Genomic DNA, 115,343 nt, shown 5'->3' on the forward strand with positions numbered 1-115,343 from the left:
AAACGGGGCAGTTGCTCCGCTACCCGGGCCATGACCCGTGGCGGGTTGTGGCCGATGTTGAGGACTGCCAGCCCTGACGAGCAGTCGAGATAGCTGTTCCCTTCCCGGTCGATGACCCGGCACCCCTCACCGCGCTCGATGGCAAGAGGATGATAGACGTGGAGGGCGGGGGTGAAGACCGCGGCCCCCCGGTCGAGAATGTCCCTGTTCGTAGACATGGATGCTCCTGTCGCGTGGAATGGTGGCCGGGCCGATCAGGAAAAGGCGCTGATTCCGGTCAGGTCCCGGCCGATGGCCAGGGTGTGCACCTCGTAGGTCCCTTCGTAGGTATCCACCGATTCCAGGTTGCAGAGGTGCCGCATGCTCTGATAGCCGTCGCTGATTCCGTTGGCGCCGAGCATCTCGCGGGCGGTCCGGGCCACTTCCAGGGCCATCCGGACGTTATTCCGCTTGGCAAGACAGACCTGCTCGGGGCGGAGCCGGCCCGCCTCCCGGAGCCGGGCCAGCTGCAGGGCGAGGAGCTGCCCCTTGGTGATTTCGGTCAGCATGTCGGCCAGTTTGGCCTGGACCAACTGCCGGGCGGCCAGCGGCCGGCCGAAGGTTTGCCGCTGGCCGGTGAAGGCCAGCACTTCGTCGAAACAGGCCTGGGCGGCGCCGAGGGCGCCCCAGGCGATGCCGTAGCGGGCCTGGTCGAGACAGGCGAGGGCGTTTTTCAGCCCGCCGGCTTTCGGGAGGATGCTCCCCGCCGGCACCGTCACATTGTCGAGGACCAGCGAGCCGGTATCCGACGCCCTGTGGGAGAGCTTGCCGGTGATCTCGCTGGCGGTGAAGCCCGGGGTGCCGCGCTCGACGAGGAACCCGCGGACCGCGCCGTCCAGCTTGGCCCAGATCAATGCCACGTCGGCGATGGTGCCGTTGGTAATCCACATCTTGTAGCCCTGGAGCCGGTAGCCGTCTCCCTGCTTCTCCGCCCAGGTGCTCATGGCGGCCGGGTCGGAGCCGCCGCCCGGCTCGGTGAGCCCGAAGCAGCCGATTGCCCGGCCGCTGGCGAGCAGGGGCAACCAGCGCTCCTGCTGGGCCTTGCTGCCAAACGCCCGAATCGGGTACATCACCAGCGCTCCCTGGACCGAGGCGAAGCTGCGGAGCGCCGAATCGCCGCGCTCCAGTTCCTGCATCAACAGCCCGTAAGTCACGCTGTCGAGGGGCGGCCGGTCGCCGCCGGTGAGCCCGGCAGTGAACGCTCCCAGCTCTGCCAGCCGCGGTACCAACTGGCGGGGGAAGGTGCCGACCCGGTAATGTTCGCGGATCACCGGCAGCACCTCCCGGTCGACGAACGAGCGGATGGTGTCGCGGAGCTGCCGGGTCGCCCGTGGCAGGTCGTTTTCGATGTCGTAGTAATCGATCCCCTTGAACATGAAGCTCCTTTGGGTGCCCCTCAGCCGGTTGTGTCGATCTGGGCCCGCTGCAGCTTGCCGCTGTAGTCGCGGTAGACAACCTTGATCCGGCTGAAAAAATCGATGGCGCCCCCCCGGCCGCCCGCCTCGGGGTGGCCGGAGCCCGAATGGCGCCAGCCGCCGAAGGGGAGGTGGACCTCGGCGCCGATGGTCGAGGCATTGATGTAGACGATCCCGGTTGCCAGCTCCCGCTCGGCGCGGGCGGTGGTATTGACGTCGCGGCTGTAGATCGCCGAGGAGAGCCCGAAGGGGACGTTGTTGACGATCCGGACCGCTTCTTCGAAGGAGGCGCAGGAGAGGATGCTTACCACCGGGCCGAAAATTTCCTCCCGAGCGATCCGCATGGCGGGCGTCACGCCGCTGAAGACCGTCGGCTCGATGAAGAAGCCGTGGGCCAGCTCGCCGTCCTCGACCCGCCGGCCGCCGACCACCAGCCGTGCTCCTTCTTCCCGACCGATGCTGATGTAGTCGAGGACCTTGCGCCCCTGGCTCTCGTTGATCAGTGGCCCGACGTCGGTCGGGGCGTGGAGCCCGTCGCCGAGCCGGAGCTGCTTCGCCCGCTCGGCGAGGAGCGTCACGAACCGTTCGCAGACCCGTTCGTGGACGACAATGCGGCTGGCGGCGGTGCAACGTTGGCCGCTGGTACCGAACCCGCCCCAGAGCGTCCCCTCCAGCGCCAGCTCCAGGTCGGCGTCGTCCATGACGATGAGGGCATTTTTGCCCCCCATTTCCAGTGCCAGGGGGCGGTGCAGCTCGGCGAGGCGCCGTTCCAGCCGTTCGCCGGCGGCGCAGGAGCCGGTGAAGGAGGCTCCGTCCACGTCGGGATGGGTGACGAGGTATTCGCCGACCTCCTCGCCGGGGCCGCAGACGAGGTTGACCACTCCCGGCGGGATGCCGGCCTCGGCCAGGATGCCGACCAGGGCGGCGGCGCAGGCCGGGGTTTCCGACGACGGCTTGAGGATGACGGTGTTGCCGCAGATCAGCGAACCGAACAGCTTCCAGGCGGGGATGGCGATCGGAAAATTCCAGGGGGTGATCAGGGCGACGACGCCGAGCGGCTCGCGGATGCTCTTGCAATCCTTATCGGGGAGTTCGGAGGGGACGGTTTCTCCCTGGAAGCGGCGTCCCTCGCCGGCCATGTAGAAGGCGATGTCGATCGCCTCCTGGACGTCGCCGAGCCCTTCGGCAATTACCTTGCCCATCTCGCGGGTAACCAGTTCACCGAGCCGCTGTTTGTGGGCGATGAGGAGTGCGCCGGCCCGATAGAGGATTTCGCCGCGCCGCGGCGGGGGCAGCGAGCGCCAGGCCGGTAGTGCCGCCCGGGCTGCCGCCACTGCCCGATCCACATCCTCCCGACTGGAGAGTGGCGCTTCGACCACCGGTTGGCGGACGTCGGCCGGGTTGTGGCTGGTGAAGCGCCGGCCGGCGCCGGCATCGGCCCATGTTCCGTCAATGAAGTTCCTGATCGTCTCGGTCATTGGACATCTCCCGCTGCCGGGCCGGTCGAATCAACCCCATCCGGAGACCCCAGCTGCTCACCCGGCATTTCCGGATGGGGGCTACCTGGCTGCTCGCCGCAGTACCGCCAATAGCCCGGCCGACTCGGGATTACTGACTTTCCGCTCGATGACAATCGCCACCGGCCGGACCTTTTTGCCGTAATAGGCATTGTTCAGGCTGTCGCGCACTTCGAGTACCGAACCGACCAGGTCGAGTCCGGCATAGAGTCCCTTCGATCTGGCAAAGGAGATGATGTCGGCGGTGACCGTTCCCTTGGCGCCGGCGCCGACTGGGCCAAGGGCGATGGAAACGCTTCCCCCCAGTTTGATCGACGAGCTGAGCAGCGAATCGATCCCTTTCTGGTCCATTACCATCATCACCACTTCAGCGGCCTCGCCGCCGATCTGCAGGCCGAAGCTGACCGAGCCGATGGTGTAGAAGGCCGGCTGGCTCCAGTCGCCGGTCTTTTCATCTCTGACCGCCAGCAGTCCCGACCCGCCCGAACCGCCGATGAAGAACCCTCCCTTGATAACCTGGGGAAAGATCAGGACGCCCTTGGCCTCCTTCAGGTGGTCATGAAGCCAGGAATAATTGCTGTCGGCCATGAAGTCGTTGAAGGTCGCCTTGGCTCGGTCGACGAGCCCCTGGGCTTCGGTGAGGTCCGAGGCGTGAGCCGGAGCGATAACGCCAAAAATCTGCACCGCGGCCAGCGCGATGGCGAGAAGCCACGGTTTTATCAGGGTCATGCCCGTTCGTTTGTTTCCCATGAGTCCGCCCTCCTTGAACCGGTGCACCCCCCGGCGCGGAAGTGGCCGGGGTGCGGTGTGATTCGTTCCTGAATGTTCTCGTTGAAACCAGTGTAACAGGCTGTTCTGCTTCGTCAATTGCCCGGTGGGAGCCCGTTGATGGCGGGGCGGGAAGGGGCGGCGGTGGAAGGAATTGACGATCCGGCGTCGAGATGACGGCGCTTTGCGGTAAGCTTTACCCAGAGCCGGAGGCGATGCCGGAAAGGAGTATCCCCATGCTCGACAAACCCGACTTTCCGTTGCGCGTTTTTTACGATGGAGCCTGCCCGGTCTGCGCTGCGGAAATTGAGCATTACGGCCGCCGGGACCGGGAAAAGAAGCTTGTTCCGGTCGATATCAGCTCTCCCGACTTCGCTGCCGCGCTGTATGGTATCCCACTGGCGGATTTTCTGTATCAGCTGCATGCCATTGACCGCCGTGGCAGAGTCTACCGGGGAGTGGACGCCTTCTGGGCCATCTGGCAGGCCTTTCCCGCTTCGACACTATATGGCTTTCTCGGCAGTCTGGTTGTCCTGCCGGGCGTTAATGGCCTGGCACGGCTCTGCTATCGCGGCTTTGCCCGTATCCGCACCGTTCTGCCGAAACGGAACTCCTCATGCGCGACCGGTAGCTGCCGGATCGGCAAGGGCCGGCCGCCCTGAGCCGGCGGGCCGGCCGAGCGCCGCGGTACGCCGAAAAGCGGCTCGTTGCGGTGCGGCGTCCGTCGGTCCCGCCAATGCTGTGCCTTCTCCTCGGGTGGTACGGCCGTGTTGCTCCTCCCTTGACATCCTGTTGCGGTCATGTTAGGTTGTCAAGTGTCAACCTGTAAGGAGTATTCCCATGGAAGAGCTTACCTCCCGGCAGCAGGAAGTGCTGCACTTCATCGAAACCTCCCTGGAACGGCACGGTTATCCGCCGACCCTGCGGGAAATCGCCGCCCACCTCCGGATCAACGGTACGCTGGGGGTGATGAAGCATCTGGCCGCTTTGGAGAAAAAGGGCTACATCCAGCGTGATGCCGGCAGTTCCCGGGGGATTTCCCTGGTGGGGCGGGCGGCTACCCCTTCGGCGACGCTGCCGATCGTCGGCGTGGTGCGGGCCGGGGCGCTGCAGCCGGCCATCGAGGATGTCGAGGGGTATCTCGCCATCGACCAGGCCCAGCTGAAGGGGGGGCAGTTCTTCCTCAGGGTCAAGGGGGATTCGATGATCAATGCCGCCATCCTCGACCGTGATCTCGCCCTGATCCGGCCCCAGCCAACGGCGGAGAACAACGATATCGTCGTCGCCATGATCGACGGCGAAGCGACCCTGAAAGTTTTTTACCGGGAGCGGGGGCAGATCCGTCTCCAGCCGCGCAATCCGAACATGGCGCCGATCATCGTCCGCGAGGGGGAAGGGGAGGTGACGATCGTCGGGAAGGTGGTCGGCATCTTCCGGACCCTGGAGTGAGCTATGCTGCAGCGGGTCCGGGAACAGATCAGGGTCGGCGCCGTCTTCGGCCCGGGGCCGGCCATCCGGCCGGTCTGGTTCGACTGGCGCCGGCGGAAACATGCCGTCGAGCAGGTGACCTATCACTGGCGGCACCTGGCGGGCAACGCCCTGTTGCTCCATTTTACCGTGACCGACGGCTCGGCCCTCTACGAGTTGATCTACAACGCTACCGACCAGCTCTGGACCCTGGAAACGGTCGACGGTGAGGCATCATGACCGGCCGGGTGATCATGCATGTCGACATGAACGCCTTTTTCGCCTCCGTCGAGCAGCAGTACAACCCGGCGTTGCGGGGGAAGCCGATTGCGGTTATCGGCTCGGCGGCCCGGACGGTGGTTACCACCGCTTCCTACGAGGCCCGCGCCTTCGGCGTCAGGACCGGCATGGCGGTCTGGCAGGCGCAGCGGTGCTGTCCCCAGCTTATCCTGGTGACCGGCGATAACCGGCGCTACACCTATACTTCCCGTCGGATCGTCGAAATGATGCAGCAGTTCACCCCCCAGGTGGAGGTCTTCTCCATCGACGAGGCCTTTCTCGACGTCACCGGCTCCCTGAGCCTCTACGGCAGTTCCGAACGGATCGCCCACCTGCTGAAGGCCGAGATCCGGCACCACTTCGGCCTTACCTGCTCCATCGGCATCGCCCCGAACAAGATACTGGCCAAGCTCGCTTCGGAGATGAAAAAGCCCGACGGCCTGACGGTGCTCTCCCCGGAGACGGTGCCGTGCGTCCTCGAATCCCTGCCGGTCGGGGAGTTGTGCGGTGTCGGGGCAAAGACGGCGCGGCAGCTGAATCTTCTGGGGATCAGGACCTGCGGGGAGCTCGGCCGCTATCCGCTGGAGCGGTTGCGACGGAAATTCGGGGTCGTCGGCGAGAAGCTCCAGCGGATGGGGCGGGGGATTGACGACGCCCCGGTGGTGCCGCTCGATGAGGCGGAAGAGGTCAAATCGGTGGGGCATTCGACGACCCTGCCGCACGATATCGAAGCGCGGGACGAAATCCTCTGCCATCTCCTCCAGCTCTCCGAGATGGTCGGCCGCCGGGCGCGCCGTTACAACGTCTGGGGAAAGACCGTCACCCTCTCCATCCGCTACGCTGACTTCGACACCTGGCTGGACCGGCAGGAGACGCTGCCGCGCTACCTCAACCAGAGCGGCGACATCTACCGGGCGGCGGTCGCCATCCTCGATACCGTCGTCCTGGAACAGCCGGTCCGGCTTCTCGGCGTGCGGTTGAGCAATCTTCGCTACCAGTCGAACCAGCTGCCGCTTTTCGCGGAGGAACGGAAACAGTTGCTCCTGGCCGGGGCCATGGACGCTGTCAACGACCGGTTCGGCGACTTCACCGTCAGCTTCGGCAGCCTGCTGGCCGGGGAACGACGCCAGGACAAAGGGGCGCACGTCATCGCCCCGGCCTGGCGGCCAGCGGGGATTCGTTTCGTCGATGTGAAGTAGGATCCCCGCCGGGGCCACTCAGAAGCAGGCCCGCACCACACCACCATCGACCCGCAGTGCCGCGCCGTTGGTCGCCGACGAGAGCGGGCTGCAGACGTAGGCGATCAGGCTGGCCACTTCGTCCGGGGTGGCAAAGCGTTTCAGCAGCGAGGTCGGGCGGACCGTCCGGAAAAATTCCGCCTCAAACGCGGCGAAAGAGCTGCCGCCGCTCAATTGCTCGACGAAGCCGTCCACCCCGGCGGTATGGGTTGGCCCGGGGAGGATGGCGTTTGCCGTTACCCCGGTGCCGGCGCAGAGCTCGGCGATGCCGCGCGACACGCCGAGAATGGCGGTTTTGGTCATCCCGTAGTGGATCATCTCGGCCGGGATCTGGATGCCGCTTTCGCTGCTGAGGAAGACGATCCTCCCCCAGTTACGCTCTTTCATCCTCGGGAGATAGCCCCGGGTGAGCCGGACGCCGCTCAGGACGTTGACTTCGAAGAACCGCCGCCACTCGTCGTCGCCGATCTCGGCGAACGGTTGCGCGCCATAGATGCCGAGATTGTTCACCAGGATGTCCACGGCCGGGAAGCGGCGGAACAACTGCTCGGCCGCTTCGGCCCGGGAGAGGTCGCCGGCGAACCCCTCCGCCACGGCGGCCGGGGCGGCGTTCCCGAGCTGCGCCAGGGCCGTGGCGACGGAGTCGTCGCTCCGGCCGTTGATAATCACTGCGGCTCCTTCACGGGCCAGGGCGATGGCCGTCGCTAGGCCGATCCCCTTGGTGGAACCGGAAATAAGGGCTTTTTTGCCGGTAAGCTGCAGGTCCATAAATACCTCCATTATGTAACGGAAATCCCCCCCGTGCCGGGGCGGTCGGCCGGGCCGCGACTGCCCGCGTTTCCCGTCTTGAGCCAATTGTAGCACGGTGGCCCGAAAAGCAACCGGCCGGCGGTGGCGCAGCCCCATTGGGGTGCCGGCAATGCGGGCGGGGGAAAGATGGTGTACACTGTAACCAGCCGCCGATCCGGGAAGCCCGGGCGACCCCGCTCCGGTTCAGCCGGACGGGATGCCGTAATATTCCGGAGGAATGCCCATGCGTTACCTGTTCCCCACTCTGTCGATGCTGCTGATCCTTGCCGCGCCGCTCCAGGCCGCCGAGCTTGGCAGTCTGGCCGAATGCACCACCTTGGTCTTCAAGGAGATCAGCCGTACCAAGAAATGGTCCGGCAAACCGCCGATCGGCTGCCCGGGAAAGGTGAACGTCGAAAAACGCGCCGCCGGCGTCTTCGTTACCGCCTGGGTCACCGAATCGGGCGGCGAAGGGTGGGTGATGACCGCCTTTTCGACGGCGGCTGGCTATGGCGAGCTTGTCGACAAAAAAAGCCTGGCTCGGGCAACGAGCGATGTCCTGGCGCGGGCCGGCCGGCTGGAGCGCTGTCTGCAGTCGCTGAAAAGCGAAAACGATCCGGGCGAATGCCGCAACCGGGCGACCAAGTCCTATCTGGTCGGTGAGGTGACCGGTACCGAGCATGAACAGCTGATCTGGCTGGAGGATAACGGTCGGCATGCGGTCGTCGAGTATTCCTACGGCGATACGTCGGATACACCGTTTCCCCCTGCCGACCTGTTTGAGGAAAACGGCGAGGGTGGCTGGAGTCTGACACAATAAGGGACAGGAGGGATCATGAAAAAAGTGGTGCTGCTCCGCCATGGCGAGAGTTTGTGGAACAAGGAAAACCGCTTCACCGGCTGGACCGACGTGGAACTGAGCGAGAAGGGGCGCGACGAGGCGGTTGCCGCGGGTAAACTGCTGGCCCGCGAAGGGTATCTCTTCGATGTGGCATTTACCTCGGTTCTGAAACGGGCGATAAAGACTCTCTGGCTGGTACTGGAGGAGATGGACCAGATGTGGCTGCCGATCCATAACAGCTGGCGGCTGAACGAGCGGCACTACGGGGCGCTCCAGGGACTGAACAAGGCGGAAACGGCGGAACGGCACGGTATGGCACAGGTGATGCTCTGGCGGCGCAGCTACGACGTGCCGCCCCCCCCGCTGGCGGCCGACGATCCGCGTCATCCCGGCTACGATCCGCGCTATGCGGCCCTCTCCCGCGAAGAACTCCCGGCGACCGAGTCGCTGAAGGATACGGTGGCCCGTTTTCTTCCCTACTGGCGGGAGCGGATCGCCCCGGCAATCATGGCCGGCGAACGGGTGCTCATCGCCGCCCACGGCAACAGTCTCAGGGCACTGGTCAAGTACCTCGACGGGATATCCGACGAAAAGATCGCCGAATTGAACATTCCAACCGGCATCCCGCTGGTTTACGAACTGGACGACGAGCTCCGGCCGTTGCGCCACTATTATCTCGGCGATGCTGGGGCCGCGGAGGAAGCCGCCCGGGCTGTGGCGGCGCAGCTGAAGGGTTGAGCCAAAAAGACGAAGGAGGAGCGAATGGTTCAGGAGGTCGGGCATGGCGAAGGTGTATGATGTGGTGATCGTTGGCGGCGGCCCGGGCGGGATAGCCTGTGCGTACCTCTGTCACAAGCGGGGTCTTTCCTACCTGCTGATCGAACAGGGGAAATCCGTCTTCCAGGGGATCACCAATACCTATCCCGAAGGAAAGAATGTCTACCCTTCCAAGCCGAAGGAAGCCGGTGAACCGTTTCTCGTCGAGGAACTGCGGCCGCCGGACAAACCGGTGACCGTCGAAAAATATATCCAGTACGTCCAGCATTTCGTCCAGCACGAAAACCTTGCCGTGCGGACCGAAGTCCAGTTCGAAGACCTGCAGGAACGGCGCGATCATCTGGTGGTGCAGACGGCGCAGGGGGATTTTGCCGCCCGCAAGGTGGTCCTCGCCTTTGGCAGCAGTATTCCGCGGGAGCTGTCGGTGTATGGTGACGCCAAGATGGTGGCCAAGACCCTTGACGATCCGAAGAAGTACCTTGGGGCCCGGACGCTGGTGATCGGCGGCGGCAACACCGCCGCCGATGTGATCATCTCCATCCTCCGGGCAAAGCGGGAAGCCAATGACGATCAGTCGGTCTACTGGGCCCACGTGGCGGAAAAGTTCGATGTCAACAAAGAGACGGCCCAGCGGCTCGGCGAGGAGATCCTGCTCGGCGGCAATATCCGGCTCCTGCCGGGGGCGATCCCCCGGATCGGTGAAGTGGACGAGGAGGGGGTTGACCGGCTGGTGATCCGGATCAACGACTTCCGCCAGCCGGACGGGATCGAGATTTATCATGCGATGAGTTTTCCGATGAAGAATGTCATCGCCTGCATCGGTTCCCAGGGGCCGCTGCCGATCTTCGACAAGATCGGCGTGCAGACGATCACCTGTGCCGAAGGGGTCTGCACCGTCGCCAAGGAGGGTGATCGGCTGATTCTGCTCACCAGTGAATACGAGTCGACCCGCAAAGGGGTCTACGTCATCGGCGGGGCGATCTCTCCTTCCTACATGAAAATCAGTGGCGGCAGCATCCAGGAGGAGAAGCATCCGAACCTGATCTATACGGCCGTGAATGATGCCTTCCATGTTGTCGAAGCGATTCGGCGGAAGCTCGGCTGACCGCTCTGTCGCTACCGTTCCTGCCGTTTGAAGCGTGATGCCGCCGCCCGGTCAGGGTGGCGGCATTTTCGTGGCCCGCTTTACAAACGGGGGGCGGTTGCGCTATGGTAGCCGTGATTACAGGCCAGCAGCACGATAGAGGTGAGCAGTGGCGCCACGGATCAGGATCCTCCCCGAAAATCTGACCAACAAGATTGCCGCCGGCGAGGTGGTCGAGCGTCCCGCTTCGGTGGCCAAGGAGCTGGTGGAAAATGCCCTTGACGCCGGCTGTCGGGAGGTGGTCGTCGAGATCGAAGCCGGGGGGCGGCGGTTGATCCGGGTCACCGACGACGGCTGCGGGATGACCCGCGAAGATGGGTTGATGGCATTGGAGCGGCACGCAACGAGCAAGATTGTCACCGATGAAGATCTCTTTGCGCTCTCGACCCTCGGTTTTCGCGGTGAGGCATTGCCGTCGATCGCCTCGGTGAGCCGGTTCACCCTGGCGACCCGCGAGCGGGGCGCCATCGAGGGGACCGAGATTTATGCCGAAGGGGGGAAGATTCGCGAGGTAAAAGCCTGCGGCATGGCGGAAGGAACGGTAATCACCGTTCGCAACCTCTTTTTCAATACCCCCGCGCGGCTCAAGTTCATGAAGAGCAGTGAAACCGAAGCGGGGCACATGGGCGATCTGTTGACCCGTCTGGCCATTTCCCGGCCGGAAATCCGCTTCACCTACCTCAACGACGGCAAGACGGTCTTTCGTGCCCTGGACGGTTCGTTGGTGAACCGGGTAGGGGCGCTGCTCGGCCGGACGGTTGCCGGTGCCCTCTACCCGGTGGAGATGACGGCGGAGGGGATCACCGTCCGGGGGCTGGTGGCCCGCCCTGACTGCAGCCGTTCGACGGCGGGGCACCTCTTTACCTATATCAATGGCCGGTTCATCAAAGATCGGGTGGTACAGCACGCCATCCTCCAGGCCTATCGGAATTTCCTCGCGCGGGGACGCTACCCGGTAGTGGTGCTGTTCATCGAGTTACCTGCCGGCGAAGTGGACGTCAACGTCCATCCGACCAAGCATGAAGTCCGCTTTCGCCAGCAGGGGATCGTGCACGATCTGCTCTGCGGGGCGATCGAGGAGACACTGCGTCTTACTCCCTGGCTGCGCCAGCCGGCCGCTCCGACTGCCCCGTCGCCCGCCGCCCGCCTGGCCGCCGTCCAACCAGCCGCCGGCATCAGCGAGCAGCGGGTTGCTGAAGTGCGAGAGCTGCTAGCCAACTATCGCCCGACGCTTCTGCCGGAACGCTCGCCGTTTCTGCCGCCGGTTTCCGCGACACGGCCGGCCGCAACGGGGGCGCCTGCCGGTGCTTCTGTCGCCGAAGGTGTAGCGTTGCCGGGCTACTTCTCCTCGCTGACCGTCATTGGCCAGTTTCACGCCGCCTATATCATCTGCCAGGACGGGGCCGACCTCGTGCTCATCGATCAGCATGCCGCCCACGAACGGGTTGCCTTCGAACGGCTCAAGGGGCAGTTTGCCGCCGGCACGGTCGAGAGCCAGGGGGTGCTTTTCCCGGAAACTCTGGAGCTGTCGCATCGGGAATCGGCCATGGCACGGGAACATGGCGGCGAGCTGGCCCGGCTCGGTTTCGACCTGGAGGATTTCGGGGGGACGACCTGGATCGTCAAGGGGATTCCCCGGCCGCTGGCGGGCAGGGATTATCTGCGGCTGCTCCGGGATACGCTGGAAGAGTTGCAGGGGATCGGCAAGAGCCGCACCGTCGCCGAGGTGATCGAGGATATCCTGACCCGGATTGCCTGCCACAGCGTGGTGCGCGGCGAACACTCCTTGAGCGTCAGCGAGATCGAGGCACTGTTCCGTCAGATGGACGCGACCGACTTCTCGACCAATTGTCCCCACGGTCGGCCGGTGTTGCAACGGATCACCCTTGGCGAAATCGAAAAAATGTTCAAGAGAAGCTGAATGAAGCGTCTGCCGTCGCCGTGTTGCCGAAGAGGAGAGACCCGATGAATCCCGCAGCCGCCGAGCGGGTCAAGTTGGTCGTCATCCAGGGACCGACGGCATCGGGGAAGTCGGAGTTAGCCGTCCGTCTCGCCGAACAGTGGAATGGCGAAATCATCAACGCCGATTCGATGCAGGTCTACCGGGGGATGGATATCGGCACTGCCAAGCCGTCGGCAGAATTGCGCCGGCGGGTGCCGCACCATCTCCTCGACATCGTCGATCCTGACTACAACTTTTCCGCCGCCGATTTCCAGGCGCGGGCCACGGCGGCCATTGCCGACATTCATCGCCGGGGACGGCGGGCGTTCGTGGTTGGTGGTACCGGCCTCTATCTCAAAGCCCTGACCCGGGGGCTGGTCGATTCCCCCCGCGGTGAAGGGGCGCTGCGCCAGGAACTTGAAGAGCGTTTCGATCGGGAGGGGGGGGAGCTGCTGCTCCGGGAGCTGGCGCTGGCCGACCCGGCAACTGCTGAGCGGCTCCATCCCAATGATCGGGTGCGGATCGTCCGGGCACTGGAGGTTTTCCTGCTGACCGGTCGGCCCTTTTCGACTTTCCATGAGGAACACCGCTTCGCTGAAGAACCTTACGAGTGTCTCAACCTCGGCCTGATGGTCGATCGGGAGGTCCTCTACCGGCGGGTGGAGGAGCGGGTGGAGGCGATGCTTGCCGCCGGGCTGGTCAACGAGGTGCGGCGCCTGCTGGCGGCCGGTTATTCACCCGAACTGAAGGCGTTGCGCTCCATCGGCTACAAGGAAGTGTGCGCCGCCCTGGCGGGTGAATACCCTTGGGAGGAAGCGGTACGTCTCATCAAACGGGATACCCGTCGCTATGCTAAACGCCAGCTCACCTGGTTCAAAAGGGAAACTGCAATAATCTGGGTTGAATATCCGAAGAACTTTGCTAGTATAAGTAACATTGTTATGGGATTTTATCATTAAAGGAGCGGACAATGGCGAAAGCACCATTCAACATCCAGGACCAATATCTGAACCAGTCGCGCAAGGAGCGGGTGAAGGTGGTCGTTCGGCTCATGTCGGGTGAAAAGCTGGAGGGGTATATCAAGTCATTCGACAATTTTTCCGTTTTGATGGAGATCCAGGGCGACATCCTGATCTATAAACACGCGATTTCTTCCATTACCTCGGTTGACGGAAATTTCCGTCTGCATCAATAATCTCGTCCACGAGGGGAGGGTCGGAAAGTCCCGCCTGTTCCGGCTCTCCCCTGATTGATACGTTCCCTTGACCCAACTTACCCGACAGAAATCCATCCTGCTCATGGCCGGCGCCGCGTTGGTGCTGATGCTCCTGGCGGCCTATTCGCTGAGCTCGATCCTGCTGCCGATCCTGCTGGCGCTGATCCTGGCCTACGTGCTGAATCCACTGGTTGGTTGGCTGGTGCGCCGGAAGGTCCCGCGAGTCCTGGCAATCGTCATCGTGATGGCCGGCATTCTGGCGGTCTGCAGTGCCGTCGTTGCCTTCCTGGCCGCCTCGATCCAGAAAGAGCTGGCGAGCGTCCAGCTCAATCTGCCCGAATATGCGGGCCGCCTCTACGATTTGATCCCTGCTCAGGTCAAGGTCTATCTCGATATTGAAACCCAGGATAAACTTTATGCCCAGATCAACCGCCTGGTCGAGCAGTTGCGCGGCGTCTCCTTCGATATTGCCCGTGAAGTGCTGGCGGTGGCCAGAAAGGCGTTCGCCTCGACCCTGTCGTTGATCCTGAGTATTGTCGGCTACCTGATCACCCCGGTCTACCTGTTTTATTTCCTGGCGGATTTACCATTGTTCAAACAGTGGCTTCTCGAGCTGGTTCCGTTGCGCTATCGGGACCGGAGCCTTGGCCTGGGGCGGGAGATCGACGAGGTACTCTCTTCCTTCATTCGCGGCCAGCTGTCGGTCTGCGCCATTCTGGCGGTGCTTTACAGTATCGGACTGACCCTGATCGGCATCGACCTGGCGATCGTCATTGGCAGCCTTTCGGGGATGCTCTTCATTATCCCTTACGTCGGGACGATCTTCGGGATCGTCGTCTCGCTGATGATGGCTTTTCTCAAGTTCCACGACCTGCTCCATCCGCTCCTCTGTCTCGGCTGGTTCGCCATCGTCCAGGGAGTCGAGGGGGCGGTCATCACCCCGGCGGTGGTCGGCAACAAGGTTGGACTGCACCCGGTGGTCGCTATTGTCGCCCTTTTTATCGGCGGTCAGTGGTTCGGTATTTTCGGGATGCTGCTTGCCGTCCCGCTGACTGCCGTTCTCAAGGTGCTTCTCGGTTCGCTGCGTAGCTGGTATCTCGGTACTTCCTTCTATCGGGGGGAAGCATGAGCGGGCTGTTGGTTGAGAGCGTCGTACCGGGGAGCATCGCCGAGGAGATGGAAATCGAGCCTGGTGATCGGTTGCTGGCAATCAATGGCCAGCCGTTGCGCGATATCATCGACTACAATTATTACACCGCCGATGAAGAGATGGTTCTCGACCTGCGCAAGCCCTCAGGCGAAGAGTGGGAGATCGAAATCGAGCGTGACAGCGGTGAGCCGCTTGGCCTGATCTTCGCTGCCCCGACACCTACCCAGTGCGGCAACAAATGCGTCTTCTGCTTTGTCCACCAGCTCCCCAAGGGGTTGCGCCGCCCGCTGTACGTAAAGGACGAGGACTACCGCCTCTCTTTTCTCTACGGCAACTACGTGACCCTGTCGAATATCGGTCGCGACGAACTGGCCCGGATCATCGAGCAGCGACTTTCGCCGCTCTATATTTCGGTCCACGCCACAAATCCGGCACTGCGGGAACAATTGCTCGGTCGCACGGGAATTCTGCCGATCCTCTCGGTTATGGAGGAGTTGGCAGCTGCCCGTATTACCATGCATACCCAGGTGGTACTCTGTCCCGGGCTGAATGACGGTGCCGAGCTGGAGCGGACCGTCAACGACCTGGCGGCGCTACGGCCGTGGGTTGCCTCCCTGGCTATCGTCCCGGTCGGGCTGACCAGTCACCGTCAGGGACTGCCCGACTTGCAGCCGGTTACCGCGGCCTATGCCGAACGGTTCATCGACCGCTGGCAGCCGGAAGCGGTCCGGCTGGCCAAGCGGTTCGGCGAGCCGTTTCTCTTTCTAGCCGATGAGTTTTTCATCAAGGCGGGGGTACCGTTTCCCCCCTTGGCTGGCTATGGCGACCTGCCCCAGATCGAAAACGGCGTCGGGATGATCCCGCTCTTTCTCGATCAGGCCAACCGGGTGCTCAGGCGGGCCCGCCCGCTGAAACCGATAACCGTCACTGCGGCGACTGGCGAGTCCCCGTACCGTTATCTCGCAGATTTCCTTGCTGGCCTGTCACAAAAGACCGGTTGCACAGTTGTGCCGGTGGCGATCCCTAATCGATTGTTCGGTGAGACGGTAACCGTCACCGGTCTGGTGGCCGGGCGGGATATCATCGCTGAACTTGCGGAGCGGGAACTGGGTGCGGCTGTTGTGATTCCCGATGTGATGCTGAAGGAAGGTGAGGGAGTGTTTCTCGATGATCTGACCGTCGCCGATCTGGAAGTCGCTCTGCACACCAGGGTGGTCGTTGCCGAAGCGACGCCGGCCGGAATTTACGATATGCTGCGGCAGTTGGCTAAGGATTCGTCACGCCGGTAACAACGCACGTTGTCGTTTGAAAATAATAAGGGCGGGGAAATCGCAGCGATTTCCCCGCCCTTGTCGTTGTCCGGCAATCTTCCCGGTTAACCGGGAATTACCTCACATCTTGTGACATTTGCCACAATCGTCTTTAACGCTGAAGGCATCGTTACCGTTGTGGCAGGTGCCGCACGATTTCCCTTTTTCCATATCGGCCATCGTTGCCGGAGCCCCGCCGCGCTTGTATTTGAAGACCTTGGTGTGGCAGTCGGCGCATTTGTACATGCCGAGATGGAATTCATGGCTGAAACTGGCTTCGCCCATGCTAGTCTTGAAGATTTCAACGCCCGGTTTGAGCGTCGGGTGGCATTTCGTGCAGTCCCCCGTAGAGGCGAAGGCATCCTTGCCGTTGTGGCAGGCGCCGCATGATTTACCCTTGGCCATGTCGGCCATGGTGTAATGTTTAGCGCCAGTCTTGTATTGGAAAATCTTGGTGTGGCAATCGCTGCACTTGTACATGCCGGTATGAATCTCGTGGCTGAATGCCGCGTCGGCAACGCCTTTTATCTTGAACGAAACCACCTTCGGCGGCGTCATCCCCTTATGACAGTTGCCACAGTTGCCGGCGACGGTGAAAGCGGTTTTCCCGTCATGACAGGCGCCGCAGGTCTTCCCTTTTTCCATCTGGGCCATGGTGACGTTGCGTTCCTTGCCGGTGATCACTTTGCCGTTATGGCAGCTCTTGCAAGCTGTGGCGCCCAGCATCGACAGGTGGTTTTCGTGTGAAAAGACCACCTCTGTCGCTCCTTTTACCCGGTAGGTTACCGAAAATGGCTTGCCGGTGTGGCAGCGGGTGCAGTCGCTTTCCTTGGCAACGCTGAAAGCTGTGTAGCCGGTGTGGCAGGCGCCGCATGACTTTCCTTTTTCCATCTCGGCCATAGTGAAATGACGCTGGCCTTTCAGGTTAAAGATCGTCATATGGCAAATACGACAGTTATTGTTATACTTGGCCAAGTGTATGTCGTGGCTGAATACGACCGGCTGGCCGTATTTGAGTTTGTAGATGATGTCTTTTGTCTCTTTCGCCTGGGAAGTGAGCGGGCAGAGCGCGATTAGGATCGCGGCCAGAAAGATATAAGGGTGCTTCATGATAAACTCCTTATATTGTGAATAGTAATAGCTCTTTCAAACGCAGTACTATACACAGGGGCACCTGTATCGTCAATGTTAATTGTTGACACAACACTACTACACAGATTATTTCGATTGGCGTACATTCTGTTCATATTCAAATTCGGGAGTTGCTATGAAAAAGTGCTTGATTGCCGTTGCATTGCTTGCGGTGCTGCCCGGGGTGCGTGCATTCGGTGAGACCTACCGCTGGGTTGACGAACGGGGAATTATTCACTTTACGGACAATCCGGAGAATATCCCGGCAAAATATCTCAAGAGAGTCCAGCAACTCCCGTCGGTGACCGGGACGCCGCAGGCCCCGCCGCCGAGCGCTCCCGAGACAGCAGCGGAGCCCGCCGCGCCGGCCCGGCCGGCAGAGCTGCGCTATGGTGGGATGACCGAAAGCGAATGGCGTGAAAAGTTCACTTCGCTGCGTCAGGAGATGAAAGCGCTGGAAGATGGGCTGCCGGCCAAGCGGGACGAATTGAATGCTCTGCATCGCATTTGGGTTATCAGCATGGGGCGCTTGCCGACGGGTAAAGAACTGCAGGATTTTGCCAAGAAGCAGGAAGAAGGGGCGACCACTGTCGAAGATAATCCTTACGTGAACAAGAATCCGCTTAGTTCGCCGGGACGTAACCGTGAGGCTTATTACAAAAAGCTTGCTGAAGTGCAGAAGGACGAGGCGCGGATCAAGGAACTGCAGGCGCAGCTTGCTGCTCTTGATCTTGAGGCGAGCCGGGCAGGTGTTCCTTTTCCCTGGCGCCGTTGAAGCGCTGCATCGATTGGCTGGAATGCAAAAGGGGGACATGACGTCCCCCTTTTCTGTAAGCTGGCAGGGTGTTCCGTTAGGCTTTTTTGCTGCGGCGGTACAGCCCGACGCCAATCAGGCCGACACCGAGGAGAACGATTGTCCCCGGTTCGGGTACAGCGGACGTGGCGGAGAATGTTCCAACGGCTGAATTCCCCTGGGTGGTGAAAATCCAGTTCCCCGGGGTATCATCGAAACCGGTGATACCGAGCGTTCCGGAACCGACCAGCGTCAGCGACGAGCCATCGGGCGAAACCGAAGACGTGACCGAAGTCATTACGAAGTCATAGGTAATGCCGTTGTAAGTGAATGTCCAGAGTGGCGATACCGGGTTCGGGCTTAACGTCGGGCTGAAATAGAAGTCCTGGAAGGTTACCATGGTCCCGGAAGGGATGGCGGCGTAATCTCCCTCGTTACCGAGCAGCGTGAATCCCAGCAGGAAATCGATGCCGGTGGCAGTTGACGGGGTGGTGCCGCCCAGGTAGGAGCTGGCGCCGGCAAAATTGAGACTGCCCGAAATGGGTACCGCCAGAGCGGTTGACGCTGCAAAGCAGCAAATTGCGGCAAATATCGCTAAAATCCTTTTCATCAGTTTTCCCCCCTTTATTTGTTTAATTACGCAAAGTGTCTTGAAGAACCATCCTTCGCTTGCGCTAACCCATGCATCTACCAATAGCAAGCCCGGTGCCATTCTGCAACTATCAGAAATGACAGGACTGTTTCCAGCTGTGGTCGATAAAATCTCTAAAAGTGTAAAATAAACCGACGGAGTATTCTGGAAAAAATTACATGTCCTCCTCGACGTGGTGCGTAACGGGCCGGCGTGCGGGGCCGGGGGAGGTTACCGTGATGCAATGCCTTGGCAAACGGGCCGCTGCCCGGTTATCAGGTTAGTACCCTTTAAATTTGGTTGGTTTTTATTGCATTGGTATATTAAGATGCTTTATCGAACCGGCGGGGGATGCCGGAGCGCCTCAGTGCTCCGTTGCTGTTGCCTGCGGGGAATGTTCGGGTACAATGTATAAATTAAATCCTCTTACGGCTTTTGCACATCGTGAAGTGGATTCGTTCTTTGGGCACGTTGTGGATGTATTGATACGAACGGCCGGTTCGTCCTGATTTCTTCAGCAGTAAAGGAGTATGGAATGGTGCGGACCGGCGGCGGTTCGGAAGGAGGGCTTGTCATGGCATCTGCTCAGGAAGGAAGCCCGCAGGCCGATATGGAACGGATGCTTCGTCGTCTTCCGTTTTTTGCGTCGCTGACTGACGATGAACTCTCCTCGCTCAGGGCAACGGTCAAGAAGAAAGGTTTTGCGAAGAACTCCATGATCCTCTGCGAAGAGGATTCCAATCGTTACATGTACATCGTCATTTCCGGCAAGGTGAAGGTCATCAGGACGGGAAGCGATGGCAAAGAGCGCATTTTCGCCATGCACAAACGAGGGGACTTTTTCGGCGAGATGGCCATGCTGGACGGGAAGACCTCACCGGCGGCGGTGGTTGCCCTTGAGGATACCTCGGTTGGCTTGATTGCCAAGGATGATTTCGACCGTTACCTGATGACCAACCCGAAGGTCGTTGAAAAGATAATCGGCGTTCTCTGCTCCCGGCTGCGTGAGGCGTGGATGATGCTCAAGGTGCTGAGCAGTGCCGATGCCGAGCAACGGGTCAGAACGGTGTTGGAGCTGCTGGCCGATACTCATGGCGTGAACGATGCTCGCGGAACCATCATCAGCGTTAAACTGACCCACAAGGATATCGCCGGCTATGCCAATCTTGCCAGGGAAACGGTGAGTCGACTGCTGACATCGTTACGTAGGGAAGACGAGATAGAAATCCTCGATTCTCACCAGATCGTGCTGAAACGGGCGTTTCGCCGGAACGAAGCCGTCACCAACTAGTGATGCCGTTGCCTGTCTTCGGGGGGACGCTACCAAAAATGCCACGCCTGGCGGAGCAGGACATAAACTCCGAGCGCCAGATTAGTAACGGCGTGGGCTAGTACGCACTGGGCAATGCTTCCGGTAAACCTGAACAGGAGCGTATAGACGGCTCCTGCCATCATCCCGGCAAAAATCAGGTGGTGTTCCAGGCCAAACAGCACCGTTGCCACGATAAATGCCGGAGCGGTGAGTTTACCTGGTGGTATAGCCGTGAAGTCGGCATCAATGAGGTATCTGAGGAGGAACGAGCGCCAGAAAAGCTCTTCAATAAGCGGAATGACTGCCGTCGCGCCGAATATCCTGCCAAGAATCACCACGTTTCTGAGTGCGGGATCGTCGATCAGCAAGGGATTGAAGCCTGTTGGGGGCGACTGGAATGGCAGCCGCCAATCCATGACGATCCAGAGTGCGAATGTAACCACGCCGATGAAGATACTGGCGATTGACTGCCGGGGACGTGTCAGGTCGCGAATCCTGAACTCATCGCAGCGGCCCAGGCAAATAGCAAGAACGGCGCCGGCCGCCGCGATGCGCAGCAGATAGAAGTAAAGAAACCATTGCCCGGGAATGGCGATTATGCCCCGTGTCACCAGGGAACGGCAGAGTTCCTCCACCCCGATCAGCAGCATCAGTGTTGCGAAGGGGAGAATCCGGGGCAGGGCTGGTGAGCCCAGCAGCCGGCGGCTGGCAGCGGGGGAGGAAGAGGCGGTCATGGTAGCCCTTTCGTGGACACTGGGTAGCGTTAGCCAGGCATCCCCTGGCAGACGGCCGTCGAACAACTCTACCCGATCCGGCTTGTGACCGCAATCACGCTTTGTTCGACGGCGAATTTAGCGGGACATGGAGGTTTGAAGGAGTGAAATCAAGGATGATATTCGGGGTGGTTGCCCTCCGGCTCCATTCCGGCTGCTGGAATGTTTGGCTATGACACTCTACTCTTTTCGTGTTGATGACAAATTGAATCTCATCGCCCATGAAGGTGACGGAGCGGCGTTTTCCGAATTGCCTCTCGGCGTACCTTACTACGAGTACTACCCCCGCCTCGGTTATAAATCTGTCGATGCCGTGGCCTATGCCATCGAGCACGGCGAGCCGCTTTCCCTTGCCGGATACCGGTTGTTTTGTTTCCATCGGGAGAAGTGTACCGCGGACATCGAGATCATCCCTCAATTTGCCGGGGAATGCCGTTGCTGCGGTGCGATGATTGCAGTCGATATCCGTAGCGGGTGCTCCGTTCTCGGCGAAATGGAAAATGCCCAGGCGCTGGTGGATATTGGCAAGATTTCGGTTACGCTTGCCCATGGTGTCCGCAATCCGCTGAACGCCATCAAGGGGGCGGTGGTTTACCTCAAGGACAAGTACGGCACTGACGCGACGTTCGGTGAGTTTGCCGGGATCATCGATGATGAAATTCACAAGCTGGATAATTTCATCACCATGTTTCTCAGTACCTCGTATCTTGATGCCCGTTGCGAGGAGATTCAACTTAACGATCTTCTCGAGCGGGTGGCTAATCTTGTTACTCTGCAGGCGCAGGCGTGCCAGGTGCTGTTCAAGGTTGAGTACGGTGACTTGCCGGTCATCAGGCTCGATTCCTTCAACATCGGTCACGCGATTCTTAATGTCGTCAACAATGCACTTGGCGCCATGGAATCGGGGGGGATGCTGACCCTCCGTTCGAGACGGGAACAGGATGGCGAGGCCGAGGTCGCCGTTGTCGAGATTGCGGATACCGGCCCCGGAATCGACTATCGCGGCACGAAGAATATCGGCGGCTTTCCTGCTGCAGGCTGTCGGAAGCTGGGGCGGGGGTACGGGTTGTTCATAACGGGTGAGATTATTCGTCACCATCGGGGAAAGCTTGAAATTATCGGCAATCCACACGGTGGCACAACAGTCCGGATCGTACTGCCGGTAATCCCTCCGGGGGAGATGACGCAAGGAGAATGATTGTGCAGGGACATGTCCTGATCGTTGACGATGAGCCAAATGCCGCCCGGGTGCTCTCGGCAATTTTGACCGGTGACGGGCATATGGTATCGTCCGTTGCCGATGTCCCGGCCGCCGAACGGCTTCTCAAGTCGCGCGATATTGATGTGATCATTACCGATCTCCGGATGCCGGGCAAAGATGGGATGCAGTTGTTTGAATATGCGGTGGAGCATTTCCCCGATATCCCGGTAATTTTTCTTACCGCGTATGGCTCGGTTGATTCTGCGGTCAACGCAGTGACCCGCGGTGCCTTCTACTATTTCATCAAGCCGCCCGACTATGTCAAACTGAAGAGCATGGTCGCTCGAGCCGTGGAACAGCGGACACTGAAACGCCAAGTCGCGGAACTTCGCAAGCAGGTCGCCGAGCGGGACGGTGCCGGCCGGCTTATCGGTACGAGCGCCGGCATGCAGAAGATTTACGATACGGTCGAGGCGGTCAAGAACTCCATGAGCAGTGTGCTCATCTGCGGTGAAACGGGGACGGGCAAGGAGTTGATTGCCCGGTCGCTTCATTACGGGAGTGTGCGTCGAGACCGTCCCTTTGTCGCGGTCAACTGTGCAGCTTTCCCCCGCGAACTGATGGAATCGGAGCTGTTCGGTTACGAAAAAGGGGCCTTCAGTGGGGCGTCGGCCCGCCGCGTAGGGCGATTCGAGGCGGCTGCCGATGGGACGCTGTTCCTCGACGAGATCGGCGAACTGGAGCTTTCTCTCCAGGCCAAACTGCTCAGGGCGCTCCAGGAGAAAGAGATTGAGCGCCTGGGAAGCAACCGGAAGATCAAGGTGAATATTCGAGTTGTTTCCTCGACCAACCGCGATTTGAAGCGTGAGATTGCCAATGGCTCGTTTCGTGAGGACCTGTACTATCGACTCAATGTCGTGCAGATCAATGTCCCGGCGTTACGGGAACGACGGGAGGACATCCCGTTGCTTATCACCGAATTCGTTAGGGAATTCGGCCTCAACGAAGGCCGGTCTCTCAGGATTTCCGACGAGGTGATGAAGGCGCTGGTCGGCTTTCCCTGGCCGGGTAATGTCCGGCAATTGCGCAATACCATCGAGCGGGCAGTGGTGATGGCTCGGGGGGGCGAGATTACCTTCAAGCATCTTCCTGAAGAGATTATGGCCGGCTTGGACGAGCAACCGCTCTCCTCCGAACCGAAAACACTCCGCGAACTGGAAGAAGAGGCGATCCTTCAGGCGCTACGGGAATGCGACGGGAACAAATCCCGGGTGGCAAAGAAGCTTGGCATTTCACGCAAGACATTGTACAAGCGGCTTGACGATCTGGGAATGTAAGTGACAAACATCGACTGTTACCGATGGTAACAGTCGATGCCTATGTAAATTGGTTGTTTTTACGTGGTTTTACTGCAAGGTGTATCCAATGGATACACCTTTTTTTGTTTTAGGACGCAGATTGATGGTTGTTGTTTCCAGCGGAAACACTTTTTGTCGTGTTGCCGATTTCGGCAGGAATTATTACCGGCAGAAAATTAACGCGGTAGATAAATATATTTTAGGGGTGAGGTGGTACAGGTTAACGATTTCAACCAATTATCGATTGACAAAATCCATTTTTCAATCGCCTGAGGAGATAAAAATGTAAAGAAATGTAAAGCGGTATCATTATTGCTCTCTTAGTAAACATTATGGAACAGGGCAAGATTCTTATCTATGACGAAGGTGGGTTTTCCAAGGTCTGCGCCGCAATTCTGGCCAAGCAGGGCTATGCTGCGGAGCAGGTTTCCGCCGGTGCCGCCCCCGAGCAGCAGGGGGCCTTTGACCTCGTCATCGCCAGCTATCCCTTTGGCGCCCAGTTCAGTGCCGATATCAAGAAGTTGAGTATCCCCGTTATTGTGCTTACCGACCATATCAGTTCCGACTTGCTGTCGTTTCTTAAGGTGCTGGAAGTTTCCTACTGTTTGATGAAGCCGCTTAATTTCGACAAGTTCGTCCTGCTCGTCAAGAACCTGATGAGCGGGGTTGAAATTGGTCCTGGAGGGTACAGCATTGTTTAGGTTGCGGATCATTGCCTGCCTCGCACTGTCGGCGTTGCTGTTCGCTGGGTGCGGAAGCAAGAGTAAGGATGAGCTTTACGCCGAGGGTGTATCGCTGCTGAAAGGCGGTAATCCCGGCGGCGCGATTGTCCTCTTCAGGAATGCCCTGGAGAAGGACCAGAACTTTCAGGATGCCCGTTTCCAACTGGCCGAAGCCTATCAGGCGCTCGGCAAATATGAACAGGCGGAGAAAGAACTACTCAAAATACAGCGGCAGAATCCATCCCGTGCCGACATCCACCTTGAACTTGCCAAACTGTACAATTCACTCGGCAAGCCGGACCAGTCGATCGAACAGTCTTCGGCCTATCTCCAGGCCCATCCGAATGCGGCGGAAGCGTTCGAGGTGCTCGGTGTCAGTTATGCGTTGAAGGGGATGAACGATGAGGCCGAGCGGCAGTTCCGCCTCGCCCTGCAGCGTGAACCGAACCGGCTGCCGGCGAAGCTGCAGCTTGCGGCGCTGTTGATGGGGCAGAAACAAGGGCGCGAGCAAGATGCGCGAGCGCTGATCGCTGAAATCCTCAGCGCCGACCCAAAAAACGTCAAAGCATATAACCTGTTGGCGCGATACGAAATGTCCCTGGGGAATCGCGACCGCGCCCTGCAAATTTACCAGACCGTTGCCGGCCTTCAACCAGCCGATCCGCTGCCGCTCTATCAGCAGGGGGCAATTCTCCTGGAGAAGGCCGATGTCGGCAAGGCAGATCAACTCGCCGAAATGCTGGTGCGGAAATTTCCCAAGTCGTCCGAAGGATATCGACTGAAGGGCCTGATCGCCTTTAAAAAGCAAAATTATCCCGAAGCGATCACCGACCTGCAGAATGCCAACAAGATATATCCATCCGTCGAAGGGCTCTATTATCTCGGCCTGAGCCTGTATGAAAAGGGCGAGCTCGAAAGCGCCCTCAGCCAGTTCCGGCAGATTCTCGATCACAAGCCGTCGTTTGCCCAGGCACGTATCCTGACGGCCGTCATCCTTCTTAAGCAAAAACGTCTTGAAGACGCCATCGCCGAAGCGCAGCGCGTATTGGACAAGGACAACCGCAATGCCCTGGCGCACAATATTCTCGGGAGCGCTTACATGGCGCGAGGGAATTACGACGAAGGGATCAAGGAGTTGAACCGGGCCACCGAGCTCGATCCCAAGATCGTCGACGCCCATCTGAAGAAGGGGTTGTTTTACCTCAGTAAAGGATTGACGCAGGAAGCGGAAAGTGATTTCACCACGGCGGTTAAGGTTGCTCCGGACCTGCTCAACTCGCGGCTTGTGCTCGCCTTTTACTATCTGCGCCAGGAAAAGCGTGATAAGGCGCTTACAACGCTGAAAGCGGGGCTCACCGGCCAGAAGAGCGACGCCGTACTCTACAACACCATGTCGGCGGTGCTGTTCGATCAGAGGAATCCGGCCGAAGGGGTGCGCGCCCTGCAAAAAGCCCAGCAGATCGATCCATCTTTCCTCCCGGCGCGGTTCAATCTTGCCACATATTACGCAACCACCGGCGATCTCGCGCATGCTACCGACGAGTACCGGACGATCATTCGCGACAATCCCCGCAATGTCCGGGCGCTGCTCGGCATGGCTGCCCTTGCCGAACTGACCGGTCATGAACGGGAGGTGTACGGCTGGTACGTAAAGGCCAAGGAAACGGGCGCCTATCCCGGCTATCTCGCCCTGGCAGCCTACCTTGAGAAACAGGGGCGTCATGGCGAGGCGATCGGCATTCTCGATGAAGCGATCAGAAGCCGGCCACGCAGCCCCGAGGCCTACGTGGCGAAAGGGCAGCTGTTGCTGGCGCAGAGAAAGCTTAAGGATACGCTCGACACCTATACCGATCTCGAATCGTTCGCGCCGCAGCAGGGCCTTTCCCTCAAGGTTACGGCCCTGTTGCAGGCAAACGAACTGGCCCGCGCCCTTGAGGAGGCGCGCCGGGCCGTTGCGCTGCAGCCGAATTCGGCCTTCGGTTACACCCTCACTGCGGCGGTTTATGCCCGTCAGCGAGACTACTCCCGGGCTATCCAGGAGCTGAAAAGCGGTCTCGGCAGCGATCCCGATAATATCGAAGCTGCCATGCAGCTCGGCGATTATCTGGGGCGGAGCGGCAACACGCGGGCGGCCCTGGACGAATACGACAAGATCCTCCGCGGCAAGCCGGAGTATGCGCCGGCAATCTTTGCCCAAGGGATGCTCCTTGAAACGACCGGCAACCGGAAAGGGGCTATCCACAAGTACCGGCAGGCCCTAGAAAAGTCGGAAAACTACGTGCCGGCGTTGAATAATCTGGCATTCCTCTATGCCGACGGATTCGGCCCTCGCCACGAAGCGCTGCGTCTTGCCCTGACCGCGCTTCGGCTTCAACCGGGGAATGCGGCCATCATCGACACCTACGGCTACGCGCTCCTTATGAACGGCCGCAAGGCCGAAGCTCGCAAGGTATTGGAAAAAGCAGCCGTGCTGCTGCCGGGCAACCCATCCGTCCGTTACCATCTTGCCCTGGCCTATCAATTGACTGGCGATCGGACCAAGGCTGCAGCGACACTGCAGCAGGCCATGCGTCAGGGGGATTTCCCGGAATCCGGCCAGGCCCGCAAGCTGCTTGCCGAACTGTCCGCACATGCTGACCGGGATGAGAGAAGGGGGAACTGATATGAGCAAACGATATCTGGCATTGATGCTGGGAGATGCTTTTTGTGCCGGAACGGCGGTGCTCGCAGGGCTGTCCCTTCGTTTCGGCGAGATGCCTTCTCTGGGAAGCTACTTCGGGATGAGTGGCGTGCATTTCGTCCTGTTCATCGCCGTGATGCTGTTTTCGGCCTTTTTCGTCGAACTGTACAGCCAGGATCGGGAACTGAGCCCCCGGGATCTCGCCGGGAGGGTCGTGATCGAGTTGATTCTCGCCTTCTTCACCCTTGCCGCGCTCTATTTCTTCCTGCCGGCTGCGCTCGATGGCCGGGGGGTTCTGCTAATTTCGGTGGTTATTTTCGGCTTGTTTCAGTTTCTCTGGCATGCGGGAAGCCGGGGCGGGTTCATTTTTCCCGCTTTCGCCAAGCGGGTGCTGATCCTTGGCACTGGCCCCCTGGCGAATCAAATGGGCAGCCTCGTGCTGGCGTCGGGGCAGAACTACGTCCTTTCCGGTTATGTTTCCTGCGCCCGTGAGCCGGTCTATGTCCCGACCCAGGCCATCGTCGGCAACGAGGAAGGGCTCTTTGAAACGGTCTGTCGCCACCGGGCCGACAAGATCGTGGTCTCCCTCGGCGAGCGTCGTGGGGTTTTTCCGCTCAAGGATGTGCTCAACTGCAAACTGAGCGGCATCGAGGTGATGGACGCGCCGTCGTTTTACGAGAGGGTTACCGGCAAACTGCTGATCGAAAGTATCAATCCGAGTTGGTTTATCTTTTCGTCCGGGTTCCGGGTCACCGCCCTCATCCGGTTGTTCAAGCGGCTCATCGACATCTTTTGCGCCTTGCTCGGCGGGGTCCTGTTCCTGCCGTTCTTTCCCGTGGTTGCTCTGGCGATCAAGCTCGATTCCCCCGGCCCGATCTTTTTCCGTCAACTCCGGGTCGGCGAGCGGGAAAAGCCCTTCTATCTCTTCAAGTTTCGGACAATGCGTACCGACGCCGAAAAAGCGACCGGTGCTGTCTGGGCGCAAAAAGACGATCCCCGGGTGACCCGGCTGGGCCGTTTTCTCCGCAAGAGCCGCATTGATGAAATCCCGCAACTGTTCAACGTGCTGATCGGTGATATGAGTCTTGTCGGTCCGCGTCCAGAGCGTCCCGAGTTCGTCGAACAGCTTCAGAAGGTCATTCCCTATTATTCCGAGCGGCACTTCGTTAAACCGGGCGTTACCGGCTGGGCACAGGTTCGCTATCCCTACGGCGCCTCGGTGGAGGATGCCGTCGAAAAACTCCGCTATGACCTGTATTACATTAAGAACCTGTCCGTTACCTTCGATCTGATGATCATCCTGGAAACCATCAAGGTCGTTCTCTTCCAGCGGGGCGGGAGATAAGCCCGCACGGAGTTTGTGGGGAAATGGGAGATCCTATGAAGAGAGTCATTCTGGTATTTGTGGTGTTGATAACCCTCGGCTTCGGTGTCGGGGGGGCGCTTGCCGGCGATTACGTGATCGGCGAGGGCGACGGACTCGATATCGCCGTCTGGGGGGCCAAGGAACTCAATGTTTCGGTACGGGTCCGCCCCGACGGGAAGATTACCATTCCCGGCCTTGGCGACGTGGTCGCCAGTGGATTCACCCCTGCCAAGCTGCAGGTCGATCTCGCCCAGCGGTTGAAAGAGCTTGTCAAGAACCCGATCGTGACGGTTACGGTACGGGAAATCACCAACAGCAAGGTTTACATCTTCGGCGGCGGCGTCCAGTCGGGGGTGTTCGACCTCAATCGTCGCACCACGTTGCTGCAGCTTCTTTGCAGCATCGGCAACGTTGCCGCCGGCGACGGCAAAGGGGGGGGCTCGGTCGCCGCCGGTGGAGCGAAAGTTGCCGACTATCACCGGGCGTACGTGCTGCGTAACGGGAAAAAGATCAAGGAAGACTTTTACAACCTCTTCATAAAGGGTGATACCGCTGAAGATTTTGTTATCGAAACCAATGACGCTATCTTTATCCCCCAGGCACTGGAAAAGAATGTCTATGTGCTGGGGGCGGTGAATACGCCGCGCTTCATCGAGTATCGCGAAGGGATGACGGTGATGGAGGCAATTCTCGAAGCGGGGGGGTTCACCAAGTTTGCCAAGCAGAACGATACGGTGATTCACCGCCGGGAGAACGACAAGGATGTTCTGCTTGAAGTGAAGGCGAAGGACCTGGTCAACGATGGCGACCTGAGTCAGAACATCAAGCTCAAGCCGGGCGATTACGTGATCGTCAAGGAAGGGATGTTCTAGCGCCGGTTGGTTGTCCGGCGGTCGTAACGAATCATTTATTTTGCGAGGCGGAGATACGGAATGGCGGCGACACCCGAGTTCGATTATCGAAAATATCTGCAGTTGATTCACAGGAAGAAGCGGCTCTTCATGGCGGTTGCCCTGGCTATCATGACTGCGGCGGTGATCTTCTGCTACCTGCAGCCGAAAAAATACCAGGCAAGCAGTACCGTATTCATCGAAAAGAACGTGATCAGCGAGTTGATCAAGGGGCTCGCCATCACGCCGTCGATGGACGATACGTTGCGGGTTCTCGGTTATGCCATCACCAGCCGGACGCTGATCCTCAAGGTGATGGACGATCTCGACATGGGGCTGGAAGGGAAGGGGGCGGCGAAGCTGGAAGATACTGTCCGGCGGCTGCAGAAGAACACCAGTATCCAGATCAAGGACCCCAATCTGTTCATCATCTCCTTCCGGGACAGTGATCCGCGTTTTGCCCGGGACTTCGTCAATGCGCTTGTTCGCCGCTATATCGAGGAAAATGTCTCCTCGAAAAGGGAAGAATCATACGGGGCCATCCAGTTTCTGTCGGAGCAGATGGGAACCTTCCGGAAGAAGCTCGACAAGACGGAGGATGAGATCAATCAGTACAAGGCTGAAAAGGGGGGGCTCATCGCCATTGATGAGGCGAACCTGTTCAAGGAGATCAATACTGCCCAGCAGAAACTGTACGATATCCAGCTGCGCCGGCGGCAGCTGGAGGGGCTGAAGCCGGTAACGAAAATGGCTTCCGACCCGCTGCAGACGAAACTCATCTCGCTGCAGAAACACCTCGAAGAGCTGCGCGTCCAGTTTACCGACAGTTATCCCGAAGTGATCAAGGTGCGGAGCGAGATCGATACCCTGAAGGAGCAGATGAAGGGGCGTCATGGGGTCCCGATGGTGGTGGACCCCCAGGAAGTAGACAAGGTCGACGCGGAGTTGAATGCCCTCAGACTGAGTGAGGACGGCTTGAAGCGCTTCATCAACTCGAACCAGGCATTGTTGCAGCGCATTCCCGAGGCCAAGGCGGGGCTGGAAAAACTCCAGACGGAAGAGAAAAGCCAGCAGGCGATCTACGACCAGCTGATGTCGCGGCATGGCCAGTCCGAGGTTTCGAAGCAGATGGAGGTTCAGGATAAAACCACGACCTTCCGCATCGTTGATCCGGCCGTTACCCCGACCAAACCGGTCAGCCCCAATCGGGTCAAGCTGATTCTGTTCGGAATTGTCGCCGGGATCGCCTGCGGCATCGGGCTGGTCATCGCGCTCGATTACTTCAATCCATCGGTCAAGACCGTCGACGCTATCAAGCCGCTCGGTTTGGCCGTGCTGGCGATCGTGCCGCAGATTTACGAACCGGAAAAACTTGCCCGTGAATGGCGGCGGGACCTCCGCCTCTACTTGGTCGCCGGCAGCTATTTTCTACTGATTGTGGCCGTCCTGGCGCTGGAGGCCATTGGCAAGTCGCCCGTCGACAAGATCATTAGTTCCGTCAAGACGATGCTTTAGCCGGATCAACGGCTCGCCGCCGGCGAGTCATCACTCAGTAACGGGGATATGAATGAGCAGAATCGACCAGGCATTGGAAAAAGCAGCACTCCTGCGGAAGGGGCTGGGGAACGATGGTGGCGGCAAGACCCTGCCGGCTGACGATAGCCCGCCGGTCCCGGTCCATACTTACGCAATGCCCGACAAGGCCACTTCCGGCGTGCATTCGGATAATCCGCTGATCGTTACCTTGAATGCGCCGCATTCGCCTGTCAGCGAAGAATACCGGAAGCTCAAATCGGCGATCGTCTCTTCCGCTCGGCAAGGGGTGAAACGGAACGTCATCATGGTTACCAGTTCGATTGGCGGGGAGGGGAAGAGCGTCACCTCGCTCAATCTTGCCATCAGTCTCGCCCAGGAGTTTGACCACACCGTCCTGCTGGTCGATGCCGATCTCCGCAAGCCGTCAATCAATAAGTACCTCGGCTTGAAAAGCGGCAAAGGGTTCTCCGATTGCCTGAGCGGCGAGGCACTGCTGCCCGACGTGCTGATCAAGACGGGGATCGGCAAGCTGACCGTGCTGCCGGCCGGCACACCCCGCCGCAATCCTGTGGAGCTTTTCTCCTCGCAGATGATGAAGGATTTCATCAACGAGATCAAAAGCCGTTACCCCGACCGCTACGTAATCATCGATACGCCGCCGGTCCTTCCTTTTGCCGAGTCGCGGATGCTCGGGGCGCTCGTGGACGGGATTGTGCTGGTGATCCGGGAGGGGGCGACGACGGTGGATGATGTCCGGGAAACGGTGGATGTCCTGCCGAAAGGAAAGATGTTGGGGGCGGTTTACAATGTTGCCACCGTCGATAGCCTGAGTGGCCGCTACCACTACTATTATCACGGCTACGGCTATCACGCCGATGCAGGGGAAGGTCAGGAGGCTGCCGCCGTCGGCAGCGACCTGGCTGCCGGGAAGCCTCGCCTGTTCGGCAGGCTGAAACAGCCCAAGGCGAAATAACCGCCGCCGGCGGCGCGGATCGATATCAGGCGGGCGGCGATTGGCCGCTCCCGCATTACGGTGAGACATGTACGAGTCATTCTTCAACCTGAAAGCAAAACCGTTCGAACTGGTGCCCGATACATCCTTCCTCTATCTGAGCAAGGTACACAAGCGGGCCATAACCTATCTCGACTACGGCATCCGGGAGCGGGCCGGTTTTATCCTGTTGACGGGGGAGGTGGGGGCGGGCAAGACCACCATCATCAGGAACATGGTGAAGCGGTGCGACGAGGATGCGGTCCTGGCGCGGATATTCAATACCAGTATCGATTCGTTGCAGCTGCTGGCGATGATCAACGAAGAATTCGGCCTCAGCTCGGCGGGCAAGGGGAAAGTCGAGCTGCTGAAGGATCTCAACGATTTCCTCATCGATCAGTATGCGCAGGGAAAACGGGCGGTATTGATCATTGACGAAGCCCAGAATCTCGCGCCGGCGCTGCTGGAAGAAATCAGGATGCTTTCCAACCTGGAAACCGACAACGGCAAACTGTTGCAGATCATCCTGGTGGGCCAGCCGGAACTGCGGGATATGATCGCTACCCCCGATATGCTCCAGCTGCGGCAACGGGTCAGCATCAACTGTCACCTGCAACCGATGTCGCGCCAGGAGACCGAAGAATACATTCTTCACCGGCTGGAGGTCGCCGGCGGCCGGAATGCGGTGACGTTCAGTGCCGAAGCCTTCGATCTCATTTACATGTTCAGTCGCGGCATTCCGCGGCTGATCAACATAATCTGCGACTTCCTGATGCTCTCCGCCTTTGCTGAAGAGACGACAACGCTCGATGGTGCCATGGTCCGGGACATTGCCGGCGATCTCGATTTCGAAAAGCAGTATTGGGGCGAGCAAGAGACTGCCGACGATGCCGGCGAGGCGGCGAAGGCTGCTGAGCCGGGGGCCGGAAGCGAGATTGCCGACCGGCTGACATCGTTGCTGGAAGAGATTCGCAACCGGATGGACCTGCTGGAGAACCGAATGGCGACGCCGGATCGGGAAGTGATCGGCGAAATGATGGAAAAGCTCGCCTCGCTGGAGAATGCCTTCTTGTTCCATGTCCGGGAAACCGATTCTCTGGTTGCCGAAATCAGCAAGCGGCTGGAAAGGGTTAGCCGTTATCAGTTCGACGAGCTTGAATCTCCCGAGAGCGACAAACCGGCGAAGCAGGGGCTCGTGACCCGGCTGTTCGGCAAGTCGTCTCTTGGCAACGAATGAAAGCGCACTGCCGGGTGCGGTGTTACGGGGTCAAAATCCATCTGAACGACAAGGGTGACTATGAAATTCATTGGGTGTTCCTGCTTGGCAATGCTGGTCTTGTCGGTCGTCGAATGCGGAGCCGCCGAGGTGCAGTTCCATCCGTCGCTGGCGGTAAGCGAGGAGTTCACCGATAACGTCTTCCTTACCGAACACGACAAGGTTTCGGAGTACATCACCAGGGTCCTCCCCGGCTTCTCGCTCGCCTACCAGGCGCCGGTGCTGACCGGCGACATCAGTTACACCTTCGATTACCGGCATTATGCCCGAGGAACCCAGAGTGACGAGATCACCCATTCCGCTGACGCAAAAGGGCTTCTCACGGTGATCGACAATTTCATGTACATCGACGTCAAGGACAGCTACCGGCGTGTCTCCCTCGACGTCGGCCGCGATACGACCAACGAGAGCTTGTTCCTCAATCAGTCGGATCAGAATCTGTTAACGGTTTTTCCTTACTTGCTCTGGCGCCCCGACCACCAGACCACGATCAAGACCGGGTATACCTACGGTAATACTTGGTATCGGGACCCGAACGGCGTCAACAAGACCGACCATTCGTTCACGGGGACCATCGACCGGGAACTGAACCGGTTCTGGTCGGTCAACGGCGGGTACACGTACACTAACGAGCAGACCTCGTTGTTCGATTTTGACCGGCACAACGGCTATGCCGGCGTTCGTTACCAGTACGCCGAAAAATCGTTCGTTTCCGCCCAGGGGGGGGTGACCTACTACAAATACAGTGACGGCAAAACCTTTGTCAGTCCCTTCTGGAACGTGGCGATCACCCACACCTTCGATACCGTTACCGCCGAGGTCGGCACCTCGGTCACTTTTACCGACGATCCGCTCAGCAATTCGATCGAGAATCGTTCCTACTTCGGCAAACTGACCAACAAATTCCAGCGCGGCAGCGGCAACCTGCGGGTGAACTACTCGGAATACAAGGATACCCGGCTGAGCGGGACGCTGGAGAAGAGCACCCTGATCGGCCTCGGCGGCGATTATGAGTTCAGTGATCGATTCAAGGGGTTCATCGATCTGTCCGGCGAAAAGGTAAGCGGGCAAACCCTCTACGATTTCCCCTATCGTGCCCTTGCCAGCCTTGGCTGCAGCTATGACCTGGGAGAGAATTTCCTGGTCTCGCTGAACTACTACCATGAAACCGATTTTCGCGATTTGAGCATCAATACCCCGAACATCGGCCCGCAGGTCAACCGGGTGGTCCTCGAAATCCGCAAGACCTTCTGAGGAGATGGCTGAGCGACGAATCAACTACCAGCTTGGAGATCTTAAACCATGAAAATTCTTATTACGGGCAACATGGGCTATGTCGGACCGGGGGTGGTCCGACAGTTGCGCGCCGCGTACCCGGACGCGGAGCTGGTCGGATACGATGCCGGCTTCTTCGCCGGTTCGACGATGCCACACGACACGCTTCCCGAACTGGCGCTCAACCAGCAGTATTTTGCCGACGTGCGCCGTTTTCCCGACTCCATTCTGGCCGGGGTCGATGCAATTGTCCATCTGGCGGCGATTTCCAACGACCCGATGGGGAATCTGTACGAAGAGACGACGTTGGAGATCAACCATCGCGCCAGTGTCGAACTGGCGCGCAAAGCCCGACAGGCAGGGGTCAGGTCCTTCGTCTTCGCCTCCAGTTGCAGTATTTATGGCGCCGCGGACGATCATGCCCGGACCGAGGAGTCGCAGTTGAACCCTCTGACCGCCTACGCGCGGTCGAAGGTCTACACCGAGCGCGATCTGCAACCGCTGGCCGGCAATGGCTTTACGGTAACCTGCCTCCGCTTTGCGACCGCCTGCGGCATCAGTGACCGGCTGCGGCTCGATCTCGTCCTGAACGATTTCGTGGCGGGGGCGGTGGCCTCCCGGAAAATCTCGATCCTCAGCGATGGCACCCCCTGGCGGCCGTTGATCAATGTCCGGGACATGGCGAGAGCCATCGAATGGGCGGTCGGCCGCACACCGGCCCGGGGCGGTGATTTTCTCGCCGTCAATGCCGGCTGCGATGCCGGGAATTACCAGGTGCGCGAGCTTGCCGAAGCCGTGGCGCGGGTTATCCCGGGCGTCGAGGTGCAGATCAACGAGAATGCCCAGCCCGACCGGCGTTCGTACCGGGTCGATTTCGGGCTGTTTCGCCAGCTTGCCCCCGATCACCAGCCGATCCACGATCTTACCGACTCGATCATCGGGCTGCGGGACGGACTGGCGGCACTAGAGTTCAACGATCCGAACTTTCGCAGTTCGCGCTTCATGCGCCTCGTGCAGCTGAACCATCTGCGGGAGAAGGGGTGCCTGACGGAAAACCTGCAATGGGGCAGCGCGCTTTGAACCAACCGCCGGAGAGGAGACCCGGGATGCAATCCACCTGTACCTGCAGATTCTGTGGCGAACCACTGCACCATACTTTTGTCGACCTCGGCATGTCGCCACTATGCGAAAGCTATGTCAGCGCCGAACAGCTGAACATGATGGAGCCGTTCTATCCGCTCCATGTTTATGTCTGCGGCGCCTGTTTTCTTGTCCAGCTGGAGGAGTATGTCAGCCCGGAAAACATTTTTAGCGAGTATGCATACTTCTCGTCCTATTCGAACGATTGGCTCCGTCATGCCGAGAACTACGTCGCGATGACCTCCGCGCGGTTTGGTCTCGATCGGCATTCCCACGTCGTCGAGGTGGCGAGCAACGACGGCTATCTCCTGCAGTATTTCGTGGCCCGGGGGATTCCGGTGCTCGGCGTCGAGCCGGCGCGCAACGTGGCCGAGGTGGCAATCGGCAAAGGAGTGCCGACCCTCGTTGAATTCTTCGGGGAAGAGACCGCCCGACGGCTGGCGGCGGAAGGGAAGGCCGCCGATCTCCTCCTCGGGAACAACGTGCTGGCACAGGTGCCGGACGTCAACGATTTCGTCAAGGGGATGAAACTGTTGCTCAAGCCGCGCGGGGTCATCACCATGGAATTCCCGCACCTGGTCCGGCTGATGGAAGAGAACCAGTTCGATACCATTTACCACGAACATTTCTCCTATTTTTCGTTCATCTCCGCGGAGAAAATATTCGCTGCCCACGGCCTGACCCTGTTCGACGTCGAGGAGCTTCCCACCCATGGCGGTTCGTTACGGATCTACGCCCGTCACAATGAAGATGACTCGCGGCCGGTCGCGCCGGCGGTGCAGTCCCTGGTGGCACGCGAGATTGCCGCCGGGATCGACCGGATTGACACGTATGCCGCGTTTACGGAGCAGGTTAAGGAAACCAAGCGCAAGTTGCTGGATTTCCTGATTGCTGCCCGCCGCCAAGGGAAGAGCATCGCTGGCTACGGTGCCCCCGGCAAGGGGAATACCTTGCTGAACTACTGCGGCATCCGGACCGACTTTCTGGACTTCACCGTGGATCGCAATCCATACAAACAGGGGAAATTCCTGCCGGGGACCCATATCCCGATCTTCAGCCCGGAACGGATTGCGGAAACGAAGCCCGATTATGTCCTGATCCTGCCCTGGAACTTTAAGGATGAGATCATGGAACAGATGGCATTTATCCGGGAGTGGGGGGGGCAGTTTGTCGTACCCATTCCCGAGGTGAGGGTTTGTCGATGATTTTTACCCCCCTCGAGCTGGCGAACGCCTTTCTTATCGAACCCGAACGGCTTGAAGACCAGCGAGGGTTTTTTGCCCGGTCGTTTTGCCGGGAGGAATTTGCCTCCCGCGGCCTCAATCCCGAGATCGCCCAGTGCAATATCTCCTACAACGCCAGCAAGGGGACGTTGCGCGGCATGCATTACCAGCATCCCCGGGGTGAGGACAAAGTGGTCCGCTGTACCCGTGGGGCCATCTTCGATGTGATCATCGATCTGCGCCCCGATTCTGCCACCTTCAAACAGCACTTCGGTGTTCTGCTGACCGAGATGAATCGGCGGATGCTCTACGTGCCGGTTGGCTTTGCCCATGGCTTCCAGACCCTGGAGGACCATACGGAAGTCTTTTACCAGATGTCGGAATTTTACGTCCCCGAAAACGGGCGGGGAGTGCGCTGGGATGATCCGGCGTTCGGCATCCACTGGCCCGAGGTCGTCACGATCATTTCCGAGCGTGATGCTACCTATCCCGACTTTTCCCTATGAGCGAACGTGCCCGACACCATACGTTTCCCGAGGAAACGATCGGCGAGCAGGCCTACCGGCTGGTCGCGGAGCTGTATCCGCTCTGCCGGAGCATCACCGGTGACGGCGTTCGCCAATCCCTGGATATCCTGGCCCGGCGAATCCCGCTGGCGGTCCGGGAAGTGCCGTCGGGTACGCCGGTTTTCGACTGGACCGTTCCTCAGGAGTGGAACATCCGCGATGCCTACGTCAGAAATTCCCGCGGCGAAAAAGTGATCGATTTTCGACAGAGCAATCTTCACGTTCTCAATTACAGTACGCCGGTACGGGCAACCATGCCACTGGCTGAGCTGAAGAAGCATCTCTTTACCCTGCCGGGGCAACCCGATTTGATTCCCTACAAGACCTCCTACTACCGGCGCAACTGGGGGTTCTGTCTCAGCCATCGCCAGTTGCAGTCCCTGGAAGACGGCGACTACGAAGTAGTCATCGATGCAACGCTGGCAGACGGTTACCTGACCTACGGCGAGGTATATCTGCCGGGGGAAACGGAGGACGAGATCCTCCTCTCCTGCCACATCTGTCATCCCTCGCTCTGTAACGACAACCTGTCTGGGGTGAGCGTGCTGACCCTGCTTGCCGAGCAGCTGGCCGCCGCTCCCCGGCGCCATTCCTACCGGTTCCTCTTCATCCCGGGGACGATTGGCGCGATCACCTGGCTGGCGCAGCATGCCGCTGCCGTGAGTCGGATTCACCATGGACTGGTCGTGAGCGGGATCGGCGACCGCGGCGGGCTGACCTACAAAAAGAGCCGGCAGGGAAACGCGACGGTCGATCGGGCCGTCGCCTACCTCCTTGGCCGGTCGGGGCTGCGGCATGAAATCGTCGACTTCACCCCCTACGGCTACGACGAACGCCAGTATTGCTCGCCCGGTTTCAATCTTCCGGTCGGCCGGCTCTCCCGTACGCCATTCGGCAGCTATCCGGAGTATCACACATCTGCCGACAATCTCGATTTCGTCACCCCGGTCGCCCTGGGCGAGGCCTGGGCAACGCTCCGGGATATCCTGCAATTGCTCGACGGGGACGGGAAGTTTATCAATCTGAATCCGTATTGCGAACCGCAACTGGGGAAACGGGGGCTTTACGATTCCATCGGCGACAACGAACTGGCCATGCTGTGGGTGCTCAATCTCTCCGACGGCGAGCATTCGCTGCTCGACATTGCCGAACGCTCCGGCGTCGAGTTCGGGGCGTTGCGCGAAGCGGCCGAGCTTTTGTGCCGGCATGCGCTGTTGAAGCGCCTGGACGGCTAGCGCCTCGCCGGTATGCTGCCCCCGTTTTTGGGAGGAGTGTCATGACAGCAGAGAGTACGTCGACAATCTTCAGCCGCGGGCTTCGCGTGTTACGGGATGACGGCATTTCGGGATTTCTGTGGCGGTTGCTGGAGAAGGGGGGACTCAAGCCGGCCCGGACCCACCTGTATGTCCTTGAATCGGGGCGCGGGCCGCAGGATTTGCCGCAAGCCGGAGCGGAGGACGTGCAGATTCTCAAGGTGTCACTGAATGATCACGACTACATCGATGAAATAACGTCGATTGATGAATGGAAGATTCCCCGTTCGGTGACGATCAAAGACCTTGAAGATGGACAGCAATGCTACATTGCCCGCTGCAATGACCGCATAGTGGCTTGCGGCTGGGCGATCGTCAAAAACAGTTTCTGGGACTCGCATTGCAAACGCGAATTCGTGCTCGCCGATAATGAGGCCTACATTTGGCGGGGATTCACCGTACCGGAATTCCGGGGGCAGGGGATTATCGCTCAGTTAGTTCATTACATGGAGTACGACCTGTTTACGCACTGCAATAAGGAATCGGTCATCACCCTTGTCAGAACATCTAATGCAGCGGTTTTACGCTCATTCGAAAAATCTCAATGGCGTAAAACAGGCCGGGCCGGGTTTTGGGAGATTGGTGGGCTGCGTTTGCATTATCTGCAAGGTAAGAATGCCTTCAAGGCAACAACTAGACGGCGATTCGTCTCAATTAATCGATAAACGGCGATTGTTGCCGGGTAAATTCTCCTGCCAGCGGGGGAAAAGAGGACGCCAGCCATGAACTTCGACAAATCCGATAATCTCAGAGCAAAAGCCCATTCGTTGATCCCCGGCGGCTGCCATACGTACGCCAAAGGGGACGATCAGTATCCGGTGCTCTCCCCCGGCTTTATCGTCAGAGGGGAAGGGTGCCATGTATGGGACATCGATGGCAACGAGTTCATCGAATACGGCATGGGGCTGCGCGCCGTCACCCTTGGCCATGCCTATCCGCCGGTCGTTGCCGCGGCATCCCGGCAGATGCAGCTGGGGAACAACTATACCCGTCCGTCGGCGCTGGAGGTCGAGTGCGCCGAGGCCCTGGTGGATTTGATCGACGGGGCCGAAATGGTCAAATTCGCCAAGAACGGCTCGGATGTCACGACCGCGGCGGTCCGGCTGGCGCGAGCCTACACCGGCCGCGATCTAGTTGCCATCTGCGCCGATCAGCCGTTTTTCTCGGTCGATGACTGGTTCATCGGCACGACGGCGATGGATGCCGGCATTCCGAAAACGATCAGCAAGCTGACCGTCAGTTTCCGCTTTAACGATATCGACAGCGTCAAGGTACTCTTTCGGCAATATCCGAACCAGATCGCCTGCATCGTCATGGAGGCGGCGACTGCCGCCGAGCCGGCCGAAGGCTTTCTCGCCGAGCTTCGCCGGTTGTGTAGCGAACAGGGAACCTTGCTGATCCTCGATGAGATGATTACCGGCTTTCGCTGGCATCTGCAGGGGGCACAGAAATACTATGGGATCGATCCCGACCTCTCTACTTTCGGCAAAGCGCTGGGGAACGGTTTTTCCATCGCCGCCCTGGCCGGCAAGCGCGAAATCATGGAGCGGGGAGGTTTGACCCACAAACGTGAGCGGGTGTTTCTCCTTTCCACTACCCAGGGGGCGGAAAGTCATTCCCTGGCGGCGTCGCTGGCCACCATGAAGGTGTACCGGGAGGAGAAGGTTGTCGAGCGGCTCTGGGCAAGCGGCGAGAAGCTGCGGCAGGGGATAGGTAAGGTGATCGAGGAGCTGCGGTTGCAGAACCATTTCCAGGTGCTCGGCAAGCCGTGCAATCTGGTCTATGCCACCCGTGACGCCGATGGCAACCCATCGCAGCCGTTCCGGACCCTGTTTCTTCAGGAAACCATCAAACAGGGGCTGTTGATGCCGTCGCTGGTCGTTAGCTTCTCCCACGGCGAAAAAGAGCTGGAGCGGACGATTCAGGGGATAGGCGAGGCGCTGGTGGTTTATCGCAAAGCACTTGAGGACGGGATCGACAAATACCTGGTCGGCCGCTCGGTGCAACCGGTCTTCAGGAAATACAACTGACCCGCCCGGCTTTTAAGGGGCGGCCGGCTAACGATGGGACTCATGAAGCACTGCGATTCTCGACAACTCAGTATTGGGCTCCTGACCCCTTACACCGGGGGGAATCTCGGTGACGGGGCGATTCAGGAAGCGGTGATCGCTAACCTGCGGGCGCGGTTTCCCGGCTGTCGTTTGCAGGCGTTTACCCTCGATCCGGTCAATACGGAACGGTTGCACCAGATCCCTTGTGCACCGTTGACGGCGCTCTCCGTCCCCCACTACCGGGTCAATACAGCGCCGGCGCCGGCGGACGCCCCCAAGCCGATGGCCGACGAGCCGATGGCCGTTCAACGACTGAAAGAAGCGGTGAAAAAGATCGCACCATTGTACCGTCTTGCGCAGTTCGCTCGCCAGGTGGCCAAGGTCGCAGCCTGTCTGTCGGCGGAAGCCCGTTTTCTTCGGGACGGGTATCGGACGCTGAAGGGGCTCGATCTGCTCATCGTCTCCGGCGGTGGCCAGCTGGACGATTATTGGGGCGGGCCCTGGGGACACCCGTTCTCATTATTGAAGTGGGGCGTGCTGGCCCGGCTGGCGAATACGCCCTATCTGTTTCTGAGTGTCGGAACGTGCGCGATCGAGTCGCGGCTGAGCTTTCACTTCGTCAAATGGGCGCTGAGGCTGGCCGACTATCGTTCCTACCGCGATGCCCGCTCGAAGCAGCGGCTGGAGAAGATGGCCTTTACCGGCGGCGATCCGGTCTGCCCGGACCTGGCATTCAGCCTCGAAATTCCCCGGCGCTCCGTTTCGTCGGTCGGCGCCGGCGGCAGACCGGTTGTCGGCGTCAGCCCGATCGCCTATCTATCGTCGCACTCCTGGCCGAAGAGCGACCTCGGGACCTACGAACCGTACATCGCCACGTTGAAGTCGTTCGTGGCGTCACTGCTGGCGGAAGGTACGACGGTGATCCTCTACTTCACCGACAGCACCGACAAGGTCGTGGTCAGGGAACTGGCAGGGGAGCTGCAAAGTTTCGCCGCCGATTCACCCGGTACGCTGGCGGTACAACCGACCGAGACGGTTGCCGAACTGCTCCAGTTGATGGGGCGGGTCGATTACGTGGTTGCCAGCCGGCTGCACGGAGTGATTCTCGCCCATCTGATGGATCGACCGGTGGTGGCGATCTCGTACGATACGAAGGTCGACACGCATATGAACGAACTGGGCCAGCAAGAGTATTGCCTGGACATCCATCGCCTGGAACTTGCTGCGTTGTGCCGGGCGTATGCCGCCCTCCGCGGGGAGAGCCAGGCGGCGCGGACGCGGATTTCGGCACAGGCGGCGAAGTACCGCTCGCTGCTGGCCGCGCAGTACGACGGATTGCTGAACTATTCCGGGGCACGGGTTTTAACCCCGGCCCGGGCCATGAGCAGGAGATGTCAATGAAGGCGAACAGCCAGCCGCTGGTGAGCATAGTCACGCCGTTTTACAATACCGCCCGTTACCTGGCGGAGTGCATCGACAGCGTGCTGGCCCAGAATTACGACAACTGGGAGTATATCCTGGCGAACAACTGCAGTACCGACGGCTCGCGGGAGATTGCCGCCGCGTATGCCGAACGCGACCCCCGCATCCGGTTGGTCGACAATGACCGTTTCCTCGGCCAGGTGCAGAATTACAACCAGGCGCTGCGGCAGATTTCGCCCACCAGCGTCTATTGCAAGATCGTCCAGGCGGACGACTGGATTTTCCCCGACTGCCTCAAGGCGATGGTCGCGCTGGCCGTCGAGCACCCCCGGGTGGGGATCGTCGGGTCCTATTATCTCAACGGGACGCAGGTGTTGGGGAGCGGCCTGCCGTACCCCAGCACCATGGTGCCGGGGGCCGAGATCTGCCGATGGCATCTGCGGTACTATCCGGAACGCTACCTGTTCGGCACGCCGACTTCCCTGTTGTTCCGGAGCGATCTCGTCCGGGCGCGGCAGCCGTTTTACGATGAGGAGAGCCTCCTCGAAGACTATGAAGTCTGCTACGAGCTGCTGCAGGAGAGCGACTTCGGCTTTGTTCATCAGGTACTTACCTTCCTGCGGGTGGAAGAGGATTCCCTAACCGGACAAATCAGCGACTTTTACCCCTATCTCCTTCACGCGTTCATCTGTCTGAAGAAATACGGCCGGCTCTATCTGCCGGAAGATGAATACGAAACGCGGCTCCGCAACATCAGCAAGCGATATTTCGCTGCCCTGGCTCGCGGTTACCTGGAGGGGGCAGGGAAAGAGTTCCGGACGTATCACCGCCGCGGGCTGCAGAGTATCGATTATCGGCTCAGCCCGTTGACCCTGGCAAAGCATCTTGCGTGCGAGCTGCTCGACCTGTTCCGACATCCGAAGGCCGCGGCCCGGCTTCTGGCCCGCTACCTGGCCTGACAGAGGAATGATGATGGTTGGTGACAAGAAAACACTTTTCGATTATCGGGATCTCTTCTTCATGATCACCTGGCGCGAGATCAAGATCAAGTACAAGCAGTCGATCATGGGGTTCCTGTGGGCGCTGTTCATGCCGATCCTGATCATTACCTCGGGGATTCTGGTCAAAATGGCCTTTGCGAAGCTGGCCGGCACGCCGTTCACCTTCCAGGAGGTGGCCGGGGTCTCCGTTAAGGCGATCCCCTGGGCTTTTTTTATCTCGTCGATCCGCTTTTCGACCAACAGCCTGATCTCGAATTTCAACTTGGTCACCAAGATCAGCTTCCCGAAGATCATCTTCCCGCTCAGCGCGATCTGCTCGCAACTGGTCGATTTCGTCGTCGCATCGCTCTTCCTGATGGTCGTGCTGATGGCCAACGGCTATGGCCTGACCGTCAAGGCGCTCTTTGCCTTTGTCCTGATCCTGATCCTGATCGTCCTGTCGGCCGCCCTCGGTATCCTGTTTTCGGCCGCGAATCTCTTTTTCCGTGATGTCAAGTACATCGTGGAAGTCATCGTCACCTTCGCGATCTTTTTTACCCCGGTTTTCTATGACGTCAAGATGTTCGACAAGTGGGAGCGGGTTCTGCTTCTCAACCCGGTGGCCCCGGTACTGGAAGGGCTCAACGGCTGCCTGGTGCTGGGGACGATCCCCTACGGCGGCTGGATTGTCTACAGTGCCGTGTTTTCGGTTGCCCTGCTGGCAATAGCGGTTTTTCTCTTTCAGAAGATCGAACCGCTGTTCGCCGAAAATATCTAGCAATGGTGAAAGTATGTCCGATTCGGCGATAACATTCGAAAACGTCTCGAAACGGTTTAAAAAGGGGCAGATCTACGATTCGTTGCGCGATCTGCTCCCGGCGCTGACCAAGAAAGCGTTTGCCCGTTCCGGTGAGCGGGAGTTGAAAAAAAACGAATTCTGGGCGTTGAACAACATCTCCTTCGACGTGAAAAAGGGCGAATCGGTGGGGATTATCGGTCACAACGGCGCCGGCAAGAGCACCATGCTCAAGCATCTTAGCGGCATCATGCAGCCGACGAAGGGGACCATTACGGTGAACGGCCGGCTGTCGGCACTGATCGAAGTCGGCGCCGGCTTTCACCCCGATCTGACCGGCCGGGAGAATATCTTCCTTAACGGGACGATCCTCGGCATGTCCCGGGCGGAAATCCGCCGCAAGCTCGATGAAATAATCGACTTTTCCGGGCTCGAAGACTTCATCGATACTCCGGTCAAGCGTTATTCCTCTGGGATGCATGCCCGTCTTGGTTTTTCCGTGGCGGCCCATCTGGAACCGGACATCCTGGTGGTCGACGAGGTGCTGAGTGTCGGTGACTATCTGTTTCAGAACAAGGGGCTGGAGAAGATGCGCTCGATCCTCGAGGGGGGGGCGACCGTCCTGTTCGTTTCCCATAATGTCAAAGCAGTGTCCTCCCTGTGCAAGCGTGCGCTGCTCCTCGACCACGGCTCGCTCCTCATGGACGGCCCGTCGCAGGAAGTCATCAACTGCTACTTCGAAAAGAGTGCGGCTGGCAATGGGCAGGATCCGGACAAGGAAGTTGCCATTACCTCGATGGCGATCAGGAACGACAGCGGCCGGCAGGTGTCTTACAAGGAAGGGAGCACGGTGCAGCTGGAGGTCGAAGTGACCGGAAGAGCGTCGTGCGACAACCTGTCGTTGAGCCTTGGCTTTGTCGACGACAATCATTACCGGATTTTCGATACCTCTTCCCAGCGCCTGACGGGCAAGCCGTTTTCGATCCGCCCGGGAGAAGCGAAGAAATTTGTTTTCGAACTCCAGCTCAACCTGGGGCCGGGCAGTTACCATTACGGGACATACATTTATCGCTACGATACCCAGCATATGTATGATCTGTCCAGTGTCAAAACCCTCTTCATTGAGTCGGACCGGGATGCGCGCGGGGCGGCAAATCTTTACCCGCGGCTGGTGGAGGTAGAATGATGACGTATCCGGTGAAGGTGTCATTCTCCGTGGGCGCCGTAACAAGGGAGATTTCTCGATGAGTGTCCTCCGTAACGATTACAAAGTTGTCTGGTTCGACCGATGGGAAAGGTCGATCGACGAGGCTTTGCAGAGCCTCCCGGAGATGGATGCCTGCCCGCATGCCTTGTATCGTCTGCTGATTGAAAACTCCGGCCCGTGTCGCAAGCGGACGGCGCTGGTACTGGCGCGTGATGAGGTGCTGGCGGTGGTCGGTTTGCGATGGCAGTGGCAGCGCTGGGACCCGATCATGAACTGGATAGTTCCCGGCTGTCCTTTCCCGGTCCGCGACGGCTATTTCTTCAAAGTGCTCGAAGCGCTGGGGGTCGAAAGCAAGGTGGCTCTCTGGCGTTGTGAGTCTTTGCTGGAACATGCCGAGGAACAGCAAATCGTCAGATCGTTTCATCGGTCGCCGACCCACAAACTGCAACTCGCCGGCCCGGTGGAAGAGTATTGGAAAAAGTCGGGTTCTTTCTACAAGACGGTTCGTAACATACGAAATCGGTGCAAGGATTATGTCCTTGAAGTCAATCCGGTTGGCGCTGCCGAGTGGACAATCAAACACTGGGGGGGCAAATGGCAGCTAACTCCGGATGCCCAATTCAACGATCTGTCCGATCGGCTGATCGTTGCCAGGTATCTGGAAGAAGAAGGTCAGTATTTCACCATCATGCTGCTTGCCGACGGGGAGCCTGTTGCCGGGTTCTCTTCGCTTGTCCATAGAAACGATCTGGTTTGCCAATACAATTACCGGCTTCCCGAACACGACAAGGCGGGGGTCGGTGTGTATATCTACGATCGAGTCGCCCACTGGGCGAAGGACGCCGGTTTTGCCGTGATGGACATCGGCGGCGGACATGATTACAAGGACCGCTGGGCTCCGCTGGACGGGGAGAAAATGGAGATCGATATCTGTCCCGAATGGGATTACCGGTTGAAACAGGCTTCCAGCCTGCTCGGCCGAATTAAGTCGAAAGTTGCCAACTTGGTGAGAAGTAACGGCGAATAGGTGTGATGGCAACAAAATCGGCGCCGTGAGCAGATAAGCAGCGGCGTAACGGAGATGCGGCTATGAAAGTTGTTCTGTTCTGCGGTGGCATGGGGATGCGGTTGCGGGATTATTCGGAATCGATTCCGAAGCCGATGGTTTGTGTCGGTCATCGGCCGATCCTCTGGAACGTCATGAAATACTATGCCCATTACGGCCACAAGGAGTTCATCCTCTGCCTCGGCTACCGGAGCGATACAATCAAGAACTATTTCCTGAACTATACCGAGTGCCTTTCCAACGACTTCACGATTACCAACGGCGGCAAGGATATCTATCTCTACAACAATGACATCAGCGACTGGAAAATCACCTTTGCCGATACGGGCATGACATCGAACATCGGCCAGCGGTTGAAGGCGGTGCAGAAGTACCTTGAAGATGACGAGGTCTTCCTGGCCAACTACAGCGACGGCCTGACCGATTTTTATCTGCCGGACATGATCGATTGCTTTACCCGCAGCAACAAGACAGCGTGCTTCCTGAGCGTCCGGCCCAATCAGAGCTTCCATATCGTCAATGTCGCCGATGACGGGCTCGTCAACGATATCACCGGGCTGGAGCGTTCGGATATCTGGGTGAACGGCGGCTTCTTCGTTCTCAAAAAGGAGATTTTCGACTACATCCAGGATGGCGACGAACTGGTCCACGAGCCGTTCCGGCGCCTGATCGAGCGGAAGGAACTGCTCACCTACCGTTACGACGGCTTCTGGATCAGCATGGATACCTTCAAGGACAAGCAGCACCTTGACGACCTGTACAGCAAGGGTGAAACCCCGTGGGAAGTCTGGGCATCCCACCAGCAGCAGCCATGATGGCGAAAGGATAGGCCTGATGATCCCATTTAGCTTGCCGAAACGGAACGAGCACCTGAGAATCCTCTGCCTCGGCGCGCACTGCGACGATATCGAGATCGGTTGCGGGGGGACGATCCTCCGGCTGCTCGAAGAGAATCCGGGCGCCACCGTCCAGTGGATCGTCTTCAGTGCCAGTACCGTCCGGGCGGTGGAGTTCCGGCTGTCGTCGCACTGTTTCCTCGGCGACGACAATGCCCGAAACAGCCAGGCCCACAGCTTTCCCGACGGTTATTTCCCCCATGTCTGGAAGGAGCTGAAGGACTGTTTCGAGCAGCTGAAGGGGGGGGCGAGTCCCGATCTCATTTTTACCCACTTTCGCGACGATCTGCACCAGGACCACCGGATTGTCTCGGAGTTGACCTGGAACACCTTCCGGAACCAGTTGATCCTGGAGTACGAGATTCCCAAGTTCGACGGCGATTTCGGCAGTCCCAACTTCTTCGTCCGGCTTTCCGAAGAGATCTGCCGGCAGAAGGTGCGGAACCTTTTGGAGAATTATCCGAGCCAGGGCGACCGGAACTGGTTCACCGAGGATACGTTCCGGGCGGTGCTGCGGCTCCGGGGGATGGAGGCCAATTCGCCGACGAAATTCGCCGAAGGGTTCTACGTGCGCAAGATGTCGTTCTGAGTTGGTCAGGGGGATCCGATGAAGTCGCTGATAATCGCCCATAAATACCCGCTGCCGGAAAACAGCGGCGACCGGATCAGGACCATGAACTTCGCCAGGTATCTGAGCCGTGTCGGCCGGGTGGACATGCTGTATTTCCACCCGGCCGACGACGGCGTCACGGCGGACTTCCCCTATGGCGAAAGCATCTATGTCGACAAGTACGCCGGTTCCTGCGGCAGTCGGCTTGTGCAGCTCTATGAAAAACTGAAGTACGCCAAGCCATGGGCGGTCTGTGGCTACACGCGTGACTGCCTGGCCGCGGTGGCCGCAGTCATCGCGCGCGAAGATTACGACGTGATTCTGTGTCGCTATGCCCATCATGTCTATCCGCTCTTCTTCCTGCCGGCGGAGGTCCGGGAGCGGGTGATCGTCGACATCGACGACCTGATCAGCGAATCGCTCTACGAGACGATGCAGGGAACCGGGGCGGCGAAAGGTGGCGTCAAGAGCTGGCTCGATTTCAAATTCTACCAGGCGTATCAGCATAAATGCGCAAAGCTCGGCCGGACGCTGGTCTGCTCCGCGATCGACCGCCAGGCCCTGGAGCGGCGGTCGGACCCGGAGCGTCTCTTCCTGGTGCCGAACGTCGCGCCGCCGGTTTCCCTGCCCGAGGGGTATCTTCGCGACGGGCAGCGGAACCTCGATACCCTGCTTTTCGTCGGCAATCTCGAATATCGGCCGAACGTCCAGGGGATCGAGTGGTTCATTACGGAGATATTCTCCCGGCTGGCGGCCGAAAAACCGTCGCTTTCGCTGCTCGTGGCCGGCAGGAAGCCCTCTCCGGCGCTGCGAGACCTGTGTGCCCGGCACGAACGGGTAACGCTGGTGGAAGATCCACCCGAGCTGGTGCCGCTTTACGAACGTTGCGGCACGGTCATTGTCCCGCTTTTGGCCGGCGGCGGCACCAGGATCAAGATCCTTGAGGCGGGGCTGGCGCACCGGCCGGTCATTTCCACGCCGGTCGGCGCGCACGGGCTGGGCGTCGATGAATTCGAACATCTCCTCTACATGAGGGATTATCGGACCTTTGCCGAATGTTACCGGTGGCTCGGCAACCCGGAGCATTATCGGCGGCTTGTCGCCGGGATGAATGATTTCGTTGCCGCGAACTATTCGCTCGAGACGTTCAATCGCTCCATGGACCGGGTGACCGGCTGGAGGACCCTGTGAGGTTATGGCTGGTGGCTCTTGTCCTCTGTTCCATAGCGGCGACTGCCCTGGCGGCGGAGATTCCCACCGCCGGACCGCTGCGGCAATGCACGACAAATCCGCGCTATTTTTGCGATGCCCGCGGCCGGGTCGTGCTGCTGACCGGCTCGCATACCTGGGATAATTTCCAGGATGTGCAGGTCAATCCGACGACGGAGCCATTCGATTACGGCGCCTATCTCGATTTCCTGCGCCGCAATAACCACAATTTTTTCCGGCTCTGGGTGTGGGAGCAGGGGTGGGGCGCCGCGGACCTGACGGCCCCGATCAGCTTTACGCCACTGTCGTATCGGCGTACCGGCCCCGGCCTCGCCCTGGACGGAAAACCGAAGTTCGACCTGCATTCCTTCGATGAAGGGTATTTTCGCCGCCTTCGCGAACGGGTGGTTCAGGCCCGGGATCGGGGAATCTACGTTTCCGTGATGTTGTTCAATGGCTGGAGCGTTGACGGCAAGTCGCTCGGGGGGGGCAATCCCTGGCGCGGTCATCCATTCAACCGGGCCAACAACATTGATGGTGTCGATGGCGACGGCAGCGACACCGGTTTCGGGCTGGCCTCGCATACCCTCGCTAACAGCACGGTCGTCCGGTTGCAGGAAGCGTACGTAAAGAAAGTCATTGATACCCTCAACGACCTGGATAACGTGCTTTGGGAGATTTCCAACGAGAGTCCCCCGGGATCCGAAAAGTGGCAGTACCATTTCATCCGCTTTATCAAGGAGTACGAGGCGCGGAAGCCGTTCCGGCATCCGGTGGGGATGACCGTGGTTTATCCCGGCGGCGACAATCGCGCCTTGCGCCGCAGCCCGGCGGACTGGATTTCCCCCAATGACGGCAGAAACGGCTCGTACAAGACCGACCCGCCGGAAGGGGATGGGACCAAGGTTATCGTCAGCGATACCGATCACCTCTGGGGGATCGGCGGCGACCACAAATGGGTCTGGAAAAGCTTTCTCCGCGGTTTGAACCCGATTTTCATGGATCCGTACAAGGTCAAGGATATCGTTGGCGATCTGCCGGCCGGATATGAATTTTCGTCCCCGGAATTCGTTGCCGTCCGCCGCAACCTCGGCTATGTCCGGGCCTATGCCGACCGGCTCGATCTTGCCGGGCTGCAACCGCGCCGCGACTTGTCGTCCACGGGATACTGCCTGGCCCGTCCCGGGGCGGCATACCTGGTTTATCAACCGGCCGGGCTGTCGTTCACCGTCTACCTGGAGCCGGGGAGCTATCGGGCGGAGTGGCTCGACCCGAACCGCGGGACGACCGGCCATGACGAAGTGGTGGTGAAAACGGCCGGCTGGCAGCGTTGTTACCTGCCGTATTACATTGCCGACGACGCGGTGCTGCTGCTCGAAAGGGCCGGTCTGGCGGCCGCTGAACAGGGGGGGAATGGTCATGCTCAACGCACTGACGATCGACGTTGAAGACTATTTCCAGGTAACGGCGTTCGAACGCCATGTCCGTCGGGACGAGTGGGGGCAATTCCCGCTCCGGGTCGAACGGAATACCGGCCGAATCCTTGACCTGCTCGACGAATACGGCGTCCGGGCAACGTTCTTCGTCCTGGGATGGATTGCGGAGCGGGCCCCCCGGCTCGTGAAAGAGATTCAGCGCCGTGGGCACGAAATTGCCTGCCACGGTTACGGTCATCAGTTGATCTACCGGATCGGGCCCGATAAATTCCGGGAGGATATCGCCACGGCCCGCGCCATTCTTGAACAGCTTTGCGGTGAGCGCGTCTGTGGTTATCGGGCGCCGAGCTATTCGATCACCAGGAAATCGCTCTGGGCGCTCGATATTCTGATTGAAGAAGGGTTCACCTACGATTCGAGCATTTTCCCGGTGATCCACGATACCTATGGGATTCCCGATGCCAGCCGCTTTCCCGGCCGGCTCAGCTGCGCGGCGGGAGACATCCGGGAGTTCCCGCTGTCGACGCTTCCCGTGCGGTTGATCGGCAAGGAGTTTCGCCTGCCGATCGCCGGCGGCGGCTATCTGCGGCTGTTCCCCTCCTGGGTGATCGGCAACGGGATTGCCCGGATCAACGAGCTGGAGCGGCAACCGGCGGTACTCTATTTCCACCCGTGGGAAATCGATCCCGACCAGCCGCGGATTCAGGCCGGCTTCAAGTCGCGATTCCGGCATTATCTCAATCTCCACCGGACGGAACAGAAGCTGAAGGACCTGCTGGGGCAGCTGCAGTTCGGCCCCATGCGGGACGTGCTCGACGGCTGCATCCCGTGATGGCCGTAGCGGAAAGAGAACAATGAACGTTCAACTTTGTTATGATTCCCGCACCTGGGACGATTTTGTCGCCAGCCGGCCCGAAGCGACCAACTACCATCGCTACGGCTGGCGCACCGTCATCGAACGGGCGTTTGGCCATCGGACCTACTACCTGATGGCGACGGACGAACGAGATCAGGTCTGCGGCGTGCTGCCGCTGACCCACATGAAGAGCGCCCTGTTCGGCAGCTTCCTGGTTTCGCTGCCGTTTTTCAACTATGGCGGCATGCTTTGTGCCACTGATGATGCAGCCCGCGGGTTGCTGGAACGGTCCCGGCAGCTCCTCGATGAAGTGGGTGCGGAGTACGCGGAGCTGCGCCATCTTCACCCCACCGGGAAGGCGCTGCCGAGCAAAGAACATAAGGTGACCATGCTCCTGGCGCTGCAGGATGATGCCGAGTCCCAGTGGAAAGCCCTGGATGCCAAGGTCAGGAACCAGGTGCGCAAGGCCGAGAAAAGCGGCCTTACTACCGTCGTCGGCCATTGCGAGCTCCTGGACGGGTTCTATGAGGTGTTCTGCCGGAATATGCGCGATCTGGGGACGCCGGTCTATAGCAAGGAATTGTTTAGACAGGTACTGGAAGTCTTTCCTGAAACTACCCGGATAATAAGTGTTATTCTTGACGGGCGAACCGTGGCGGCCGGATTGTTGACTTGGTACCGGGATACCCTGGAGGTCCCCTGGGCCTCGTCGATCCGCGACGTTCGCGAACTTTGCCCGAACAATCTCCTCTACTGGGAGGCGATAAGATTTGCCATCGGCAATGGTTCCCGGCACTTCGATTTCGGTCGTTCGACCCCCGGGGAGGGGACGTACCGTTTCAAGAAGCAATGGGGGGCCGAGCCGCACCAGTTGCATTGGGACTATCTGCTCAACCCGGGAGCCGCCTTGCCGGAATTGAATCCGGCCAACCCGAAGTACCGCCTGGCCATCAGCCTCTGGCAGCGCCTACCGGTGGCGGTGACCAAGCTGCTCGGTCCGCCGATCGTCCGCAATATTCCCTGAGCGGCGGGATCGGCAGCGTGATGAGGAATCGATAACCTATGCACTTTTCGGTCATTATCCCGGCCAGGAACGAGGAAGCCACCATCGACCGCTGCGTCGAATCGGTGATGGCTTGCGCCTGGGCAGCCGATGACTTCGAAGTGCTGGTAGTGGATAACGGTTCCTCCGACCGGACCGCTATGCTCGCCGCTGCGCGGGGGGCAAGGGTCCTTTCGCTGCCGGACGGCACCATCGCCAGACTGAGGAATTACGGCGCACTTGAGGCGCAGGGCGATATCCTCGCTTTTCTCGATGCCGACTGTACCGTCCCTGGCAATTGGCTGGGCGAGGCGGCACGCTACATCGAACAGGGCGATGTCGTCTGTTTCGGCAGCCCGCCGATTGTTCCGGCAGACGCGACCTGGGTGCAGGAGGCGTGGTTTGCGGTCCGGCAGAAGGGGGGCGAGCTCAACGAGGTCGACTGGCTCGAATCGATGAACATGTTTGTCCGTCGGCGGGAGTTCCTTTCGGTTGGCGGTTTTAACGAGGAACTGGTCACCTGCGAGGATTACGATCTGTCGCTTCGGCTCGGCCGGCTGGGACGGCTGGTGGCCGACAGCCGCATCGGCGCCGTCCATCATGGCGAAGCAGCGTCGCTTGGCCATTTTTTTCGTAAGGAATTATGGCGGGGAACCAGTAATCTGACCGGGGTGATCGCCCACGGTGTCTCCCTCCGGGAGGCCCCGAGCGTCCTGCTGCCGCTGGTGTACGGTCTGCTCATGCTGCTGGTGCCCCTGCTGTTGGTCGCCGGGCTGCTGACTATGAATCAGTTGCTGCTGCTGACCGGCGCGTCGCTGGTGCTTGCCTGGCAGGCGCCGTTGCTGCTGCTGGCCGCCTGGAAGAACCGTCGTTCGTTTTGCCTGTTGCGGACGCTGCAGCTCTACCTGTTGCTGAATGTCTATTTCCTGGCCCGGGGCGGGTCGGTTATCCTGCGCCGCTAAGGACTGCACTTATGGCTGACTGGTTTTTCATCTTCCTGACACTGCTGCTCGTCTACATTTACGTCGGCTACCCGGCAGTGCTGTTTCTGCTGGCGAAGCTGCTGCCGCGCGGCCATCGCCGCGACGAGCGCTACGAGCCAACGGTGACCCTGATCATTTCGGCCCACAACGAGGAGCAGGTGATCGGCGCAAAGTTGGAAAATGCCCTGGCAACCGATTACCCGCCGGCAAAGCTGACGATTACCGTCGTATCCGACGGGTCCACCGATCGGACCGACGAGATCGTCCGGAGCTTTGCCGACCGTGGCGTGGTACTGGTCCGGCCGGCGGAGCGGCGGGGAAAGACCGCCGGCCTCAACGTGGCGTTGGCTGGAGTGACGAGTGAACTGGTGGTATTCTCCGATGCCAATGCAATCTATGACCGGCTTGCCGTTCGGCGATTGGTGCGCCATTTTGCCGATGAACGGGTCGGTTATGCGGTCGGCAACGCCCGGTACGAGAGTACCGGGGATACGGCGGCCGGCAGCAGTGAGGGCGCCTATTGGAACGGTGAAGTGATGGTGAAGGAGTGGGAATCGGCCTTTTCCTCGGTGGTGGGAGGGGACGGTGCCATTTATGCCATCCGTACCCGGCTCTACGAGCCGTTGCAGGAGACCGACATCAACGATTTCGTCAATCCGCTCCAGATCGTGGCGAAGGGGTACCGGGGGATATTCGATCCCGAAGCCTGGTGTACCGAGAAGCCGGCGGGACTTTTCGAAAAGGAATTTTCCCGGAAAGTGCGGATTGCCAACCGGAGCTTCAACGGCTTTCTCCGCGTCCCCGCTGCCGCGAATCCGTTCAAGGCCGGCAGGTTTGCCTGGCAGCTGATCTCGCACAAGCTGCTTCGCTGGTTCTCGCCATTCATTCTCTGCCTGCATCTATTCGCCGCACTCGCCGCGGCCGATACCAGGCGACTGGCGGACCTGCCGGCAATGGGCTGTGTCTTTTTGTACGGCATTTTGGCTTTCCTGGCGCTGGTGGGATGGTTCCAGGACAAGAATGGCCAGCCCGGGCGGCTGTTTTCCTTTGCCTACTATTTCGCCCTGATGAATGTGGCATCGGCCGGCGGTATCCTCCTTCGGCTCCGGGGGACGGTCATTTCCGTCTGGGATACGGTGCGTGAACAATCGACACGGCGGAACGTATCGGCCAACATGCTGCCGTTTCTCCTGGTCGGGGTGCTGGCGGCAGTGGCGATCAGGGTTGCACTGATTCTCGATGTGTATCCGCAATTCCTGCAGGCGCTGGAGTATCTCATCCTGCTGGTGCTGTTCTATACCTATCTCGGCTATCCGCTCTTGATCGGCGGTCTGGCCAGGCTGTTCGCGGTTTCGGTTCGGCGGGACGAAGGGTTCCTGCCGGCAGTGACGCTGTTGATTGTCGCCTTCAACGAAGAGGCCGAGATCGAGGCGAAGATGCTCAACTCCCTGACCCTCAACTATCCGCCCGAGCGGCTGCGAATCATCGTTGCCTCGGATGGCTCGACCGATGGGACGAATGCCATCGTCGAGCGGTACCGGGACCGCGTCGAGCTGCTGTCCTTCGCCGTCAATCGAGGGAAGATCGCGGCGCTCAACGAAGCGATGTCGTCGATCGATTCGGAGATTGTCGTCTTCTCCGACGCCAATGTGATGTATGAGCCCGACGCTCTGATAAAGCTGGTGCGCAATTTCAGCGATCCCCGGGTGGGGGGCGTCTCGGGCCGCGTCTGCCTGCTCAATGATACGGTGAGCTACCGGGACTCGGAGAAGAGTTATTACAGCATTGAGCATTTCATCCAGGCAAAAGAGGGGGAAACCGGTGCCGTGGTCGGGGCCGACGGGGCGATGTACGCCATTCGCCGCACCCTTTTCCGGGCTCCGCCGGCGGACACCATTCTCGACGATTTTGCCATTTCGATGCGTATTGCCAGTGCCGGTCATCTGGTTATCCATGAACGTGAGGCGGTCGGCTGGGAATACAACCATCTCGAAATGGACGGCGAGTTCCGTCGCAAGGCCAGGATCATTGCCGGCGGTTTCCAGTGCCTGCTCCGGCGGGAAATCGTCACCCTGCCTTCCCAGCCGTTGCTGCTGTTCAAATTCATCTCCCACAAAGTACTGCGCTGGTTCAGCGGGGTACTGGTGACGGTGCTGTTTTTCCTGCTGCTGCAGTCGTGGCTGGCGGGGCACGGGGAGGGGCCGTTGCTGGAAGCGGTGCTCTACGGGATGACGGTGGCGCTGGCGGTGGCGGCATTGGCCCATCTGTTGCCGTTTTTACGGAAAATTACCCCGATCTCCATGGTTTATTATTTTTTCATGCTTACCGGGGCGTCACTGCTTGGCCTCTATCGGGAATTGACCGGGACGCAGCAGGTTACCTGGCGCCGAGGAACAACTTGATATGTGCGGAATAGCCGGATATATGCGCTCGTGCTCGCCGGGCGCCGACGAAGATACCCTGCGACGGATGGGGGAAGTGATCCGCCATCGCGGCCCCGATGCCGGCGGCGAGTATCTCGACGACACGGTCGGCCTGGCGCACCGCCGGCTGAGCATCATCGACCTGTCACCGTTGGGGAACCAGCCGATGTTTTCGGGCGACGGCCGGTACGTGATCGTCTTTAACGGAGAGATATACAATTTTCTCGATTTGCGCGCCGAACTCGAACGGCAGGGCTATCCGTTCCGCAGCCGGACCGACACCGAGGTGATCCTGGCCCTTTATGCCCGTGACGGGGTGGCCTGCCTGGCGCAGCTCAACGGGATGTTTGCCTTTGCCCTTTGGGACCGTGAAGAGCGGACGCTGCTTCTGGCCAGGGACCGGATCGGCAAAAAGCCGCTCTACTATTTCCATGCCGGCGCCGACCGGTTGGCGTTCGCTTCGGAAATCAAGTCGCTCCTCCAGTTGCCGGAGGTGGGCCGCGAGATCGAGCCGACGGCGATCGCCGATTACCTCAAGTATCTCTATATCCCGGCGCCGAAGACGATTTTCAAGGGAATCTCCAAGCTGTTGCCCGGGCATTATCTGGTGTTGAAAGCGGGCACTGCCCCGCAGGTGGCGGAGTACTGGGATGTCGACTTCTCGCGTCGGGCTGTCTGGGCCGGCGAAGAAGAGGCGGCGGCCGAACTGCTCGATCTCATCGATCAAAGCACTGCCTGCCGAATGATCGCCGACGTTCCGCTGGGGGCATTTCTCAGCGGCGGCGTCGATTCGAGTGCCATTGTCGCCCTGATGGCCAAAACGTCGGCCGGGCCGGTGAAGACCTGCTCGATCGGCTTTGCCGACAAGCGACATGACGAAACCCCCTATGCCCGGGAGATCGCCACGATGTTCCGCACCGATCATGCGGAATATGTCGTCGGCGACGACCTGGCTGGCACCGTCACGTTGCTGCCGCGCTATTTCGACGAACCGTTCGCCGATTCGTCTGCGGTGCCGACCTTCCACGTTTCCCGGCTGGCTCGCCGGACGGTGACGGTGGCACTTGCCGGTGATGGCGGCGACGAGAATTTCGGCGGCTACGAAAAATATACGACCGATCTTCTGGTCGATCAGGTCCGCCGCAGTGTTCCGGCGCTGCTGCTTCGGGCGCTGGCCGCATTTTCCAGCGGCCATGCCGGAACGCTGCTCCGCAAGGCCAATTCCCTGGCCCGGAGCGCGCTGATCGATGCCGGCGACGCCTTTTACCGGACCAATACCTTTATCGATGACGAGGAGCTCCAGCGGCTACTGGCGGCGCCGGTCCGGGCAGCCTGCAGCGGCTACGATCCGGCCGGACACACCCTGCGGCACTGGGAGCGGGTGCGGGATGCCGACCAGGTCACCCGGATGCTCTATACCGATCTCAAGAGCTATCTGCCTGGCGACATCCTCGTTAAGGTCGACCGGATGAGCATGGCCCATTCTCTGGAGGTGCGGGCGCCGCTGCTTGACTACCGGGTGGTCGAGTTCGCCGCAGCCCTGCCGAGTCGCTGGAAGATCCGCGGTGGCGACAAGAAGTACCTGTTGAAGAAAGCCTTCGGCCGCCAGCTCCCGGCCGGGATTCTCAACCGTCGCAAACACGGCTTTACCGTGCCGCTCGATAGCTGGTTCCGCCGTGAACTCGTCCCGTTGACGGAAGAGCTGTTGCTTAACGGGACGGCGCTCGACGGCTGCTTTGCGGTGAATGAACTCCGGCGCCTCTGCCATGATCATCGGGAACAGCGTTCCAATCACGGCACACTGCTCTGGAGTCTGCTCTCCTTCGCGTTGTGGCATCGGGAATATGTCGAGGGGGTCTCATGTTCGACTATCTGAAAGCCGATCTCAAGCGGCTCAGCCCCTCGGCCAGCCCGTCGCTCCGCACCTTGATCGCCGGGCTGCTCTCTCAGGGATTTCAGGCGATCCTGGTTTACCGCTTTTTCAACTGGCTGCAGCGGAAAAGGGTCCCGGGCCAGCCGATGCGCTTTTTCTGCGAACGGTTCATCGAGATTACCACCGGTATTTCGATCCCGGCCTGTTGCCGGATCGGCAAAGGGTTCCGGATTCATCATTTTGGCGGAATCATCTTTCATCCGACGACGGTGATCGGCGACAACTGTACCCTCTACCACGGGGTGACGATCGGCGACCGGGGCGGTTCGGGGGGGGCGGCAACGATCGGCGACAACGTGCTGATCGGCGCCGGAGCGAAGATCATCGGCCCGGTAGTCATCGGCAACAATTGCATCGTCGGCGCCAATGCGGTCGTTACCAAGGACCTGCCGGACAATACCGTGGCGATCGGTTCCCCCTGCCAGTTCAAACCACGTACCGACCCGCCGGCAGTGCCGCCGTCGGCCCCGATTCCCCGGGTCATGGACCTGCGTGGTACCTACAAGGGTGGGGGCGGCCCCGACAAGACGGTCCTCAATTCCGCGGCCCAGCACGATCCGGCCCGGGTCCACGTGCTGGTCACCTACATCAGGCAGCCCCACGACCACGAGTTTCAAATCCCCGACATGGCCCGCCAGCTCGGCGTCAACTATGTCGATGTGATTGACGGCAAAACAATCGACTGGGCATGTCTCGGCAAGCTCAAGGAACTGCTGCGTGAACACCGCCTTACGGTGGTCCACGCCCATGACGACAAGACCCTGCTCTATGCCTGGCTGTTGCGGTTCATGGTTCCCGGCCTGAAGATCATGTACACCTGCCATTCCCATGCGGTGTACGATCGGGATGACTTCGCTTCCTGGAGCAGCTACGCAAAGTTCAAGCTGCGTCAGCGAATCCAGATCATGCTGATGCGCCGGTGCATCAAACCGATCATTACCGTCTCCCACGATACCAAACGCCGGTTGCTCGGCAACGGTCTCAATGCGCACGACGTGGCGGTGCTGCATAACGGGATCGACATTTCTCGCTGGCAGCGTAACGGCGCCCGACCGGCCCTGCGGGATGAACTTGGCGTGCCTCCCGGCCATTTTCTGGTGGGGACGATCGCCCGGATCACCTACGATAAGGACCTGCCGACCTTCTACCGGGTTGCCGAAGCGGTTGCTGCCCGGTTGCCGAACGTCACCTTCGTGATCGTCGGCGACGGTTATGGCGATGAGCTTGCCAGAGCCCGGGCAGAGATTTCCCGCCGCGGCCTGGAGAAACTGATCCGGTTCACCGGTCACCGCAACGATCTGCCCGACATGTATGTCTCCCTCGATGTGTTCCTGATGACGTCGCTTACCGAGGGGATGCCCAATACCCTGCTCGAGGCAATGGCCCTCGGTGTGCCGGCGGTCTCGACGATGGTCGGCGGCATCCCTGAGCTTCTCGAACCGGGGCAGGAAGGTTTTCTTGCTCCGGTCGGCGATGCCGAGGCCCTTGCCGGTTACGTGCTTGACATGCTTGCCGACCCGTCGCTTCGGGAACGTTGCGGGAAGGCCTGCCGCGAGCGGATCGAACGCGATTTTTCCTTTGCCAACCGGGTACGACGGATGGAAGACTACTACGCCTGGTTCGCCGGCTCGGCCCCGCGACCCGATCAGGTATGACCAATAGGACTGTTCGATGAATGACAGCGGAATCGACAAGGCAATAATCATTAGCGAGAGTATCGGCGTGCCGCGGCTTGCCGAACCGGTGCGCGTCGGGGTTCCCTTTGCCCGGGGTGAGCTGCGGGAGCCGGCGTCCCTGGCGGTCTGCTCTCCGGCGGGGATGCTGGAGCCGGTCCAGGCTGCTGCCCTCAGCCGCTGGCATGACGGCTCGGTAAAATGGGCGCTGGTGGATTTTGCCGCCACGGTTCCGGCCGGTACGGAAACGGTCTACCGCCTCGTCACTGCCGGGCAGCGGCGGCCCGAGTTCCCGACGGCGATTGCGATCACCCCCGGTTCTGGTACCTGGGTTGTGAATACCGGCGTTGCGGAATTTACCATCGATACTGAAACGTGCCGCCCCTTCGCGGCGGTCCGCGGGCTGGACGGTACACTTTTGGGCAGCAGCGGCGACTGCCTGCTGACAACAGCTGAGGGCGACGTCCTGAAGCCGATGATTGACACGATCACCCTAGAAGCAGCGGGGCCGTTTCATGCGCTCGTCTCATTAGCCGGGCGCTTCGGCGCCGGCGAGGGGGGACTGCTCCGGTTCGCCTGTCGACTCCATTTCCATGCCGGTAGCAGCCGGACGGTCGTCGAACTCACTCTGCACAATCCTCGGCCGGCTTTGCATCCGGGAGGCTTGTGGGACCTCGGCGATCCCGGGTCCGTACTCTTCCGCGAGTTGGCGCTGACGGTCCGTTTGCCGATGGAGCGCGTTTCGGCACTGTGCTGTTCGCCGGCGCCCGGAATGGAACCGTTGTCGGGCTCGGGCAACGAGGCGAGCTTGGCTATCTATCAGGAGTCGAGCGGCGGCGAGCGGTGGCGCAGCCCGACGCATCGCACCCGGAACGGTATGGTGCCTTTCGCGCTCAACGGATATGAGGTGCTGGCCAACGGTCGGCAAGTGGCCGTTGGCCGCCGGGCGACGCCGGTTGTCTGGGGCGGCGCGGCCGGCGTCGGGGTTGCCGCCGTTCTTCCCTGTTTCTGGCAGGAGTTCCCGAAAGCGCTGGAGATCAACCGACACGAACTGAAGGTCTCGTTTTTCCCGGCCCGCTTTCCCGACCTTCATGAACTTCAGGGTGGTGAGCAGAAAACCCACTCTTTCCATCTCGATTTTGCCGCCGCCGCCGATCATCTCGATTGGGCCAGGGCACCCCTGGCGGTTGTCGCTGCCCCTGCCGTCGTCCGGCAATCCCGGATTTTCGTCGACCTTCCCGGCGGCGATGCCGGCTCGGCAGAGGATCTGGTGGATCGGTTCATCGGCGGGCCCGAGGAGTTTATCCGGAAGCGAGAGCAGGGCGACGAGTATGGCTGGCGCAATTTCGGCGAGCTGTATGCCGACCACGAGGCAGTTTTCCACCAGGGGGAAGAACCGTTCGTCTCCCATTACAACAACCAGTATGATTGCTGCGCCGGCATGTACCGTAAGGCGCTGGCCAGCGGCGATCTCCGCTGGGACCGGCTGGCGGCGGAACTGGCCCGGCATCTGCTCGATATCGATATCTATCACACGACCGATGATCGGGAGGAGTACAACAACGGCCTTTTCTGGCATACCGATCACTATGTTCCGGCAGGGCTGGCGACTCATCGCTCATTTTCCCGCGAGCAGTGCCAGGGGAAGGACCCCCGTTTCTGCGGTGGGGGGCCGGGAGCCGAACACTGCTATACGAGCGGGCTGCTCTTGCACTATTACCTGACCGGCGACCGGGTTGCCGCCGAGGCGGTGGTTGCCCTTGCCGAGTGGTGTTACCGCTCGCTCTCGGGGCCGCAGACCGTTCTGGCGGCTCTCAAGCGTTCCAGTCGCCATCTGAACCGGTTGCGCACCGCCGGGGAGAACAAGGTCGCTTTCCCCCGCTATCCCTTGTCGCGCGGGACGGGCAATGCCGTCAATGCCTGCCTCGATGCCTTTGCGCTCACCGGGGAGGAGAAATTCGTCGCACGGGCTGAAGAACTGATCCGCGGTTCCCTTCATCCGGACGACGATCTTGCCGCGCGAGAGCTTCACGACCCGGAATCGTCCTGGTCGTACACTGTCCTGTTGGTAGCGGTTGCCAAATACCTCGATACCCTGAAGGAGCGCGGAGAGTTCAGCAATGGGTTTGCCTATGCCCGGGCCAGCCTCCTTGCCTATGCCGCATGGATGGCCGAACAGGAGTACCCCTACCTCGAAAAACCTGAGATTCTTGAATATCCCAATGAAACCTGGGCCGCCCAGGATCTGCGCAAGAGCGTCGTGCTCTATCATGCGGCCCGGTATTGCGACGGCGACCGCCGGGCGGTTTTTCTCGACCGCAGCCGGTATTTTTTCCAGACCGCCGGCGAAGAACTGGCCCGTCATCAAACCAGCCGCTATACCCGACCGGTAGCGCTGATGCTTCAGAATGGCTGGGTTGGACCGCGGAGTGCCGAACAGCTGGCCCCATGCCTCGTCCCCGCCGAAGCGGCGGACGGCTTTGGCAAGCCAACTCCCTATTTCTGCGGGAAAGCGGTGCTGGTGCGGATTTGTCACGATTTGGCGCGCGCGATCAGGGAGACGTCATGGCGGCGGGAGATCGCCTGGCTTACTTCGCGGCTGCCGGTGAAGCAGCAATGACCTGGGAAAAATCATGAAACGGCACGAGATCATCAAATCATTTCCGGCGCTCGACCTGCGCCGCCTGCTCGGCCGGCGGCCAGCGGCCGATCCGTTGCTGGGCCGGGAACGAGTCCGCTTCTATTCTTCCGGGCGGGCGGCCCTGTACCATATCGTCAAGAGCCTGGACGGCGGAACACGGGATACGTTCCTTCTCCCCGCCTATCATTGCGGGGTCGAGGTCGAAGCGGTCCTGCGGGCAGGCAAGAACGTCGATTTCTACCGCATCAAGCGGAATCTCGGCGTTGATCTGGAACACCTGCGGTCAAGGATCGATTCCCGGACCCGGGGGATCGTTGTCGCTCATTATTTCGGGTTTCCTCAGGAGATGGCCCCCCTTGCCGAATTGTGCCGGCAAAGGGGGATCATGTTGATTGAGGATTGCGCCCATGCCCTCTATTCACAGGATGCAGCAGGGGCATGGCTCGGAACGGGCGGCGATTTCGCCCTGTTCAGCATGCGGAAAACGAGCTTTCTCCCCAATGGCGGCGCGGTATTGGTGAACGGCAGCGAATTGCCGCTGCCGGCGCAGGGGAAGAGCTACGCCGATTTCTCCCTCTACAAATCGACGATCAAGGCCGTCCTCGAACACGAGATGTCACGGCAGGGGGGCGTGGCTCGCTTGTGTCGACTGATTCTTGATAGCTACGGCCGGCGCGGAGAACAGAGCGTCGATTCCGGCCCGGCAGCCGAAATCGACGACCGGCGCTGGTATTACGATGTGCCGATGTATCATTACGAAAACGATATCGCCCGGATTTCGCTGCTGCTGGCAGGCTTGGACGATATCCGGTCGATTATTGACCGGCGCAGGGAAAACTACCGGCGATTGGCAGAGTTGCTCGCCGCTCGCTTCCGGACGCAGTTTGTCTTCCCGGAACTGCCGGCCGGGGTTTGTCCCCTCTGCTTTCCGCTCTTTGTCCCCCAGCGTGATCAGGTGGTTGCCGAGATGGCCGCCCGGGGTGTCGAACCGTTCGTCTTCGGCCGATTGTTGCATCCGCTTATCGCCGATGATCAGTTTCCCGAGGCACACTATCTGGCGGACAGCATCGTCGGGTTACCGCTTCACCAGCAACTGGGCAGGCAGGAGATGGAGCGGGTTGCCGCCGTCTTTGCCGAGGCCGCTACGGGAGATTTGCCGCAATGAAGAGCGCTGCCCGAATCAACGTGGTCCATGTGACCCAGTTCCTCGAGATCGGCGGCCTCGAATCGTTTATCGTCGAATTCTGCAAACTGATGGATCGGGATGCATTCGACGTCAGTGTGCTCTGTCTGAACGGTTACGATGAGCAATACAAGGCGATGCTGGAACGCCAGGGTGTCCCGGTCGCCCTGATGACCAAAAACGGGAAGTACGACTGGCGTTTCTTCGGCCGGGTGGCGGCAGTTCTCAAAGCCCAAAAAACCGATATACTTCATGCTCACGGAGGATGTTTTCTCTACAGTGCGATCATCGCCTCGCTGTGCGGCGCCCGGATGATCTATACGGCCCATGGCCTGCCGATCACTTCGGGTGTGAAGGCGACGGTGGAAGATGTGCTGGCGCTGGCGTTCACCGACAGGTTTGTTGCCGTCTCCGCCGAGGTTGCCGATAATTTCAAACGGCGGACCCGCTTATGCGGCGACCGGGTGCAGGTGATCATCAACGGCATTGACGAAGGCAAATTCCTCCCGTGCACCGATTCCGGACAGCTTGCGGCATGGAAGCGCCAGTTCGGCCTGCCGGAGGGGAGGGTGATGATTGGATCGGTTGGTCGCCTGGAGCCGGTCAAGAACTATCCGCTCTTATTGCGGGCATTTGCCGAAGTGGTCCACGGTTACGGTCATGACGCCCATCTCGTCCTGGTCGGCAGTGGCAGTGATGAAGCGGCGCTGCGGCGGCTTGCCGGTGAACTGTCGATCGATAGTCGGGTCTCGTTCCTCGGGATCCAGTACGATTTGCCGAAGATTTACCCGCTGTTTGACATCTTTGCCCTCTCTTCGCTTACCGAAGGGACTTCCATTGCCCTCCTGGAAGCCCAGTCGTGCGGCGTCCCGGCGGTGGTTACCGATGTCGGTGGAAACTCGACGATCATCCGCGATGGTGAAAACGGTTATCTCTGTCCTTCCGGTGACCAAGCCGCCCTGGCCGAGCGGCTCAACCGGCTGATTAACACTCCCGGCGAACTGGCCCGGATGCGCCCGGCAGCCCGGGCGGTCGTCCTTGACCGATTTACGATGGCTTCGGTGATCCAGCAGTACCAGGAGATCTATTGCAGTTTTACCGGCCGGATTGCCCCGGTGGGTGGCTAGCTATGTCGAGCGCAATGGGAAAACGATTTCTATTGTCCGCGGTCGGACTGGTCGGCATCGACCGGCTGTTTCGCCACCTGAACCGCCACAAGCTTCTCGTGGTGATGTATCACGGCGTGACGTCGTTATGCCACGAGCCACCGATCTGGACGCAATTGCCGGCCGACCGTTTCCGGTCCCAGCTCGCATTCCTTCGCGACCATTATTGCCCCGTGTCGCTCGGCGAGGTGGTGACGGCCTTCCGAACCGGCAGCACGCTGCCGGACAATGCCGCCCTGGTTACGTTCGACGACGGATTGAGGAACAATTGTACTGTCGCCCTGCCGATTCTGCAGGAGTTGGCAATCCCTGCCGCGGTTTTCCTGACGGTCGATTACATCGGCACGGCAGAGTTTCTCTGGGTTGATGAGCTCTTCCTGCTCCTCCGTGAGGGGACGACGCGTGGCGTGCCTCTCGAACTGCCGAATCCGGCTGCCGGGGCGCTTCTCCGTGCCGGCCGGTTGTGGGAGGCATACGAGCTGATGGTCGAAATGCTCAAACGCAGCGGACTGGACGAACGGGAGGCAGCGTTAGCCCGGCTCCGCCGCCTCGTGCCGATCGGCCGGCCGGCGGATGCCGAAGATTTTGCGCTTCTCGACTGGGACCAGGTCCGGGCCATGCAGCAAAGCGGTCTGGTGGAGTTCGGCGTGCATACCGCCACCCACCGGATTCTGTCCGAGCTGACTCCTGCCGAGTGGGAACAGGAAATTGCCCATCCCCGGCAGACGCTGGAGCGGGAAACCGGGGTCGAGGCCGCCACGTTCTGTTTCCCCAACGGCCGGCCGACGGTCGATTTTGGCCCCGAGCATCTCGATTATCTCCGCCGCGCTGGCTATGTCTGCGCATTTACAACTGAAAATTCGCTTTTCGATCGGGCTGTCGGCAATCCGCTGGCAATCGGCCGCATTCCGGCCGGTAACGATGTGACCTCCTCCCCGGAATATTTCCGGGCCAGCACCGCGGGAGTTATCCACTCCCTGAGAACTATCCGCCGTTGTATCGGCAGATGAGCGAAGGCGCTCCCGTGAGAGCCCCTGGAATATGAGACCTCATGAACGACTACCGTTTTGAATGCCTGCACGATTTTGGGGAATTCCAGTCGATTCGGAACGACTGGGATGAGTTCACCCACTGTTATTTCCCGGCCAATTACAGCCGGACTCACGCCTGGCTCTCCGCGTGGTGGACGACCTATCATCACGGTCGTCCGGCCCTTATCTATCTGCAGCGGCGGGTCCCCGACGGGAGGATTGTGGCGGTGGCGCCGCTGTTCATCAGAAAAGAGCTGTACGGCGGTTTGCCGATTCTCTCCCTTCAGCTGCTTGGCGAGGGGCTTGGCGCCGATGATTTCCTGGTCTCTCCTGATGCCCGGGACTTCGTGGCACAGGTGTTCGACGATCTGGTAAACGTGCGGCGCTGGCACGTGGCGAAGCTGCGGCGGCTCCAGTCGCCACAATTCTGTGCCGAGGTTGAGCGGGCGGCCAACAACTTGTCGTGCGCAATGGAATTTGCTGAGACCGACGATTATTTCATCGAATTCCCGGACAGTTTCGAGACGTATCTGCAGGGACGGACCAGGAAATTCCGTCGAAATTTCAATCAGGCAACGAACCGGATCGGCAAAGAGGGGGTGGTGACGGTCGAGGTCCTTGACCCGATCAGCGATGCCGAGCGGGTTATTGGCCTTGGCCGTGAGGTTGCTGCCACCAGCTGGCAGTTTCAGACTGGCAAAAGCCATTTCAATGAGTTCGGTGCCGACTGCCTTTACGGCAATCTGGCTCGGCTCGGCCGGGGAGCCGGCGGAGAAGAGTTTACGGTAATGCTGGTCAATGGCCGCCCTGCCGCTTATCTGCTCGGCTGCCGCCGGGGCCGGAGTTACTTTGCCGTCGATACCGCTTTTCATGCCGATTACCGGCACGTCTCCGTGGGACGGCTGCTGTTCGGCAGGATTATCGAACGGTTGATCGGCTTGGGTGATGTAGACGATTTCGATTTCGAAGGAAGCGGCGAATACAAGGACGATTACGCCACCCATAGCCGCAAAGCCGCCTTTTTGACGGTCTACAATCGGAACCTCTACTCTCGGGGTATCAGGTCGCTGAGAAATTCGCGTTGGTATGCCACTCTCCGGGAACGTTACGCCCGGATGAGAAGTGGCGGTGAGCGGCCGCCGGCGGAAACCGGCCAGGCCAAAGGGGACTGAACGGTGCGGGAAATCCTCCTGATGATCCTGGTTGTCCTCTCGGTACCGCTGGTCTTTAAAAGACCGTTAGTGGGGATGGCCATTTATCTTGGCGCCAATGTCATTCGTCCCGAGATGCTCTTCTGGGGAGGGGGCGGTGGTGCCTACGTCTTCAAAGTCTATTATGGCCTGCTTCTTGTCACCACCTTTATCCGCGGGTACATGGCGGAAATTCGGCGAATTTTCAACCGTGAGTTCCTGCTGATGGTCTGGCTCTTTGTCGCGGTAATGGTGTCGATGGCCTTTGCCCAGTACCCGATTTTTCGCGGCGATTATTACATGTACGAACTCCTCAAGGGGTTCGGGATTTGCGCACTCCTCTACGTTATTGCCCGCGATTACGACGAGGTCCGGACGCTGCAGAATGTTCTGCTCTGGTGTTTTGCCTTTATGGGGGTCTGGGGAATCCAACAGCAGTTTCTTGGCAACGAGCGGCTTGAGGGGCTTGGCGGGAGCTCCTGGGGGGACTCGAACGGCGTTGCCGCTGCGTTCGTCATGTTTCTGCCGGTGGCCCTTGCCAAGTTGTTCACGGCGGAAACCCGCAAGGAATATTGGCGCGCGGCCGGCATCGTCGCGATTATCGTGGCGCTGATCGTCTGTACCAAGTCGCGAGCCGGGCTGCTCGGACTGATTGCCGCAGTGGCTTCCTACGGCTATTATTCGCGGAGTGTCCGGAAAATCGCCGTTACCTTCCTGCTGATGGCCGTGGTGGCGATGCCCTTTGCCACCAAGGCGTACATGGACCGGATGAAGACGATGGAAGGGGAGGGGAGCCTTGATGCGTCGGCTCGTTCACGGCTGGTTCTCTGGCAGGCGGGGTTGATGGTGTTTGCCGATAATCCGTTTTTTGGCACCGGTTTTCTAACCTATCCGGAAGCCAAGATGAAGTATGAAAGCAGATTTATGGACCTTGATGAAGACTTCCGGAAGTGGGTCTTCCGTAGTGAAGCAAAAAAAGTGACTCATAATACCTACATTCAGATGATGTCCGACTGTGGTCTGTTCGGTGCCATTCCATTCGTGCTGCTGATTTCCGGGGGGATTTCCACCGGGATTCGTGCCCGTCGTTTGTTTTACCGATACCCTGAAAGAACTGCCCAGTTGAAATGGCTTTGCGGAATAGCCGCCGGGATTACAGGGTTCGCGGTATGTATTATCACTATTGATGCCGTCCTTGAATTATTTCTTTATATCCAGCTTGTTTTTGCCGGCATCCTTTTACGCTTGTTGAGCAAGGAGGATATTGCAGTATCGCCCCCTGATCCGATGCCGGCTAATATTGGAGGAGATGACGCGTGAGCGATGATCATGTTGAAAATAATTTGCGTCTCTTCCTCGATCCGGCTGGAAGGCGGAGGCACGTGGAATGGCGGCTCGTCGCATGGGATGACGTGCGACCGCCCATTGGAAATGATGCCGATAGTGCGATCACGGTCTACAGTTTTACCCGCCGAAATTTCATGAGCTATGTTCTGTTCCCATTTTATGCCAAGCGATGGCGGTTACCGGCAGTGGCGCGGAAGGTGTTGTACATTAACGACGGACTGCTGTCTTCCCTGTTTGACAGTAAAGAATCCGCCGGTTACCGGATATTTGCCGCCCACCATCTGCCGCGGCCGAATCGGCTCCGCCAGCGGCTTATCGCACTGTTACCTCTGAGCTTGCGGGCCGACAGACGCTTCGTGGTTGTTGGTGGATCTGGCGGGGATCGGGGCTTGGTCTCTACTGGAGAAGATATCTCCTTCGAGCGGCAGAATTTTATGTTCTATTCCAATGCGCCGGGCAAACTGCTGCTCACTAACACCACAACGCTTCGCAGTGGCACCGGTTGGATCATCAAGACCACTGCAAACCCGGCCTACGCCGAGGTTATGGATAAGGAGTTTTCGCTGATGAAGTTATTGGCAGATGAATGCGGAGAAGACGGCTGCCTCCCCAGGCCTGGGCGAAGGATCGCTATCAATGGGCGACTGTTTTTCACTGAGGAATACGTTAAGGGCGAGAGCCTGCGTGAGGATATCCGGAAGTTTGCTTATAAGCAGCAAACCTACAAGATTTGCAGCTGTCTTGACCAACTTGATGGTTGGTTTAGGAAATATTGTGCCGGATTTACCGGAGAACCACAAAAGCTGGCAGCTTGCTATGAGGAGTTGTTCAAGGTCTTTACTGACCGTTATGGAGCCCGGCGTGAGACCCAGCGTATTTTGGCCTGTGCCCGGCAGTCGGTTATCCGGATGGATCTCTATTACCGGGGAATTGGTACTATTACCGCCCATAATGACCTGTGGCCTGGCAACTTTGTCGTTACGTCCGATCGGCTTGTTGCGGTCGATTGGGAGCGGGCCGTCGGGAATCGTGCTCCGTTGTTCGACTATTACTGGATGATTATTTCGGCCACACTGGAATTTCTTGCAAGTTATTGTGAAAGTTTCGACTATTCAGCCGCGTTTCGCATTTTTCTTGCGGATAGCGATGATGTATCGCGACATGCACATGGGAAATTAAAAGACTTTCTTGGCAGGAATGCTCTCGACAGAAAGATGCACTCCCGTTTTTTATTGCTGTTTCTTATGGAGTGGTCTGTACAGGGGTATCTGACCTTTGGCCGAGAAACGGCAATGGACCGTCTGGCCTACGGCGAATTGCTCAATTATGCAGACTTGCTCTTTAATTCCCCCACGAATCGTCGGGCTGTAACAAACTAAGTCGGCAGATTGGGGGGCGCAGTGACGAAGGTAAGCCCTGATTAGCAGAATTCCCTGGGAATGCCCACCGGTATTGATTGTGATCCGATGGCTTCCTGATAGAAAGCATCCGATTATATGACGCGACGACGAATCCTTGAAAATATCTTCTCCAACTGGGCAAACCTCGCGGTCACCATTCTCATTGCCTTTATTGTAAGCCCGGTTGTTGTTCATTCGCTTGGTAAAGAGCGTTACGGCGTCTGGGTGTTGATCGCCTCAGTTACCGGCTACTTTACTGTCCTTGATTTTGGCGTCAATACGGCCATCGTCCGTTATATTTCCAGCAGTACCGCCCAACAGGATCATCGGCGGGCACGGGAAATCTATTCCACCTCACTGGCGATCTTTACTCTTATTGCCCTGCTGCTTTTAGTATTTTCAAGTATCTTTGGACTATTTTTCCAAAATATCTTTAAGCTGTTCCAATTGGACAGAGTCTATCTTTACGCAGTATTTCTCCTCGCTGCCATGGATTTAGCCAGTGGTTTGCTGTTCTCCGTTTTTCTCGGCTCCCTCAGCGGTCTCCAGGAATTCAAGTTCATCAACGGCTCGTCAATAGCCGTGAATATCGTGCGCAGTGTCGTGCTCGTTTACCTGCTCCGCCATGGCTACGGGCTTCTGACACTTGCCGTAGTGCAACTGGCGACAAATATTGTCCGTGCCGGTTGCCAGTATGTATTACTCAAGGTGCGGCATGGTTATCTGCACTTTAGCAGGCAGGACGTCAGTAGAGATACTCTCCACCTGATTTACAGTTACAGTATTTACAGCTTCATTATCGCCATCGCTCTAAAGCTCCTCTTTTACACCGATTCCTTAGTCATCGGCTCCTTGATTGGCGTGTCGGAGGTGACGTTTTATGCCATTCCTTCCACTCTTCTCGAATACCTGGAAAAATTCGTCTGGGCAATGATCGCGGTACTGGTGCCGGTAATCAGCGCCAACGAAGCTACCGGTGAGGAGCACGGTAATATCGATTTGTATGTAGTTGGAACCAGATATTCGCTACTGGTAATCATGCCGATCGTCATTTCACTTTATTTCTACGGCGATGATTTTATCAGCATCTGGATGGGGCCGGAAATCGGTCTCCGCTCGAAATGGGTGTTACGGTTGCTGCTGATTGGTTTCGGTTTGGCGACATCCCAATTGATCGCCCATGGAATACTGAAGGGGATCAGCAAACACAAGGTACTGGCATACATCCTGGCTGTCGAAGCGCTGGCAAACCTTGGCATGAGTATCGCCCTGGCCAAGCCGTACGGTATCGAAGGCGTTGCTGTCGGGACGATGGTTCCGCTTATTTTTGCGTCACTTGCAATAATTTTTTATACGTGCCGGTTATTGGGCATGAGAATTTTTACATATTTGTTACAATCATACTCAGGAGCAATTGCAGGATCGCTCGCCGCATTGATTCTAGTTTCGTGTATCCAAGAGAAATCATATAGTTATGTTGGAGTGTTTCTGAAAAGTGCTCTTGTTACGATCGCTTTTATGAGTGTGGCGCTGCCGGCTGGGCTGAAGAAGCAACATTGGGAATTATTTTCCGGTTATATCAGACGACTGTTTTGCTTCCAGAACGATTAGGAGTGGCTCTCTCGTGACTTCAGAATGTATTGCCGGATTAGTATCTGTTGTTGTACCGGTTTATAACCGCGAGCACATGGTTGGTAAAACGCTTGATAGTATATTGTGTCAATCATATCAGCAGGTTGAAGTTGTCGCTGTCAATGATGGTTCTACTGACAACTCGCTTGCGGTCTTGATGCGATATGCGGAAATGCATCCGGGGAAAGTCAAAGTCATCGATCAAGGTAATGCCGGTCAGGTTAAAGCCAGGAACCGTGGTCTGTCAGAGGCGCAAGGCGAATTTATCGCCTTTCTGGATAGCGACGATACCTGGGAAGCTGACAAGCTGTCGTTGCAGATTCCCTTGTTGAAGGGGAATGTGGGCTTGGTTTACAGCGGTATCAACGAGGTTGATCCTGGGGGTAACGTAATCCGGACTATCTTGCCGGAGCCGGGAATGCGTGGCGACATTTATCGTTATTTACTGGTTAGTAATCGGATGACCGGTGGGGCTGTTGTCGTTTCCAGGCGTGCATTGGCCGCTGTCGGTGTATTCGATGAGAGCTTTCGCGCTGCCGAGAACTGGGATCTTTGGATAAGAATTGCACGGCATTTTGAGGTTGATTATGTGGATCGCCCCCTTGTTAACTATCTGAAGCATCCCGGGAACATGTCCCAAGACAATTCACGGATGATGCAAGGCGCATGGTCGGTGCTGCAAAAGCATCTACCTGGAATTCCGGATGACGACGGATTAAAGGCCAGCTATCAGGAAGCATATGCCCGGTACTATTACGGTCAAGGTGTCAGTCTGTTTGGTCAGGAGAAATACCGGGAGGCTAGAAGCATGTTTTACCAGTGCTGGAAATATATGCCGAATTATCAGGATACCCTGATGAGATTATTGCGAACGATTATCGGACGGAGGGCAAACAGAATGTTATCAATGATCAAAAGGAGCGTTAAGACTCCATCAATGAAATTATAACTACTGTAAGGGCTAGGTGCATATGAAAACTTTGATAATCTCTGTCGATTATCCATTACCGGAAGACCGGGGCAACAGAATGCGGACTATGCATTTTGTTCGTTGCCTTCGTCGGTATGGTGATGTTGATCTTATGTGCTACAAGTCACACGTGCCTGACCAACCTCTTGATACACCGTTCCGCAAGGAATTCTATATTGAATTGAATACAGATAATTCCAACTCCCCATCAAACACGCTGCAGCAGCTCAGTAAAAAATTTATTGAGTGCAAGCCCTGGATTGTCAACAGTTATACCGATAGCACAGTAAAGCAGGTACATTCGATAATCGCTGAAGAAAATTATGACATTATTCTCTGTCGATATTCGGTGAATGCCTATCCTTTGCTAAGTTTGCCTGAAATGTATAAAAAGCGGGTCATCCTCGATATTGATGATTTGATGTCTGGTGAGCTGTATGATGCACTAAATGGGAAAAAAAGTGGGTTTAAAAAGATTAAGGTGTTTATTGATAAAATTATCTATCGAAAATATCAAAAACGGTGCCTTGAACTTGGAAGTATAGTGTTCTGTTCGGAGCAAGATAGATTTATTATGTCAAACAAGTCAACAACAGTAACAAATATGTATGTAGTCCCAAATATAATACCTAACTATAGTGTTAATAACTGCTATAAATATGATGGCAAATATAATAAAAACTTACTATTTGTCGGGAATCTAGCATATAAGCCAAATGAGCAGGGGATAATATGGTTCATTAATGAAATTTTCAAAAACATTAAAGAGCAATTCCCAGACATCAAATTGACTGTTGTAGGTAGAAAGCCAGGTGACGAGTTAAAGAATCTATGTTTATCTGATCCGATGATTGAATTGATTGAAAATCCACCAGATGTAGTGCCATATTTTGAGCAGTGTCTTGCTGTTGTCGTTCCTCTACTTGTTGGAGGAGGGACGCGAATCAAAATTTTGGAGGCCGGCTGTTGCCGTCGGCCTGTTATCACTACGCTTCAGGGTGCTTATGGTCTGAATTTAATTGAATATAAGGACCTTTTATATTTTGAGAATCTGACGACCTTTGTTGATAGGTTGCGATGGTTAAATGTCGATGCAAACTACGACTATTTGGTTGATAATTTAGCACATATAGTTGAATCAAATTATACTGAGAGTGCTTTTGTTAGAGCTGTGAGCACGATTATCGACAATATTAAGCAAACAACCAAAATTGATAATATAACTGGTGTACATAAATGAATGGATTGTTAGCCAGATTGGGATTAATTTACCCAGTACATTTACTCAGGCGAGAATGGGTCCCTTTTTTCAGGCGCGAGATCAGGGCAGTAGATTATTTGCGCCAATCGGAACTAATTTTATATCAGCAAAACAAATTCAATAAATTACTTATAACCGCTTATAACAATAACAACTATTATAAGACAATACTGACGCAGATTGGATTCAATGAATTATTCGACAATTCTTTGAGCCATATTGACAAAATACCATTCTTGACTAAGCAGATTGTCAGGGAGCAGGGTATATGTAAACATAATCTGTGGTTCGGTGTGGATCAGCGCACTACGAGCGGGTCTACGGGGATGCCCCTCACTTTTTTTAAAGATCGGCTTGCGACAGCGTATATGGAGGCCGTGCAAAATCATGCTTACAGTTGGCATGCAATCGATGTGGGTGATCCGCAAGGGCGTTTTTGGGGGTTACCAACAGGGAAGAAACAATTAATTGCCAAGTTTAAGGATCTTCTTAAAAACAGGGTCCGTCTTTCCGCTTTTGATACAACCGATGACTCAATGTTTGACTTTTACAAGCAACTCTTAAAGTTTTCTCCAAGATATTTTTATGGTTATCCCAGCCTTATTCTTGAATTTGCAAGATTTTTACGTCGGGAGAAGCTCTCATTGGAAAGTGTCCCGTTGAGATTGATTATAGGCACTGGCGAATTGCTGTATCAACGTGAAAAGGATGAACTGCAAAATTTGCTGAGTGTAAAATATGCCGGCGAATATGGTTGCTCAGAGATCGGCGTTATAGGCTTTGATTGCCCACAAGGGAAAATGCACGTAATGTCTTCAAATGTCATAGTTGAGATAGTGGATGCCAGTGGCAACCCAGTGCCTGCGGGCGTTGAGGGGGATATTGTTGTAACGGAGCTGCATGCCAGACATTTCCCATTTATTCGTTATTGTCTCGGAGACAGGGGCAAATTCGATATAGAATCTTGTAGTTGTGGTAGATCGCTGCCTATTTTAAACATAAGTGGAGGACGTAAGGATGATTATATTTTAACTCCTGACGGCAGAAAAGTTTATGATGCAATTCTTGCTTACACCCTGAAGAAGGGTATTGTTAAATTCCAGGCGACGCAAGATGGATATAATCACTTGACTGTCAGTGTAGTTGTAGATTCGTTGTATAATGATGAAGTTGAATTACAGTATATTGCTGAACTAAAAAATAAAATATCTAATGATATAAATATAGATTTTATAAAGGTTGCTGACATTGAGAGAGAGCCTTCAGGCAAGTTGCGATATTTTAAGCAAACCGTAAATTAGCAAAACATAATATCACAATAATTATGTTGACAAGTCTACTGACAGTCTACACAAATTACACAAAGGCAAACTAGTGAATAATGATACAACAATGTATAATCTGCCAGCTGTTTCGATAATAATTCCTGAGCGCAATGAAGAGAAGCACTTGGAACAGTGTATTACATCAGTATTCAATCTCAATTATCCAAGTAATCTTATTGAAGTTATTGTGGTTGATAATGGTAGTATCGATAATAGTACAGAGATTGTAACACAGCTTTTTAATAAGCATGGTTCAGGGGTAATGCTCTCTAAAGTTGGAGGCACGATTGCATCGGTTAGAAATTTTGGATGGCGTCATGCTCAAGGTGATGTGTTGGCCTTTTTGGATGGTGATAGTGTGGTCGATCCAGACTGGCTCCTCACGGGTGTAAACCTGCTGTTAGCGAAAGATGATATTTCTTGTGTTGGTTTTGCCGTATCTCCTCCATCGTGTGATGACACATGGGTTGAGCGTGCTTGGTACCAGATTTGTAGTTCGAGCAAGCATAGTGGCACAAAACAGGTTGGTTGGTTGTCTTCATTTAATTTGATTTTACGTTCCGATTATTTTGCAGAGATTGGTGGATTTGACGAATCCCTCGTGACGTGTGAAGATGTTGATCTCGGAAATAGATTGTCATCGATTTCAAAACTAATATTTTCTGATGAATGCTATGTAAAGCACTTAGGTAATGTCAAATCGCTGCATGAATTTATTGTGAAGGAATTTTGGAGAGGGAAAAACAGCTTTAGTTCTTTTAAAAAAAGTGATGGCTGTTTAAAAGAAACTTTATCTGTATTGATACCTACTGTATATGTTTTTGTGTTTACGTTAACAGTATTGTTGTGTAGTGCGATTTTGTTTAAACAAATATCAATTGTATTGATATTTATATTGATTGCATTTGTTGCTGGAACTCCGATGTTGCTGGCTATGCGCGCCGGCGTTAGAAATATTGCAGCTATATTTCCGACAACAATATTGTATATGTTCTACCTGTTAGCTAGGGGGGCGTCTATTGTCTATAATATCAGATAACTCTGTCAAGTTGTTGGCGGTTGGCGATATTATGTTAGGTGATTCGCCTAAAATGTTAGGCATTGGTGTTAGAAGCTTATTGGACCTAAACGGTGCTGATTCCGTATTTGAAGACGTAAAAGATATCCTTTGTGCTGATATTGTGTTCGGGAATATTGAATGTGTTTTGTCTGACTATGGATATGATAAAAAATCATTAGCCCAAGCTCAACTCAGAGGAGCGCCTGCTATGGCGCATGCTTTATCTGTGGCGGGTTTTAATATTGTGAATGTTGCTAACAATCATACGATGCAGTATGGACCTAAGTGTTTCATTGATACTTGTGAATCGCTCGAAAAATATCACATTTCGATTGTTGGATTGAAGGGGAATGATAAGTGGTGGAGTAAACCTGTCATTAGGGAGTTTGGAGGCTATAGTGTCGGATTTTTAGGTTATTCAGATCCAGATAAGTATGGGTTTGAGCCTTTATATGCTCTGAATATTCATGACCATATATTGCAAGATGTCACGCGGTTGCGTCCAGTTGTTGATGTGCTGGTTGTCAGTTTGCACTGGGGTGATGAATTTGTCTGGACACCCTCACTGAGTTGTCGTCGATTTGCGCGCTCCCTTGTTGACCTAGGGGTAAACATATTATTGGGCCATCATTCACATGTACCTCAGAATATTGAAAAATATGGATCTGGGTGGTTATGCTATAGTCTTGGGAATTTTGTGTCAGACATGGTTTGGAATCCAATAACTCGTAATGGTTTGATAGCTGTATTTACAATAGATACTAACCATGTTGGGTTAGAATCTATCTATAGCACACATGTGAATGATTCATTTGCCCCGGCACCAGTTAAAATCACACCAGAACAATTGTTGTTGATGGTTAAAGCCGATGAGGAGTTAGGTAATAGTGATGTTGCATATATGCATTTAGTAAAATCGAGATATAAAATTAATCGAAACCTTTCGCATATATATGTATTGCGTAATTTTTTTAGATACAAACCCAAGATGTTTTTACAGATAATCTTAAAGTCAGCATATAGCTTGATAGAATCTATTATGTCCAGGTTAGTTGCTTGAACAGCTGTTGTTAGCACGGGAGGGCATTATGCATAGAGTAATAATTCTAGTAGTTAGTAGTGCTTTGTTGCTATTGTCATTAAATTGCTTTGGGGCGATTCTTTTCCAAGAGAATTTCGATAGTCTACCGGATTGGAATGTTGATAATAAGTTTGTTGATGAATGCTCAGGCAACTGCAAAAATGCTCCACGCAATTGGTCAAATTTCAGAACGGTACCTGGGAGTATGTTGTTAAAAAACCCCACTGGGTCAATTAGACGTCTGCCAAATAACTTGCCAGACCATTCATCGGGTAGTGGAAAAGCATATATTGTGTTCAATCAGTCTGTAGTTAATATAAACTGGCCAGGCGATTCAATTCTCCTTAAAGTTTTGCCTCACGATTATGATGAGATATTTGCTAGATTTTGGCTTAGGACGCAACCTGCATGGCAAAGTGTGCCAAGTTCACAATTAAAGGTATTCAGAATATTACACTGGGACAGAACAGGTAATATTTTTCAGTTTAGTACATATTCGTCACCGATATTTTTTTGGGATCTTGCTGTCTCTGGAAATAATCGCCCGAGTTATTTGACAGCATACCGATGTGGCCCTAAACAAAGTAATTATTATTGCACCGCACCAAGTGTCCCATTTTATCAAAAAAATGATATTTTCTACCCAATCCCCTTTAACAAAACTACAAGCCCAGGGGCGTATGCTGATACGCAATGGCATAAGTATGATTTCCACGTCAAGTTGAATAATGTGGGGGCTAATGATGGTGTGATGGAGTGGTGGTATGATGGCAAACTAGTGGAGCGCAGAACCAATGTACAATGGTTATCGGAAGGCTCCAGCTCTGTTGGTTGGAATTCTTTTGCGATTGGAGGTAATAGCAATAATACATTTTTACCACTGGCAGATCAGTGGTACGCTATAGATGATGTTGTAATTAGTACTACTCCGATCCCGCAATATTATAAAATACCTAACAATTGAGCTGGCTGACTCGTCAAACTCCTTTGTTGGGTGTTTTGACTTGTTTGATTTTGTGTGCGCTCACAATGGCAATTAACCCAAACAATAACAATACTAATGTGTTTGGCTCAGGTACAGTTTCTTGATCTTTTGACAATACAACCCATGCACTCACCCATGAATCTTCTGAGCTTACAGAAATCTTGTCGTCTGAAACATATCTCCAGTTAAATGATGTGTTGTCAAGATATGACCGCAAAAACAACCCTTGCCTTATAGTACCCATATTGGGGTCGGAAAAACCAATGGTAGACGTTCTTCCAAACCAGTATGTTGACGAACTATACCCGCCTGTAGATGAAAACAATGATAAATCATTATTAGAGTCAATAGCCATTATCAATGACGCGGCTTCATCCAAGTTTGCCATATGTATATTAGAGTAACCACTAATTGATAATGATGTAATTGTTGCGATTTGTTGATCGTATGTGCCTATTAGATTTGACAGATTGGTATACCAGTACAAATCAGTTGCAGGGTCGTATGCAATAGGCGTGTTGTCGATTTTTATCAATGTTGCTGAAAGATTCCCGGGGATGCAAAGTGCTATGAGTGCAAGTATGATGAGCGCAAGTTTCGGGTGGCCGGCGTAGGAACGGATTGATTGACGTGTTGCTGGGCTGTCGCCAAAACGATGTAATTTCATTATCGTATCCTTTGTGTGGTGTTTATGTTTAGGTGGTTGGCACGTTAGATAATGATTTAATTTTATTCGATTAATATACATTTGCAAGTTTTTTTTGAACCGCCTTCCATTGCGGAGTTACACGATTATGACTTGCCTGTTACTGGTGTCGATTAAATTAAATCTGTTGACATGTTGATATTTGTCGGGTAGAAAGGCCAAAATTTATAAGCGGTAGACGATAATACTCAACCACCTGCGAAGGTGGGGCGGAAAGCCTACAGGGTCTCATCGAGACAGCCGGGTTGCCGAAATACCAATATGGTATGTGGCCCCGGCTTTTCTTTTTTGTGACTTTAATCACATTGTTTTTGTTTGACTTGTCGATATGAGTTGTAAACGGGTATTAAAAGGATACTTCAGTAGCTTCCGGGAGGAGATATCAATTCGGGTGACATGGGTCACAAAATTTTAACGTAAGTTGGTCGATAGTAGTAACAAAACCCAAAAAATTTGAGCGTGCTGTTTCCGAAGGGGTAAACCCAGGGTAACCTGGGGGCACAAAGCTACGGGTCCTGAGATTAACCTAGGAGTTTCAGGATAGCCGGGTTGGCGAGAAACAGATCCACAAGCGGTTTCAATAAATGCTTGGCGGACTGTTTCTTTTTTTTTGGGGGAAGCAGAAGTATTGATTGGAGGTAAACTAATGAAACGCAGATCTATTTTTTGGGGAGTTGCAAGGGTTAATGCAGTAATTCTATGTGTAATTGGCATCTTCGCTTATTCTTGCTACGGTGCTGTTGTTTTTGAAGATAACTTTGATTCTCAGACAGATTGGAATGTCAATGGTCAGTATGAAGGAAGTGAGTGTTCGGTTTCTTCTTGTACTAGTAGCTCATATCCAGCTAATTGGAACTTTTACAGGACCGTCCCAGGGTCTACAGGGTTGAACCCGGTTGCATCAATTCGCAGGCTGCCAGGAAATCTGGCTGACCATACTTCTGGATCCGGCAAAGCGTATATCGTATATAACGAATCTGTAAGTGGTGTTAACTGGCCAGGTGATGGGATTATTGGTAAATATTTTGGTAGTACAGCCAACTATAACGAGCTCTATATTCGTTTTTGGTTGCGCACCCAATCTGGCTGGCAATCTGCTACCAGTGCACAAAGCAAGATTTTTAGAGTCACCCATTGGAGGGGTACTTCAAATATTTTCCAATGGGCCGCTGAATCATCTCCTACGTATTTTTGGGATTTTGGCACAAGTTCGAGCGCCAGCGCTTCATATTTACCTGCGTATCGATGTGACCAGTCGCCAACAGATTATTATTGTGTAAATCTGGCTTCATCTAATAATTACCAAAAAAACGATTATTTGTATGTATGGGGTAGCGGTGGCCCAACTTCAAAATTCGCCGATACTCAATGGCATCGTTACGATTACCATATAAAAATGAATGATCCTGGGCAGAATAATGGTATACTCGAATGGTCGTTTGATGGAAATATCGTTGAATCCCACAATGATGTTGTATGGAAAGAGGCATCGTCAACATCTTCCCTTGGGTGGAACGCTTTCGCTCTTGGAGGAAATAGCAACAATACATTTTCATCCACACCAACTGATCAATGGTATGCTGTCGATGATTTAGTTGTGAGCACCACAGCCATTCCCGACTCTTACACCATCGGTGGCACTTCAACCACGACTGACACGACCGCTCCGACCGTTGCCATCACCTCGCCGGCCAATAGCTCGACCGTCAGCGGTACCGCGACTGTAACCGCCAGTGCTTCGGACAATGTTGGCGTCAGCAAGGTTGAATTCTATGTCAATGGTACTCTGAACGCGACCGATACCGCATCACCCTACACCTTCAGCTGGAATACTTCGTCGCTGGCCAACGGCACCTATACCTTGTCCGCCAAAGCGTATGACGCAGCCAATAATGTGGGGCAATCCTCTTCCGTAACTGTTACCGTAAGCAATGGGGTTGTCGATACCACTTCGCCAAGCGTCGCACTCAGTTCTCCGTCGAATAACACAACTATTTCCGGAACGGTTGCCGTGGCGGCAAATGCTTCTGACAACGTTTCGGTCAGCAAAGTGGAATTCTATGAAAACAACGTTCTTATTGCTGCTGCCAATGCGGCACCCTACAGTTTCAACTGGAATTCAACGTCCGTGGCGAACGGCAGTTGCGCTTTGACCGCCAAGGCGTACGACGCCGCCGGCAATGTCGGCCAGTCGTCTGCGGTAACGGTGACGGTAAGCAATCCGGTTGCCGATACGACTGCCCCAACCGTAACCATGACTTCACCGACAAATGGTTCGACGGTCAGCGGGACAGTGACTATAAGTGCCTCGGCCTCGGACAACGTCGGGGTGACTAAAGTTGAATTTTACGTTAACAATGCCCTGGATTATACTGCGACTGCAGCGCCATACAGCTACACGGCCGATAGCCGGAATGTCGCCGATGGAACCTATACGTTTTATGCCAAAGCTTATGATGCCGCCGGTAATGTCGGGCAATCGGCCGTCTTGAGCGCCACGGTAAACAATACCTCTACCGCCGATACCACTGCACCTACCGTATCGATCAGCTCCCCGGCCGCCGCCGCTACCGTAAAAGGGACGGTGACGGTAAGTGCCACGGCATCCGATAACGTGAAAGTGAGCAAAGTCGAATTTTATGTCAACAATGTCCTGAAACGTACCGACACATACGCTCCCTACAGCTATTCCTGGGATACCACGACTGGTGCCGATGGCTCGTACACGCTGCTTGCCAAGGCCTACGATGCGGCAGGCAATGTTGGCCAGTCGAGTGCCGTTAAGGTAACGGTGAAAAACGATACAACCGCTCCGACCGTTTCGATCAGTTCTCCGGCTACGGGTACGACCGTGACTGGCGTTACAACCGTCACAGCGACTGCCTCTGACAATGTTTCCGTCAGCAAGGTTGAGTTCTACGTCAACGGTACTCTTAAAGCTACCGATACGGCATCGCCTTATACCTTCAGTTGGGATACAACCAGCCTGACCAATGGCAGCTATTCCCTTACCGCCAAAGCTTATGACGCTTCCGGCAATGTGGGGCAATCTTCGACGGTGACGGCTACGGTGAACAACCCCGTCGCCGATACGACTGCGCCGACCGTTGCCATCTCTTCGCCAACCAGTGGCTCAACGGTTAGTGGGACGGCAACTGTCAGTGTTGCTGCCTCTGATAACGTAGGGGTTAGTAAGGTCGAGTTCTACGTAAACAATGTCCTGCAGGCTACTGATACCGCCGCTCCCTACACATTTACCTGGAATACCGCTGCGTTGGCCAATGGCTCCTATACCCTTTCCGCCAAAGCTTACGACGCCGCGGGCAATGTTGGCCAGTCTTCCTCTCAGACCGTGACGGTGAGCAATGTCGTGATTATGAAAGGCGATGTCGATGGCGACGGCGCCATTACGGTCAAGGATGTGCTGGCAGTTCTGAAAGCAGTAAGTGATCCGACTTTACTGACGACAGCTATTCAGACATACGGAGATGTTGCTCCCCTCGATACCGTTACCGGTAAACCTGTTGGCGATGGTAAAATTGATGTAAACGACGCCCTGCTGCTTCTGCAATATGTAGTAGGAATGGTAACGTGGTAATTGCTCGCCGTACTACCTGACACCGATTCTCTGATCTGTCGCAAAAAAGCCTTCCCGGGGACCCCCGGGAAGGCTTTTTTGCGCTGCCATTTGTTGAAATGGGGGAAGCTGTCCTGTATGATGAAGCATTAACGCCTGATTATGCGTTGTATTCTTGTTGGTAAATTGTCAACATGCTGTTGCATGGAGTGTCGATGACCCTGGCTGAGTCGCTCAAGCACTACCGGTATCAGTTTATCCTGCTCCTTGGTGGGATTGCTCTGCTTTACGGCACCATTGTTCCCCCAATGGTCAGCGACTGGTACCACGATGAAAATTACTCTCATGGGTTTATCGTGCCGTTGGTCGCGGGGTATTTCGTCTATACCCGCTGGCGACTGTTGGGAAAGACCGCGATAAGGCCGGCGGGCCTCGGGCTGGCGATTGTTGTCCTGGCCTTGATGCAGCTGGTTCTTGCCTGGCTGGGCACCGAGTATTTCCTGATGAGATCTTCTCTTATCGTGCTTCTTGCCGGCGTTATACTGTTTCTGTTCGGTAAAGAAGTCTTTCGTCTCCTCCGTTTGCCGCTAGCCTATCTCGTCTTCATGGTCCCGCTGCCGTATATCCTGTACGATGCGGTGGCATTCCCACTGAAGCTCTTCGTTACCAAGGTATCGGTCCGTGCTCTCCAGTTGATGGGGGTTGCGGTGCTGCGCGAAGGGAATATCATCATGTTCCCTTCGACGACCCTTGAAGTTGCAGATGCCTGCAGCGGCATCCGTTCACTTGTGTCGCTCCTGGCCCTGGCCGTTGCCTATTCCTGTTTTGTTACCGAATCTACGGCGAGGCGATGGGGTATTATTGTTGCAGCGGTACCGATCGCAATCGTCACGAATGCGCTGCGGGTCATCGTTACCGGTATTCTCGCTCAGTATTGGGGAGCCAAGGCCGCTCAGGGCTTCTTTCACGAGTTTGCCGGTTTAGCCGTTTTCGCGATGGCCATGGTTATGCTCTTCGCTGTCGGTGCATTATTGAAAACAAAAAACCATCACAACGGGGAGGGCAAGGGATGATCGGGAACCGGCGATTTGCCATCCTCTTGATCCTCTTGGTTGGGACAAGCATCTACCTGACGACTCATGCTGATCTGACTGTCCCGCCCAATAAACCGTTCGCTTCATTCCCGGCCGCGTTCAGTGGCTGGCAGATGGACGCCCAGACTGTTTTCAGCAGTGAAGTGCTGGATGTCCTCAGACCGACGGATTACTTGTATCGACAGTATGTCGATGCCGCCGGACACCGGGTTACCCTCTATGTCGGTTATCACAGCGGTGGTAAAGAGAGTGGCGTTATCCATTCCCCGAAGCACTGTCTGCCGGGAAGCGGCTGGTTTGAGGCTTCTTCGCAAAAAATATCGGTTACGGTCCCTTCAAAAACGATTCACGCTGTCGAAGCTGTGTATCAGAAGGGGGAGGATCGGGAGCTGTTTGTCTATTGGTTCCAGGCGGGCCATAAAACGCTCTCCGATGAATATTCCCTGAAGGCTGCCGAGATTTGGGGTTCGCTCTTCCATCGCCGCCGGGATGCTGCATTTATTCGGATTTCAGTTCCCTCGGCGGGGGACAGTTCGGTGGATATGGCTGTCGCCCGGCATTTTATTTACGCAGTCTATCCGGCACTTCTAGAATACCTGCCGCAATAACGGATAAACAATAATAGCCGGCGTTTCGGGCGGTGGGAAAGTGGTGGATGTCGTTTCCCAATAGGCAGCGCCACAGGAAGAGCCCAGAATATCGTCTGCTGCAATCGGCGTTACGGTAAGCAAGTCGCTTGTTGCTCATTAGTCGGATATTGTGTAAAATTATCCGACACTCAATCGAATCGTCTCTGGAGGAGAACAACGTGGATCAACAACGGATAATCTCGGTGGTCGGCCTCGGATATGTGGGCCTTCCCGTAGCGGTTGCCTTTGGCCGGCGGAGAAAGACCATCGGTTTCGACATCAACCCGACTCGGATTGCCGAATTGCGTCGGGGGTACGACCGGACGGGGGAAGTTGCGGCGGAGGAATTGCGGGACGCGGATATTCTTTTCACGGATCGGATCGATGAATTGCGCCAGGCAGACTTCCATATCGTGGCAGTACCGACTCCGGTAACCGATGCCAATCAGCCTGATCTGGCGTTGGTTCTGCGAGCGTCAGCGACGGTGGGACAAGCGCTTAAGAAGGGCGATATCGTTGTTTATGAATCGACCGTCTATCCGGGGGTAACTGAAGAGGAGTGCGTGCCGGTGCTGGAAAAGGCCTCCGGCTTGACCTGTGGCCGGGATTTTACCGTTGGCTACAGCCCGGAGCGAATCAACCCTGGCGACCGGGAGCATACTTTTACGAAAATTACCAAAGTGGTGTCGGGGCAAGATGCTGCAACCCTGGAGATCGTTGCCGGCGTCTATGAATCGGTGGTGGTTGCCGGCGTTCACCGGGCAACCACTATCAAGGTTGCCGAGGCGGCCAAGGTTATCGAAAATACCCAGCGCGACCTGAACATTGCTCTGATGAACGAACTGGCGCTCATCTTTGACCGAATGGGGATCGATACCAACGAGGTGCTTGAAGCCGCCGGGACAAAGTGGAATTTCCTCAAATTCAAGCCCGGTTTGGTCGGTGGACATTGCATCGGCGTTGATCCGTATTATCTGACCCACAAAGCGGAAAAGCTTGGCTATATCCCCCAGGTTATTCTTGCTGGCCGCCGGATCAACGATGGTATGGGTAAGTTCATCGCTCAACGGGCGGTGAAGGAGATGATCCATGCTGGACATAGCATCCTCGGCAGCACGGTGACGGTCCTCGGCCTTACTTTCAAAGAGGATTGCCCTGACTTGCGGAACTCGAAAGTGATCGACATCATCCGCGAACTGCAAGATTACGGGATCGATGTTCAGGTTTGTGACCCCATGGCGGATGCTGCTGAGGCGCTGCACGAATATGGGGTACACCTGGTGCCTTTTGCCGAGCTGCGTCCGGCGGTTGCAATCGTGGCCGCGGTAGCGCATCGCCAGGTGCGGGAGCTTGACGTCGCCAGTTTCAGACGACTGATGGGTGAAAACCCGGTACTGATTGACGTGAAAGGTATCCTGCCTCCGGAGATTGCTCGCAACGGCGGTCTCCGCCACTGGAGACTGTGACCGGTCAGCCTATGACGATGATGCAGATCATCCTCTCCTCGGTCGCTGTCATCCTGGCGGCGGCCGTTGTTTTGCTCTCGCTGTGGCGGGGGAGGGGAGAACTGTCGTCCTGGTTTTTGCTGTTGGCGCTGGTTGTGACGACCTCGCTGGAAGTGTTCGATCTCCTTACCGTTACGGCACCTCCCCGTGCTTTTTTCTGGAAGCGATATGCTCTGGCTGCCGAGTCTTTCTTGCCGGTGGGGTGGTTACTGGTCTCCCTTACCCGATCCCGCGAGTTCGGTCCCCGGCTCATTTCTCCGCTGCAATGGCTCCTATTGCTTGCGACGGCAATTTTCCCGGTCGTTCCCTTCTTTTTCCCGACCAGTGCCTTCTTTTATTCTCCCGACTTTACCGTTGAGCGGGTGCTTTTTCTCTCCAACGTCGGCTACTATTTTTATCTCGGGTTGATGGTCGTGATCGTTATCGCATTGATCAACCTTGAGTCGACGTATGCAAATGCAGCACTGGCTTCACGATGGAAAATCAAATTTGATTTTATCGGCATCGGCAGTTTTCTGGCGATGCTGATCTTCTATTACAGCCAGGGACTTCTCTACCGAACGATCAACATGAATCTGGCCCCGGCGCGGTCGCTCGTGCTGATCCTGGCGCTGGCGATGATGCTTTATTCGGCCATTGCCCGGGAAGACAAGGTGAAAATTGCCGTCTCTCGGAGCATTGCGTATAAATCGGTGGTCCTCCTGGCGGTTGGCCTCTACCTTATCGTCCTTGGCGTTCTTGGCGAAGGGTTGCGCTATCTTGGCAATGCTCCGCAGCGTGCCATGGCGATCGGGGGAGCATTCATCGCCGGGGTGTGTCTCCTGCTGGTGTTGCTCTCCGAGACGGTTAAACGAAAACTCAAAGTCTTCATTCACAAGAATTTTTACCAGAGCAAATACGATTACCGGACACAGTGGCTGCAGTTCACCGATCGTCTCGCCAAGGCGCGAGGTGAGGATATGCTGATGTTGGCAATCCTTTCCGGATACTGCGAGATTTTTGCCATGGGCAATGGCGGGTTGTTCGTGAGTAACGATGACGGAGAATCTTTTGCCTGGCGGGCCGGACATGAAATGTCCCGGAGCGAGGTCTGTTTCAGGAATGCCGATCCCGTGATGAAGCCTATGTATGAGCGCTCATGGGTGGTTAATCTTCGGGACGATGACATCTGCCTTACTGAGGAACAGCGGCATTTTGTCGAGGGCTACGCGGTGACGTTCCTGGTGCCGCTGTTTGGTTCCGGCAAACTTGAAGCGATCCTGGCCATGGGAAACCCGGTCAATCAGAATGAGCAATATCACTATGAAGATTACGACTTGATGAAAACCTTGGCATGCCAAGCGTCATCGGCACTCAGAAATATCCGTCTTGCCGAAGACTTGGCCCAATCGCGCGAGCTGGAGGTTATGGGGCGGCTCTCGACTTTTATCCTGCACGATTTGAAGAACCTGGTCTATACCCTGTCTCTTACCGTTGACAATGCCCACAGCCACATCACCGATCCCGAATTCCAGGAAGATATGCTTGGGACACTGGCCAATACGGTTAACCGGATGAAAATTCTTATCTCTAAATTGCGTCAGTTGCCGGAGAAACAGCTGCTCACCTGCGAACCGGTCAAGCTGTTGCAACTCGCGGCTGAGGCGGCCGGGATGGTTGCCGATAATGGTGCGATTGCCGTATCAGGGACCGATATCGAGGCTAGCGCCGACCGTGACGAGTTGCTCAAGGTGCTCGTGAATCTGTTGGTCAATGCCTTGGAGGCTACCAATGGCAAGGGGCCCGTTACGGTCGAGGTGGGCCAGGAAGAGGCCCCATTTATCAAGGTCAGAGATCAGGGCTGCGGCATCTCGGAAGAGTTTCTGCGGGGGCAGCTCTTTTTACCGTTCAAGTCGACAAAATCCAAAGGACTTGGTGTTGGTCTCTATCAGTGCAAGCAGATTGTTGAAGCACACGGCGGAAGAATCGACGTGACAAGCGAAGTGGGGGTAGGGTCGGTGTTCACCGTCCTGTTGCCCGGTCCGGCACGGCCCTGAGTCCCTTGTGCCGCGACGGCAGAAGTTGTTTTCCGGTAACGTGCATCCATTCTCTAGGACAGGCGGGCTTCTATGGAAAAGCTATTGATTGTCGATGATAACGAGGACATTCGTCGCCAGCTGCGCTGGGGAATCGGCAACGATTATGCGCTGCTCCTCGCAGCTGATGGCAGGGAGGCCCTCGATATTTTTCGGAAGCAGCAGCCGGGGGTTGTTATGCTCGACCTCGGGCTGCCACCTCACGAGGATAGTTCCGAAGAGGGATTCCGTTGCCTCGAAGAAATGCTGCGCATCGCTCCTGACACCAAAATCATTGTGATTACCGGTAATGAAGGGCGAAGCAATGCCGTCAAGGCCGTGCAGCTGGGAGCCTATGATTTTTACCAGAAACCGATCGATCTGAACGAATTAAAAGTCATCATCAAGCGGGCCTTCCATCTACAGGTTCTGGAGGAGGAAAATCGACGTCTCCAGAGTGCCCTCAATGAATACGACGGAGAGTTTAAAGGGTTCATCGGCGATTGCCCCGAGATGGGAGTTGTTTTCTCGACAATTCGAAAGGTTGCCCCTTCAGATGTTTCGGTGCTGGTCACCGGTGAAAGTGGTACGGGCAAGGAATTGGTCGCACGGGCAATCCATGGCATGAGCTTGCGCAAGAATGGACCATTTGTCCCGATCAATTGTGGGGCAATTCCGGAAAACCTTTTGGAAGCGGAGTTGTTCGGCCATGAGAAGGGCGCTTTTACCGGGGCGCTTAACCGGGTACTCGGCAAGGTTGAGTACGCGCACAAAGGGACGCTATTCCTCGATGAGATCGGTGAACTCTCGTTGCCTCTGCAGGTGAAACTGCTCCGTTTCCTCCAGGAGAAGGTAATTCAGCGAGTCGGGGGGCGAGAAGATATTCCCGTTGACGTTCGTATCGTGGCCGCCAGCAACGTGGATATCAGCCAAGCTATGGAAACGGGGCAGTTTCGGGAGGATCTCTATTATCGGATCGGGGTGGTAACCGTATTGCTGCCGCCGTTGCGAAACCGTGGAGACGATCTAATGCAGCTGGCCAATTACTTTCTCAAGCGGTTTACCGGTGAATTCAAGAAAAAGATCAAGGGGTACAGCCCGACGGCTCGGGAGTATATGGAGGCCTACGGGTGGCCGGGCAACGTCAGGGAGTTGGAGAACAAGGTCCAGCGGGCCGTGTTGATGGCGACTGCGCCGCTGATTGAGCCGGACGATCTCGGCTTTACCGAAAGACCGCTGGGTAACAAGTTGACGGCGTTGGAAAACATGACATTGCGGGAAGCACGCGACCGGGTCGAGCGGGAAATGATCAAGGGGGCAATCGCCAACAACAAGGGGAATATCGCCAAGGCGGCAGAAGAGTTGGCGGTCAGCAGGCCGACATTATACGATCTTATCCGAAAACATGGGATCAACTGTTGATGGAGTAACGTATTTTTTCCTGTCCGTCGGTTGGTTGCGGGACAATCTCCGCGACGGCTTCCTCCAGCGCCTTGACGATACGCGGGTCGTAAAGCATCCCCGTACTTTTCCGGATTTCCTCGAGAGCCTGGAACTCGGTCAGTTTTTCCCGGTAAGGTCGATCTTCGATCATTGCGCAGTAGGCATCGACGACTGCCAGGATGCGAGAGATTATCGGAATATCCTCGCCATGCAATCCGTCCGGATAGCCTTGCCCATCATACCGTTCGTGGTGGTGCAGTATTCCTTGTCTGACCTCTTCCGAGTTTTCGATAATGTTGAGTAACCCTACCGTCGTGTAAGGATGGATCTTCAAGCTGTTCCGTTCCGCGGGAAGCAGCTTCTCCCGCTTTTGGAGAATGCTTTCCTCAAGCAGGACCAGTCCCAGGTCGTACATCATCGAAGCATAAAGCGCCGCTTTCTCCAATCGCTTGTCAAGGTGGAGCAGCCGGACGATTCGGAGGGTAAGTTCCGGCAGCAACGAATCTTTTTTGTGGTATTTCTTTTCGGCGTTGATCAGGCTGTCAAAGGTGGTCATAAACTGGCGGAAATCGTCTTCACGATGCTCGCCGGTATAGAGCTGCTCGATGAAGGAGGCGACCCGTTCGCTCAGCAGGGTTGCCATCTCGAAATCCTGGTTGGTAAACGGCGAAGCGGTGCGTTTGTTGTTGAGGTTCAGGACGCCGATGACTTTGTCGTTGATTTTGAGTGGCAATGAAATGAGCGACTTGTTGTTGTATTGAGAGATACTTTTTCGGCCAAAACGTGGATCGTGTTCGATATCTTCGATGAACAGCGGCTTTCCTTCCAAGGCAACCCAGCCGGCAATCCGGTCGCCCAGCCTGACCCTGGTCTGTTTGATCAGGTAATCGTCAAGCCCTTTGGCGCTTTTGATCATCAGGTCGCCGGTCAACTCGTCGCTGAGCATGATAGAGCAGATGTTCAGGTCCAGCACCTCGGCAATGAATTCCAGGAACATCTCAATAGTTGAATTGATAACCGCATCGACCTTCTGGCGGGTGCTTTTCGGGATGACCAGCGCGACGTTTAGTCCACTGCCGGTGTTTTCGGCCATCAGGTCCCAACGGTGCAGATCGACAACTTTGCGGGCCAGATAGAGCTTTAATTTTTCTTCCGGATGCTCGGCCTGGAACAAGTGGTTGGAACTGAACAGGTAGGGAAGAATTGCTTCCGGCAGCTGACGGGGAAGTTTGATAGTTACCGTGATGTTATGGTTTTCGTGCACGGAGATCGCAATATCGTCATCGCGAATCAGGAAATGGCTCAACCCCTCAATGATGTTCATAAAGAATTGAACGACGCGAATCCGGTCACCGACGATGTCGGAAGCGTTCTCGTCGACATCGACCTTGATTACGATATTCCTGCGGGCGAGCAGGGTCTTGATGCTCTTTGAGTTGAGCACTTCATCCAGCACATCCTTCAGACCGACAACCGTTTTGTTGATAATCATGGTTTCATCTTCGAATCTGAGGAAATCCAGCTGATTTTCAACTATTGTGATGAGCTTGTCCGTTTCTCCGGAAATGATATCGTAGAATTCCTGCTGCTCCTGCCGCGAAAGCTGGTTGGATTGCTGCAGATAGTAGATGGATCCCTTGACTGAATTGAGTGGCGTGCGAAGTTCATGGGAAACGCGTGTTATAAATTCGGTTTTGACAACATCGCTTTCGATCAGTTTGCGGTTGATTCCTTCCAGTTCGGCGGCCTTGAAGCGCAGCTGATTGACCAGCATCGCATTTTCGAGGGCAATGGCTGCCTGGTTGGCGATGATTTTTATGAGGGAAAATTCGTCTTCGCTGAAAGGTGTGCCATCAATTTTGTCGTTAATGTTTATGACACCCAGCAAACGGTTTTTGCTGATGACCGGGCATGAAATAAATGAGCGGGTCTTGTAACGGTTACGGGTCAGGCCGTGGAATCGAGGCTCTTTCTCGATATCTTCGACGAGAACGGGGGTGCGGTTTTGCGCGACAATGCCGGCGATGCCGTCACCCACCTTTGCCCGGTAGCTCTTGAGGAGGGCGAGATCGATACCCCGCGCGGCCAGGATGGTGAGCTCTTCCCGTTCATTGAGCAGCATCAGCGAGCCCTTTTCCGCTGTTGTATAATTGATAGCCAGATCGAGCATCAGGTTGGCGATGGCACCAATATTATCCGTCATCACCAGGGCGTCGGAGATTTCCTGGAGGATGGAAAATTTTCGCTCGAACAGCTGCAGGTTGTCGGGCAGGATAGTCATCGATCCGTTTCCCGGAAAGTGGATTTAATCTGCAAAATACATAGGCGGGCGCTAATGTAGAATAGCAATATAAATGCCATTAATAATAGCTGAGAAAAACCCGCATTTCAACAGGTTTACGTGCGACGGGCCGGGATAAGGGGGTGGAGTGTTGAAAAACTTTACAGGTTTGGCGGGGTGGCTGTCGGAATAATTGACATACTATGGTTTGTTTTTGCGTTCGATTTCCAGATCGAGAGTTTTGAGTTTCTCAATGTTCAATCGTAGCTCTTTGTTTTCGCGCGTTAGAGAGAGGTTCAGCTCCCGCAGTGACTTGAGTTGCCGGCGCAGTTCGCTTGCAGTCTGGATACGGCCGGGAATGGTCGCCACAAATTCTGCAAGTGGTGCCGCTTGTGCCGTCCACGAGCTTGCCGGATATTCCTTTTTCAACCGCTCCAGAGGACGACTCACCCGCTGCATATCCTCGGGATCGAGATCGTCAGGTAAAGAGAGGACGGCCAACCGGAAGAGAGCTTCATCGGTAATTCCCGGCGTTCCTCTGCCGGCGGTGATGCTTTGCAGGATGGCGGTTGCGTGTCTGGTGTCCCCTCTCACCATCAAATCGATTGCCCGGCCGAGTTGCTCCTTCTGGCTGGCGCGCTGTCGATATCCCTCGATCGATTTCTGGAGCGAAGCACAGCCGGAGAGGGTACAGAGCAGCAGGATAGTGCTGAGAAGGCGAAGATTCATCGATTCGTTTTGCGCCGGTTGACCAAATAGTTACTACCCGGCGTTCCTTTCAGGAGTTCTTTGATGTCTGCCGCCGTCTTGGCGATCTCCACTGCTGAAGCATATTCGTTTTGCTGTGAAATTACCACGGCGATTGAGATACTCATGATCGGGAACGTTCGGGCGACGCCATAGCGATCGACACCTTCAATAGCTCCTTTGGCAAGGTCTTCGACAGTGTAATGTTCACGGATGAAATCGTCGAAGCGGGCAATAACCGCTTCACATACCGGGGCTGCCTGTTCAGCTGCTACCACCATAACAAAGTCGTCGCCGCCAACATGGCCGACGAAGGCATCGGCACCGGCAACCTGGCGCACCGTTTCGTAAATCAGTTTGCCGGTTAACTTGATTACTTCGCTGGCTTTGATGTAGCCGTAGTGATCGTTGTATGCCTTGAAGTTGTCCAGGTCCCCGTAACAGACGGCAAACGGTTCACCGGACAACAGTCGCTTGTTGAGGATGCGTTCAATAGCGATATTGCCGGGGAGTCTGGTCAACGGGCTGGCATCGAGGCTCATCCGTTCCAGCTCTTTCAGTTTTTTCCCCATCCGGACAAAATCGTCCGCCAGCGCTCCGATCTCATCTCCTGTCGGAATCTGTGGGTTGTATTCGAAATCGCCTTCAGCGATGCGGTGCATCCCTTTCTTGAGTTTACCGATCGAACGGGAGATGTTGTGGATAAACAACCCGGCGATGGAAAGCGCCAGGAGAAAGCCCGAAAAGGAAAGAATGAGGGTGAGCCTGACCGTGGCGGTTTCCCGCCGGTCGGCATTGGCCAGTTTACGGTTGAGTTGTTTCTGGCTTGCGGCGGCAAGTTTGTCGATCTGCACGATGACTTGATCCGCTTCCCGTTGCGCCGGGATGGTTTTGGATATCCCCGCTTCGAAGGCGCGTGCAACTGCTTTACGGTAAATATCATAGCTGGTTACGACGGCCCGGAAGTTGCCGTCGTTTGAACGTCTTCCCATCTGGTCGAGAATCGCCAGAAATTCATCCTGTCGCTGATGGAACATCTGCTTGAATTCCGGACTGTCGAGGATGACATATTTCCCCGCAAAACGCTCCTGGGAAAGCATTGAATCGCGGAGCCGGTTCGTGGCATCGATGTTGAACAGGTCGGTTCTGGCGATCTCTTTCGCGGTGCTGTTCAGGGAATAAATCCCCATTACCGAAAAAATAAGGGCACTCGTGGTAAGGAACAGCATGGCGGCATAGCTTACCACCAGCTTCTGGATGAGGGTGAACCGTGTGGTTGGGCGCCTGGAATCCATTAAGAAACCTTAAAAAGTCTTGGTTGAATTCTTCCATTCTAGTCCAGCGCCACTGCCAAGTCAACAGACGAGGGGAGAGGCGCCGTTGCCCGTCCTCTTTGCGGTTGCGGGGGGTCGCAGACTGTGTTATATAAGGCACAATTTACTTGTGAGGTGTGGTGACGTGATCGGTCTGGATAGGATCATCGAGAATGCATTGGCGGAAGATATCCATACCGGTGATATTACAACGCTGGCGGTTGTCCCGGACAAGCGGACGGCTCGCGCCCGGCTGATTGCCAAGGAGTTTCTGGTCTTGGCGGGCATCGAGGTGGCAAACCGCGTATTTCAATACCTTGATCCGACGATTGTCTTTCAGGCGATTCACCACGATGGCGAGCGTTGTTCTGCCGGGACGGTGGTCGCCGAACTGGCGGGTGATTCGGCCTCCCTTCTCCAGGGCGAGCGGGTTGCCTTGAATCTTTTGCAGCGAATGTGCGGCACGGCCACCCTGACCGCCCGTTACGTTGAAGCAGTTCAAGGTACCGGTGCCAGAATTGTCGATACCCGGAAAACCACACCGGGGTTGAGGGTTCTTGAGAAATATGCCGTGCGGGTCGGGGGGGGGATCAATCACCGGACCGGGCTTTACGATGGAGTGTTGATCAAGGAGAACCATATTGCCGCTGCCGGTGGAATCGAAGAGGCGGTTAATCGGGCCCGCGCCTACATTCCCCATACCATGAAGATCGAAGTGGAAACTGAATCCCTGGCTGATGTAACCGCAGCGTTGACGGCCGGTGCCGACATCATCATGCTTGACAACATGGATTGCGAGATGATGACCCGGGCTGTCGCCCTTATTGCCGGCAAGGCGCTGGTTGAGGCGTCTGGTGGGGTAAATCTCGACTCGGTTCGTCGAATCGCGGAAACGGGCGTCGACATAATTTCGGTCGGGGCTTTGACCCACTCAGCCCGAGCCATGGACATCTCAATGCTGCTGGAGGCAGAGTGAGCAGGGCGCTTCCCGGCGCTGCCACCGGCTCTGATCGGGAGATCGATCGGCGGATTCTGGAAGTATTTCGCAGTAATGAAGGGGTTGTTTCCGGTGCGAGGTTGAGTCGGCTGCTCGCTATTTCCCGGACAGCCGTCTGGAAGCACATCAATACCCTCAAGTCTCTCGGGTATGTTATCGAAGCGGTGCCATCCCAGGGATATCGCCTCGTCTCCGTCCCCGATCTTCTTACCTCCGCCGAACTGTCCGCCGGCCTCCCGTTGCAGCGCATCGGCACCCGGATTACCTGTCTGCAGGAAGTCGATTCAACGAATCTGGTTGCATACCGGCTGGCCGAGCAGGGAGCCGTTGAAGGAACTATTGTCATCGCGGACCATCAGACGGGTGGCAAGGGGCGCCTCGGCCGACGCTGGGAGTCGCCGGCAGGGGTGAATCTCTATTGCTCCGTGATCCTCAGGCCGCAGATTCTGCCGCTTTACGCGCCGCAACTCACGTTCGTCTCATCGGTGGCGGTGGTCGACGCCATTCTGCGGACCACGAATCTCCAGCCGGTCATCAAATGGCCGAACGACGTGCTCGTCAATGGGCAGAAGGTTGCGGGGCTGCTCAACGAAATGAGCGCGGAAACCGAACGGGTCGATTTCCTGGTGCTCGGCATCGGGGTGAATATCAATATGAATCGCGAGCAATTCCCCGTCGATCTGCGTCATCCGGCGACCTCGCTCGCCATCGAGGCGGGGCGGAAGATCGATCGGCTCCAATTTGCCCGGGTACTGCTCGAATCCCTCGACGCTCTCTATGCCGCGTACCTTGCCGAAGGGTATGAGCCGTTGCGGCGTCGATGGCTTGCCCATAGCGCGGTCATGGGCCGTACCGTTCGGGTCACCAGCGGCGAGAATGTCGTGGTTGGTGTAGTCGAGGGAATCGATGAGCACGGGGGGCTGGTCTTGAGCTGTGCCGGCGGACGGCATGAACGGGTGCTGGCCGGTGATGTAGCAATCTGCAACGAGGGGGAGGCGTGCTCTTAGTAATCGACGTCGGGAACAGCAATATTGTCCTCGGAATCTACGACGGGGAACGGTTGATCAGGGATTGGCGGATATCTACCGATAAGGCGAAGACAACGGATGAATACGCGATTCTGGTCCATGAGCTTTTTCGTATTGCCGGCATAGGTTTCGCCGATATCCACGCGATAATCATCTCGTCGGTGGTCCCGACGCTGACGGGGGTCCTGGAAAAGCTTTCCGTCGGCTATTTCGGCTTCCGGCCTTACGTGATCGGCCCCGGGATCAAGACCGGGATGCCGATTCTCTACGACAATCCGAAGGAGGTAGGGGCAGATCGGATAGTCAATGCCGTGGCAGGCTATGAAAAGTACCATACCTCGCTGATTATTGTCGATTTCGGTACCGCCACTACCTTTGACTATGTGAATCGGAAGGGGGAATATTGCGGCGGGGCGATCGCTCCCGGGTTGATGATTTCCATGGAGGCTCTTTTCCAGAAGGCGAGCAAACTGCCACGGGTCGAGATTGTCTGTCCGCCGGCGGTCATCGCTAAAAATACGGTAAACTCCATGCAGGCGGGTATATTTTACGGGTATGTCGGATTGGTCGACGAAATCGTCAACCGGATGCGCAAAGAGAGCAAGGATACGCCCCGGGTTATTGCGACCGGCGGCTTGGCAAGCCTGATTACCCCTGAATCGAAAACCATCGAGGCCATAGAAGAATATCTTACATTGGAGGGACTGCGGATACTGTACCATCGCAACAAGGATCATTAAAGCTTTAAGGCAGCGGGAATCGAGGTCAAAGTTGACCGAAACCTTATTCATCGGGAGGATGTATGGGCAAGTATGATACCGCAAAGCTGAGAAACCTCGGAATTGTCGCTCACGGCGGCGCAGGCAAGACATCGCTTACTGAAGCCATCCTGTACACTGCGGGGATGACCGATCGACAGGGACGGGTCGACGACGGGACATCTACCATGGATTTCGAACCCGAGGAGATCAAGCGGAAGATTACGATCTCATCATCTCTCAATCACTGCGAATGGAACGGTTTCTCGCTGCATATCGCCGATACGCCGGGCTACGGCAACTTCATCGCCGATACCCGTGCCTGTATGAGGGCGCTTGGCGGCGCAGTGGTGATCCTGTCGGCGATTTCCGGCGTCAAGGTCCAGACGGAGGAAATCTGGGAATGGGCCAACGAATTCGAGCAGGCGCGAATTGCCTTTGTCAACAAGATGGACCGCGAACATGCCAATTTTCTTCGCGCTATCGACGATATGGAGAAATCCCTTAACGCCCGCGGAGTTGCAGTGCAATTGCCGCTCGGCGCCGCTGAAACGTTCGAAGGGGTTATCGATCTGGTCAAGATGAAGGCCTACCGGTACGACAATGAGGGCAACGGAAAATTTACCGAAGAGGCAATCCCCGCCGAGTATCAGGATGAGGCCCAGCGTCTCCGGGAGATATTGGTTGAAACGGTGGCCGAAGCATACGATGCCTTGACGGAGAAATATCTCGAGACCGGCGAACTGACGGAAGAGGAAATTCTCGACGGGCTGCGAATTGGCACCCTGCGCAAGACTTTTACCCCGGTTTTCTGCGGTTCTGCCGTATTGAACATCGGCGTCGCCCATCTTCTCGAATATATCTGTCATTGCCTTCCCTCGCCGCTAGATCGCGGCAATGCCATTGGCACCAACCCGAAGAGCGGCGAGCTCGAGGAGCGTCGTCCCGACGAAAGCGAACCATTTGCTGCCTTGGTCTTTAAAACCACTTCTGATCCCTATACCGGCAAGATCACGATATTCCGGATCTATTCAGGGGTGCTCAATGCCGATTCAACGGTCTACAATCCGGTCCGCGACTGCGAGGAGCGCATCGGCCAGATTTTCGAACTGGAAGGGAAGAAGCAGAAACCGATCAAACAGGCGGTAACCGGTGACATTGTCGCCGTCGCCAAATTGAAGGAAACGATGACCGGCGATACGCTTTGCGACAAAGATCGCCCTATCGTCTTTGAACCTGCCAAACCCCTTGAGCCGGTCATCTCCTATGCGATCCAACCGAAAACCAAGAACGATGAAGACAAGATTCATGGCGCCTTGCAAAGGCTCATGGAGGAAGACCAGACCCTGCAATGTCGCCGCGACGACAAGACCCATGAGTTGATTCTTTCCGGGATGGGTCAGGTACATCTTGAAGTTACAATCGAAAAGTTAAAGCGGAAGTTTAACGTTGACGTAGAGATGAAGACGCCTAAAGTTCCCTATCTGGAAACGTTCAAGGCGCAAATCAAGGCGCAGGGAAAATACAAGAAACAGTCCGGCGGCCGTGGGCAATACGGCGATTGCTGGGTGGAGTTTAGCCCCTTGGCGCGTGGCGAAGGATTCCACTTCGAAGACAAGATTGTCGGCGGGGTCATCCCGCGTCAATATATTCCGGCCGTGGAAAAAGGTATTTTCGAGGCGGCGCAGGATGGTTTCCTGGCCGGTTATCCGGTCGTCGACTTCAAGGCGGCGGTCTACGACGGCTCGTTCCATACCGTCGATTCGTCGGAAATGGCATTCAAGGTCGCCGGTTCGCTCGCTTTCAAGAAGGCAATGGAATCTGCCAAGGTCGTGCTGCTTGAGCCGATTATGACCATGAAGATTACCGTCCCTGAAGAAACGATGGGCGATGTCATCGGTGATCTCAACTCCCGGCGGGGCAAGGTAGTGGGGGTCGAACCGAAAGCCAATTCACAGATTATCCGTTCGGTGGTGCCGATGGCCGAGGTGTTGAGCTATGCCAACGATCTTAAGTCGATGACCAGTGACCGTGGTCTCTTTACCATGGAATTTTCCCATTATGAAGAAGTTCCGAGCCATCTGGCACAGAAGGTGATTGCCGAGGCTCCCAAGACCGAAAGCAAGAATAACCACTGATTGTGGCATTGGGGGAGGACAGGATTCAATGAACAGAGATTTTGATCAGGAGCCGGACGACAGTACGGCCAGCAAGGGAGGAAGCAACACCAGGGTGCTGCTCTTGGTGTTGTTGCTTCTTGTTGCGGTTTTCGGCTACCTCTATTACTTCACCGGGCTGATCCGGCCGCGGGCCGAAGCGCCACAGCCTCAGCCGGCGGCGACTACGCAAGTGAAGCAGCCGATTCCGCCGCGCCCGGGGGCAGAACCGGCCCCTGCCGCGACAGAAGCCGGCAAACAGGCCGAGACAACCGCCGAGAAGAAAACTGAGGGTAAGCCAGCCACTGTCAAGGCGGAGCAGGCGCCTGCCATGCCGGTTAAGAGCCAGCAGGCAAAGGCTTCGCCTGTCAAGCCGGAGGCTTTGCGACCGGCCAAACCGGAAGCTCCGAAAGCCGGATCCGGCAAGCCGGAAGCTCCGAAGACCGGAAAGATAGAAGCACCAAAGGCTGCCAAGCCGGAAAGCTCGGCGAAACAAGTGACGCCCAAACAGGCTGTCGCCGTAAAACACCAGCCCGCGGTAAAGCCTGAGGCGAAAGCGACGAAAGAGTCTCCTGCCGCCAAAGCCAAATTGGCCAAGGAGAAGACTGCCAAGGCGACCTCAGCCAAGGAGGAGGCGGTTAAAAAGCCGTCCCAGTCTCGCAAGCCTGAAGAGCACGGTGAATATACGCTAAAAATCGGCGATTATGTTGTCCCTTCGGCAATGGATAAGGTGAAGGGCAAGCTGCAAGCCGCCGGGTTGTCACCGGTTGTCAAACAGGGGCCGAAGGTTAAGGAGCCGATGATTCGCTTGTATTTCGGCGAATATGCCGATCAGGAAAGTGCACGAAAAGAGTTGGCCAAGCTTCACGATGCCACGGCAGAGGCCTTTATGTTGAATGAGGGTGGCACGTACCGCGTCTATGCCGGTTCGTATTTTCTGCATGAACGTGCCCTCAAGGAACGTGATCGCCTGGCGGGCCAGGGGGTCACGGTGACCTTGAAAAATGCCTCGGTTCCGGTACCGACTTTACTGTTGACGGCCGGTTCGTTCAGCACACGAACCGAAGCGCTGAAGGCGGTTGGCAGACTTAAAAAGCAGGGACTGGCGGCGTCAGTCATCGAAAAAGCGCCCTAGAGGATAATCGTCCTGTGCCTCGATCTGCTTGAACTGGTTGCCGATCCGGGGTGGGGGGGGGATAGACACTGAAAGTTACGTTCAAATTGTCTGCTACCGCCGCTGCGCTCTTGAAGAGGGAGACACCCTCGGAAGATAAGTTGCGAGTTATTCAGAATGACCTCCATCTCGCTCCCGAGGAACGCGTGACAGTGCTGTTTCTGCTTGCCGGCGATTCCGACCCGGTTATCCATACAAAAGCCCGGGCGGCATTTCGAAATCTGCCGGACGAAATCCTGGATGCGGTGCTGCAGTGCCATGAAGCACATCCAAAGCTGCTGAACGCCTTGGCGCGGCTTCATTTTGGCAACGTGCAACTGGCATCGCGAATAGCCGGGCATCCCCATTGCGATGACGAGACCCTTGCTTTTCTTGCAACGAAAGGGATTGTTGCCGAGCGCCATCAGCGGGGAGCGGGGAATCAGTCGGATGAACCGGCGACTGAAGGAGCCGAAGGGGAAGACGATATACCGGTCGACGAGGAGAGTGAGGAGTTTAAAAGCAAATACCAGTTGTCGCAAATCATGGGGGTTGCTGAAAAAATCAAGTTTGCCCAGACCGGTGACAAAGAATGGCGAATGATTCTGATCAAGGATGCCAATAAGCTCGTATCCGGTACGGTGGTCAAGAACCCACGTATTACCGAGGCCGAAGTATTGGCAATCCTCAAGTCTTCCATTCAGAATGACGAGATTTTGCGGATAATTTGCGCCAACAAGGAATGGGTAAAGAATTATCAGATCCGCAAAGCCCTGGTGGAAAACGTCAAGACTCCGCTCCCTATGGCACTGCGGTTTCTCATGACTCTTAACGAAAAGGATCTCGCTTCGCTGGCAAAGAGCAAGAATGTTCAGTCGGTGCTGTCAACTCAGGCGCGGAAAATCCTGCTGAACAAGAAAAAGGACCGATAGGAGGCCAAAATGGCCCTGTTCAATGGAACCAAACGTGAAATCAATGCCAAGATAGTATATTTTGGGCCCCCTGCAGCCGGGAAAGCGGCAACCATCCAGTTTGTCCACCGTAAATTGAAAGGGGAGATCCGCAGCCCTATCAAGGCGATGGGGGGGCAGAAGGACCGGATGCTCTTTTTTGATTTTATGCCGCCCGAGCTCGGCGAAGTGAATGGCTTCCGGATCCGGTTCCATCTCTATACCGTTCAGGGGGATGTTTCCAGTGCTTCAACCTGGAAGACGATACTTAAAGGGACCGACGGGATTGTTTTCGTTGCCGATGCTTCCCGAGGCGGTGGCAGCACCAATGGTGAGTATCTGCAGCGGCTTCGGGAGTATTTGTCTGCCTATGGCCAGGAGCTTGCGGCGATCCCTTATATGGTCCAGTGCAACAAGAGCGACTTGGCCGATGCCGCTTCGCCGGATGCTATCCTGCAGGAACTCGGGCTTACCGGTTGTCCGGCCGTCGCGTCGTCGGTGGTGACCGGCGAAGGGATATTGCAGGTCCTCTCATCGGTGCTTAAACAGGTTATCGGCACCCTGCGTGAGTCGCCGCCGGCTGCCGGGGAGCTGCGCTCGACCTTGACGGCCAGTGAACCTTCGGCGGGAGGGGGGGGGGCAGAGGTGGCGGCGCCGACAGTGATGGCAGATATCGTTCCTCCCATGGTGTCGCCGGAATCTGTCGAGTTAACAGTGGGCGGGCCGGTCCTCGAAGAAAACCGCGAGCCGGAACTGGAACTTTTTGGCGAGCCGGTGGTGATTGCCGACGGTTGTGTAGAGATTCCACTTAAGGTTATGTACGGTGACCGGACTAAACTGTTTCGGTTGACCGTCTCGCTGAACGAAGTTCTTCCCGGCGAAGGTCAACGTTAAGCGCGCGGCGTGATGGTAAAGAGGAGGGACGGCTGCTGCTGGTGAGTACTTATGGATTTTGACCTTGAGATGATCGCGCGGTTGTTGCTGGCATCACTGCTTGGTGGATTGATCGGCCTGGAGCGGGAAGTCCACGGCCGCCCGGCGGGCTTCAGGACGCATCTGCTTGTCTCTCTGGGGTCATGCCTGTTCGCCATTGCCTCAATAGAGTTTTATCGGCGGTATGGTAACTTCACCGGGCATGGGCCTGTCGGAGTTGATGCTGCGCGGGTGGCGGCTCAGGTGGTCCCGGGGATCGGTTTTCTTGGCGCCGGGGCAATCATCAGGGAAGGGGCTTCCGTGCGTGGATTGACCACCGCCGCGTGCCTCTGGATTGCTGCGGCGGTAGGCCTGGCCTGCGGTTCCGGGATGTACATCATTTCCTGCGTCGTTACGGCGATATCGCTTACGGCGCTGTTGCTGTTGAAAAAGGTAGAAGGGGCGTTGGCCCGGGATCATTACAGCATTCTGGTTGTTATGAGTGATGATCTGACCGGGCAATTGGAACAGATTCAACGGTTGCTCGACGAGTGCAAGCTGCAACGCCTGGGGGTCAACATCGAGAAGGATATTGAAAACAGTCGGTTACGATTCGAGTTCGAGGTGAAATTGACGTCTCGCGAGGTCGTCTGCGCCGTCGTCGATCAGGTGGGAGCACTCTCTGGTGTTCGAAAAGTAAGTTTTTCCTAGCTCTCGAAGTGCCGCCGTCAGCCGGGGAATGTCGGATCTTTGCTCTTGGAAATACGGGGGATAAACATCGGTACCCGGCGCCGATAATTCCGGTAGGTATCGCCAAATTTCCTTCCCAGCCTCTGTTCCTCAATAATTGCTCCCACAACGAAATAACAACACGAGAACACGGTCAGGAGCAGCCATTTTACCGTCATGACCGGGGTTACGATCAGGAATGCGGCGCTCAACGAGTAAAGCGGATGGCGGACGAGGCCGTAACAGCCGGTTGTGCATAATTCGCCTGTTTCTGCCGCTTGCAGCCCCAACAATGCCGCCAGGCCGGTTTGCGCCGCACAGCGGTACAGCAGCAGAAGAAGGATCAACTGGAGAGCAGTGCAGACCAGGCTCCACGCTCCAGGAACAATGTACAGTACCGGTGGCAAGGGATAGGCGGCCATTACCCAGGCAAAGATGACCAGCGAGAGTAGATTGTACGACAGACGATAGAATCGTTGCAGTGCTGCCGGCAAGTAACGGCTCCCGGCCTTTTTGCAGAAATCGCTCGCCAAGAGCGAGTGGATAAGGGCAAAGGCGATAAAGCGCAGGGAAAAGGTGGTGGCGCCGTTCAACGGACCTCCTTCCGTGACAGGTGTTCGCCGGAGCGATAAAGTAGCCGGAATTGCGGGAAACTATACTCTTGTATACACAAAGATGCCATGCTAAGATTTGTCACCTTTTTGAACTTGCGGAGGAGGACAGATGGCAATTATCACGATTTCCAGAGAAATGGGTACCGGTGCCTTCCAGATTGCTCGTGAGGTCGCCAAACGGCTAAAATATACCTTGGTCGATGGCAGCAAGATTGCCGAACTTGCCCCGCAGTATGGCCTTGATGGCGAAAATCTCAAGCGTGTCGATGAAAAGCCACCTGTGTACATAACTGCCGAAGACCGTCTTCATGCCGCTCATCTGAATACCATCGAAATCATTCTGCTTGAATTTGCCCGAAAAGGGAACGTTATAATCTATGGCCGCGGCGCACAGGACCTGCTCGTCGGTTTGAAAAGCATCCTGAGAATCCGGTTCATTGCCCCCTTCGAGGATCGGGTAGAGAGCTTCTCCGAACGTGAGTGGCTGGACCCCGATCTGTCCCGGGAACTGATCAGAAAGAGCGACCATCAACGTGGCGGATTCATCCATTTCTACTTCAACCGCGATTGGGCGGATCCTCTTGGCTATGACATGGTTTTCAATACGTCAAACATGTCCCAGAGCGCAGCCATCGAAAGTATTGTTGCCGCCGCCAAGGATCCACGGTTGAAAAATGACGAGGTGCAGGCCCGGGCGCTCATCGACGATATGATTCTTTGCAAGCGCATCGAAACGGAACTCCTGAAAAAGCAGACGATCGAGAACCTTCATTTCAAGATTACCGTTGCAGGAGAAGTTGTTACTTTGTCAGGCCATGTTCATTCCGAAGCGGAGAAAAGGGAAGCACTCAATGTCGTTGCGAATTTGCAGGGGGTTGCGCGAGTCGATGACGATCTCCAGGTTGTCAATTACAAACCGTATAAGGAGTAGAGTAGACAACCATTCTGCTGGCACTAAAAAAGGACCCTCAATTTTGGGTCCTTTTTTAGTGCCTTACTGAACAGTTTTGTCATTGGGACGGACTAAGCGGAGGTTGAGGCGGCGAATCTGTCGGTTGATTTCTCCCAGTTTCTGTTCATAGCACTGGAGAAAATAGTTTCGCCGCTCGCTATCGTGGAAGGTTATGCCTTCGCGCAGCATGGCGATACGCAAGATAGCGACTTCCTTCATGATTTCGAGGACTTCCTTGGCTTCAGCCATGGCATTATCCTCCGCCTCCGACCGATAGCGGTGGTTGAATGCGCGAAGTTGCGCGTTTTCTGAGCTGTTCCACCACGTCATTCTTCACTGCAAGTTTACCCCGGCCGGTCCCGATCTCAAGGTCATCTTCAAAACCGTGGAAATCTGAGCCGCCACTTCTCAGCAAACCGAGATCGGTCGCCAAGCGTTCCAGCTCAAGCGAGTCCTCGGCTGTACTCTTATTGTTGTAGACTTCCAGCCCATCCAGCCCATGCGCGGCCAATTCCCCGATTACGCGGTGCAATTCTTGGCGGCTTTCGCTGATAGTCGCCGGATGGGCGAGAACTGCTACACCGCCAACTCGCCTGATTTCATCGATAGCTTCGATTGCGGCAAAATATTTTTTGGGGACATTGCACGGGATTAAATAGCGGCGAAAGGCATCCTCCATATCCCGGGCGTAGCCGTGTTTGATGAGGATACGGCCGATGTGCGGCCGGCCGATGCTCCCTTCGGCCAGTTGAAGCACATCAGCGTAAGCGAGCGGGGCTTTCCGTTCTCTGGCTAGGCGTCGATTGACCCTGTCAGTGATTGCTTTGCCGCGGTCATCGCGCATTGTGCGGAAATCACTGAGCTTTTTACGCAGTTGTGGATCATGGTGGTCCAGGTAATAACCCAAGATGTGGATATCCCGGTACGGGCCATATTCGGTCGATAGTTCGACTGCCGGAATTACCTCGATTTCACGGTCGAGAGCCGCTTCAAGCGCTTCGTCGACGCCGTCGACAGTGTCGTGGTCAGCAATGGCAATGGCCGCCAGTTTGAGTTCGTCGGCCATCTGTATCAGACGTGCAGGGGGGTGTACTCCGTCGGAATAGTTTGAATGTACGTGGAGGTCGACAAAGTGGCGCATCGGTTGAGCCCCTTGGAATAATCCGCTGCAAAGCGGCAATATTTTCTGGCTGCACGGTCTTGCCCATTACTAAAACACGGTTCCATTTTCTTTGCAAGCAAAACTCATCAAGGAGATAGCGGTTGCCTTACTGATCATGTTCCGGTAGAATGAAGTCGCTCCGCACGCTTGATAGTGCATTCATGATACTTTGTTCCAAGGAGTAATACATGGCAAGGAAGAACGGTATCGCCTTGGCCGTTGTTGCGATGGCGATCTACCTGATTGGCGGGATACTAACTTTTACGGCGCTTTATCTCATTGTGTTCACCAGTGGCCGTGATGTGTGGGGGTGGGGAGATGGTCGCAGTATCGGTTACCTTTTCCTCTGCGTCGGCCTGTCGCTATCGGTCATGGGGGTCCTGTTTATGCGTGTTTTCAGGAACCGGGGCCTTGCATGAAAGAGAGCGACATCAGGCAGGTGATGTCGCTCCTCGCGTCGGCGGTCAAACAGTGGGATTCACCAGCGGTAACCATCGTCGCCCAGCGGGAGGGGAATCCATTCAAGGTGCTTGTTTCCTGTCTCCTTTCGCTCCGGACTCAGGACAGAACAACCGGCCCTGCCTCTGAGCGTCTGTTCTCCCTGGCCGATACTCCTGAAAAAATGCTGCATCTGTCCGAACAGGAGATCGAGCAGGCTATTTACCCGGTCGGGTTTTACCGGAACAAGGCGGTCCAGATTCTCGATATTTGCCGGCTTCTCCAGAGCAAGTATCAGGGACGGGTTCCTGACGAGCTCGATGAATTGCTGACTTTTCGGGGCGTTGGCCGCAAAACCGCAAATCTGGTGGTGACACTTGGCTTTGGCAAGCCCGGGATTTGTGTCGATACCCATGTTCATCGCATCAGCAATCGTTGGGGGTATGTCCAGACCAAGACCCCCGAAGAGACCGAGATGGCGCTGCGAGCAAAATTGCCGGCGGAATTCTGGCTGGTCATCAACGATTATCTGGTTACGTTCGGGCAGAACCAGTGTACGCCCATTTCTCCTCGCTGCTCGACTTGTCCGCTCGATGCGTTCTGTGCCAGAGTAGGGGTGGGCAAGTCACGCTAGGGGAAGGCGTATTTTTTGCCGGCTGCTGTTGTACCTCTCTCCAAGAGGTTGTACTATTGATTACCATCCATGCCATGGTTTATCTCATGACTCAGGAGGCGTGTTATGTTGAAGAAAATAGGATTTTTAGGGCTGGGAACCGTTGGCAAGCATATGGCTGCCAATCTGACCAAGGGAAACTACGATCTGACGGTTTACGATTCAGACCCGACGGTCATCGATGATCTGGTCAAACTGGGTGCGAGCAGTGCCGCCAATCCGCGGGAAGTGGCAAAAGGGAAGGATGTGGTTATCTATATCCGGCCTGAGAAAGAACGGTTACGGCCTGACATCTACGGCCCTGACGGAATTTTCGCCGGCATAGACCCCGGGACGATCCTGATCGATATGGGGACCCATTCTCTGGAGAGCACCAAGGAAATGGCTGATGAGGCAGCCAAGCACCGGGTAATGTTTCTCGACGCGCCGGTTTGGGGAACAAAAGAACATGCGGCCAATGGTCTGGTCACCATTCTGGCCGGTGGCGATCCCTCCCTTGTGGGGCGTTGCCGCGAACTGTTCTCCTTTTTCGGGTTGAACATAATTCATGTCGGCGGTATCGGCGATGCGACGCTGATGAAGTTCGTGGTGAATCTTGTCCAGGCCGAGCTGATGGAAGCGCTGGCCGAATCGATCGTCTTCGGAGAGAAACTTGGTTTCAGCGTTGACAAGATTCTTGAAGTGCTTGATTCCGGCGGGGTTGCTTCACCGCTGTTCCATTCGAAAGGCCGGAGCATTGCCCGGGGCGATTTCTCGCGGAACCTGGCACTCAAGTATGTTCATCAGCAGCTCGAACTAGTACTGGAGAAAGCTGAAATGCTCGGTCTGGAGCTGCCCGGGGCCAAGGTCGCCTGCAGCGTCTATCAGCAGGGCGACAAAGACGGCCGTGGCGAAGAGGATTTTTCGGCAGTTGTCAAGGTGCTGCGGAAATAGCAATATACGGCATCATGCGGAACCGGGGAAAGGGGGCGAGGATCACCGCCCCCTTTTTCTTTTGTTGGGCGATTTCCTGGCCGGCGTGGCTACCGGCTTTTGCGAGAGCATTTTTGCACTATCGGCGTCTCTGGTGAGTAGGGCAATGTCCTCGACGTGGGGGGTCTGGGGGAACATGTCGACCGGCTGGATAGCGCTGGTGCGATAACCGAAGCCGGCCAGGATGTCGAGATCCCGGGCTAGTGTCATCGGAGAGCAGGAGACGTAGATGATTCGTTCGGGCGCAGCTGCCGCGACATGCTCGAGCACTTGGCGGTCGCATCCCTTGCGGGGGGGGTTGAGAACCACCAGCTGCGGTTTGATGCCGTCGTCGAGCAGGTCGTCAATCAATTCGGCGGCATCGCCGGCATCGAACGAGCAATTCTCGACGCCGTTAAGCCGGGCGTTGTACTCGGCGTCGGCAACAGCGGCATCGACAACTTCAATCCCGTACACATTGCGACAGGAACCGGCAAGAAAGAGGGAAATACCGCCAATTCCGCAGTAAAGGTCAAAGGCCGTTTCGTTTCCCGTGAGGGCGCTCCACTCTCTGACCTTCTCATAAATTATCCTGGCGCCGCCGCTGTTTACCTGGAAAAACGACCGGGGTGAAATCGAAAAGCTGATATTCCCAAGTTCCTCGATAATAGCGTGGTCCTTGGTCAGGAAGTGATCCTGGCTCCCTAGGATGAGGTTGCCTTCCGAGGCATTAACGTTCTGGGCAACCACAGTTACTTCGGGCACCGCTTGGCGGATAAACTTGGCCAAGTGGTGGATTTCGTTGAAATTGCGCTCCACGGTGACAAGGACGACCATCGCCCGGTTATGTCGCTCAGCAATTCGCACCACCAGGTAACGGAGAAGGCCGGTGCCGGTCCTGGGGCTGAAAATCGGCACCTTGCCCTTGCGGATGCCTTCCTTTACGGCTTTTATAACCTCGTTGATCAGCGGATGGTGGAGAGGACAGTCGCTGATATCCAATACATCATGACTGTTTCGGCGGTAAATGCCGACGATGGGCTCGCGGAATGTGCCGGCCAGGACAAGTTTTGCCGAATTACGGTAGCCCAGCGTCTTGGGTGAGGGGATGACGTCGTGGATAGTGGCACCGCGCAGGGACGTATAGCGGCGGATTTCTCTTTCCACCAGACTTTTCTTCCATGCCACCTGCCGCTGATACTGCCAAAAAATCAGGGGACAACCGTCACAGCGATTGCTCCGGGGGCATGGGGCCGGGGCGAGCCGCTCCGGTGAGCGTTGCACTGTTGTCAGCACCTGGGCGTAAATATCACGGCGGCCGGCAAAGGTTACCCTGGCCCGGACCACTTCACCGGGCAGGGCACCGGACAGTAAAATCTGCCTCGATTCATGGTGGGCAATGCCGAACCCCTCATCGGTCAAATCCCGGACAACCAGTTCCAGGAGGTCGCCTTTCTTGGGCCCTTGCGGAGTGACTGCAGTTGGCTGTATCTGTTTATGCGGTGGCTTTTTCATGCACTCAATAAACAGGAATCATATCCGCTTGTCAACGCTTCATTCCCTGCTGCCGGTGGCAATCGTGAGCTTTCGATTGTCATCCAGCAACAATTTTATTAGGATGGTGCAATCTTGCTGGCAGGGATGGTACGGAACGAGCTTTATGCACGACATTGCGCAAACTTTATCGATATTTGAGCCACTTAAATCGGTCGTGATCTTCGTCAATGTCGTGCTGTTCGTCGTTACGTTGTTGCTGTTCGTTTCATTGCTCTTTCATAAAATCCACGTTGAGCGGCGGGCTCGGCGCCTTGCCCTGCTGAAGGAATGTTATCTGTCCGAACTGACCCGTCGGTTCTATGACACACAGATTCCCGCCCCGCGCCCTACCAACCGGCTTGAATTCGAAGCGTTGGGCGGTGTGCTGGCCACGATGCTGGTCAACGTCTCCGGGGGGATGGCCGAATACGTCAAACGTTCGATCCGGGAAATCGGTATTGATGCCTACTATCGGCGGGCGCTGTCTTCGCGCTCCTGGGTGAAACGCTTTGTGGCGCTGGAGCGACTCGGCTATTTTCGCTTCCCGGAACTGAAAAACGTTTTTACTGCGGTGCTTGAATCGGAACACGACCCGCGCCTTCTTGCCAAGGCGATCTGGGCGCTCAGCCTCATTGCCGAGATCGATGATCTGCCGGTGATCAATCAGGGGTTGCAGAATCCCCATTCACACTCTGCCAAATTCAATGAATTCATTTACAGCAACATCATCAAGGCTTTTCGGGAACGGGAACAGGAACGGCAGCTTGTCGAGCAGTTCGAGCGGTTCGTTGGCGATCCCTCACTACCGGTAATGCTCAAGCGGGATATGATCCAGGCTTGCGGAATTGAGATATTTTATCCCGTTCAGGCGCTGGTTACCGGCTGCTTTCGGCAATTTCACGACGTACCCGAAATGCGGATCGCCTGCATCCGGGCCTTGGAGCGCTTTTCGGCGGTCGATACCGAGTGGTTGCTGCTCGAGTGCCTGGCTGATGATGACTGGCGAGTTCGCGGCGTTGCCGCCCGGAGCGCTCATCTGTATTCCCCCAGGGTTTTGCCGGCACTGACCAAGCTGCTCTACGATCCGAATTATCACGTCCGGATCAATTCGGCCCGCTCACTGACCCGGATGGGAGAAGCGGGACTGAATGTTCTGGTCCGGGAGACACGCAGTGCCGACCGGTTTGTCCGGGACGTTTCCCAATATATGCTGAAAAGGGTCATTTATGCTCCGTGATGCCGCAGTGGTTCTGCTGTTTCTGCAGCCGTTGATCCTGCTCTATTTTCTGGTGCTGAACGGTTTCTATACGCTCTTTACCCTTGTCTCGCTCCGCGATATCAGAAACTATCTGACAACCGTCACCAGTCAGAGCATCGACAACGCCATCAACGGAATGTTTCACCGGCCGCTCTCCATTCTTGTGCCGGCGCACAACGAGGAGAAGACCATTGTCTCCTCGGTGAAGTCGTTGCTGGCGCTACGTTACCCCGAATATGAAGTCATTGTCATTAACGATGGGTCCGCCGACGGGACGCTGGAGCGGTTGATCGACGAATTCCACCTGGTGCGGATCGATAAACCGATCAGCCTCATCCTTGCTCATCAGCCGATTATCGCCAAATACCTTTCGGTAGACTATCCCCAGCTGTTCGTCATCGACAAGAAAAACGGCGGCAAGGCGGATGCGCTCAATGCCGGGATCAATGCCGCCCAGTATCCGCTGTTCTGTTCCATTGACGCCGATTCGGTTTTGGAGAACGACGCCCTGATCCGGGCAGCCCGGCTCTTCGTCGAGGACCGGGAAGTGATTGCCACCGGCGGGATCGTCAGGGTACTCAATGGTTGTGAAGTGGAGGACGGCATCGTCAAGACCGTCCGGGCGCCGGGAAAGTGGCTCGAATGTTTTCAGACTGTCGAGTATACGAAAGGTTTTTTGTCGGGGCGGACCTCTTGGAATTACTTCCATAGTCTGCTGATTATTTCCGGGGCATTCGGCATCTTCCGCAAGGACATGGCGGTGGCGGTGGGCGGGTACCGGAAGAGTGTCGGCGAGGATATGGATCTGGTTGTGCGGCTTCATTGCCACTGCCGGGAACAGCGGATTCCCTACAAGGTGATCTTCGTGCCCGATCCGGTCTGCTGGACCCAGGTGCCGTCCGATCTCCGGTCACTGTTGAAACAGCGGAATCGCTGGCATCGAGGGTTGATTGACAGCCTTTGGCACAGCCGGAAAATGTTTCTCAATCCACGGTTCGGCATGGTTGGCATGTTCGGTTTCCCCTACTTTGTATTTGTCGAGGCGATGGGGCCGGCCGTCGAGCTCCTCGGTTACTTTGGCTTTGTCGTGCTCTTTCTCCTCGGCCAGGTGAATCGCGAGTTCGCACTGTTATTCTTCCTGCTGGCGGTGCTCTGGGGGACTTGGATCAATCTCGGGTCGATCCTGCTCGACAACTTGATATACCGCCGTTACGGGAGCTTGAGCGATATCCTGAAGCTCTGTCTCTTCGGCGTGCTGGAGTTTTTCGGCTATCGGCAGATTATTGTCATCGAGCGCTTGGTTGCGACGATCTTTTTCTGGCGGAAAGGCTGGGGTAAGGCCGCCCGGAAGCGAATCGATCGGGAAGAGGCGGATGCACTTGCCTGATTTGCTCGTTTCGACAATTCGCTGTCTTGAGGAGTGGCGATGACGGATTATCTGCATCTCGGCTTTTCCGCGCTGCAGCGTGGCGACTGCCAGGAAGCACTGAACATCTTCCGCCGGGCTCAGGAAGGTCAACTGAGCGCCCGAAGTTTTGTCGGACTGGGCGAGGCGTGGTATCGGCTCGGCGATCTGCCGACGGCTCGCTGGGCGTTCCATAAAGCACTGGCGCTCGATCCGGCCGAGCGCGATGCCACCCGGTGGGTGGCGAGACTGGATTCCTTGGCCGTCCCTCTTGTCAAGGGCGGTCAGCGCCGCTGCCGGTTTCGGGCCGCTACCGATTTTCTGCAGCTTAACGAGCAGGGGCGGTGGCGACGTTTCTTCGTTAAGGGGATTAACCTCGGGCTCGGTCTTCCCGGCTACTTCCCCGGCGAATACCCGATCGTCGGGGCTACCTACCGTACCTGGTTCAAACAGATGGAAGAGCTGGGGGTCAATTCGCTGCGGATTTATGCCGTGCATCCTCCGTCGTTTTACGAAGCCCTGGCCGACTACAATGAAGGGGGCGGGCGGCTGTTCCTTTTCCAGGGAATCTGGCTCGAACCACCAGAACAGAACGATTTCCGCGGGACGCATTTTTTGGCGTACTTGCGGCGGCAGATTCGCGAAGCTGTCGATGCCGTCTGCGGGGTTGCCGATTTCCCGGAGCGTCCGGGAATGCCCCACGGTGCATATCGCCGAGATGTATCGCCGTACACGGCGGCATTTGTGGTGGGCCGCGAGTGGGAGAGTTGCGCCGTTAAGGCGTTCAATGAATCCCACGGTCGTCGGATCGGCAGCTGGCGGGGCAGTTTCCTGGAGATTGCCGACGGGTCTCCTTTCGAGGTCTGGGCGACGGAGTGTTGCGATTATCTTCAGGACTATGAACAGTCGCGCTTCGGTTGCTGCCATCCGGTAACCATTATCAACTGGCCAACCCTCGACCCGCTGGCGCATCCTTCAGAGTCGACCTATGAACAGGGGCTGCGCTGGCAGGGGATCGAGGTGGACAGCGGCACCTGTAGCGAAAACGAGGATGTTGAAAGCTTCGACCCGGCCAAGATCGTCACCCGGCAGGGGGGCGGTTTTTTCGCCTCCTACCACGTTTATCCCTATTACCCTGACTTCCTGAACAACGACGATCCTACCGACCATCATCCCTACCGAAGCTACCTGCAGCGACTTAAGGATCATCATGGCCGGCAGCCGGTGGTGATTGCCGAGTTCGGGGTGCCAAGCAGTCGCGAACCGACCCATTGGCAGAAGAACGGTTGGCACCACGGCGGCCACAACGATGCAGCCCAGGGCGAGATTAACGGCCGATTGATGACGGATATCCGCGATGTCGGCATGGCGGGGGGGATGCTGTTCAGCTGGTTCGACGAATGGTTCAAGCGAAACTGGGTATTTTACCCATATGAATTGCCTGCTGACCGTAATCCCTGCTGGTTCAACCTGCAGGATGCCGAACAGTGCTACGGCCTGCTGGCAGCCTATCCCGGCTATCCGGGGAAATTGACGAATCTTGCCGGTAATCGCGATGAATGGCGCTCGGCCGAAGTCCTCTACGAACAACCTGCCGGCGGTCCTGCCGTTGCGTTTAACGATGGCAATGATCCGGCACGGACGCTTCGCCGACTGTCGGCCCAACATGACGAGGGATTCTTCTATCTGTTGCTGGAAACGGCCGGACCGATCGATTTCAGGCGGAGCAATTTCCTGCTTGGTCTCGATACCTGCGGTGCGGCGACCGGCGAGACCCGTCTGCCGTGTGGGGTGAACGCCTGGAGCCCGCTCGGCCTGTCGTTCGTTATTCATCTGGCGGGGGAGGGGCAAAGCCGGATTCTCGTCTGTCGCTCCTACGACAAGTATCTCAATGAGGGGACCGGCGCCGTGGCGCCCCGTCGTTCCGATCTCGGTGAGTGGGTGATGATGCAGAACATCACCAACCATCGCCGGATCAGCAAGGATGGCAGTCGATTCTATCCGGCACGGGTATTTTCGATGAGCGGACTACGTTTCGGTTCGCTCGACCCGCGGCGGTCGGACTACGATTCACTGGCAGACTGCCACGTCTCCGGAACGATGATCGAACTGCGGCTCCCTTGGGGGCTGCTCAATATCACCGATCCCAGTTCCCGGCAAGCGCTTTGGATCGACCCGGCGGGTAAAACCCGGACGACGACCGGAATAGCGGTGATTGCCGGCTCATTTTCGCCGTCAGGTAAAGGCTTACAAGCCCGAACAACCGGCCTGGAATCCAATCTGACCGATACGCTGCCGAGCGGTTTCGGTGTTTCGGCTGTCCGGCGCTATCAATGGGCCGGCTGGTCGCATCCACTGTACCATACATATCTGAAGCGAAGTTATGACGTTTATCGGGCGGCCCTCGCCCTGATCGCGGAGTGACCCGGATGAATCTCAATCGCCGCCAGTTTATCGTCTTGAGCGGTGCCGCACTTGCCTCCCTCACTCTGCCGTTTCGCTGCCTTGCCGCGGAGCGGGGCACGGTGCCGGTACTGCTCTACCACGATATTTCTAACCAGCACCGCGATCCCTATACGATTGCTCCGTCACTGTTTGCCGCCCAGCTGGAGTGGCTCCACCAACAGGGATATCGGGTGGTCACGGTCAGCGAAGCCTGTGCCGCACCACAAGATGAAACCGGACGGCTGGCAGTAATCAGCTTCGACGATGGCTATGCTTCGTTCATCAACTATGCGCTGCCGCTCTGCAAGGCATACAGTTTTTCGGCAACCATCGCCGTTATCGGCAATCTGGTCGGGAAATACATGGAGCGGGAAGGGCGTCGGCCGATGCTCAGCTGGGACGAGTACCGCTATCTGTCTGCCGAATGTTCAATAGAGATTGCCTGCCATACGTTTGGCCTCCATTCCATGGCAGCACTTGGCAAGCCGACGGTGTCGGCGCTGGCCGCGGACCTGTTCCGTTTCCAGCAGATCATCGAACACGAACTCGGCAAAAAGGCGTCTGTGTTGGCGTGGCCCTACGGGGTCTACCGCCCGGACTGGGTCGATGTAGCACGACAGGCCGGTTTTACCTATCTCCTGACATCTAATGAAGGCCTGTTGGGGCCGGGAACCGACTGGCTGGCAATTCCGCGACTGGCAATCAATAATAAGCTGGATTTGATTTCTTTTCAGCAATATCTGGGAGAGGATTGATGACGATGAAGGTGATGGCGGGAGTAATTGCGGCGCTGCTGCTGATATCCGGGATCGGCTATGCCGCGTCGCCGGCGGAAATGTTTCGGGCCGGCAATGTCGAGGAGGCGGTGAAGTTTTACCAGTTGGCGATTGCCAGTGCTTCTTCGGCACAGGTAAAAGCGGAATTTCACAAAGAGCTGGCCGATCTTTTTGCCGAAAAAGAGCAGTTTGCCAAGGCAGCTCCCGAATATGTCGCGGCTCTTGCCCTGTACCGTGGCTTCCCCGTCGAACAACGTGTTCAGATGGCGGTGCGTATCTCCTGGGGTGACCGTCTGGACGATGCGATTCGCGAGTTGCGCGCCGTGCTGGCCGACGACCCGACAAATGTCGTTGCCCGGATCGATCTGGCCCGGACATTGTCCTGGAAAGGCGCCCAGGATGATGCTCTCCGCGAAGTGACAATGGCTCTCGCCGCCCAGCCCGAAAATCGGGACGCGCTGCTGGTCAAGGCAAATGCCCTGCGCTGGAAAGGTGACTATGCCGAGGCCATCGCCATCTACCGGCAGCTCCTGGCCGGCGGTGAGAGTTTTGATGCCGAAGTCGGACTTGCCTATGCTTTGCTGCGCAGCGGGCACAAAGGTGAGGCGGTAAAAATCGCCCGGAGTCTGAAGCCTGCCTATCCGTATCAAGAACGGGACCTGAAAGGGTTGCTGGTTGAGATCGACAAGATTACCACCAGTACGGTTGACACACGCTACAGCTATTACAACGATACCGATAACAACCAGCTTAACCGCTATGGGGTTTCCTATAATTTTCACCAGCCGGCCTGGAATCTGGCGGCTGAATATCTGCATGACGATGCCCGGGACGACTACCGTCACCTCAGTGAAAACAGCCTGCTTACTGGCGGCTATCTGAAAGCGACCGACAGAATCAGTGTCGGCGCGGGGGCGGGGATCCATCAGGTCGATGAGGGGACAGGTACGACGCTCTTTTCCTGGCGACTTAATTCCGATTTTGAGATTGGCCGTGGCGTTGCCGGGGTCGGTGTTCACAAAGATCTGTTCAACGATACCGCCGAGCTGCTGGAAAACAAAATTCGCGTTCTGGCGGTTGATGGTTATCTTTCCCAGCGGCTGGCCAACCAGCTCACGCTCTACGGCCGTTATACCTATCGGAGCTTCTCCGATGCGAACCACGCCAACGATATCACGATCGGGCCAACGGTATCACTCTGGGAAAAGAATCCTACCATCCGTGCCGGCTATCGTTTCCGGTATCTCGATTTTGATCGTCAGAGCGGTGATGGCTATTTTGACCCCGAGAATTTCATGTCCCACCAGCTGATCGTTTCCCTTGATTGGACTAAGGATCGTTTCGGCCTCTTCCTGGAACCATACGGGGGCTTCCAATCATTCGACCGCTACGATGACCATACGGACAATCTGTTTGGCGGCATCACCGGCTCTATCAGTTATCGGCTGACCAACCGATTTCGCGGTGAAGTCAACGGCGAATTCGGTAACTACGCCCTCGGTACGGCAACCGGCTTCAAGTATTTTCTGGTCGGCACTCACCTTGCCTATTCCTTCTGATTGTTAGCCGTCCTCTTTCTGCTGGACGGCCCGGTGTGGCGGACTTTCGCGTCCCAAAGCCTGCTTGACTTTTCACCGTTATTCCGGCACTATGCCCCGTTATGAAAAGGGAGACCAGACAGATCAGAATCGGCTCCGTCGCCATCGGCGGGGGGGCTCCGTGTTCGGTGCAGTCGATGTGCAACACCGACACCCGGGATGTGGCGGCGACGGTCGCCCAGATTGGCCGCCTGGCAGCAGCCGGGTGTGAAATCGTCCGCTGCGCCGTCCCCGACATGGCCGCCGCCACTGCGCTTGGCGAGATCAAGCGCCAGAGTTCGATCCCGGTGATTGCCGACATCCATTTTGACTACCGGCTGGCGTTGACGGTGCTGGAGGGGGGGATTGACGGCCTCCGCCTAAACCCCGGCAATATTGGTGAACGCTGGAAAGTCGAAGAGGTGGTGCAAGCCGCCCGCGATCGGCTGGTCCCGATCAGGATCGGCGTCAATGCCGGCTCTCTTGAGAAGGAGCTCCTGGCCAAGTACGGGCATCCGACCGCCGAGGCAATGGTTGCTTCAGCCCTCGGGCATGTCAGGATTCTCGAAGAGCTGGGTTACGACCAGATCAAGATTTCCC

At 56.5% G+C, this 115,343-nt stretch carries 99 protein-coding genes and 2 riboswitches (2 of these 101 running past the window's edge); of the genes, 83 read left to right on the forward strand and 16 right to left on the reverse strand.

The window, feature by feature from the left end; genetic code table 11:
• The 4 genes from QMN23_RS09735 to QMN23_RS09750 form a co-directional block, all read right to left on the reverse strand.
• A protein-coding gene (locus QMN23_RS09735) for an aspartate aminotransferase family protein (RefSeq protein ID WP_282003769.1) crosses the window boundary here: on the reverse strand, nucleotides 1–218 show its 5' portion. It extends 1,075 nt beyond the left edge of the window; the window shows 218 of its 1,293 coding nt (coding positions 1–218); it begins with the start codon at nucleotides 216–218; the stop codon falls past the left edge of the window.
• A 36-nt stretch (nucleotides 219–254) separates the two neighbouring features.
• Nucleotides 255–1,415, reverse strand: a complete 1,161-nt coding sequence (locus QMN23_RS09740; protein WP_282003770.1) for an acyl-CoA dehydrogenase family protein — start codon at nucleotides 1,413–1,415, stop codon at nucleotides 255–257.
• A gap of 20 nt (nucleotides 1,416–1,435) precedes the next feature.
• Nucleotides 1,436–2,932 carry an aldehyde dehydrogenase family protein gene (locus QMN23_RS09745; RefSeq protein ID WP_282003772.1) on the reverse strand — a complete coding sequence of 499 codons (1,497 nt, stop codon included), beginning with the start codon at nucleotides 2,930–2,932 and terminating at the stop codon, nucleotides 1,436–1,438.
• Between the two features lie 81 nt (nucleotides 2,933–3,013).
• The gene (locus QMN23_RS09750) at nucleotides 3,014–3,721 is read right to left on the reverse strand and encodes a lipid-binding SYLF domain-containing protein (RefSeq protein WP_282003774.1); all 708 of its coding nucleotides are present in this window, start codon (nucleotides 3,719–3,721) and stop codon (nucleotides 3,014–3,016) included.
• Between the two features lie 254 nt (nucleotides 3,722–3,975).
• Between QMN23_RS09750 and QMN23_RS09755 the strand changes: the two genes are divergently transcribed.
• The 4 genes from QMN23_RS09755 to dinB all read left to right on the forward strand — a co-directional run bounded on the left by QMN23_RS09755 (nucleotide 3,976) and on the right by dinB (nucleotide 6,684).
• Nucleotides 3,976–4,401 carry a thiol-disulfide oxidoreductase DCC family protein gene (locus QMN23_RS09755; protein WP_282003775.1) on the forward strand — a complete coding sequence of 142 codons (426 nt, stop codon included), beginning with the start codon at nucleotides 3,976–3,978 and terminating at the stop codon, nucleotides 4,399–4,401.
• 178 nt (nucleotides 4,402–4,579) lie between these two features.
• Complete coding sequence (lexA, locus tag QMN23_RS09760; RefSeq protein WP_282003777.1) at nucleotides 4,580–5,188, forward strand: transcriptional repressor LexA; 609 nt, start codon at nucleotides 4,580–4,582, stop codon at nucleotides 5,186–5,188.
• 3 nt (nucleotides 5,189–5,191) lie between these two features.
• Nucleotides 5,192–5,446, forward strand: coding sequence for a hypothetical protein (locus QMN23_RS09765; RefSeq protein ID WP_282003778.1), 255 nt, complete (start codon nucleotides 5,192–5,194; stop codon nucleotides 5,444–5,446).
• The gene (dinB, locus tag QMN23_RS09770) at nucleotides 5,443–6,684 is read left to right on the forward strand and encodes a DNA polymerase IV (RefSeq protein WP_282003779.1); all 1,242 of its coding nucleotides are present in this window, start codon (nucleotides 5,443–5,445) and stop codon (nucleotides 6,682–6,684) included. The genes QMN23_RS09765 and dinB overlap by 4 nt, the downstream gene beginning before the upstream one ends.
• 18 nt (nucleotides 6,685–6,702) lie before the next feature.
• Here the strand turns inward: dinB and QMN23_RS09775 are convergent, their stop codons facing one another.
• The gene (locus QMN23_RS09775) at nucleotides 6,703–7,491 is read right to left on the reverse strand and encodes an SDR family NAD(P)-dependent oxidoreductase (protein WP_281999119.1); all 789 of its coding nucleotides are present in this window, start codon (nucleotides 7,489–7,491) and stop codon (nucleotides 6,703–6,705) included.
• A gap of 265 nt (nucleotides 7,492–7,756) precedes the next feature.
• Here QMN23_RS09775 and QMN23_RS09780 point away from each other — a divergent pair, with 265 nt between their 5' ends.
• The 8 genes from QMN23_RS09780 to QMN23_RS09815 all read left to right on the forward strand — a co-directional run bounded on the left by QMN23_RS09780 (nucleotide 7,757) and on the right by QMN23_RS09815 (nucleotide 15,871).
• Nucleotides 7,757–8,332 carry a hypothetical protein gene (locus QMN23_RS09780; RefSeq protein WP_281999120.1) on the forward strand — a complete coding sequence of 192 codons (576 nt, stop codon included), beginning with the start codon at nucleotides 7,757–7,759 and terminating at the stop codon, nucleotides 8,330–8,332.
• Nucleotides 8,333–8,347: 15 nt separating this feature from the next.
• Nucleotides 8,348–9,091, forward strand: coding sequence for a 2,3-diphosphoglycerate-dependent phosphoglycerate mutase (gene gpmA, locus QMN23_RS09785; RefSeq protein WP_281999121.1), 744 nt, complete (start codon nucleotides 8,348–8,350; stop codon nucleotides 9,089–9,091).
• Nucleotides 9,092–9,134: 43 nt separating this feature from the next.
• The gene (locus QMN23_RS09790) at nucleotides 9,135–10,235 is read left to right on the forward strand and encodes an NAD(P)-binding domain-containing protein (RefSeq protein WP_281999122.1); all 1,101 of its coding nucleotides are present in this window, start codon (nucleotides 9,135–9,137) and stop codon (nucleotides 10,233–10,235) included.
• Between the two features lie 148 nt (nucleotides 10,236–10,383).
• Nucleotides 10,384–12,195, forward strand: coding sequence for a DNA mismatch repair endonuclease MutL (gene mutL / locus QMN23_RS09795; protein ID WP_281999123.1), 1,812 nt, complete (start codon nucleotides 10,384–10,386; stop codon nucleotides 12,193–12,195).
• 44 nt (nucleotides 12,196–12,239) lie between these two features.
• Nucleotides 12,240–13,175 (forward strand): tRNA (adenosine(37)-N6)-dimethylallyltransferase MiaA, encoded by a 936-nt coding sequence (gene miaA, locus QMN23_RS09800; protein WP_281999124.1) that lies wholly within the window; start codon nucleotides 12,240–12,242, stop codon nucleotides 13,173–13,175.
• A gap of 11 nt (nucleotides 13,176–13,186) precedes the next feature.
• The gene (gene hfq / locus QMN23_RS09805) at nucleotides 13,187–13,411 is read left to right on the forward strand and encodes an RNA chaperone Hfq (protein ID WP_281999125.1); all 225 of its coding nucleotides are present in this window, start codon (nucleotides 13,187–13,189) and stop codon (nucleotides 13,409–13,411) included.
• 67 nt (nucleotides 13,412–13,478) lie between these two features.
• A complete protein-coding gene (locus QMN23_RS09810; protein WP_281999126.1) occupies nucleotides 13,479–14,561 on the forward strand; it encodes an AI-2E family transporter in 1,083 nt (360 codons plus the stop codon).
• Nucleotides 14,558–15,871, forward strand: a complete 1,314-nt coding sequence (locus QMN23_RS09815) for a DUF512 domain-containing protein (protein ID WP_281999127.1) — start codon at nucleotides 14,558–14,560, stop codon at nucleotides 15,869–15,871. Before QMN23_RS09810 ends, QMN23_RS09815 begins: the two co-directional genes overlap by 4 nt.
• Nucleotides 15,872–15,973: 102 nt before the next feature.
• Here QMN23_RS09815 and QMN23_RS09820 read toward each other — a convergent pair whose 3' ends face one another.
• Nucleotides 15,974–17,002, reverse strand: coding sequence for a cytochrome c3 family protein (locus tag QMN23_RS09820; protein WP_281999128.1), 1,029 nt, complete (start codon nucleotides 17,000–17,002; stop codon nucleotides 15,974–15,976).
• Nucleotides 17,003–17,159: 157 nt separating this feature from the next.
• On the opposite strand from QMN23_RS09820, the gene QMN23_RS09825 reads away from it, so the two are divergent.
• Nucleotides 17,160–17,798 (forward strand): DUF4124 domain-containing protein, encoded by a 639-nt coding sequence (locus QMN23_RS09825; protein WP_281999130.1) that lies wholly within the window; start codon nucleotides 17,160–17,162, stop codon nucleotides 17,796–17,798.
• Nucleotides 17,799–17,874: 76 nt separating this feature from the next.
• Here the strand turns inward: QMN23_RS09825 and QMN23_RS09830 are convergent, their stop codons facing one another.
• The gene (locus QMN23_RS09830) at nucleotides 17,875–18,426 is read right to left on the reverse strand and encodes a PEP-CTERM sorting domain-containing protein (RefSeq protein WP_281999131.1); all 552 of its coding nucleotides are present in this window, start codon (nucleotides 18,424–18,426) and stop codon (nucleotides 17,875–17,877) included.
• A 556-nt stretch (nucleotides 18,427–18,982) separates the two neighbouring features.
• On the opposite strand from QMN23_RS09830, the gene QMN23_RS09835 reads away from it, so the two are divergent.
• Complete coding sequence (locus QMN23_RS09835) at nucleotides 18,983–19,738, forward strand: Crp/Fnr family transcriptional regulator (protein WP_281999133.1); 756 nt, start codon at nucleotides 18,983–18,985, stop codon at nucleotides 19,736–19,738.
• Nucleotides 19,739–19,767: 29 nt separating this feature from the next.
• On the opposite strand, the gene QMN23_RS09840 is transcribed toward QMN23_RS09835, so the two are convergent.
• Nucleotides 19,768–20,493, reverse strand: a complete 726-nt coding sequence (locus tag QMN23_RS09840) for a CAAX prenyl protease-related protein (RefSeq protein WP_281999135.1) — start codon at nucleotides 20,491–20,493, stop codon at nucleotides 19,768–19,770.
• Between the two features lie 211 nt (nucleotides 20,494–20,704).
• Here QMN23_RS09840 and QMN23_RS09845 point away from each other — a divergent pair, with 211 nt between their 5' ends.
• The 45 genes from QMN23_RS09845 to QMN23_RS10065 all read left to right on the forward strand — a co-directional run bounded on the left by QMN23_RS09845 (nucleotide 20,705) and on the right by QMN23_RS10065 (nucleotide 76,903).
• Complete coding sequence (locus tag QMN23_RS09845) at nucleotides 20,705–21,730, forward strand: ATP-binding protein (protein ID WP_281999136.1); 1,026 nt, start codon at nucleotides 20,705–20,707, stop codon at nucleotides 21,728–21,730.
• Nucleotides 21,727–23,070 (forward strand): sigma-54-dependent transcriptional regulator, encoded by a 1,344-nt coding sequence (locus tag QMN23_RS09850; RefSeq protein WP_281999137.1) that lies wholly within the window; start codon nucleotides 21,727–21,729, stop codon nucleotides 23,068–23,070. The genes QMN23_RS09845 and QMN23_RS09850 overlap by 4 nt, the downstream gene beginning before the upstream one ends.
• Before the next feature lie 353 nt (nucleotides 23,071–23,423).
• The gene (locus QMN23_RS09855; RefSeq protein ID WP_281999138.1) at nucleotides 23,424–23,792 is read left to right on the forward strand and encodes a DNA-binding response regulator; all 369 of its coding nucleotides are present in this window, start codon (nucleotides 23,424–23,426) and stop codon (nucleotides 23,790–23,792) included.
• Nucleotides 23,785–26,475 (forward strand): XrtA/PEP-CTERM system TPR-repeat protein PrsT, encoded by a 2,691-nt coding sequence (gene prsT / locus QMN23_RS09860; protein WP_281999139.1) that lies wholly within the window; start codon nucleotides 23,785–23,787, stop codon nucleotides 26,473–26,475. Before QMN23_RS09855 ends, prsT begins: the two co-directional genes overlap by 8 nt.
• Nucleotide 26,476: 1 nt before the next feature.
• On the forward strand, nucleotides 26,477–27,838 hold the full coding sequence (locus QMN23_RS09865) for a TIGR03013 family XrtA/PEP-CTERM system glycosyltransferase (RefSeq protein WP_281999140.1): 1,362 nt from the start codon (nucleotides 26,477–26,479) through the stop codon (nucleotides 27,836–27,838).
• A 35-nt stretch (nucleotides 27,839–27,873) separates the two neighbouring features.
• Nucleotides 27,874–28,731: an XrtA/PEP-CTERM system exopolysaccharide export protein gene (locus tag QMN23_RS09870; protein WP_281999141.1), complete on the forward strand. Its 858-nt coding sequence runs from the start codon at nucleotides 27,874–27,876 to the stop codon at nucleotides 28,729–28,731.
• A 60-nt stretch (nucleotides 28,732–28,791) separates the two neighbouring features.
• Entirely contained in the window at nucleotides 28,792–30,264 is a 1,473-nt protein-coding gene (locus QMN23_RS09875) for an XrtA system polysaccharide chain length determinant (RefSeq protein ID WP_281999142.1), read from the forward strand.
• 52 nt (nucleotides 30,265–30,316) lie between these two features.
• The gene (locus QMN23_RS09880; RefSeq protein ID WP_281999143.1) at nucleotides 30,317–31,258 is read left to right on the forward strand and encodes an XrtA-associated tyrosine autokinase; all 942 of its coding nucleotides are present in this window, start codon (nucleotides 30,317–30,319) and stop codon (nucleotides 31,256–31,258) included.
• Between the two features lie 67 nt (nucleotides 31,259–31,325).
• Nucleotides 31,326–32,513 (forward strand): XrtA/PEP-CTERM system-associated ATPase, encoded by a 1,188-nt coding sequence (locus QMN23_RS09885; RefSeq protein WP_281999144.1) that lies wholly within the window; start codon nucleotides 31,326–31,328, stop codon nucleotides 32,511–32,513.
• A 60-nt stretch (nucleotides 32,514–32,573) separates the two neighbouring features.
• Nucleotides 32,574–33,806: a TIGR03016 family PEP-CTERM system-associated outer membrane protein gene (locus QMN23_RS09890; RefSeq protein WP_281999146.1), complete on the forward strand. Its 1,233-nt coding sequence runs from the start codon at nucleotides 32,574–32,576 to the stop codon at nucleotides 33,804–33,806.
• Nucleotides 33,807–33,854: 48 nt separating this feature from the next.
• Complete coding sequence (locus QMN23_RS09895; protein ID WP_281999147.1) at nucleotides 33,855–34,907, forward strand: NAD-dependent epimerase/dehydratase family protein; 1,053 nt, start codon at nucleotides 33,855–33,857, stop codon at nucleotides 34,905–34,907.
• Between the two features lie 26 nt (nucleotides 34,908–34,933).
• Nucleotides 34,934–36,172, forward strand: coding sequence for a class I SAM-dependent methyltransferase (locus QMN23_RS09900; protein WP_281999149.1), 1,239 nt, complete (start codon nucleotides 34,934–34,936; stop codon nucleotides 36,170–36,172).
• Nucleotides 36,169–36,696, forward strand: coding sequence for a dTDP-4-dehydrorhamnose 3,5-epimerase (gene rfbC, locus QMN23_RS09905; RefSeq protein ID WP_282003852.1), 528 nt, complete (start codon nucleotides 36,169–36,171; stop codon nucleotides 36,694–36,696). The genes QMN23_RS09900 and rfbC overlap by 4 nt, the downstream gene beginning before the upstream one ends.
• Nucleotides 36,693–37,991 carry a DUF4910 domain-containing protein gene (locus tag QMN23_RS09910; RefSeq protein ID WP_281999150.1) on the forward strand — a complete coding sequence of 433 codons (1,299 nt, stop codon included), beginning with the start codon at nucleotides 36,693–36,695 and terminating at the stop codon, nucleotides 37,989–37,991. The genes rfbC and QMN23_RS09910 overlap by 4 nt, the downstream gene beginning before the upstream one ends.
• Before the next feature lie 41 nt (nucleotides 37,992–38,032).
• Nucleotides 38,033–38,734, forward strand: a complete 702-nt coding sequence (locus tag QMN23_RS09915) for a GNAT family N-acetyltransferase (RefSeq protein WP_281999151.1) — start codon at nucleotides 38,033–38,035, stop codon at nucleotides 38,732–38,734.
• A gap of 57 nt (nucleotides 38,735–38,791) precedes the next feature.
• Nucleotides 38,792–40,099 (forward strand): glutamate-1-semialdehyde 2,1-aminomutase, encoded by a 1,308-nt coding sequence (locus tag QMN23_RS09920; protein ID WP_281999152.1) that lies wholly within the window; start codon nucleotides 38,792–38,794, stop codon nucleotides 40,097–40,099.
• Between the two features lie 42 nt (nucleotides 40,100–40,141).
• Nucleotides 40,142–41,521 (forward strand): polysaccharide pyruvyl transferase family protein, encoded by a 1,380-nt coding sequence (locus tag QMN23_RS09925; protein ID WP_281999153.1) that lies wholly within the window; start codon nucleotides 40,142–40,144, stop codon nucleotides 41,519–41,521.
• Nucleotides 41,518–42,501 carry a glycosyltransferase family 2 protein gene (locus tag QMN23_RS09930; protein WP_281999154.1) on the forward strand — a complete coding sequence of 328 codons (984 nt, stop codon included), beginning with the start codon at nucleotides 41,518–41,520 and terminating at the stop codon, nucleotides 42,499–42,501. The genes QMN23_RS09925 and QMN23_RS09930 overlap by 4 nt, the downstream gene beginning before the upstream one ends.
• Nucleotides 42,502–42,514: 13 nt before the next feature.
• On the forward strand, nucleotides 42,515–43,300 hold the full coding sequence (locus tag QMN23_RS09935; protein WP_281999156.1) for an ABC transporter permease: 786 nt from the start codon (nucleotides 42,515–42,517) through the stop codon (nucleotides 43,298–43,300).
• A gap of 13 nt (nucleotides 43,301–43,313) precedes the next feature.
• The gene (locus QMN23_RS09940) at nucleotides 43,314–44,504 is read left to right on the forward strand and encodes an ABC transporter ATP-binding protein (RefSeq protein WP_281999157.1); all 1,191 of its coding nucleotides are present in this window, start codon (nucleotides 43,314–43,316) and stop codon (nucleotides 44,502–44,504) included.
• A 58-nt stretch (nucleotides 44,505–44,562) separates the two neighbouring features.
• The gene (locus QMN23_RS09945; RefSeq protein WP_281999158.1) at nucleotides 44,563–45,552 is read left to right on the forward strand and encodes a GNAT family N-acetyltransferase; all 990 of its coding nucleotides are present in this window, start codon (nucleotides 44,563–44,565) and stop codon (nucleotides 45,550–45,552) included.
• A gap of 62 nt (nucleotides 45,553–45,614) precedes the next feature.
• On the forward strand, nucleotides 45,615–46,406 hold the full coding sequence (locus tag QMN23_RS09950; RefSeq protein ID WP_281999159.1) for a sugar phosphate nucleotidyltransferase: 792 nt from the start codon (nucleotides 45,615–45,617) through the stop codon (nucleotides 46,404–46,406).
• Between the two features lie 19 nt (nucleotides 46,407–46,425).
• Entirely contained in the window at nucleotides 46,426–47,076 is a 651-nt protein-coding gene (locus tag QMN23_RS09955) for a PIG-L deacetylase family protein (RefSeq protein WP_281999160.1), read from the forward strand.
• Between the two features lie 18 nt (nucleotides 47,077–47,094).
• A complete protein-coding gene (locus tag QMN23_RS09960; protein WP_281999161.1) occupies nucleotides 47,095–48,288 on the forward strand; it encodes a glycosyltransferase family 4 protein in 1,194 nt (397 codons plus the stop codon).
• On the forward strand, nucleotides 48,285–49,754 hold the full coding sequence (locus QMN23_RS09965; RefSeq protein WP_281999162.1) for a DUF6298 domain-containing protein: 1,470 nt from the start codon (nucleotides 48,285–48,287) through the stop codon (nucleotides 49,752–49,754). Before QMN23_RS09960 ends, QMN23_RS09965 begins: the two co-directional genes overlap by 4 nt.
• A complete protein-coding gene (locus QMN23_RS09970; protein ID WP_281999163.1) occupies nucleotides 49,726–50,574 on the forward strand; it encodes an XrtA system polysaccharide deacetylase in 849 nt (282 codons plus the stop codon). The genes QMN23_RS09965 and QMN23_RS09970 overlap by 29 nt, the downstream gene beginning before the upstream one ends.
• 22 nt (nucleotides 50,575–50,596) lie before the next feature.
• A complete protein-coding gene (locus QMN23_RS09975; RefSeq protein ID WP_281999164.1) occupies nucleotides 50,597–51,622 on the forward strand; it encodes a FemAB family XrtA/PEP-CTERM system-associated protein in 1,026 nt (341 codons plus the stop codon).
• Between the two features lie 38 nt (nucleotides 51,623–51,660).
• A complete protein-coding gene (locus QMN23_RS09980) occupies nucleotides 51,661–52,602 on the forward strand; it encodes a glycosyltransferase (RefSeq protein ID WP_281999165.1) in 942 nt (313 codons plus the stop codon).
• A gap of 11 nt (nucleotides 52,603–52,613) precedes the next feature.
• Entirely contained in the window at nucleotides 52,614–55,025 is a 2,412-nt protein-coding gene (locus QMN23_RS09985) for a glycosyltransferase family 2 protein (RefSeq protein WP_281999166.1), read from the forward strand.
• Nucleotide 55,026: 1 nt separating this feature from the next.
• The gene (gene asnB / locus QMN23_RS09990) at nucleotides 55,027–56,922 is read left to right on the forward strand and encodes an asparagine synthase (glutamine-hydrolyzing) (protein WP_281999167.1); all 1,896 of its coding nucleotides are present in this window, start codon (nucleotides 55,027–55,029) and stop codon (nucleotides 56,920–56,922) included.
• On the forward strand, nucleotides 56,907–58,634 hold the full coding sequence (locus QMN23_RS09995) for a glycosyltransferase (protein ID WP_281999168.1): 1,728 nt from the start codon (nucleotides 56,907–56,909) through the stop codon (nucleotides 58,632–58,634). Before asnB ends, QMN23_RS09995 begins: the two co-directional genes overlap by 16 nt.
• A gap of 16 nt (nucleotides 58,635–58,650) precedes the next feature.
• The gene (locus QMN23_RS10000; protein WP_281999169.1) at nucleotides 58,651–61,272 is read left to right on the forward strand and encodes a hypothetical protein; all 2,622 of its coding nucleotides are present in this window, start codon (nucleotides 58,651–58,653) and stop codon (nucleotides 61,270–61,272) included.
• 13 nt (nucleotides 61,273–61,285) lie between these two features.
• The gene (locus tag QMN23_RS10005; protein WP_281999170.1) at nucleotides 61,286–62,458 is read left to right on the forward strand and encodes a DegT/DnrJ/EryC1/StrS family aminotransferase; all 1,173 of its coding nucleotides are present in this window, start codon (nucleotides 61,286–61,288) and stop codon (nucleotides 62,456–62,458) included.
• Nucleotides 62,455–63,603, forward strand: coding sequence for a glycosyltransferase (locus QMN23_RS10010; protein ID WP_281999171.1), 1,149 nt, complete (start codon nucleotides 62,455–62,457; stop codon nucleotides 63,601–63,603). The genes QMN23_RS10005 and QMN23_RS10010 overlap by 4 nt, the downstream gene beginning before the upstream one ends.
• Before the next feature lie 14 nt (nucleotides 63,604–63,617).
• Nucleotides 63,618–64,652, forward strand: coding sequence for a polysaccharide deacetylase family protein (locus QMN23_RS10015; protein ID WP_281999172.1), 1,035 nt, complete (start codon nucleotides 63,618–63,620; stop codon nucleotides 64,650–64,652).
• 41 nt (nucleotides 64,653–64,693) lie between these two features.
• Nucleotides 64,694–65,845: a GNAT family N-acetyltransferase gene (locus QMN23_RS10020; protein WP_281999173.1), complete on the forward strand. Its 1,152-nt coding sequence runs from the start codon at nucleotides 64,694–64,696 to the stop codon at nucleotides 65,843–65,845.
• A gap of 3 nt (nucleotides 65,846–65,848) precedes the next feature.
• A complete protein-coding gene (locus QMN23_RS10025; RefSeq protein WP_281999174.1) occupies nucleotides 65,849–67,183 on the forward strand; it encodes an O-antigen ligase family protein in 1,335 nt (444 codons plus the stop codon).
• Nucleotides 67,180–68,589 carry a hypothetical protein gene (locus tag QMN23_RS10030; RefSeq protein WP_281999175.1) on the forward strand — a complete coding sequence of 470 codons (1,410 nt, stop codon included), beginning with the start codon at nucleotides 67,180–67,182 and terminating at the stop codon, nucleotides 68,587–68,589. The genes QMN23_RS10025 and QMN23_RS10030 overlap by 4 nt, the downstream gene beginning before the upstream one ends.
• A gap of 117 nt (nucleotides 68,590–68,706) precedes the next feature.
• The gene (locus QMN23_RS10035; RefSeq protein WP_281999176.1) at nucleotides 68,707–70,221 is read left to right on the forward strand and encodes an oligosaccharide flippase family protein; all 1,515 of its coding nucleotides are present in this window, start codon (nucleotides 68,707–68,709) and stop codon (nucleotides 70,219–70,221) included.
• A gap of 13 nt (nucleotides 70,222–70,234) precedes the next feature.
• Nucleotides 70,235–71,191, forward strand: a complete 957-nt coding sequence (locus QMN23_RS10040; protein WP_281999177.1) for a glycosyltransferase family 2 protein — start codon at nucleotides 70,235–70,237, stop codon at nucleotides 71,189–71,191.
• Between the two features lie 22 nt (nucleotides 71,192–71,213).
• Entirely contained in the window at nucleotides 71,214–72,452 is a 1,239-nt protein-coding gene (locus QMN23_RS10045) for a glycosyltransferase (RefSeq protein ID WP_281999178.1), read from the forward strand.
• Complete coding sequence (locus QMN23_RS10050; protein WP_281999180.1) at nucleotides 72,449–73,774, forward strand: phenylacetate--CoA ligase family protein; 1,326 nt, start codon at nucleotides 72,449–72,451, stop codon at nucleotides 73,772–73,774. The genes QMN23_RS10045 and QMN23_RS10050 overlap by 4 nt, the downstream gene beginning before the upstream one ends.
• Before the next feature lie 73 nt (nucleotides 73,775–73,847).
• Entirely contained in the window at nucleotides 73,848–74,837 is a 990-nt protein-coding gene (locus tag QMN23_RS10055; protein WP_281999181.1) for a glycosyltransferase, read from the forward strand.
• The gene (locus tag QMN23_RS10060) at nucleotides 74,818–75,918 is read left to right on the forward strand and encodes a CapA family protein (protein WP_281999182.1); all 1,101 of its coding nucleotides are present in this window, start codon (nucleotides 74,818–74,820) and stop codon (nucleotides 75,916–75,918) included. Before QMN23_RS10055 ends, QMN23_RS10060 begins: the two co-directional genes overlap by 20 nt.
• A 28-nt stretch (nucleotides 75,919–75,946) precedes the next feature.
• Nucleotides 75,947–76,903 carry a hypothetical protein gene (locus QMN23_RS10065; protein ID WP_281999183.1) on the forward strand — a complete coding sequence of 319 codons (957 nt, stop codon included), beginning with the start codon at nucleotides 75,947–75,949 and terminating at the stop codon, nucleotides 76,901–76,903.
• Nucleotides 76,904–76,916: 13 nt separating this feature from the next.
• Here QMN23_RS10065 and QMN23_RS10070 read toward each other — a convergent pair whose 3' ends face one another.
• Entirely contained in the window at nucleotides 76,917–77,591 is a 675-nt protein-coding gene (locus QMN23_RS10070) for a PEP-CTERM sorting domain-containing protein (protein ID WP_281999184.1), read from the reverse strand.
• A 215-nt stretch (nucleotides 77,592–77,806) separates the two neighbouring features.
• Nucleotides 77,807–77,883, forward strand: a riboswitch (cyclic di-GMP riboswitch).
• Between the two features lie 212 nt (nucleotides 77,884–78,095).
• A riboswitch (cyclic di-GMP riboswitch) is annotated at nucleotides 78,096–78,187 on the forward strand.
• Nucleotides 78,188–78,276: 89 nt separating this feature from the next.
• On the opposite strand from QMN23_RS10070, the gene QMN23_RS10075 reads away from it, so the two are divergent.
• From QMN23_RS10075 to prsR, 6 genes are all read left to right on the forward strand, one after another.
• Complete coding sequence (locus QMN23_RS10075; protein WP_281999185.1) at nucleotides 78,277–81,228, forward strand: Ig-like domain-containing protein; 2,952 nt, start codon at nucleotides 78,277–78,279, stop codon at nucleotides 81,226–81,228.
• A gap of 194 nt (nucleotides 81,229–81,422) precedes the next feature.
• Complete coding sequence (xrtA, locus tag QMN23_RS10080; RefSeq protein ID WP_281999186.1) at nucleotides 81,423–82,280, forward strand: exosortase A; 858 nt, start codon at nucleotides 81,423–81,425, stop codon at nucleotides 82,278–82,280.
• Entirely contained in the window at nucleotides 82,277–82,909 is a 633-nt protein-coding gene (locus QMN23_RS10085) for an exosortase C-terminal domain/associated protein EpsI (RefSeq protein ID WP_281999187.1), read from the forward strand. Before xrtA ends, QMN23_RS10085 begins: the two co-directional genes overlap by 4 nt.
• Nucleotides 82,910–83,109: 200 nt before the next feature.
• Nucleotides 83,110–84,396, forward strand: a complete 1,287-nt coding sequence (locus tag QMN23_RS10090; RefSeq protein ID WP_281999188.1) for a nucleotide sugar dehydrogenase — start codon at nucleotides 83,110–83,112, stop codon at nucleotides 84,394–84,396.
• The gene (prsK, locus tag QMN23_RS10095; RefSeq protein ID WP_281999189.1) at nucleotides 84,393–86,471 is read left to right on the forward strand and encodes an XrtA/PEP-CTERM system histidine kinase PrsK; all 2,079 of its coding nucleotides are present in this window, start codon (nucleotides 84,393–84,395) and stop codon (nucleotides 86,469–86,471) included. The genes QMN23_RS10090 and prsK overlap by 4 nt, the downstream gene beginning before the upstream one ends.
• A gap of 72 nt (nucleotides 86,472–86,543) precedes the next feature.
• A complete protein-coding gene (prsR, locus tag QMN23_RS10100) occupies nucleotides 86,544–87,911 on the forward strand; it encodes a PEP-CTERM-box response regulator transcription factor (RefSeq protein ID WP_281999190.1) in 1,368 nt (455 codons plus the stop codon).
• On the opposite strand, the gene QMN23_RS10105 is transcribed toward prsR, so the two are convergent.
• The 3 genes from QMN23_RS10105 to QMN23_RS10115 form a co-directional block, all read right to left on the reverse strand.
• On the reverse strand, nucleotides 87,901–90,213 hold the full coding sequence (locus QMN23_RS10105; protein WP_281999191.1) for a GAF domain-containing protein: 2,313 nt from the start codon (nucleotides 90,211–90,213) through the stop codon (nucleotides 87,901–87,903). The two genes, prsR and QMN23_RS10105, sit on opposite strands and share 11 nt — an antisense overlap.
• A 201-nt stretch (nucleotides 90,214–90,414) precedes the next feature.
• Complete coding sequence (locus QMN23_RS10110; protein ID WP_281999192.1) at nucleotides 90,415–90,942, reverse strand: tetratricopeptide repeat protein; 528 nt, start codon at nucleotides 90,940–90,942, stop codon at nucleotides 90,415–90,417.
• Nucleotides 90,939–92,255 carry a HAMP domain-containing protein gene (locus QMN23_RS10115; protein ID WP_281999193.1) on the reverse strand — a complete coding sequence of 439 codons (1,317 nt, stop codon included), beginning with the start codon at nucleotides 92,253–92,255 and terminating at the stop codon, nucleotides 90,939–90,941. Before QMN23_RS10115 ends, QMN23_RS10110 begins: the two co-directional genes overlap by 4 nt.
• 163 nt (nucleotides 92,256–92,418) lie before the next feature.
• Between QMN23_RS10115 and nadC the strand changes: the two genes are divergently transcribed.
• The 8 genes from nadC to QMN23_RS10155 all read left to right on the forward strand — a co-directional run bounded on the left by nadC (nucleotide 92,419) and on the right by QMN23_RS10155 (nucleotide 100,938).
• Nucleotides 92,419–93,249, forward strand: a complete 831-nt coding sequence (gene nadC, locus QMN23_RS10120) for a carboxylating nicotinate-nucleotide diphosphorylase (protein ID WP_281999194.1) — start codon at nucleotides 92,419–92,421, stop codon at nucleotides 93,247–93,249.
• The gene (locus QMN23_RS10125; protein ID WP_281999195.1) at nucleotides 93,246–94,277 is read left to right on the forward strand and encodes a biotin--[acetyl-CoA-carboxylase] ligase; all 1,032 of its coding nucleotides are present in this window, start codon (nucleotides 93,246–93,248) and stop codon (nucleotides 94,275–94,277) included. Before nadC ends, QMN23_RS10125 begins: the two co-directional genes overlap by 4 nt.
• Nucleotides 94,268–95,038: a type III pantothenate kinase gene (locus QMN23_RS10130; RefSeq protein ID WP_281999196.1), complete on the forward strand. Its 771-nt coding sequence runs from the start codon at nucleotides 94,268–94,270 to the stop codon at nucleotides 95,036–95,038. The genes QMN23_RS10125 and QMN23_RS10130 overlap by 10 nt, the downstream gene beginning before the upstream one ends.
• A 62-nt stretch (nucleotides 95,039–95,100) precedes the next feature.
• Nucleotides 95,101–97,194 (forward strand): elongation factor G, encoded by a 2,094-nt coding sequence (fusA, locus tag QMN23_RS10135; protein WP_281999197.1) that lies wholly within the window; start codon nucleotides 95,101–95,103, stop codon nucleotides 97,192–97,194.
• A gap of 28 nt (nucleotides 97,195–97,222) precedes the next feature.
• A complete protein-coding gene (locus tag QMN23_RS10140; protein ID WP_281999198.1) occupies nucleotides 97,223–98,347 on the forward strand; it encodes an SPOR domain-containing protein in 1,125 nt (374 codons plus the stop codon).
• Between the two features lie 185 nt (nucleotides 98,348–98,532).
• Nucleotides 98,533–99,297: a hypothetical protein gene (locus QMN23_RS10145; RefSeq protein ID WP_281999199.1), complete on the forward strand. Its 765-nt coding sequence runs from the start codon at nucleotides 98,533–98,535 to the stop codon at nucleotides 99,295–99,297.
• A gap of 9 nt (nucleotides 99,298–99,306) precedes the next feature.
• Nucleotides 99,307–100,209 carry a GTP-binding protein gene (locus QMN23_RS10150; RefSeq protein ID WP_281999200.1) on the forward strand — a complete coding sequence of 301 codons (903 nt, stop codon included), beginning with the start codon at nucleotides 99,307–99,309 and terminating at the stop codon, nucleotides 100,207–100,209.
• A 51-nt stretch (nucleotides 100,210–100,260) separates the two neighbouring features.
• On the forward strand, nucleotides 100,261–100,938 hold the full coding sequence (locus tag QMN23_RS10155; protein ID WP_281999201.1) for an MgtC/SapB family protein: 678 nt from the start codon (nucleotides 100,261–100,263) through the stop codon (nucleotides 100,936–100,938).
• Between the two features lie 17 nt (nucleotides 100,939–100,955).
• Here QMN23_RS10155 and QMN23_RS10160 read toward each other — a convergent pair whose 3' ends face one another.
• Nucleotides 100,956–101,549 carry a methyltransferase family protein gene (locus QMN23_RS10160; protein ID WP_281999202.1) on the reverse strand — a complete coding sequence of 198 codons (594 nt, stop codon included), beginning with the start codon at nucleotides 101,547–101,549 and terminating at the stop codon, nucleotides 100,956–100,958.
• A gap of 130 nt (nucleotides 101,550–101,679) precedes the next feature.
• On the opposite strand from QMN23_RS10160, the gene QMN23_RS10165 reads away from it, so the two are divergent.
• On the forward strand, nucleotides 101,680–102,501 hold the full coding sequence (locus QMN23_RS10165) for a cytidylate kinase family protein (RefSeq protein ID WP_281999203.1): 822 nt from the start codon (nucleotides 101,680–101,682) through the stop codon (nucleotides 102,499–102,501).
• A gap of 63 nt (nucleotides 102,502–102,564) precedes the next feature.
• Here QMN23_RS10165 and QMN23_RS10170 read toward each other — a convergent pair whose 3' ends face one another.
• Nucleotides 102,565–102,771, reverse strand: coding sequence for a hypothetical protein (locus tag QMN23_RS10170; protein ID WP_281999204.1), 207 nt, complete (start codon nucleotides 102,769–102,771; stop codon nucleotides 102,565–102,567).
• 4 nt (nucleotides 102,772–102,775) lie between these two features.
• Nucleotides 102,776–103,663 carry a PHP domain-containing protein gene (locus tag QMN23_RS10175; RefSeq protein ID WP_281999205.1) on the reverse strand — a complete coding sequence of 296 codons (888 nt, stop codon included), beginning with the start codon at nucleotides 103,661–103,663 and terminating at the stop codon, nucleotides 102,776–102,778.
• Nucleotides 103,664–103,872: 209 nt separating this feature from the next.
• Here QMN23_RS10175 and QMN23_RS10180 point away from each other — a divergent pair, with 209 nt between their 5' ends.
• From QMN23_RS10180 to QMN23_RS10190, 3 genes are all read left to right on the forward strand, one after another.
• The gene (locus QMN23_RS10180; protein ID WP_281999206.1) at nucleotides 103,873–104,103 is read left to right on the forward strand and encodes a hypothetical protein; all 231 of its coding nucleotides are present in this window, start codon (nucleotides 103,873–103,875) and stop codon (nucleotides 104,101–104,103) included.
• Nucleotides 104,100–104,756 (forward strand): endonuclease III domain-containing protein, encoded by a 657-nt coding sequence (locus QMN23_RS10185; RefSeq protein ID WP_281999207.1) that lies wholly within the window; start codon nucleotides 104,100–104,102, stop codon nucleotides 104,754–104,756. The genes QMN23_RS10180 and QMN23_RS10185 overlap by 4 nt, the downstream gene beginning before the upstream one ends.
• Before the next feature lie 105 nt (nucleotides 104,757–104,861).
• Complete coding sequence (locus QMN23_RS10190; RefSeq protein ID WP_281999208.1) at nucleotides 104,862–105,728, forward strand: NAD(P)-dependent oxidoreductase; 867 nt, start codon at nucleotides 104,862–104,864, stop codon at nucleotides 105,726–105,728.
• 42 nt (nucleotides 105,729–105,770) lie between these two features.
• Here QMN23_RS10190 and rlmD read toward each other — a convergent pair whose 3' ends face one another.
• Nucleotides 105,771–107,261 carry a 23S rRNA (uracil(1939)-C(5))-methyltransferase RlmD gene (rlmD, locus tag QMN23_RS10195; protein WP_348835143.1) on the reverse strand — a complete coding sequence of 497 codons (1,491 nt, stop codon included), beginning with the start codon at nucleotides 107,259–107,261 and terminating at the stop codon, nucleotides 105,771–105,773.
• Nucleotides 107,262–107,406: 145 nt separating this feature from the next.
• On the opposite strand from rlmD, the gene QMN23_RS10200 reads away from it, so the two are divergent.
• The 6 genes from QMN23_RS10200 to ispG all read left to right on the forward strand — a co-directional run.
• The gene (locus QMN23_RS10200; RefSeq protein ID WP_281999209.1) at nucleotides 107,407–108,519 is read left to right on the forward strand and encodes a HEAT repeat domain-containing protein; all 1,113 of its coding nucleotides are present in this window, start codon (nucleotides 107,407–107,409) and stop codon (nucleotides 108,517–108,519) included.
• Nucleotides 108,509–109,927, forward strand: coding sequence for a glycosyltransferase family 2 protein (locus QMN23_RS10205; RefSeq protein ID WP_281999210.1), 1,419 nt, complete (start codon nucleotides 108,509–108,511; stop codon nucleotides 109,925–109,927). Before QMN23_RS10200 ends, QMN23_RS10205 begins: the two co-directional genes overlap by 11 nt.
• Nucleotides 109,928–109,966: 39 nt before the next feature.
• On the forward strand, nucleotides 109,967–112,369 hold the full coding sequence (locus tag QMN23_RS10210) for a tetratricopeptide repeat protein (protein WP_281999211.1): 2,403 nt from the start codon (nucleotides 109,967–109,969) through the stop codon (nucleotides 112,367–112,369).
• 5 nt (nucleotides 112,370–112,374) lie between these two features.
• A complete protein-coding gene (locus QMN23_RS10215) occupies nucleotides 112,375–113,145 on the forward strand; it encodes a polysaccharide deacetylase family protein (RefSeq protein WP_281999212.1) in 771 nt (256 codons plus the stop codon).
• Nucleotides 113,145–114,725, forward strand: coding sequence for a tetratricopeptide repeat protein (locus QMN23_RS10220; protein WP_281999213.1), 1,581 nt, complete (start codon nucleotides 113,145–113,147; stop codon nucleotides 114,723–114,725). The genes QMN23_RS10215 and QMN23_RS10220 overlap by 1 nt, the downstream gene beginning before the upstream one ends.
• 101 nt (nucleotides 114,726–114,826) lie before the next feature.
• On the forward strand, nucleotides 114,827–115,343 hold the 5' portion of the coding sequence (gene ispG, locus QMN23_RS10225) for a flavodoxin-dependent (E)-4-hydroxy-3-methylbut-2-enyl-diphosphate synthase (RefSeq protein ID WP_281999214.1). It continues 548 nt past the right edge of the window; the window shows 517 of its 1,065 coding nt (coding positions 1–517); it begins with the start codon at nucleotides 114,827–114,829; the stop codon falls past the right edge of the window.

This window comes from Geotalea uraniireducens (genome assembly GCF_027943965.1).
Lineage (GTDB): Bacteria > Desulfobacterota > Desulfuromonadia > Geobacterales > Geobacteraceae > Geobacter > Geobacter uraniireducens.

What these genes read in the sequence shown, in the direction of transcription:
- QMN23_RS09740 (WP_282003770.1), bottom strand. Translation starts at nt 1,415, where the DNA reads ATGTTCAAGGGGATCGATTACTACGACATCGAAAACGACCTGCCACGG.
- QMN23_RS09745 (WP_282003772.1), bottom strand. Translation starts at nt 2,932, where the DNA reads ATGACCGAGACGATCAGGAACTTCATTGACGGAACATGGGCCGATGCC.
- QMN23_RS09750 (WP_282003774.1), bottom strand. Translation starts at nt 3,721, where the DNA reads ATGGGAAACAAACGAACGGGCATGACCCTGATAAAACCGTGGCTTCTC.
- QMN23_RS09755 (WP_282003775.1), top strand. Translation starts at nt 3,976, where the DNA reads ATGCTCGACAAACCCGACTTTCCGTTGCGCGTTTTTTACGATGGAGCC.
- lexA (WP_282003777.1), top strand. Translation starts at nt 4,580, where the DNA reads ATGGAAGAGCTTACCTCCCGGCAGCAGGAAGTGCTGCACTTCATCGAA.
- QMN23_RS09765 (WP_282003778.1), top strand. Translation starts at nt 5,192, where the DNA reads ATGCTGCAGCGGGTCCGGGAACAGATCAGGGTCGGCGCCGTCTTCGGC.
- dinB (WP_282003779.1), top strand. Translation starts at nt 5,443, where the DNA reads ATGACCGGCCGGGTGATCATGCATGTCGACATGAACGCCTTTTTCGCC.
- QMN23_RS09775 (WP_281999119.1), bottom strand. Translation starts at nt 7,491, where the DNA reads ATGGACCTGCAGCTTACCGGCAAAAAAGCCCTTATTTCCGGTTCCACC.
- QMN23_RS09780 (WP_281999120.1), top strand. Translation starts at nt 7,757, where the DNA reads ATGCGTTACCTGTTCCCCACTCTGTCGATGCTGCTGATCCTTGCCGCG.
- gpmA (WP_281999121.1), top strand. Translation starts at nt 8,348, where the DNA reads ATGAAAAAAGTGGTGCTGCTCCGCCATGGCGAGAGTTTGTGGAACAAG.
- QMN23_RS09790 (WP_281999122.1), top strand. Translation starts at nt 9,135, where the DNA reads ATGGCGAAGGTGTATGATGTGGTGATCGTTGGCGGCGGCCCGGGCGGG.
- miaA (WP_281999124.1), top strand. Translation starts at nt 12,240, where the DNA reads ATGAATCCCGCAGCCGCCGAGCGGGTCAAGTTGGTCGTCATCCAGGGA.
- hfq (WP_281999125.1), top strand. Translation starts at nt 13,187, where the DNA reads ATGGCGAAAGCACCATTCAACATCCAGGACCAATATCTGAACCAGTCG.
- QMN23_RS09815 (WP_281999127.1), top strand. Translation starts at nt 14,558, where the DNA reads ATGAGCGGGCTGTTGGTTGAGAGCGTCGTACCGGGGAGCATCGCCGAG.
- QMN23_RS09820 (WP_281999128.1), bottom strand. Translation starts at nt 17,002, where the DNA reads ATGAAGCACCCTTATATCTTTCTGGCCGCGATCCTAATCGCGCTCTGC.
- QMN23_RS09825 (WP_281999130.1), top strand. Translation starts at nt 17,160, where the DNA reads ATGAAAAAGTGCTTGATTGCCGTTGCATTGCTTGCGGTGCTGCCCGGG.
- QMN23_RS09830 (WP_281999131.1), bottom strand. Translation starts at nt 18,426, where the DNA reads ATGAAAAGGATTTTAGCGATATTTGCCGCAATTTGCTGCTTTGCAGCG.
- QMN23_RS09835 (WP_281999133.1), top strand. Translation starts at nt 18,983, where the DNA reads ATGGTGCGGACCGGCGGCGGTTCGGAAGGAGGGCTTGTCATGGCATCT.
- QMN23_RS09840 (WP_281999135.1), bottom strand. Translation starts at nt 20,493, where the DNA reads ATGACCGCCTCTTCCTCCCCCGCTGCCAGCCGCCGGCTGCTGGGCTCA.
- QMN23_RS09845 (WP_281999136.1), top strand. Translation starts at nt 20,705, where the DNA reads ATGACACTCTACTCTTTTCGTGTTGATGACAAATTGAATCTCATCGCC.
- QMN23_RS09850 (WP_281999137.1), top strand. Translation starts at nt 21,727, where the DNA reads ATGATTGTGCAGGGACATGTCCTGATCGTTGACGATGAGCCAAATGCC.
- QMN23_RS09855 (WP_281999138.1), top strand. Translation starts at nt 23,424, where the DNA reads ATGGAACAGGGCAAGATTCTTATCTATGACGAAGGTGGGTTTTCCAAG.
- QMN23_RS09865 (WP_281999140.1), top strand. Translation starts at nt 26,477, where the DNA reads ATGAGCAAACGATATCTGGCATTGATGCTGGGAGATGCTTTTTGTGCC.
- QMN23_RS09870 (WP_281999141.1), top strand. Translation starts at nt 27,874, where the DNA reads ATGAAGAGAGTCATTCTGGTATTTGTGGTGTTGATAACCCTCGGCTTC.
- QMN23_RS09875 (WP_281999142.1), top strand. Translation starts at nt 28,792, where the DNA reads ATGGCGGCGACACCCGAGTTCGATTATCGAAAATATCTGCAGTTGATT.
- QMN23_RS09880 (WP_281999143.1), top strand. Translation starts at nt 30,317, where the DNA reads ATGAGCAGAATCGACCAGGCATTGGAAAAAGCAGCACTCCTGCGGAAG.
- QMN23_RS09885 (WP_281999144.1), top strand. Translation starts at nt 31,326, where the DNA reads ATGTACGAGTCATTCTTCAACCTGAAAGCAAAACCGTTCGAACTGGTG.
- QMN23_RS09890 (WP_281999146.1), top strand. Translation starts at nt 32,574, where the DNA reads ATGAAATTCATTGGGTGTTCCTGCTTGGCAATGCTGGTCTTGTCGGTC.
- QMN23_RS09895 (WP_281999147.1), top strand. Translation starts at nt 33,855, where the DNA reads ATGAAAATTCTTATTACGGGCAACATGGGCTATGTCGGACCGGGGGTG.
- QMN23_RS09900 (WP_281999149.1), top strand. Translation starts at nt 34,934, where the DNA reads ATGCAATCCACCTGTACCTGCAGATTCTGTGGCGAACCACTGCACCAT.
- rfbC (WP_282003852.1), top strand. Translation starts at nt 36,169, where the DNA reads ATGATTTTTACCCCCCTCGAGCTGGCGAACGCCTTTCTTATCGAACCC.
- QMN23_RS09910 (WP_281999150.1), top strand. Translation starts at nt 36,693, where the DNA reads ATGAGCGAACGTGCCCGACACCATACGTTTCCCGAGGAAACGATCGGC.
- QMN23_RS09915 (WP_281999151.1), top strand. Translation starts at nt 38,033, where the DNA reads ATGACAGCAGAGAGTACGTCGACAATCTTCAGCCGCGGGCTTCGCGTG.
- QMN23_RS09920 (WP_281999152.1), top strand. Translation starts at nt 38,792, where the DNA reads ATGAACTTCGACAAATCCGATAATCTCAGAGCAAAAGCCCATTCGTTG.
- QMN23_RS09925 (WP_281999153.1), top strand. Translation starts at nt 40,142, where the DNA reads ATGAAGCACTGCGATTCTCGACAACTCAGTATTGGGCTCCTGACCCCT.
- QMN23_RS09930 (WP_281999154.1), top strand. Translation starts at nt 41,518, where the DNA reads ATGAAGGCGAACAGCCAGCCGCTGGTGAGCATAGTCACGCCGTTTTAC.
- QMN23_RS09935 (WP_281999156.1), top strand. Translation starts at nt 42,515, where the DNA reads ATGGTTGGTGACAAGAAAACACTTTTCGATTATCGGGATCTCTTCTTC.
- QMN23_RS09940 (WP_281999157.1), top strand. Translation starts at nt 43,314, where the DNA reads ATGTCCGATTCGGCGATAACATTCGAAAACGTCTCGAAACGGTTTAAA.
- QMN23_RS09945 (WP_281999158.1), top strand. Translation starts at nt 44,563, where the DNA reads ATGAGTGTCCTCCGTAACGATTACAAAGTTGTCTGGTTCGACCGATGG.
- QMN23_RS09950 (WP_281999159.1), top strand. Translation starts at nt 45,615, where the DNA reads ATGAAAGTTGTTCTGTTCTGCGGTGGCATGGGGATGCGGTTGCGGGAT.
- QMN23_RS09955 (WP_281999160.1), top strand. Translation starts at nt 46,426, where the DNA reads ATGATCCCATTTAGCTTGCCGAAACGGAACGAGCACCTGAGAATCCTC.
- QMN23_RS09960 (WP_281999161.1), top strand. Translation starts at nt 47,095, where the DNA reads ATGAAGTCGCTGATAATCGCCCATAAATACCCGCTGCCGGAAAACAGC.
- QMN23_RS09970 (WP_281999163.1), top strand. Translation starts at nt 49,726, where the DNA reads ATGCTCAACGCACTGACGATCGACGTTGAAGACTATTTCCAGGTAACG.
- QMN23_RS09975 (WP_281999164.1), top strand. Translation starts at nt 50,597, where the DNA reads ATGAACGTTCAACTTTGTTATGATTCCCGCACCTGGGACGATTTTGTC.
- QMN23_RS09980 (WP_281999165.1), top strand. Translation starts at nt 51,661, where the DNA reads ATGCACTTTTCGGTCATTATCCCGGCCAGGAACGAGGAAGCCACCATC.
- QMN23_RS09985 (WP_281999166.1), top strand. Translation starts at nt 52,614, where the DNA reads ATGGCTGACTGGTTTTTCATCTTCCTGACACTGCTGCTCGTCTACATT.
- asnB (WP_281999167.1), top strand. Translation starts at nt 55,027, where the DNA reads ATGTGCGGAATAGCCGGATATATGCGCTCGTGCTCGCCGGGCGCCGAC.
- QMN23_RS09995 (WP_281999168.1), top strand. Translation starts at nt 56,907, where the DNA reads ATGTTCGACTATCTGAAAGCCGATCTCAAGCGGCTCAGCCCCTCGGCC.
- QMN23_RS10000 (WP_281999169.1), top strand. Translation starts at nt 58,651, where the DNA reads ATGAATGACAGCGGAATCGACAAGGCAATAATCATTAGCGAGAGTATC.
- QMN23_RS10005 (WP_281999170.1), top strand. Translation starts at nt 61,286, where the DNA reads ATGAAACGGCACGAGATCATCAAATCATTTCCGGCGCTCGACCTGCGC.
- QMN23_RS10010 (WP_281999171.1), top strand. Translation starts at nt 62,455, where the DNA reads ATGAAGAGCGCTGCCCGAATCAACGTGGTCCATGTGACCCAGTTCCTC.
- QMN23_RS10015 (WP_281999172.1), top strand. Translation starts at nt 63,618, where the DNA reads ATGGGAAAACGATTTCTATTGTCCGCGGTCGGACTGGTCGGCATCGAC.
- QMN23_RS10020 (WP_281999173.1), top strand. Translation starts at nt 64,694, where the DNA reads ATGAACGACTACCGTTTTGAATGCCTGCACGATTTTGGGGAATTCCAG.
- QMN23_RS10035 (WP_281999176.1), top strand. Translation starts at nt 68,707, where the DNA reads ATGACGCGACGACGAATCCTTGAAAATATCTTCTCCAACTGGGCAAAC.
- QMN23_RS10045 (WP_281999178.1), top strand. Translation starts at nt 71,214, where the DNA reads ATGAAAACTTTGATAATCTCTGTCGATTATCCATTACCGGAAGACCGG.
- QMN23_RS10050 (WP_281999180.1), top strand. Translation starts at nt 72,449, where the DNA reads ATGAATGGATTGTTAGCCAGATTGGGATTAATTTACCCAGTACATTTA.
- QMN23_RS10065 (WP_281999183.1), top strand. Translation starts at nt 75,947, where the DNA reads ATGCATAGAGTAATAATTCTAGTAGTTAGTAGTGCTTTGTTGCTATTG.
- QMN23_RS10070 (WP_281999184.1), bottom strand. Translation starts at nt 77,591, where the DNA reads ATGAAATTACATCGTTTTGGCGACAGCCCAGCAACACGTCAATCAATC.
- QMN23_RS10075 (WP_281999185.1), top strand. Translation starts at nt 78,277, where the DNA reads ATGAAACGCAGATCTATTTTTTGGGGAGTTGCAAGGGTTAATGCAGTA.
- xrtA (WP_281999186.1), top strand. Translation starts at nt 81,423, where the DNA reads ATGACCCTGGCTGAGTCGCTCAAGCACTACCGGTATCAGTTTATCCTG.
- QMN23_RS10085 (WP_281999187.1), top strand. Translation starts at nt 82,277, where the DNA reads ATGATCGGGAACCGGCGATTTGCCATCCTCTTGATCCTCTTGGTTGGG.
- prsR (WP_281999190.1), top strand. Translation starts at nt 86,544, where the DNA reads ATGGAAAAGCTATTGATTGTCGATGATAACGAGGACATTCGTCGCCAG.
- QMN23_RS10105 (WP_281999191.1), bottom strand. Translation starts at nt 90,213, where the DNA reads ATGACTATCCTGCCCGACAACCTGCAGCTGTTCGAGCGAAAATTTTCC.
- QMN23_RS10110 (WP_281999192.1), bottom strand. Translation starts at nt 90,942, where the DNA reads ATGAATCTTCGCCTTCTCAGCACTATCCTGCTGCTCTGTACCCTCTCC.
- QMN23_RS10115 (WP_281999193.1), bottom strand. Translation starts at nt 92,255, where the DNA reads ATGGATTCCAGGCGCCCAACCACACGGTTCACCCTCATCCAGAAGCTG.
- fusA (WP_281999197.1), top strand. Translation starts at nt 95,101, where the DNA reads ATGGGCAAGTATGATACCGCAAAGCTGAGAAACCTCGGAATTGTCGCT.
- QMN23_RS10140 (WP_281999198.1), top strand. Translation starts at nt 97,223, where the DNA reads ATGAACAGAGATTTTGATCAGGAGCCGGACGACAGTACGGCCAGCAAG.
- QMN23_RS10150 (WP_281999200.1), top strand. Translation starts at nt 99,307, where the DNA reads ATGGCCCTGTTCAATGGAACCAAACGTGAAATCAATGCCAAGATAGTA.
- QMN23_RS10155 (WP_281999201.1), top strand. Translation starts at nt 100,261, where the DNA reads ATGGATTTTGACCTTGAGATGATCGCGCGGTTGTTGCTGGCATCACTG.
- QMN23_RS10165 (WP_281999203.1), top strand. Translation starts at nt 101,680, where the DNA reads ATGGCAATTATCACGATTTCCAGAGAAATGGGTACCGGTGCCTTCCAG.
- QMN23_RS10170 (WP_281999204.1), bottom strand. Translation starts at nt 102,771, where the DNA reads ATGGCTGAAGCCAAGGAAGTCCTCGAAATCATGAAGGAAGTCGCTATC.
- QMN23_RS10175 (WP_281999205.1), bottom strand. Translation starts at nt 103,663, where the DNA reads ATGCGCCACTTTGTCGACCTCCACGTACATTCAAACTATTCCGACGGA.
- QMN23_RS10180 (WP_281999206.1), top strand. Translation starts at nt 103,873, where the DNA reads ATGGCAAGGAAGAACGGTATCGCCTTGGCCGTTGTTGCGATGGCGATC.
- QMN23_RS10185 (WP_281999207.1), top strand. Translation starts at nt 104,100, where the DNA reads ATGAAAGAGAGCGACATCAGGCAGGTGATGTCGCTCCTCGCGTCGGCG.
- QMN23_RS10190 (WP_281999208.1), top strand. Translation starts at nt 104,862, where the DNA reads ATGTTGAAGAAAATAGGATTTTTAGGGCTGGGAACCGTTGGCAAGCAT.
- rlmD (WP_348835143.1), bottom strand. Translation starts at nt 107,261, where the DNA reads ATGAAAAAGCCACCGCATAAACAGATACAGCCAACTGCAGTCACTCCG.
- QMN23_RS10200 (WP_281999209.1), top strand. Translation starts at nt 107,407, where the DNA reads ATGCACGACATTGCGCAAACTTTATCGATATTTGAGCCACTTAAATCG.
- QMN23_RS10205 (WP_281999210.1), top strand. Translation starts at nt 108,509, where the DNA reads ATGCTCCGTGATGCCGCAGTGGTTCTGCTGTTTCTGCAGCCGTTGATC.
- QMN23_RS10210 (WP_281999211.1), top strand. Translation starts at nt 109,967, where the DNA reads ATGACGGATTATCTGCATCTCGGCTTTTCCGCGCTGCAGCGTGGCGAC.
- QMN23_RS10215 (WP_281999212.1), top strand. Translation starts at nt 112,375, where the DNA reads ATGAATCTCAATCGCCGCCAGTTTATCGTCTTGAGCGGTGCCGCACTT.
- QMN23_RS10220 (WP_281999213.1), top strand. Translation starts at nt 113,145, where the DNA reads ATGACGATGAAGGTGATGGCGGGAGTAATTGCGGCGCTGCTGCTGATA.